Source organism: Pseudomonas sp. UMAB-08 (assembly GCF_900095225.1).
In the GTDB taxonomy this organism is placed as follows: domain Bacteria; phylum Pseudomonadota; class Gammaproteobacteria; order Pseudomonadales; family Pseudomonadaceae; genus Aquipseudomonas.
Genome location: NZ_LT607430.1, coordinates 1 through 91,424, shown reverse-complemented (window position 1 = coordinate 91,424; position 91,424 = coordinate 1). Strand labels below are relative to the sequence as shown.

Sequence of the window (91,424 nt, the reverse complement as noted above, 5' to 3'; positions counted from 1 at the left end):
AATGGCGAACCGCCTGACCCGGTAACGGGGCATTATTTGTTGGGGAATGGTTACCGGGCGTTTAATCCGGTGTTGATGAGGTTTAACAGCCCGGACAGTTTGAGTCCGTTTGGAGAGGGGGGATTGAATGGGTATGCGTATTGTGGGGGGGATCCGGTTAACTACCGGGATCCTACCGGGCATATCCCTGCTTTTATGAAGCCCGCATTGAGATTTTTTAAAGTCATAAAGCCCCATGCCTCCACGCGGGCGCCCCGCGCGGCTAGCCTTATATCAGGAAGTAATCCCTTAAACACATCAACCTTCGCATCTGCAGATGCTCCACGTCCTCATTCAGCGCCATTAACTAGCAGTCCTATCAATAAGCCAACAACTAGGCTAACGGCTTCTGATATCGAGTATGAGAATCTTGTCATCACAAAAAATGAACTGCGAAAAAATATGATCAGCAGAAACCAGTTTCTTGGTCGCGGCAAGAATGTTCCTCTCGAGTTGCAAGAAGCTATTCATCGCGATAACAACATTGTTGTTAATGCCATACATAACATGCACCAACCTCCGAGCTACGCCTATGTCCGGGCCTACGCCACGGCTAAAGCCAAAGCTGAGGCTAAAGCCAAGGCCAACAAGCTTCCGACTTACAACGAGGTAATGGGAGTGCGAAACCCACAATAGGAAGGGCGACCTAAAGTCGCCCTTCCTATTTATCAAACAAACTTACGCCGCACTAAACAACTTGTGCGGATCAATCACAAACTTTTTCGGTACGCCAGCATCGAATTCGCCGTAACCACGCGGTGCTTCGTCGAGGCTGATGACTTCGACGCCGACGATGTCTGCGATTTTGATGCGGTCCCACATGATGGCTTGCATCAGTTGGCGGTTGTATTTCATGACCGGGGTTTGGCCGGTGTGGAAGCTGTGAGATTTAGCCCAGCCAAGGCCAAGACGGATGCTCAGGCTGCCCATTTTCGCGGCAGCATCGACGGCGCCTGGATCTTCGGTGACGTACAGGCCAGGAATACCGATTTTGCCTGCAACGCGGACCACGCCCATCAGTGAGTTCAGAACCGTGGCCGGGGCTTCGTGTTTCACGCCGTCATGACCGTGACCACGGGCTTCGAAGCCTACGGCGTCGATGGCGCAGTCCACTTCCGGCTCGCCCAGCAGCGCAGCGATTTGCTCGTGCAGTGGGGTGTCCAGCGACAGGTCGGCGACTTCGAAGCCTTGAGCCTTGGCGTGAATCAAGCGAACCGGGTTGACGTCGCCGATGATCACCACCGCAGCGCCAAGCAAGCGCGCAGAAGCAGCAGCGGCCAGACCCACAGGGCCAGCGCCCGCCACATACACGGTGCTACCTGGACCCACACCCGCCGTCACTGCGCCGTGATAACCGGTCGGCAGGATGTCGGAGAGGCAGGTCAGGTCGCGGATTTTTTCCATCGCCGCATCGCGGTCCGGGAGTTTCAGCAGGTTGAAGTCGGCATACGGTACCAACACGTATTCAGCCTGGCCGCCGACCCAGTCACCCATGTCGACATAACCGTAAGCACCACCCGGACGCGCCGGGTTGACGGTCAGGCACACGCCGGTGTTCTGCTCTTTACAGCTGCGGCAACGACCGCACGCCACGTTGAACGGCACGGAAACCAGATCGCCGACCTTGAGGTTTTCCACATCGCGGCCGGCTTCGATCACTTCGCCAGTGATTTCATGGCCCAGCACCAGACCGGTCTGCGCCGTGGTACGGCCGCGCACCATGTGTTGGTCCGAGCCGCAGATGTTGGTCGATACCACACGCAGGATCACGCCGTGATCAATGCGCTTGCCTTGTGGGTTCTGCATTTTCGGAAAAGGAATTGTTTGTACTTCGACCTTGCCGCCGCCGAGATACACCACACCACGATTACCAGACATGCTTTCACCTCTCTATTATTGTTTTATGGCATGTAGGAGCTGGCTTGCCTGCGATAAGGGCCGCAGGACCTTCAGCCATTTCAACATCACGACCGCTTCGCGGCCGATCGTGGCGGGACACGCAGTTGCAAGCCCGCACCTACATGTAATGCGTCAACCCTACAAAACCACCGTGCGATTCGCGTTCAGGAACACGCGCCGCTCGATGTGATAACCCACTGCCCTCGCCAACGTCTGCCCCTCGATATCCCGGCCTTTGGCAATCAGGTCTTCGGGGTAGTGGCTGTGATCGACCGCTTCGACGCCCTGGGTAATGATCGGGCCTTCGTCGAGGTCGTTGTTGATGTAATGCGCCGTTGCACCGACCAGTTTCACGCCCTTGTTGTAGGCCTGATGGTAGGGTTTTGCGCCCTTGAAGCCGGGCAGCAACGAGTGATGAATGTTGATCGCCCAACCGTCGAGACGACGGCACAGCTCGGGTGACAACACCTGCATGTAGCGGGCAAGAATCACCAGCTCGGCACCGGACTCCTGAATCACTTGCCAGACCTGACGCTCCTGCGCTGGCTTGTCATTGGGGTCGAGGCCGAAGTGGTAATAAGGAACCTCATGCCAGCGTGCCAGCGGTTCCAGATCCGGATGGTTGGAGATCACCGCCACCACGTCCATGGACAACTGGCCGATGCGCTGGCGATACAGCAGATCGTGCAGGCAGTGATCGGCCTTGGAGACCATGATCACCACTTTGGGTCGATAGTTGGGCGCGGTCAGCTCGAAGACCATACCGAAGGCTGCACCGCGTGCAGCCAGGCCCACACGGAAAGCCTGCTCATCGAAGCCCTCCGGCTGACGAAACTCGACGCGGATGAAGAACCGACTCGACAGTCGATCATCGAAGGAATGGTGCTCGGTAACGTAGCAGCCCTGCTCGAACAAATAGCGAGTCACCGCGTCCACCGTGCCTAAAACGCTCGGACAGTCGGCAGTCAGAATCCATGTATCGGGTACGCGGCTCATCTAGCGGTGACTCCTTTTTGATGCTGTCGAATCTTCTTCGCCTGGACTGACGCTTTCGCGGACAAGTCCGCTCCTACAAGGGGGATTGCGTCAGGCCTTGATGCTCAACCCATACTCAGCGCTGGCGTCTTGCAACCACAGCCACCAGTAATCGGAGAACGAGCGGCGGATCAGCAGCTCCCAAGTCTCTTCACCCGTGCGGCGAATCACCAATTGCGACTTGGCGAACACCGTGCCGATGGCTTTACCCACCGGGAAGTTGTTCGGGTGCACGTCGTAGCTGGTGGATTTCATCAGCAGTTCGCGAACCTTGGGCCCGGTCAGTTCCAGCAGGGTTTGCCCGCCGCTGACGTTGACCACGGCGATGTGCAGCCCGTCCAGCGCTGCACGCAGACGCTGTTCGGTAGCCAGCTCTTCGCCACTCGGGACGATCAGCAGCCATTCATCCGGGCCCAGCCATTGCAGCGAGCTGTCGCCGTTGGCAACGACGGTCAGCGCAACCGGCAATTCCATGCCCAGCGCCTTGGCGACACCGGCCGCGAACGCCGGGTCTTTGCCGTCGCCGCGCAGGGTCAGATGGCCCAGCAGTTTCTTCTCGCGCAGGGTCACGCCAGGGTTGTTGCGGCCTTTGCCAACCAGGCTATTGAGGTCGGCGTGGAACAGCGGCGACTCGGCCTTTTCGCCGGTCGTTGGCCGCTGTTGGTAAACGTTGGCTGTGGTCATAGAGCACCTGTCCTGAATTCTGTTGTGTTGCCGAAACGCCAATGTGTAGAAGCGGTGAGTCGCTATACGTTCTGCTGCTCACCCTTCGGATCGAAGAACACCGAAGACACGATTTCGGCTTCGATCACAGTGCCATCGACCAACGGTGCGAACACCCGTTCGCCCATGCGTTTCAGGCCGCCTTTGACCACACCCAGCGCGAACGAATAACCCAGCGAGCCGTTGGTGTAGCTAGAGGTCACGTGACCGACCATGCTCATCGGAATCGACTGCTTGGTGTCGAATACCAACTGCGCACCTTCAGGCAGCCATTTGGTCGGATCGATCGGCTTCAGGCCGACCAACTGCTTACGCTGATCACGCACGCAGTCTTCGCGGTTCATGCCACGCCAGCCAAGCCACGAGAACGGTTTGGTCCGGCCAACACACCAGCCCATGTTCAGGTCGTCAGGGGTCATCGAACCGTCCGTGTCCTGACCGACAATGATGAAACCCTTCTCGGCCCGCAGGACGTGCATGGTTTCAGTGCCGTACGGCGTCAGGTTGTACTTCTTGCCCGCTGCGACGATTTTTTCCAGCACACCCATGGCGTAGTCAGCCTGGATGTTGACCTCGTACGACAGCTCACCGGTAAAGGAGATACGGAACACCCGCGCCGGCACACCGCCCACCAGGCCTTCTTTCCAGGTCATGAACGGGAACGCGTCCTTGTCCAGGTCGATGGCCGTGACTTCGCTGAGCAGCTTGCGGCTGTTAGGCCCGGACAAGGTCAGGGTTGCCCAATGGTCAGTGACGGACGTGAAGTACACCTTCAGGTCTGGCCATTCGGTCTGTTGATAGATTTCCAGCCATTGCAGCACGCGTGCAGCGCCGCCGGTGGTGGTGGTCATCAGGAAGTGGTTATCGGCGATACAGGCGGTCACGCCGTCGTCGAAGACCATCCCGTCTTCTTTACACATCAGGCCGTAACGCGCCTTGCCCACATCGAGCTTGGTCCAGGCGTTGCTGTAGATACGGTTGAGAAACTCACGCGCATCCGGGCCTTGAATGTCAATTTTGCCCAGTGTGGAGGCATCGAGCAGGCCAACGCTGGCGCGCACGGCTTTGCATTCACGGCTGACGGCCGCGTGCAGGTCTTCGCCGTTTTTCGGGAAGTACCAAGGACGCTTCCACTGGCCGACGTCTTCAAACTCGGCGCCGTTCTTGACGTGCCAGGCGTGCAGCGCGGTGAAGCGTACAGGTTCGAAAATGTGCCCTGCGTGACGACCGGCTATCGCGCCGAAAGTCACCGGCGTGTAGTTCGGGCGGAACATGGTGGTGCCCATGTCGGTGATCGACATCTTCAGCGAACGGGCGGCAATGGCCAGACCGTTGACGTTGCCGAGCTTGCCTTGATCGGTACCGAAGCCCAGCGCGGTGTAGCGTTTGACGTGCTCGACCGACTCGAAGCCCTCGCGGGTCGCCAGTTCGATGGCCGCAGCCGTGACGTCGTTTTGCAAGTCGACGAATTGCTTCGGCGCCCGTGCGGTGGCTTTTTCATGGGGCACCTGGAACAGGGCCAGGGTCGGTTCTTCATGGCGGGTCAGGGCTTTTGGCAAGACGCCTTCGACCACCTTGAAGCCCGCTTCGTTGGCTGCGCGAGCGCCGCCCTCGAAACCATCGGCCAAGGCATCAGCCAGTCCGTACACACCATTTATGCCCCCGACGCAGACGCGTTTTTGCGGTGCTTCACCCGGTACGAAACCGAGGATGTCTTCACGCCAGATCGGCTTGCCGCCCAAGTGGGACGCCAAATGCACGATAGGGCTGTAGCCGCCAGAGCTGCCGACCAGATCGCAATCGAGCCATTCGCCCGGGCTGGTGACGCGATGGCCTTTGACGTCGATGGCCGCAATGCGGGCAGCGGTCACGTGCTTGCTGCCACGCGCTTCGACAACGGCGCTGGAGGTCAGGATGCGAATCCCTTTGGCCCGTGCTTCTTCGACCAGAGCGCCACGCGGATTGCTCCGGGCATCGGCGATTGCTACCACTTGCAGGCTGGCATCGAGCCAGTCCAGCGCTACGCGGTAGGCATGATCGTTGTTGGTCGACAGCACCAGCTTTTTGCCCGGCGCCACGCCATAACGGCGGACGTAGGTGGAAATGGCCCCCGCGAGCATGTTGCCCGGCACATCGTTGTTGCCGTACACCAGCGGACGTTCGTGAGTACCGGTCGCCAACACCACGCGCTTGGCGCGAACCCGGTGCATACGCTGGCGCACTTGACCAATCGGCGCACGGTCACCGAGGTGATCGGCCAGACGTTCGTGAATGGTCAGGAAGTTATGGTCGTGGTAGCCGTTCACAGTCGCCCGTGACAACAAGGTCACTTCCGGCATTTTTTTCAGTTCGGCCAGCACGGTAGCAACCCACTCGACGGCCGGTTTGCCGTCCAGGCTTTCACGGCTGTCCAGCAGACTGCCGCCGAACTCTTCCTGCTCATCCGCCAGAATCACTCGCGCACCACTGCGACCGGCAGCCAGGGCTGCGGCCAGGCCAGCAGGGCCGGCGCCGACAATCAGCACGTCGCAGTGCTGGTTCATCGCGTCATAGCTGTCCGGGTCGTTCTCGGTAGGCGAGCGACCAAGGCCCGCCGCCTTACGGATGTACTTCTCGTAGGTCATCCAGAACGATTGTGGGTACATGAAGGTTTTGTAATAGAAGCCCGGCGGCATCAGCTTGCCGCCAACCTTGCCGAGAATCCCCATCACGTCGGTGTTCACGCTCGGCCAGCCGTTGGTGCTGGTGGCGACCAAACCTTGATACAGCGCTTGTTGCGTAGCGCGCACGTTGGGGATCTGGGTCGCTTCGGTGGCACCGATCTGCAACACCGCGTTCGGCTCTTCGGAACCCGCCGCGAAAATCCCGCGAGGACGCGAATACTTGAAGCTGCGGCCAATGATGTCGACGCCATTGGCCAGCAATGCTGCGGCCAGGCTGTCGCCTTCAAAACCTTGATACTGCTGACCGTTGAACGTGAAGTTCAGCACCTTGCTACGGTCGATACGGCCGCCGTTGGGCAGTCGATTGTTCTGGCTCATACCTTGTCTCCCGCACGCGTACTGGCGGCTTTAGCCGTGAATTGCGGCTTGGCGCCAATCGGGTAGGTTTCGAGAATCTCGTACGTCACGGTGTCACGCGTGGCGTTGAAGTACTGACGGCAACCGGCAGCGTGATTCCACAGTTCGTGGTGCAGACCGCGCGGGTTGTCGCGGAAGAACATGTAATCGCCCCACTGCTCATCGGTGCAGGCGTTCGGGTCCAGCGGACGCGGAATATGAGCCTGGCCCGAAGCGTGGAACTCCTCTTCGGAGCGTAGTTCGCCACAGTGAGGACAGAAGATGTGCAACATAGGTATTTCTCCTGTTAGTGGGCGACAGCGGCGGCGCCGTGTTCGTCGATCAGTGCACCGTTGTGGAAACGGTCGATGGAGAAAGGCTTGGCCAAGGGGTGCATCTCACCTTTGGCGAGGCTGGCGGCAAATACGTTGCCCGAGCCCGGCGTGGCCTTGAAGCCACCGGTGCCCCAACCGCAGTTGAAAAACATGTTCGGCACGGGTGTTTTGGAAATGATCGGGCAAGCGTCCGGCGTGGTGTCGACGATGCCGCCCCACTGACGGTTCATGCGCACCCGGGACAGGACTGGAAACATCTCGACGATGGCTTGAATGGTGTGTTCGATCACCGGGTACGAACCACGCTGGCCGTAGCCGTTGTATCCGTCGATACCAGCACCGATCACCAGGTCGCCTTTGTCGGACTGGCTGATGTAGCCGTGAACCGCGTTGGACATGATCACGCTGTCGATAATCGGTTTGATCGGCTCGGACACCAGCGCTTGCAGCGGATGGGATTCAATCGGCAAGCGGAAGCCGGCCAGTTTCGCCATGTGCCCGGAGTTACCGGCCGTCACCACGCCGACGCGTTTGGCGCCGATGAAACCTTTGTTGGTCTCGACGCCGATGCACACGCCGTTTTCCTTACGGAAGCCGATCACTTCGGTCTGTTGAATCAGGTCGACGCCCAGAGCGTCGGCGGCACGGGCAAAACCCCAGGCCACGGCATCGTGACGGGCAACGCCGCCACGGCGCTGAACGGTCGCGCCGATGATCGGGTAACGGGTGTTTTTCGAGCAATCCAGGTACGGGATTTCTTCCGCGACCTGTTTGGCATTGAGCAGCTCGCCATCCACGCCATTGAGGCGGTTGGCGCTGACCCGGCGTTCCGAGTCACGGATGTCTTGCAGGGTGTGGCACAGGTTGTACACGCCGCGCTGAGAGAACATCACGTTGTAGTTGATGTCCTGCGACAAGCCTTCCCACAGTTTCATTGCGTGTTCGTACAGGTGCGCCGACTCATCCCAGAGATAGTTAGAACGCACGATGGTGGTGTTGCGCGCGGTATTACCGCCGCCAAGCCAGCCCTTCTCGACCACGGCCACGTTAGTGATGCCGTGCTCTTTGGCCAGGTAATACGCAGTCGCCAAACCATGACCTCCGCCGCCGACGATGACCACGTCGTAGACTTTTTTCGGGGTCGGCGTGCGCCACATGCGCTGCCAGTTTTCGTGGTGGCTGAGAGAGTGCTTGAAGAGGCCGAAGCCTGAGTAATGCTGCATGGGGCTACTCCTGACTCAGCGATAAACCGGGAAATCGGCGCACAGTGCCGCAACCTGGCTGGCGACATTGGCCTCGACATCTGCATCGCCGAGGTTGTCGAGAATGTCACAGACCCAGCCGGCCAGTTCGACACACTGTGGAACTTTGAAACCACGCGTGGTGACGGCCGGGGTGCCGATACGCAGGCCCGAGGTCACGAACGGTGATTGTGGATCGTTCGGTACGGAGTTCTTGTTCACGGTGATGTGCGCACGGCCCAAAGCGGCGTCGGCGTCTTTACCGGTGAGGCCCTGACGAATCAGGCTGACCAGGAACAGGTGGCAGTCGGTACCGCCGGACACCACGTCGTAGCCTCGGTCGATGAACACCTTCGCCATCGCCTGAGCATTATCGATCACTTGTTGCTGATAGACCTTGAAGCCCGGTTCCAGCGCTTCCTTGAAGCACACGGCCTTGGCCGCGATAACGTGCATCAACGGGCCGCCCTGACCGCCGGGGAATACGGCGGAGTTGAGTTTTTTCTCGATCTCTTCGTTGGCCTTGGCCAGGATCAGGCCGCCACGTGGACCGCGCAGGGTTTTGTGGGTGGTGGTGGTCACCACGTCGGCGTACGGCAGCGGGTTCGGGTACAGGCCAGCAGCAACCAGACCGGCCACGTGGGCCATATCAACAAACAGGTACGCACCTACTTTGTCGGCGATGGCGCGAAAGCGTGGGAAATCCAGGGTTTTCGAGTAGGCCGAGAAACCGGCGATGATCATTTTTGGCTTGCACTCAACGGCGATGCGCTCGACTTCGTCGTAATCGATCAAGCCGGTGGCGGTGTCGATGCCATATTGCACAGCGTTGTACAGTTTGCCGGAGAAGCTGACTTTAGCGCCGTGGGTCAGGTGACCGCCGTGGGCCAGGCTCATGCCCAGCACGGTGTCGCCCGCTTGCAGCAGGGCCAGATAGACCGCTGCGTTGGCCTGGCTGCCGGAGTGCGGCTGGACGTTGGCGTAATCAGCACCGAACAGTTGTTTGGCGCGATCAATGGCCAACTGTTCGACTTTATCCACATGCTCGCAACCACCGTAGTAGCGCTTGCCCGGATAGCCTTCTGCGTATTTATTGGTCAGGCCGCTGCCCTGGGCTTCCATCACGCGCTTGCTGGTGTAGTTTTCCGAAGCGATCAGCTCGATGTGGTCTTCCTGGCGTTGCTCTTCAGCATTCATCGCCGCCAACAGTACATCGTCATAGCCTTGGATTTTGTCTTGCTTGCTGAACATCGCGGTTCTCCCAGCGGCGGCGCTGCGCCTGACTTATCGATAGGGCGTGTAGAGTGCCCTTTGGATGCGATGTTAGGTCCGACGCAGAGAGGCCAAATGCCTATGGGCGCCACGCAAAGGTGCGTTTACGACATGGCTTGGCGCGCAGAGATAATTGGTAGCTGGGAAAGGCCCTGTTATGGGGCTTGGCGGGAGGTTTATGTCGTCTCAACCGGCCCCTTCGCGAAAGAAGCCGGCGCGACCTGACCGATAGAACGCATTCACCCCGCCACCCAAAACCTGACCCCGACCAACAGCAAAAAATGCACGGGGTAAATCGCATACGCCCAGCGCCGCATTGGCCAGACCGCGACAGTCAACCGGGTCCGCAGCAGTGCCAATCCGACCAGCGGTGCGACCAGGCACACCGTTATCGCGAGGATCGACACACTGTCGCCCCACCGCGCGGCCGCGAACGTCTCTGGCCAGGCGTTGCTCGCCAGACACACCAGCCCCGGCAGTAGCGCCCCGTACCATGGCCCGCGCAGCACCCACAAAAATGCCAGCGGCAGCGCGACGCCAAAAAAGCCGAACATCAGCTGCGCCTGAAAAACCGCCGCCACCAGCAACGCCACGCCCGCCAAACACAACGCCCAAGGCGTACGGTCGCGCCAACCCTGCGCCACCAACAACCCCAACCCCAACGTCGGCAACACGTTCAAGGTGTCTGCGTGCGGCATGAACAACCGGTAAGGCAGCTCCGCCAGCCCGGCGAACACCAGCAGCCAGGCCAGATAGCGCCATTGAATGCCCTCAACCTGACCCGCCCCGCCACGCGCCAGATTGGCGGCGATTGCCAGGCAAAACCAAGGAAACGCAAAGCGCCCCGGCACATACAGAAAGTCCACCGGCCAGCCGACGTAACGCAGGTGATCGAGCACCATGCTGAGCATCGCCAGCCACTTGAGCAGGTCCAGCGCAGCGTCTCGCCCGGTGGTTATCGGATGCTTCTGCAACGACCTCATAAGGCTCCATGCACGTGATGAAAAAAGCGGGAAACAGAACAACGCATGACCCGCGCCAACAATCATGGTTAAAGTGCGAGCTTATTCGATCACAGGGAGTCGGCCATGACAGATAAAAGCCAGCAGTTTGCCAGCGACAACTATTCCGGGATCTGCCCCGAAGCCTGGGCCGCCATGGAACAGGCAAACCACGGCCATCAGCGCGCCTACGGTGACGATGAATGGACCGCTCGCGCCTCTGATCATTTCCGCAAATTGTTCGAAACAGACTGCGAAGTCTTTTTCGCCTTCAACGGTACCGCAGCCAACTCTCTGGCCCTGTCGTCGTTGTGCCAGAGTTACCACAGCGTTATCTGCTCGGAAACCGCCCACGTCGAAACCGATGAATGCGGCGCACCGGAGTTTTTCTCCAACGGCTCCAAGCTGCTGACCGCCCGCAGCGAAAACGGCAAACTGACGCCTGAGTCGATTCGTGAAGTTGCGCTAAAACGTCAGGACATTCACTACCCCAAGCCTCGGGTCGTGACCCTGACCCAGGCAACTGAAGTCGGCAGTGTCTATCAGCCCGAAGAGCTCAAGGCCATCAGCGCCACGTGCAAGGAGCTGGGCCTCAACCTGCACATGGACGGTGCGCGATTCGCCAATGCCTGCGCCTACCTCAATTGCTCCCCGGCAGAACTGACCTGGAAAGCCGGGGTTGACGTGCTGTGCTTCGGCGGCACTAAAAACGGCATGGCCGTTGGCGAGGCAATTTTGTTCTTCAACCATAAACTGGCTGAAGACTTCGACTACCGCTGTAAACAGGCCGGGCAACTGGCCTCGAAGATGCGCTTTCTCTCTGCGCCATGGGTCGGGCTGCTGGAGAACGATGCCTGGCTCAAACACGCACGCCACGCCAACCACTGCGCGCAATTGCTCAGCGAACTGGTAAAGGACATTCCCGGCGTAGAGCTGATGTTCCCGGTGCAGGCCAACGGCGTGTTCCTGCAACTGTCGGAACCGGCGATCAAGGCGTTGACCCATAAAGGCTGGCGCTTCTATACCTTTATCGGCAACGGCGGCGCGCGATTCATGTGTTCGTGGGACACCGAAGAAGACCGCGTGCGCGAGTTGGCAGCGGATATCCGGAGTGTGATGCTGGCAGGATAGCGTCAATCCTGCATAGGCTGTGTGGGAGCGAATGAATCCGCTCCCACACATAAGAGGGGCTTACCCCTGAGCCAGGGTCTTGGAGATCACTTCAACCGTGGCGCTGACCTGCTCTTGATAACGGTTGAGGTCCATCTTGTGCTGGCGTTTGAGTTCTACCTGCTGCGAACACAGGTTCAACGCCGCCAATACCAGCAATTTGTCGCCGATCAGGCTTGGGTATTTCTTTTTGGTGTCAGCCAGGGCGGCCTTGAGCATGACCGCCGCGTCCAGCAAGGCCTGCTCTTCCCCTAGGGGTGCCTTGATTGAATAGTCGTTACCCAGAATCGAGACGACCTTCACCGCATGGCTATCGCTACTCATGCGCTGACAGGGTTGACGCTAGTGGCACGCTGAACCAATGCCTGAATACGGGCAGCAGTAGCGCCCTGTTTTTCTTCCTGCTCCAGCAGACTCAATTGCAGGCTGTCGTTGTCATCCTTGACCTGGACCAGCTCGGCACTCAATTGCGCGTTTGCGGCGTGAAGGGTCTGATTCTGCTGCACAAGATCACCGACCAGTTGTTCCAATTGACTCAGGGATGCTTCCAACATTTTGATTTCTCAAGCAAATTTCAAAGGGCGCACACGATAAAGAAAAGTCACTGCACACGCTAGGCTTATCAAGGCGTATACGCCTTAGATTCCTCGCCTATCCGCTTCTTTTCAAGAGTTGCCGATGTAAACGCATAGAAATATTACTGACTGCATTTTCCTTGTGGGGTTCCTGCTGCTCGTCGGGCCGACCCGTCTGCGACAAATACGGGCAAGCTCGCCAGCAACACTCGAGACGCCAGTCTTATGGCCGATAAGCGATGTGTCAGTAATCGATTCGCACATCGCCTTTAGGCACGCTGCAGCACGACAGGATGTAACCCTCGGCCACGTCTTCATCGGTGATGCCGCCGTTGTGCTCCATCTCCACTTCCCCACCCAGCTTCAACACCTTGCAGGTACCGCAGATCCCCATGCCACAGGCTTTGGGGATCATCAGGCCAAGCTTGGCGGCGGCGGCGTGTACGGTTTCGCCCGGGCCGACGCGGATGCTCTTACCCGTCGAAATGAACTCCACTTGATGCAGGTCCGCCAGATCGATCTCAGGGGCGTCGGCCGCTTGCTCGGCTTGTTCCACCGCATCGGCGCGGGCTTCAGGCGGCGTCGCGCCGAACGACTCTTCATGGTACTGATCCATGTTGAAACCGTTGGCTTCGAGCAGACGCTTGATGGCGTTCATGTACGGCGTCGGTCCGCAGCAGAACACTTCGCGCTCAAGGAAATCCGGCACCATCAATTCGAGCATTTTCTGGTTCAGATAACCGCGATAACCGGCCCATGGTTCGCCGAGGCCGTGCTTTTCGCATACCAGGTGCAGGCTGAAGTTGTCGATCCGCGACGCCATGTGCTCCAGCTCGCGATGGTAAATGATGTCTTTGGGCGAGCGGGCGCTGTGGACAAAGACCATGTCGACATTGGCGTTGGTGTCGTAGAACCAGCGCGCCATGGACATGACTGGCGTGATCCCGACACCGCCGCTGAGGTAGAGAATTTTCGGGTTGGGGAAATCGATGGCGTTGAACAAACCCACCGGCCCGTGCACAGCCAGCTCCTGGCCTTCGTGCAGAGTGTCGTGCAGCCAGTTCGAGACTTTGCCGCCGGGCACACGCTTGATGGTGATGGAGAAGCTGTACGGCACGGAGGGCGAGCTGGAGATGGTGTACGAGCGCATTACCGGCACGCCGTCGATTTCCAGCTCCAGGGTGACGAACTGACCCGGCTTGAAAAAGAACAAAATTGGCTGGTCGGCCATGAAACAGAAGGTGCGCACGTCCCAGGTTTCCTGGATCACCTTGACGACACGAACCAGGTGGCGGCCATTGGCCCAGGTCTGGGTATTTACCGGGCTGAGGAAACTGTTAGACATGCTCATCTCCACGGCCGACTGTCGGCCTTATGTTGAGGATTCTGCGTAAGGTGCGGATTGCCCACTTACCTATCAGCGACATTCACGTACTTATCGCGACCAGCCCCTAACGACCGGGGTTCACCCGTCGGAAACGGATTCGGCCATGTCGCCCATGGATAAGGTTCGGTTAGCGCCGGACCCCACACTCGGCTCTAAGTATCCATGCCCGCTTTGCAATGAAAAGCGTAACCATGAGCATGAACGGCAAAAGAACCGTCGCCTTGCGTGCAACTGACCTAAAGAACCGTATTAGCCAAATTCGCCGACCGTTGAAACCGGTCATGAGGACTTGAAAGATGGACGTCACCGCAACCTTGAGCTTGGGCGATCCGCTGGAACCTGCACGTAAGGCCACCGCCGAAATGCTGCAGAACCGCGAACGCACGTTTTCGCTGCCGCAGCCTTTCTACAGTGACGAGCGGCTGTTTGAAATCGACATGCAGGAAATCTTTCAAAAAGAGTGGCTGATCGCGGGCATGACCTGCGAGATCCCGACCAAGGGCAATTACCTGACCCTGCAAATCGGCAAGAACCCAATCATCGTCCTTCGGGGTCCTGACGGTCAGATCAACGCGTTCCACAACGTTTGCCGTCATCGTGGCTCGCGTCTGTGCACCGGGGAAAAAGGCAAGGTCGCCAAGCTGGTATGCCCGTATCACCAGTGGACCTACGAGCTGGACGGTCGCCTGTTGTTCGCAGGCAGTGAGATGGGCGCCGACTTCGATATGAAGCAATATGGCCTCAAGCCCGTGAACGTTAAAACAGCGGGAGGCTATATCTTCATTAGCCTGGCGGAAAACCCACCGGCCATTGATGAGTTCCTGGCGACGCTCACTCACTACATGGAACCGTACGACATGGAGAACACCAAGGTGGCGGTGCAAACCACCTTGATGGAAAAAGCCAACTGGAAACTGGTGCTGGAAAACAACCGCGAGTGCTACCACTGCAACGCATCGCACCCGGAACTGTTGAAAACCCTGCTGGAGTGGGACGACGTCACCGACCCGCGTGCCGACCAGGCCTTCAAGGATCACGTGGCCGCGTCTGCCGCTGCCTGGGAAGCAGAGAAGATTCCTTACGCCCACGCCAGCTTTGGCCTGCGTAACCGCATCGTGCGCATGCCGCTGCTCAAAGGCACGGTGTCGATGACCATGGATGGCAAGCAAGGCAGCAAGAAACTCATGGGCCGGATCAAAAACCCGGACCTGGGTTCGATGCGCATCCTGCACTTGCCGCACTCGTGGAACCACTGCATGGGCGATCACATCATCGTCTTCACCGTGTGGCCGATCAGCGCACAGGAAACCATGGTCACCACCAAGTGGCTGGTGCACAAGGATGCGGTTGAAGGTGTCGATTACGACCCGGCGAACATGCGCAAGGTGTGGGACGCTACCAACGACCAGGACCGTCGTCTGGCAGAAGAAAACCAGCGCGGGATCAACTCCACGGCTTATCAGCCAGGCCCGTACTCCAAGACGTACGAGTTCGGCGTGGTCAACTTCATCGACTGGTACAGCGAACGCCTGCTGAGCAACCTCGGCGCAGAGCCGGCAGCGTACCTGAAGGGTGTGCCGGTCAGTCACGAGTAAGGAGATGGCGCGGTGTGTCCGTCACACTGCGCCGTCAATCAATCCGCACCTACAAATGATTAAGTTTTAACCAACACCCGCCAACACCAACCCCGCCGCCCTTCCCAGCCTTTCACAAACAACTTATCCACAGACCCACCCACAGCAATTGTGGGCAAGTCGGATTTTGCCTGTGGAAAACCCCAAGAAAAACCGTGACTTATCTGAAAGTACACTTCCTGAACGCTATTGATCATTTTTTGACCACTCCCCAAAAACGCAAGCAGGCCGTGGCTTGCAGCGGATGGCGAACACCTTATCCACAGGAGCACTAACAGGGATTGTGGGCAAGTTATCCCGGAACAATGGCGTTTAGAAACAGCGTTAAAAATCCTTCACTGCCGTCGCTGTCAAGGCCAAAACCCTAGTAGAACTGCTAGTTACGGGGGGTGTTGAAGGTTTGTTAGGGTGTCTGAATGAACGAATCAGCACGTCATTTTGCTGTTCGCGTCAGAGCCGATGCACAGGAGTTGTTCACTACGCCAGGGAGCACCGCAATCATGCCCTTACCTCCGTTAGTTCGTCTGTTGCCTTATATAGTTTTCGTGATACTCATCGCGACGCTGTATTACATTTTCCCGTCTTTTGCTTATGCAAACAGCCCTGCGCCCGGCACGACCTACTCCCGTACCGTTAACACCCCGGTCCGAGGAAAAGCAGCCTGTACTTCACCTCAGTACGCAGCAAGTACGCCTTATACCGCAGACTTCATCGTGCAAAACAAGGGGTGGGAATACAAGTGCAAAAACGACGCCGAGGGCGGCATAGGCAGTTGGCAGTGGTGCTCACAGGCACCGTATGAACCTGGCTTATCCACAAACACCTGGAAAGATGCCTGGGTCGAATTGAGTGAGTGCGGCGCCACCGCGCCACACGGTAATAGCTTAAAACTGACCTTCGACACCCTTACGAAAATTTTGCCCTCCCGGCAACTCACCAAGGGCGTTGGGAAGTCCGACCAGAAAATTGTAACCGGCACCTTGCGCTGTAAAGACGAATCGCTGCCGATCAGTGGCAACTCGGGGGCCCCCCTTGAGATCACCGGCCTTAAACGGTGCGACTATCAATTAGTCATGGACACGTCCGAAGGTTACGCCCCTCTGAACACGCCGAAGATCATCAAGTTTTCAGAAGAGGACGGGCAGCACCAGGACATCAACGTCGTCTACCGGCGACCTGTTGACGTGGGTCAGTTAAGCACCCTGCCGGGTTACAACGTTGAGTTGTTTGCCCAAGGCATGATTCAGCCCAGGCAGATGGCGATGGGCAAAAACGTACTGTATGTCGGGTCCAGCGCCATTCCTTCCTATATTTATGACGGAGGCACCGCCGATTTCATTTATGCACTGCCCCTGGACGCCGCAGGCAAGCCCACAGGTCTTTATGTGATCGCCTCGGGGCTTGAGGAGCCGCACGGCGTCGCTTACCGTGACGGCGACCTGTTTTACTCGACCACCGGCGGGCTGTATCGAATCAGAAACGTTGACGCGACCTTCAAGGACGCCAAGCCCGAATTGGTCTTGAATTTCCCTGCCGACAGCGTTGCTTTCCCGTTGCCGCCAACAGATACCGGCTCCAGGACACGCTTCTGGCACCAAAAACACCCCCTGCACTTCAACCCTGTTACGCCCACCGACAGAGGCCTCTACACGGCTGTCGGTATCCCCTGCAACGTGTGCATGATTCCTGCGGAAAAGCGCTATGGCACCGTGTTGCGGTATGACATCGACACCGGTGAGTCGACCATCATGGCCAGCGGTGTACGCAACTCAGTGGGCTTCGACTGGAACCCCGTCTCTAAAGAAATCTGGTTCAGTGATAACAATCGGCAAAACATCGTTAATTCTGACGAACTCAATCGCGTGTCCGCCCCCAACGAACGCTTCGGCGTGCCGTACATCTTTGGCAAAAACACCTTGGGGTTTACTCAGCAGGAGTTTGATAACCCGGGCGAGCATTTCAATCCGCCCCTGATCGCCGGCGCAATAGTATCTGACCTCGCCCCGGCACAGATCGACGCGAAGAACTACCAACCCGCCGCATTCGAGTTCGGCATGAGCATGGCCCCTCTTGGCGTTAAATACTGGGATCCGGTGCCACCTAAAGATGGCGCGCAACAACTGCTGGTCGCTACTCACGGCACCGGCACGGTGGCTGTTCCGGGCATGGACGTGCGGCGGATGGGGATCAAGGCCGGAAAAGTCGTTTACCAAATCCCCTTGATCAACGGTTGGGTCAAGACCCCTGAAAAGTTCGATGTGTACTGTTTGACTGACGACTGCATTGGCCGGCCGACGGACTTTCTCTTGTTACCTGATAACAGCCTGTTGATTTCGGACGACGTGGCGGGCGTCATTTATCGTGTCACTTACGACGCCAGCAGCCTGAAAAAAACCAACCTGGTCTTTCACTCTGGCACCCCACCTCCAGCGACGCTGGCAGACGAGATGATCAGTGGCTACCTGATTGACGCCAGCGGTAACTCCCGATTGTTCAATGTGGGCTGGGGCTCAGGGGTGATGACACTTGAGGGCCTGGACTATGGCAGCTATGAAGTTCATCTGAACGATGTCAAACACTGGGTACCTTCCCACCGAAACGCCACTTATGTGCTCTCTGAGAAGGCACCGAATCAAGTGGTCGACATGAGCTATAAAGAACGGGATGAAAGCGTGACCGCCCAAGTCACCTTCATCGCCCCGGCAAAACCGGTCTCTGTCAGCGCCGCAAATTGGGCTGTCGAGTTAGTTGACGCAAGCACCACCGCTTCTCGGGTCATTCAAGTTCCGTGGGGTGACCGCGTCACCGAAACGCTGAAGTATGGTCAGTATCAGGCCCGATACCCTTACTTCACTCAGGTGCTACCAGAGCCCACCCTCGGTGCCATCGACATCAACGAGAGCAGCACCGACTTCGACATGGCCCCCGTGACCTATCGGTCAGTAGAGAATCTGGGCAGTACCGTCATCGCGGAAAAATGCAGCAAGTGCCATAGCACTGACTATTTTCAGAATGCGAGCATGGCCCATAGCTGGAGCAATGCCACCCACGACAATTTTGTTCAGTGGATCAGAGGCATGAAAATCACCGGGCATTGCGATCAGCGTTGTGGCGAACAGGTGGCCGATCATTTGCTCAATACCGTTTGGGCTCCGTATCTCAACCCGGCTGAGTCGGTCGGCACCCGGCAACTGCGATTGCTGACGCGTTCGGAATACGTCAACACGATCAAAGACATCTTCACGCTGGACATCAACCCAGGAAAGTTACCTGCGGATAAATCCGACAGCACATTTAAATACCCAGGTGAAGCCGACCTCGGGATTGTCGAAGCCGAAGACGCCAAGCTTTTCTACGACATGGCCATTTCTATCGCCAACCAGGCGCCTCCTCAACGGCTGGAACCCTTCAAGAAAGCCAACGCGAAAACTGCAGTCATGACGCTGGGCCACCAACTGTTCCGTCGTCCGCTGACGGTGCCTGAAACCGAGCGTTATACCCAACTGCTGAATGACCAAGGTACGCAGGGACTCATCACCGGCATGCTGCTCTCGCCCTACTACCTCTACCGCTCGGAACTGGGCATTGAAGTGGAGGGCGAACCTGATGTTTACCGACTGACAGCCAACGAACTCGCCACGGCGCTTTCCTATGCATTTCTAGGCACGACGCCCAGTGATGCGCTAATGACCAAAGCCGAGGCAGGACGACTGAATACGCCAGAACAGATCGGCGCTGAAGTCGACGCCATGATGCTGACGCCTCGAGGCCTTGATCACTTCAATCGTTTCATCCAGTACTACACCAAAACTGCGCGTGAGCTGCAGGAGAAACCGGGGCTGACTCCGGCCCTCATTGAGGACATGAGGACGGAGCAGCGCTTGTTTGTCGAGTACGTGATCAAGGAAGGGAACGGCACGCTGGACCAGTTGTTCAACCCGGGGTTCACGTTTCTCAATCAGCCACTCGCCGAGCATTACGGCATTACCGGGGTTAGCGGCGCGGACATGGTCAAAGTGTCGGTCGATGCCAAACGCGGCGGCCTATTGCATCAAGGCGTGACCCAGGTTGCCACCTCTGACTATGCCGCGACGTCACTGGTCAAGCGCGGAATAATGGTTCGCGAGCAGATGTTCTGTAAGGAGTTCGGCGCACCGGTCGAGGCTGATCCGAGCGAGCCTGCTTTTCCTGACAGGGCCATTACCACCCGCGAACGTTGGGACCTGGTCAACGGCGAACATGCCTCCAGCGGAAACTGCTGGAAATGTCACCAGTACATGAACGACACCGGTGGCGCCATGGAAAACTACGACGCTTCCGGCCGTTATCGCCAACAGGAGAATGCCTACAACTACACCGTGTTCCCGCAGGTGCTGCCGATCTATGCAGGTGGTCCGTTCATTGATAACACCGGCTCACACACACTGGCGGACGTGAATGACGTGCGGGATATCGCTGCATTGATTCCGCATAACCCGGACGCCCAGCGGTGTATGGCCGACAGTTATTTCCGTTTTACCTTTGGCAGCCAGGCCCAGGCACACACCGCGGGCATCATCAATGCGCTGAGTAAGGGGCTCGCTGCGACAGGCTCCCTGCGCGACATGATGCGCACCGTGGCGACATCGCACGCCTTCCTCTACAAGCAGTCCCCGGACGCAAGGAAACAGCCATGAACGTACTCACAAGTCGTCGCCGTTTTTTGATGGGATTGGCCGCCGCAGGTGTCGTGCTGCCCCTGAGCAGCAGCGGCTTGGTGCGCATGGCACTGGCGGGCGAAAAGCAGCAGGCGAAATTGAAAGTCGTATTCTTCGTGGTTCCCGACGGTCTGGCGGTCGACTCCATTACCGGTGGAGGTTTCGGTGATGGAAAAGGCCTTTGGCACCCGACGGTGACGGGCAGCGTCACCGACACCCCCGACTTTCAATTGGGGGACGTTAGTCAGGAGCTGGCGGCCTATCGCGACCAGTCTCTGTACATTCGGGGGACCATGAGTGGGGTGGGAAACGCAGGCCACAACGGGTGGATGAATATCCTGCGTGACAAGGGTCAGAGCATGAGCTCTATCGATGTCTTGCTGGGGGATCATATGCCGGGCACGTCGCAGCGAGCGGTGTTTGCTGGTCCTCATGCAGGAACCGATGGCACCCCGTGGTACGTCTCCTGGAAAGACGCCAGTATCAGAACACCCCAACAAGACCCGGTACTGCTTTACGAGTCGCTGTTTGGCGTTACCAACAGCGCGGTGCGCGAGCACCAGGTGCGCAGCAAGCATGCCTTCGACCCGATCCTGACCGATATTCAGGAAGTCAAAGGGCTATTGGCGGGCGCCCAACGACAAAAGCTCGACACTCACTTGGACTCAGTCGAACAGGTCATCGCCGACCTGGATGACTCATTGCCTCCCATTTCTGAATGCCAGACGCTGAGCCTGGAAAATCACCCCATCACGTCGGCAACGTTTCGCAATGAAGTGCAACACGCGCACAGCCAGGTGGTTGCAACGGCCCTGAGCTGCGGCATCACCCGCGTTGCAACCATTCAGGTGGGGAGATCCGCTGAATCCCTGAATATCCTGGACGTCAGCAGCACGAAAAACCCACACGATTGTGCGCACCGGTATGCAGGTGAGGAAGCATGGCGTGGGTCACGCCAGTGGTACGCGAAAAAGGCCAAGGAGTTCATGGACGAACTGGCTAAATTTTCCGACCCCGACGTGCCCACTGACAGCCTGCTGAAACACACGCTGGTCGTGGTGACCAGCGAGATGGCCGACGGTGCTCCCGAGCACACGATTGACATGCCATTGCTGCTGATGGGCGGAGCCAGTGGTTTGTTGAACACCGGCACAACCGGAAAGGGCCGTTATTTGAACGTCACCTCCCAGTTCGATGAAAGCCACCACTCAGGAAACCCGGTCATCGGCCAAAAGCTCGTGGGCATGCAGCGCATCTGGGCAACCATCGCCGCTGCCGCCGGAACCACCGTGCCCTACGGCGGCAACGCCAGCCCGGTCACCGGAATATTCACCAACGTCTGAGGGGGGATGCGCGTTAGCGGACCACGCCTCAACACCCGTTTGGACAATCCTTACCTGTTGGGGGCCTTGGCTGTTTTTGTGCTGTATTTCCTGACTCGGCGTATGTTGTTATCGAGTTTCATCGGTGTGCTGGTGTTTTTTGCAGCCCAATGGTTCTGCGCTGGCGTGTGAATGGTCTTGAAGGAGAAGAAAGATGGCAGTCAGGGTTTTGATCTTGCCGGGCCTGTTCAATTCGGGTGAAGCACATTGGCAGTCACAGTGGGAGCGGCAGTTTTCAGGCCTGCACAGGGTCGAGCAGCAAGACTGGGAAACACCAAACGCGAAGGATTGGGTTGAGCGCTTGAATCAGGAAATTGCTGCTGCCGACGGGGAGGTCGTGCTGGTGGCCCACAGCCTGGCTTGTACCTTGATCACCCGCTGGGCGCAGCAGTATCCCGAGGCGCGCAAGGTTCGTGGCGCATTGCTGGTGGCTCCGAGTGATACCGAGGCAGATAGCTATCCGTCGGGCACCTCGGGTTTTGTGCCGATGTCGACGCAACGCCTGCCTTTTCCAACGATCGTGGTGGCGAGTACGGATGATCCGTATGTCACCCAGGAGCGGGCCAAGACTTTCAGCCAGGCTTGGGGCAGTGAACTGGTTTGGGTAAAAAATGCCGGCCACATCAACGGCCAAACCGGGTACGGGCCCTGGCCCGAGGGCGCTGAGTTGCTGTTCAAACTCACGGGAGATCCGCAGTTCCAGCTTAAGTAACTCGGGTCATGCAGGCCAGACATTCGCCCCCCGGCTGCAACGCCGGGGCGTGATATCCGGCGTAATCATCCAGAAGTCGCAGTGGTACTTCCTGCGCACCTACCGCACCACGCCTTCCTCAATCAACAGCTTCAAAATCGCCTCGGCGCCTTCTTTGGCGTCGAGGCCCTTGAGTACTTGTCCACCGCCACCGCTGGCCTTGGCCGTTGCAGCTTTCATACGGTCGGCGCCGCTTTTGCCTTTGATGACTTTCAAACGTTTGGGCCGGGGCTTGGCCGGTTGCAGCGTCGAACATGCCAACAGCTCATCCACCACCACTTCGACCTCCTCCACCGCGAGCATCCCACGTTGTGCAGGACCATAGGCACTCTGCCGGGACTTGGGCGCGGCGTTATCCACCGTGGCGAGAAAAGGCAGACGCACCTTCAGCCGACGACGCTGACCGCGAGGCAGCGCTTGCAGAACATGGGCCACGCCGTTATCCAGCGATTCGACCTGCGCCAGCCCGACCACCAGCGGCCAACCCAGTTTTTCCGCCAACAGAAACGGCAACATGCCCGAGCCTTCGCCGGTTTCCGCCTGGCTACCGGTGAGCACGACTTGCACGTTTGCGTCACGCAGATAATCAACCAGAGCGGGCAATGCATCGGCGCCTTCCGGCTGTTCAAGAACATGCAGCTCATCCAGACCCATGCCGAGATAAGCCCGTAGCGCAGGCTCTTCGACATTACCGGCGTGCAGCACGTGCAAGTTATCCCCAACCAGCTGCAGGCCCAGTTCGACAGCGCGCGCATCCTGTTCGGCGCGGCGTGCACGACCGGAAGTCGGGTGCGCACCGATGGACACCAGGCTGATCACATGGATGGCGTTGTTATCCACAGGGGCCTTCGAATTAAGCGGCATCGCGTTTCCCCTCGTTGCGGTAAGCCTCAATCGCAGCAATCAGTGCCTTGAGTATGTCCGCGCTTTCACCGATCACCGACAGGTCAGCACGTTTGATCATGTCGCACCCTGGATCGAGGTTGATCGCCACCACCTTGTCGCAGGCACCAATGCCTTGCAGATGCTGGATCGCGCCGGAGATACCGACCGCCACATAGACCCGGGCCGTGACCCAGGTACCACTGGCGCCGACCTGGCGATCACGCGCCATGTAGCCATCGTCCACCGCCACACGGGATGCGCCTTCGGTGGCGCCCAATGCCGCAGCAGTGCGGTGAAACAAATCCCAATCTTTCACGCCATTGCCACCCGAGAAGATGAACTCCGCTTCGGCCATGGGAATGGCGGCCGGGTCCACCGCCACCGCACCGAGGTCTTCGATACGCGACAGACTGCGAGCGACGGCTGTGGATAACTCCACGGGCAACGCTTCGTGACGGGTGTCGCTGACCGGCTCGGCACATTCGACGGCGGCCAGAATCAAGCGCGCCAATGGACGCGCCAGGTCTTCACGCCCCGCACCCGCACGACCGATGCACTGCTCGTCAGTCACCTGCCAGACCCGCGTTGCCGGACGTTCGCCCAGGCTTGCGGCAAAGCGCCGACCCAGCTCACCGCCACCATTGCGGCTGTCAGGCAGCAGCCAATGACGCGGATTGAACTGGTTATCCACAGCCCGCAGCCCTTGAACGCGCTGCTCCGGTGAATAACCGTTGAACTCACTGCCGTCGAGCAGCAACAGACGGTCGACGCCGGCGGTGGCGAATGCAGTTTCCTTATGCTCGCCGAACACCACGGCCAGCACCGCGCCGTCTTTGCCGGCCAGTTGATGAGCCAGGCCCAACACGTCGCGGTCGTGGCTGCTCAAGCGACCGCCGACCATGTCCGGTGCGACGCAAATGTAGAACGCCGGTTGCGCGATGACCTGCAGCGGCAACTGCACGTCGGCCGCGGCAGAACGTCTGACCGCCCCGCCCTGTTGCGCGCCACTGCGGTCGATCCGCTTGATACCGTTGGGGCCAATAAAGCCGACGTTGTGCACATCTTTGCGCACGATGCCGTTGGGGCCCATCCAGCTGGTTTGCGCGGGCTGCATGGCCGCGTGCAGCGGGTGCAGGCGGTTACGGGCGATCCATTCGGCGCGGGGGTCGCGGCGGATAATGTCGCTCATCAATGCACCTCCGCAGGTTGACGCTTAACGGGTGTCGGTTTGCTGGCGACGACGTCTTCCAGCAACGCATCGGCGACCAGTTCGGCAATGTCTTTGATCAGTGGCCGAGGCTCGACCACCCCTTCAAGCATCGCCGTGCATTGCGGGCAACCCACAGCCACCAGCTCGGCGCCGGTTTCGCGGATGTCTTCCATGCGCATGTCGGGAATCCGCTGCTTGCCAGGAATGTCGGTGATCGGTGCACCGCCACCGCCGCCGCAGCAACGGGAGCGGAAACCGGAGCGCTGCATTTCCTTGATCTCGATACCCAGTGCGCGCAATACCTCACGCGGCGCCTCGTATTCGCCGTTGTAACGGCCGAGGTAGCACGGGTCGTGATAGGTCACGTTGGAGCCTTTGTGCTGGCCAAGGTTCAACGCGCCCGCCTGAATCAGCTCGGCCATGTAGGTGCTGTGGTGCTGCACTTGATAGTTGCCGTCAAAAGCACCGTACTCGTTTTTCAGCACATGGAAGCTGTGCGGATCGCAGGTGACGATACGCTTGAAGGCGTACTTGGACAGGGTCTGGATGTTGCGTTTGGCAAGCAACTGAAACGTCGCTTCATCGCCCAAACGGCGAGCCACGTCGCCACTGTCGCGCTCTTCGAGGCCCAACACCGCGAAGTCGACATTGGCGGCTTTCAGGACTTTGACGAAAGCACGCAAGGTCCGCTGGTTACGCATGTCGAACGCGCCATCACCGACCCAGAACAGCACGTCGGCGGTCTTCTTCTCGCTTAGCAGATTGAGGTTCAGGTCGGCCGCCCAGTTCATCCGGCCACCCGGTGCAAAACCGCCGGGGTTGTCGGTGGCGATCAGGTTGTCCAACACTTCGGCGCCCTTGTTCGGCGTCGCGCCTTTTTCCAGAGTGAGGAAACGGCGCATGTCGACGATGGCATCAACGTGCTCAATCATCATCGGGCATTCTTCGACGCAGGCGCGGCAGGTGGTGCAGGACCACAGGGTTTCGGCGTCCACCAGACCGTTGACGATCGGCTGATGAGCGTTGCCGCCGTGTTCGCCGATCGGTTTGCCCCTGCCATCAAGGGATGGATAAGGGCTGCCCGCGAACTTGGCATCGGTACCGCCAGCCAGGCCGACCACCATGTCTTGAATCAGTTTTTTAGGGTTCAGCGGCTGGCCGGCAGCGAAGGCCGGGCAGGCGGCTTCGCACTTGCCGCACTGCACACAGGCGTCGAAGCCCAGCAGTTGGTTCCAGGTGAAATCCTTGGGCTTTTCCACGCCCAAAGGTGCGCTGCGGTCACTCAAGTCCAGCGGTTTCAAACCGGTGGAACGGCCGCCACCAAAGCGCTCGGCGCGACGGTGCCAGGCCAGGTGCAAAGCACCGGCAAAGGCGTGCTTCATCGGCCCGCCCCACGTCATGCCGAAGAACATTTCCGTCAAGCTCAAGGCCACGGCCACGCCCAGCACCACGACGACAACCCAACCACCAAAGTGCTCCGGCAGGATGCCCGCCACTGGCAGGGTCACCAGAAAGAAGCTGACGGAAAAGGCCATCAGGCTTTTTGGCAGGCGCATCCATGGGCCTTTCGACAGCCGCGCAGGCGGATTAAGCCGGCGCAGTGCCATGAAAATTGCGCCGACAAACATGATCGCCGACGCCAACAGCAAGGCGTAGCCGAGGATCCGGTTGTGCAGGCTGAAGCCGTGTACCAGGATCGCCAGCACGGCCGCCAGCACAAAGCCGCCAGCGGTGGCGACGTGGGTGTTGGCGATGTATTTGTCCCGCGCCACAACGTGGTGCAGATCGACCATGTAGCGCTTGGGCATGGCCAGCAGGCCGCCGAGCACGTCGACCTTGGCCGCCCGGCCCTGGCGCCACAGCATCATCCGCCGCACTGCGCCCAACACGGCCAGGGCCAGGGCGACGAACAACAGGATGGGAAGAAGGGTGTTCAACATGTGGAGCTCCCATCAAAACCGGGTGGGTCTGAATTCTTGTCGCGTTTACAAAACCGGACTCGGTCATCTGTAGGAGCGCGCTTGCCCGCGATTGGCCCGGGGTCGCGCTCGACCGAAGCGGCCACAAAAATCGTTTACCCGATAACATTTGAAGGCCGTTCCGGCCTTATCGCGGGCAAGCGCGCTCCTACAGGGTTCTCTTAAAAGTCTTTACACAACCGCAATGCGTCGTAGATCGCCGCATGGATGTTGCGCTGGGCCACGCAGTCGCCGATGCGGAACAGCAAGTAACCCTCGCCCGGCTGACTCAACGAAGGTTGCGGCTGGATAGCGAACAACGCTTCGATGTCGATCTGGCCCTTGTTGCGCGAGGCCTCTTTCAGCGCGTAGTAGATTTCTTCGTCTGGACGCACGCCGTTCTCGATCACCACTTGGTCGATCACCCGCTCCTCTTTGGCGCCGGTGTACTCGTTCTCCAGCACCGCGACCAGCTTGTCGCCCTCGCGATAGACCTTCTCCAGCATCAAGTCGCCGGTCATGATCACTTCTTTGGGGTACATGCTGCGGTAGTACGTCGGGAACGATGTTCCGCCGATAGCCACGCCCGGCTTGATGTCGTCAGTGACGATCTCGACCTGACTGCCTTTGTCCGCAAGGAAGTCGGCAACCGACATCCCGGTGAACTCACAGATGGTGTCGTAGACCAGCACGTTCTTGCCTGGTGCAACTTTGCCGTCGAGGATGTCCCAGCTGCTGACCACCAGGCCTTCATCCGCGCCCCAATGTTCATTCTGTTCCAGGAACGGGTGACCGCCGTTTGCCAGCACCACCACATCCGGACGCAGGTCCAGGATGGTTGCAGGGTCGGCCGCAGTACCCAGACGCACGTCGACTTTCAAGCGTGCCAATTCCAGCTGGAACCAGCGGGTGATGCCGGCGATCTGATCGCGCTGCGGCGCTTTCGATGCAGTAGTGATCTGCCCGCCGAGCACGTCTTTTTTCTCGAACAAGGTCACGTCATGCCCACGCTCGGCAGCCACGCGTGCGGCTTCCAGGCCTGCAGGACCGGCACCGACCACCACCACTTTGCGTTTCACGCCGGTGGATTTTTCGATGATGTGCGGCACGCCCATGTATTCACGGGAGGTCGCGGCGTTCTGGATGCACAGCACATCCAGCCCTTGGTATTGACGGTCGATGCAGTAGTTGGCACCCACGCATTGCTTGATCTGATCGACCTGGCCCATCTTGATCTTGGCGATCAGGTGCGGGTCAGCGATGTGCGCACGGGTCATGCCGACCATGTCGACATACCCGCCTTCCAGAATCCGTGTTGCCTGGTTCGGGTCCTTGATGTTCTGCGCGTGCAGGACCGGGGCCTTGACCACTTCTTTGATACCGGCGGCCAAATGCAGGAACGGCTCCGGTGGATAACTCATGTTGGGGATAACGTTGGCCAGGGTGTTGTGGGTGTCACACCCCGAACCGACCACACCGATAAAGTCGAGCATGCCGGTGTCGTCGTAATACTTGGCGATCTGCTTCATGTCCTCATGGCTCAGGCCATCGGGATGGAATTCGTCGCCGCACAGACGAATACCGACGCAGAAATCCGGACCGACTTCCTTGCGCACAGCCTTGAGCACTTCCAGACCGAAACGCATGCGGTTTTCGAAACTGCCGCCCCATTCATCGGTGCGTTTGTTAACCCGAGGGCTCCAGAACTGATCGATCATGTGCTGGTGCACGGCGGACAGTTCGACGCCATCCAGACCGCCAGCCTTGGCCCGTCCGGCAGCGCTGGCGTAGTTGCCGATCACGCGCCAGATCTCTTCCGGCTCGATGGTTTTGCAGGTCGCGCGGTGTACCGGTTCACGAATGCCTGACGGTGACAGCAGGGTCGGCCAATGGTCGCCGTCCCAACGCGAACGACGACCCATGTGAGTAATCTGAATCATGATCTTGGCGCCATGCTTGTGCATGGCATCCGCCAGATTCTGGAAGTGCGGGATGATGTTGTCGGTGGCCAGGTTGACCGATTTCCACCAGCCTTGCGGGCTGTCGATGGCCACGCTGGAGGACCCGCCACAAATGGCCAGGCCGATACCGCCCTTGGCTTTCTCCTCGTAATACTTCACGTACCGATCAGTGGTCATGCCGCCATCGGTGGCATAAACCTCGGCGTGCGCGGTACTGAGAACGCGGTTGCGGATGGTCAGTTTGCCGATCTGGATGGGCTGGAACATTGCTTCGAAAGCCATGACGGAAACCTCGACTTACAATGGCTTGACGATGAACAGGCCATCGTCGTGGCCTTCTTCAGAACCACCGTAAACCTGCTCGGCCACAGTGCGGATCGGACTGCCTTTGGCGGCCAGGATTTGATCCATGGCACCCGCGAACCAACCGGTGAACATGTAATCGACCTTGCGCCCGACCTTGCCGTACACATAGACGAAGCACGAGTGTTCCAGGCGGATGCTGGCGGTGCCTTTTTCCAGGTCGATGGCTTCGATCTTAAACAGACCCCAGCCACGTTGCGACAAACGCTTCATGTAGTGCTCAAACACCGCGACGCCTTCCAGGCCGTGGCATTCAGCTTCTTTCTCGCACCAGTGCCAGGCCGATTTGTAACCCGCCTTGTAGAGAATTTCGGCGTAGGCGTCAGCGCCCAACACTTCTTCGATGCCCATGTGGTTGTTGACGAAAAAGTGACGTGGCACGTAGAGCATCGGCAACGCATCAGACGTCCAGACACCGGTTTCGCTGTCGACTTCGATAGGCAGTTGCGGGGCGATTTTAGCCATGGGGTAACACTCCAGAAATTCGGGTTGCGCCCACTGCGCGGATGGCAGTGGGGTCAGCTATTCAATGCAGATACGGTGTGAGCGTTACTCGCCCCAAACATCCTTGAGAACGTTCACCCAGTTCTCGCCCATGATTTTGCGCACGACGCGCTCGGGGTGGCCGCGCTTGAGCAGGGTTTCGGTCAGGTTGGGGAACTCACCCACGGTACGAATACCCAGCGGGTTGATGATCTTGCCGAAGCTGGTCAGACGACGCGCGTAGCCCTTGTCGTGGGTCAGGTATTCGAAGAAGTCCTGACCGTGACCCTGCGTGAAGTCAGTGCCAATACCGATGGCGTCTTCACCGACAATGTTCATCACGTATTCGATGGCTTCGGCGTAGTCGTCGATGGTCGAATCGATGCCCTTGGCGAGGAACGGCGCGAACATGGTCACGCCAACGAAACCGCCGTGGTCAGCGATGAACTTCAGCTCTTCATCGGACTTGTTGCGCGGATGTTCTTTCAAGCCGGACGGCAGGCAGTGCGAGTAGCAGACCGGTTTTTTCGATTCGAGGATGACTTCTTCGGAGGTTTTCGAACCCACGTGAGACAGGTCGCACATGACGCCGACGCGGTTCATTTCGGCAACGATCTCGCGACCGAAGCCCGACAGGCCGCCGTCGCGTTCGTAACAGCCGGTGCCGACCAGGTTTTGCGTGTTGTAGCACATCTGCACGATGCCAACGCCGAGCTGCTTGAAGATCTCGACGTAGCCGATCTGGTCTTCATAAGCGTGGGCGTTCTGGAAACCGAAGAGGATGCCGGTCTTGCCTTGTTCCTTGGCCTTGCGGATATCCGCCGTGGTACGCACGGGGATGACCAGGTCACTGTTTTCACGCATCAGCTTCTGGCTGGTGCAGATGCTGTTGATGGTCGCCTGGAAACCTTCCCACACCGACACGGTGCAGTTAGCAGCGGTCAGGCCACCTTTGCGCATGTCTTCGAACAGCTCACGGTTCCACTTGGCAATGATCAGCCCGTCAATAACGATGCTGTCGGCGTGCAATTCGGCTGGGCTCATCAGGCTGTCCCCTCTGGGTGATTCATGCGCCGAATCGTCTGCCGGCGCTTTGGGGCCAGCATATGCCTGAGGGTTGAGCGAGCCGGGTGCAAAAACGACAGGGGGTTTGCCGAAAGCGTCAAGAAACGACAAAGGGTCAGCGCCACCTGCTTAGATAGACCATTGGGCCTCTGTTCTTTACGCGGCGCCTGGAGGAAAATCTCTGGCGATTGCTCCGAACAACCGGCGAGGATGTCGCAAATGAGGTCAATGTTATTGGTGCTGGCAGTGCTGGCAACCGGCGCTCAAGCCGAAGACAGCACCCCCTGCGACAACGTGGAAACCACCCAGCAGAGCTTCGAGTGCTCGGCCTTCAACAAAACCACCTCCCAGCACGAGCTGGATAACGCTTATAAAGACCTGGTCGACCGGATCAGCTCTCAGTACGCCAACCACCCGGCGCAGCTGAACGACTACCTCGCAAAAATAAAAAATGCCCAACAGATCTGGACCAAACTGCGCGAGGCTGACTGCACGGTACAAACCTTCCTGAGCGAAAAAGGCAGCCAGACCCTCGAAATCGGGCAAAACGATTGCTTCTCGCAGATGAGCGATCAACGGTCGGAGTATTTGCAGTCGATCGGGATGGAGTGAAGCCGCACCTGATAGTGATTCACGCTTTCGACTGCTGTCGATCCTCTCTCGGGCAGCGCGTAAACCGTGCTCGGTAACTGCGGGTGAAGTACGACGGCGATTCAAAGCCGCAGGCCAGGCTGACTTCCAGCACACTCATGTCGGTCTGGCGCAGCAGTTGTCGCGCCTTCTCCAGGCGCAGCCCGAGATAGAAATTGCTCGGAGTGTCTTTCAAATGCAGGCGAAAAAGGCGCTCTAGCTGACGGCGGGTCACTTGAATCCCGTCGGCCAGGTCCAGGGTGCTGAGCGGTGGTTCGGTGTGTTGTTCCATTTCGCCGATGACCTGCACCAGCTTTTTGTTGTTGATGCCGTAACGCGTGGCGATCTGCATGCGTTGGTGGTCTTTGCGCGGGCGAATCCGGCCGAGTACGAACTGTTCCGACACCTGAATCGCCAGTTCCGGCCCGTGGGCCTGGCCGATCAGGTCGAGCATCATGTCGATGGACGCCGTGCCGCCTGCGGACGTGATGCGGCGACGGTCGATTTCGAACAACTCCTGAGTCACGGCCAACTGTGGATAAGACTCCTTGAACGCCCCCAACGCCTCCCAATGCAGGGTCAGGCGATGGCCGTCGAGCAGGCCTGCCTGCGCCAGGATAAAGCTGCCGGTGTCGATGCCGCCAAGGGTCACGCCTTCGTGATCGAGTCGACGCAGCCACTGCTCCAGCGCTGGGGTGCAGAACTTCAAGGGTTCAAAACCCGCCACCACCCACAACGTCGTGCCTTTTTTTAGCGGCTCCAGCGCGGCATCGGCGTTGACCGACATGCCATTACTGGCAACCACCGCCCCGCCATCGACACTCAGCACATGCCAGCGATACAGCTCGCCGCCGAAGCGATTGGCGACGCGCAATGGCTCGACGGCCGAGACGAAGCCCATCACCGAGAACCCGGGCATGAGCAAAAAGTAATAGTCCTGGGACATCGGCGGTACTCGCGGGGTCAGCATCACTCACCACATACGCCAGTTGAATGAGGACAGCAAGGGAACAGGTCGCTACTGTGCAAGAGCGCGTCGCCGCTGTGCGTTTTCCGGGGGCTGCGGCTGCGTAACGTTGCATCACGGCGCGCAGACGTCGGAACCCCACAATAACGACTGCCGAGGGAATCCATCATGAAACGACTGATCAGCTGTTGTTTGCTGGCACTCACCGGTACCACCTTCATCGCCAACAGCGCCAGTGCAGCTGAAGCGGCAACCTGTCAGAACGTACGCCTGGGCGTGGTCAACTGGACCGACGTTATGGCCACCAGCGCCATGACCCAAGTCTTGCTCGATGGCCTGGGCTACAAGACCAAACAGACCAGCGCCTCGCAGCAAATCATCTTCGCCGGCATCCGCGACCAGCGCCTGGACATGTTCCTCGGCTACTGGGACCCGTTGATGACCCAGACCATCACCCCGTTCGTGAAGCAAAATCAGGTGCGCATTCTGCCTGAACCCAGCCTCAAAGACGCTCGCGCGACCCTCGCCGTTCCGACCTACCTCGCCGACAAGGGCCTGAAAACCTTTGCCGACATCGCCAAATTCAAGAAAGAACTGGGCGGCAAAATCTACGGCATCGAGCCCGGCTCAGGTGCCAACACCCAGATCAAGGAAATGATCGCCAAGAACCAGTTTGGCCTCGGCGACTTCCAGTTGGTGGAATCAGGCGAAGCCGGGATGCTGTCGGCGGTCACTCGGGCGGTCAATCGCAACGAAGCCATCGTGTTCTTCGGGTGGGCGCCGCACCCCATGAACGTCAACCAGAAGATGACCTACCTTACTGGCAGCGATAACGCCCTCGGCCCGAATGAAGGCGAGGCCAAAGTCTGGACCGTTACCGCGCCGGATTATGCCCAGCGTTGCCCGAACGTCGACAAGCTGCTGACCAACCTGAGTTTCACCGCTGAAGACGAGAGCCGGATGATGCAGCCGTTGCTCGACCACAAAGACGCGCTTGAGTCAGCCCGGCAATGGCTCAAAGACCATCCGCAAGACCTCAAGCGCTGGCTCGCCGGGGTGAAAACCTTTGACGGCAAAGATGCCGCTGAAAACCTGAAGCTGAGCAGCAACCCGTAGCGTATCCGAACCACCGATCCGCAGCCTGAACGGGCTGCGGACGGGATTGCCACACCCTAAAATCCGCCTGTAAGGAACCTGAAATGAACCATGACGTCATCATCACCTGCGCACTGACCGGTGCTGGCGACACAACCGGGAAGAGCCATCTGGTCCCGGTCACTCCCAAACAAATTGCCGCCGCCGCCGTTGAAGCCGCCAAAGCCGGTGCGACCGTGGTTCATTGCCACGTACGCAACCCGGAAACCGGCAAGTTCAGCCGCGACGTGGCCCTGTACCGCGAAGTGATGGAGCGCATTCGCGAAGCCGACGTCGACATCATCGTCAACCTCACCGCCGGCATGGGTGGCGACCTGGAGATTGGCGCGGGCGAGAACCCGATGGAGTTCGGTCCGAACACCGACCTGATCGGCCCGCTGAGCCGCCTGGCACACGTCGAAGCACTGCTGCCAGAAATCTGCACTCTCGATTGCGGCACCCTGAACTTTGGCGATGGCGACACCATCTACGTGTCCACTCCAGCCCAACTGCGCGCTGGCGCCAAACGCATTCAAGCGCTGGGCGTGAAAGCCGAGCTGGAAATTTTCGACACCGGTCACCTGTGGTTCGCCAAGCAGATGATCAAGGAAGGTCTACTCGACGACCCACTGTTCCAGCTGTGCATGGGCATCCCGTGGGGCGCACCCGCTGACACCACCACCATGAAAGCCATGGTCGATAACCTGCCTGAAAACGCCGTGTGGGCAGCCTTTGGTATCGGTCGCATGCAGATGCCGATGGCAGCCCAGGCCGTGCTGCTCGGCGGCAACGTGCGCGTGGGTCTGGAAGACAACATCTGGCTTGATCGCGGCGTGCTGGCCAGCAATGGCGCACTGGTCGAACGCGCCTCGGAAATCCTCAGCCGCCTGGGCGCCCGGGTTCTGACCCCCGCCGAAGGCCGGGTCAAGATGGGCCTCAAGAAACGCGGCTGATCTCCATTGTAGGAGCGGATTTATCCGCGAAGACGTCGGCACATCCAACATCGTCAGTGCCTGACACACCGCCTTCGCGAATGAATTCGCTCCCACAGAATCATCTACAGATTTCTATTCAGGAAGTAGCGATGACTTTTATCACTGACATCAAAATCTTCGCCGCGCTCGGCAGCGGCGTTATCGGCAGCGGTTGGGTTTCCCGCGCACTGGCTCACGGCCTGGACGTGATCGCCTGGGACCCGGCGCCCGGCGCTGAGGCGGCCCTGCGCAAACGCGTGGCCAATGCCTGGTCCGCCCTGGAAAAACAGGGCCTGGCACCCGGTGCGTCGCAAGATCGCCTGCGCTTTGTCGCGACCATCGAAGAATGTGTGCGTGATGCTGACTTCATCCAGGAAAGCGCCCCGGAGCGTCTCGACCTGAAGCTGGACCTGCACAGCAAGATCAGCGCCGCAGCCAAGCCCAATGCCTTGATCGGCTCCAGCACCTCCGGCCTGTTGCCCAGCGAATTTTACGAAAGCGCCATCCACCCCGAACGCTGCGTGGTCGGTCACCCGTTCAACCCGGTTTATCTGCTGCCACTGGTTGAAGTCGTCGGCGGCAAGCACACGGCACCCGAAGCCGTACACGCGGCGATCAAGGTGTATGAGTCCCTAGGCATGCGTCCGTTGCACGTGCGCAAGGAAGTGCCGGGCTTTATCGCCGACCGCCTGCTCGAAGCGCTGTGGCGCGAGGCCTTGCACCTGGTCAACGACGGGGTGGCAACCACCGGCGAAATCGACGATGCGATCCGCTTTGGCGCAGGCCTGCGCTGGTCGTTCATGGGCACCTTCCTGACCTACACCCTGGCAGGCGGCGATGCGGGCATGCGCCATTTCATGGCGCAATTCGGCCCGGCACTGCAACTGCCGTGGACTTATTTACCGGCACCCGAACTGACCGACAAGCTGATCGACGATGTGGTCGACGGCACCACCGACCAGCTCGGCAGCCACAGTATCTCGGCCCTGGAACGCTATCGCGATGACTGCCTGCTGGCCGTGCTTGAAGCGGTGAAAACCACCAAAGCCAAGCATGGAATGGCGTTTAGCGAGTAGCCGATAAATAAACCTGTAGGAGCGGGCTTGCCCGCGATAGCGACTTGCCTGACACACCGCGCTGACTGCATCGCGGGCAAGCCCGCTCCTACAAGGGGTCATTCCAGATAAAAATTGATGAGACTGCCATGCCAACACTTACCACCTACAAAACCCCGGTCCTCGCTGACTGGGTCGACTACAACGGGCATCTGCGCGATGCGTTCTATCTGCTGATTTTCAGCTACGCCACAGACGCTTTCATGGACCATTTGGGCCTGGACAGCGACAACCGCGAAGCCAGCGGCCACTCGTTATTCACCCTCGAATGCCATCTCAATTATCTGCATGAAGTGAAGCTGGGCGAAGCGGTCGAAGTCCGCACTCAAGTTATCGGCCACGACCGTAAACGCGTGCATCTCTACCACAGCCTGCACACACCCGGCAGCGACGAACCCTTGGCCGCCAACGAGCAAATGCTGTTGCACGTCGACTTGGCGGGCCCACGCTCGGCACCGTTCAGCGAGCCGGTATTGAACACCCTGCTGGCCTTGGTCGAAACCCAAAAAGACCTGCCGCGGCCCGCCTACATCGGCCGCGTGATTGGTTTGCCCGTCTGACCCAAGAGCCTATCCCTGCACGCATAAAAAGGAGATCGCCATTAACACTCCCGCCGTCGCCGACTTTCGCAATTACCCGTTGATCAGCGCGTTGACCGCCGTACAACCCTTGGCGGACAGGTTGCACGTGCAATGGGCCGATGGGCGGCTCAGCCCCTTTCATCATCAATGGCTGCGGGATAACTGCCCGTGCCCTGAATGCGTGTACAGCGTGACCCGTGAGCAGGTGCTGGAAATCGTCGATGTCGCTGAAGACCTGGTGCCCAACACCAGTCTTGTCGACGCCCAGGGTTGTCTGTGCGTGGAATGGCAGAACGGCCATCAAAGTCGTTTTGATCCTGGCTGGCTGCGCGCCCATGCTTACGACGAGGCGTCGCGCGCCGAGCGGTTCGAAGCCAAACCGAAAAGCCAACTGTGGACCGCCAACCTGCAACTGCCGGTGTTCGAATATCACGCGATCATGGAGGACCCGAAGGCGCTGCTTCAGTGGCTGCTGGCGTTGCGTGATATCGGCCTGACGCAGGTGCGCGGCGTGCCCACGGAGCCGGGCTCATTGGCCGGGATCGCCAAGCGGATTTCGTTTATCCGCGAGAGTAATTTTGGCGTGCTGTTCAATGTGCAATCAAAAGCCGATGCCGACAGCAACGCCTACACCGCTTTCAATCTGCCGTTGCACAGCGACCTGCCGACCCGCGAGCTGCAACCGGGGCTGCAGTTTCTGCATTGCCTGGTGAATGACGCGGTGGGCGGCGAAAGTGTGTTCGTCGATGGCTTTGCGATTGCCGATGCCCTGCGCCATGAAGACCCGGAGGCGTTTCGTAGTGTGTGCGAGATTCCGGTGGAGTTTCGCAACAAGGATCGCCACAGCGACTACCGGTGCCTCGCGCCGATCATTGCACTGGACACTTTGGGCCAGGTCCGTGAAATCCGCATGGCGAACTTCCTGCGCGGCCCGTTCGACGCTCCCGCAGAGCAGATGCCCGCACTGTATCGGGCCTATCGACGTTTTATCGCCATGACCCGCGAAGCACGCTTTCGGGTGAGTGCGCGGCTGAGCCCCGGCGACATGTGGTGCTTCGACAACCGCCGCACCCTTCACGCCCGTAATGCGTTCGACCCAGCAACCGGTGCGCGGCACTTCCAGGGTTGCTACATCGACCGGGATGAACTGCTGTCGCGCATTCGGGTATTGCAACGGTAGATGCAGCGCTCCTACAGGTAACTTGAGGTACAAAAAAACCCGCATCGCTGCGGGTTTTTTTTCGATCAACTCAAACTCAGTTGACCTTGGCGTTCAACTCGCCTTTGGCATAACGCAGGTACATTTTTTCCAGCGACATCGGCTTGATCTTCGATGCCTGGCCAGCAGTACCGAACGCTTCGTAACGCGCGATGCAGATGTCACGCATGGCAACGATGGTTTCGCCGAAGAATTTACGTGGGTCAAATTCGCTCGGGTTGGTGGCCATCAGGCGACGCATCGCACCGGTGGACGCCAGACGCAGGTCAGTGTCGATGTTGACCTTGCGCACGCCGTACTTGATGCCTTCGACGATTTCTTCGACGGGTACGCCGTAGGTCTCTTTAATGTCGCCGCCGTATTGGTTGATGATTTTCAACCACTCTTGCGGAACAGAAGACGAACCGTGCATCACCAAGTGGGTGTTGGGGATGCGCTTGTGGATTTCTTTGATGCGTTCAATCGCCAAGGTGTCGCCGGTAGGCGGCTTGGTGAACTTGTACGCGCCGTGGCTGGTACCGATGGCGATAGCCAGGGCATCGACCTGAGTCCTTTTGACGAAGTCAGCGGCTTCTTCCGGGTCGGTCAACAGTTGGCTGTGATCAAGCACGCCTTCTGCACCCACGCCGTCTTCTTCGCCAGCCATACCGGTTTCCAGGGAACCCAGGCAGCCCAGCTCGCCTTCTACCGACACGCCGCAGGCATGCGCCATGGCCACGGTTTGCTGGGTCACGCGCACGTTGTACTCGTAATCAGTCGGGGTCTTGCCGTCTTCTGCAAGGGAGCCGTCCATCATGACCGAGCTGAAACCCAACTGGATCGAGCGCTGGCAGATATCAGGGCTGGTGCCGTGATCCTGGTGCATGACCACAGGGATGTGCGGGAACTCTTCGATTGCGGCGAGGATCAAGTGACGCAGGAACGGGGCACCGGCGTATTTGCGCGCGCCGGCCGAAGCCTGAACGATCACCGGGGAATCGGTCTTGTCGGCCGCTTCCATAATGGCGCGCATCTGTTCCAGGTTGTTGACGTTGAAAGCAGGGACGCCGTAGCCGAACTCGGCTGCGTGGTCCAACATCTGGCGCATGCTGATAAGTGCCATTTTAGGTCTCTCTCCCGGTAGGGTCGTTAATCGTGCAAGCCTGCCTTAACGGCGGCTGCTATTCAAATTTTGCGCATCGGACAATGGCCGAACGCGTTTAACAGGCAGTCGCAAACATACTCAGCGCCGAACTAGGGAGCCTTGCAAGCGCGACCGATCAAATCATTGGTGGCGACCCAGTACACCAGGCCTTCCTCACCCTTTATGTGAAACGCCAACACACCGTCGCTGTACAACTCCCCGGAAGCGCCAGGCTCAGGCTTTAAACGATAGACCTGATCTTTGCCACCCAGGCGAACATCGACTTGAGTCTTGGTGCTGTCGGTGAAATGCCATAGCACTTCGGCCTGACTGTCACACACCCAACGGGTCCATGCGCTCTGTTGTTCCGGTGCATTCATACTGGCGCATCCGCCCAGCACTGCAAATGTCGCAAGGGCGATTAAGCCTTTCATTACTTCTCCTGGCCACCCCATGAAGCTCGGCAGGTGCCAATCACTTCGGTCGATCAGGGGCGGTTTTGTTCCTGATTGCAATCATCGTAGGCTCAATCGCACCCCAAGCCTCAAGGACAGCCCGCCTTTACCTCAGCAGGCGTGACCTCGTACTTGTCCAGTGCATCCGGACCACCGCGCTTGTAGATGATCGGCACGGTTTCCGCCTGCCAGTCAGCCTCGTAGCAGCTTGCCCGAGGCGCCTTGGGCGCGGCTTTTGCGTCTTCGGCGCCGGGCTCACTGGCACACCCGGCCATCAGACCGGCAATGACAAACAGCGGTAACCGCTTGAGCATGTAAATCCCCTTCACCCACACCGGATGCTCAGGCCTTGGCCCGCTGCTCCAATACTTCAACCGCTGGCAGGACTTTGCCTTCGACGAACTCAAGGAAAGCGCCACCCCCGGTAGAAATGTAGGAGATTTGATCCGCAACGCCATATTTATCGATGGCCGCCAGCGTATCGCCACCGCCCGCAATGGAAAATGCATCGCTGGCCGCAATGGCCTTGGCCAACGTCTTGGTGCCTTCGCCGAATTGGTCGAACTCGAACACGCCAACCGGACCGTTCCACAGAATAGTCTTCGAAGATTTCAACAAGTCGGCGAAATGCGCTGCAGTTTGCGGACCGATATCCAGAATCATGTCGTCGTCGGCCACATCGGCGATCAGTTTGACCGTCGCCACAGCGCTTTCGGCGAATTCCTTGGCCACCACCACATCCACCGGCAGCGGCACGCTGACTTTGGCGGCGATGGCACGTGCGGTGTCCAGCAGATCGGGCTCGTACAGCGATTTGCCGACATTGTGCCCGGCTGCTGCGAGGAAGGTGTTGGCGATGCCGCCACCGACGATCAACTGGTTGCAGATCTGGCTCAGGCTGTTAAGCACATCCAGCTTGGTCGAGACCTTGGAGCCCGCGACGATAGCCGCCATTGGCTGGGCCGGAGCGCCAAGGGCTTTGCCCAACGCATCCAGCTCGGCAGCCAGCAACGGGCCGGCGCAAGCGACTTTGGCGAACTTGCTGACGCCGTGGGTCGAGCCCTCGGCGCGGTGAGCCGTACCGAAAGCGTCCATCACGAATACATCGCACAGGGCGGCGTATTTTTGCGCGAGCTCGTCGGTGTTTTTCTTCTCGCCCTTGTTGAAGCGCACGTTCTCGAACAGCACGATGTCGCCCGCCTTGACCTCGACACCGTCCAGGTAGTCAGCCACCAGCGGCACGTCACGACCCAACGCCTTGCTCAGGTAGTCGGCAACCGGTTTGAGGCTGTTCTCGGCAGAGAACTCGCCCTCGGTCGGACGGCCCAGGTGAGAGCAGACCATAACGGCTGCGCCCTTTTCCAGCGCCAGTTTGATGGTCGGCAGCGAAGCAAGAATCCGCGCATCGCTGGTTACCACACCGTCCTTGACCGGAACGTTGAGGTCTTCACGGATCAATACACGCTTACCTTGCAGATCGAGGTCGGTCATCTTCAACACGGTCATGAGGCTGTCCCTGGTTTACTGTTGTTTGTGAGCAACGCGCAGATAGTGATCGGCGACGTCGAGCATTCGGTTGGCAAAACCCCATTCGTTATCGAACCACGCCAGCAAATTCACCAGCCTTGGGCCGGAAACGCGTGTCTGACTGGCATCGACAATCGCCGAATGAGGGTCATGATTGAAATCACAGCTGGCATGCGGCAGCTCGGTATACGCCAACAACCCTTTCAACGGGCCGCTGGTGGCGGCGTCGCGAAGGATCCGGTTGATCTCGGCGGCATCGGTATCACGCGCAGTCTGCAGGGTGATATCGAGGCAAGAGACGTTAACCGTTGGCACACGCACTGCTTTGGCCTGAATTCGCCCGGCAAGTTCCGGCAAAAGCCGTTCGATGCCACGCGCCAGACCAGTGGACACCGGAATAATCGACTGAAAGGCCGAACGCGTACGGCGCAGGTCTTCGTGATGATAGGCGTCGATCACCGGTTGGTCGTTCATCGCAGAGTGGATGGTGGTGATGGAAATGTATTCCAGACCGATGGCCTGATCGAGCAAACGCAACAGCGGCACACTGCAATTGGTGGTGCAGGAAGCGTTGGACACCAGCAGTTCGATGCCCGTCAGTTTGTCCTGATTGATGCCATACACGATGGTGGCATCAACATCCGCTTCGCTGGCCATTGGTTGCGAGAACAACACGCGGGGGGCGCCCGCGTCGAGAAAGCGCTGGCCATCTTCCCGGGTGTTGTAAGCGCCCGAGCATTCAAGCACCAGATCAACGCCGAGCCCGGCCCAATCGATCCCTTCAGGGGTTGCGCTGCGCAGCACCTTGATGCCGTGCTCGTTGATGTACAAATATTCGCCTTCGACCCGCACTTCGCCAGGAAAGCGACCGTGGGTTGAGTCAAAGCGCGTGAGGTATTCGAGACTGGCTATATCCGCCAGATCGTTCAATGCAACCACTTCAAACCCGGCTTTCGCCCCTCGCTCACACAGCGCACGCAAGACACAACGACCGATACGGCCGTAGCCGTTGAGTGCAACTTTATACAGACGTGGCTGAGGCATGGGGTTCTCGCTGGCAGGTGTTGAAACCTGTAGGAGCGCGCTTGCCCGCGATAAGGCCGGAACGGCCTTCAGATGCAAGACAACATCGTGTGACTGCTGCGCAGTCAATCGCGGGCAAGCGCGCTCCTACAAGGGGAACGCTTTGTTTCTTAGTCTTCGAGCAACTCTTCAGCCGTACCCAGGATGTTTTCCAGGGTGAAACCGAACTCTTCGAACAAGGCAGGCGCAGGCGCCGACTCGCCGAAGGTGGTCATGCCGATGACCCGACCTTCCAGACCAACGTATTTGTACCAGTAGTCCGCGTGAGCGGCTTCGATGGCGATACGCGCGCTGACTTGCAACGGCAGAACCGTTTGCTTGTACATCGCGTCCTGGGCGTCGAAGACGCTGGTGCAGGGCATGGAAACCACGCGCACATTACGGCCTTGTGCAGTCAGTTTCTCGTAAGCCAGTACCGCCAAGCCCACTTCGGAACCGGTGGAGATCAGGATCAGCTCAGGCTCACCCACACAGTCGCGCAGCACGTAGCCGCCACGGGCGATTTCCGCCAATTGAATGGCATTGCGGGATTGGTGAGTCAGGTTCTGGCGAGAGAACACCAGGGCCGATGGACCGTCGTTACGCTCAATCGCGTATTTCCAGGCCACTGCCGATTCCACGGCATCCGCCGGGCGCCAGGTATCGAGGTTCGGCGTGCCACGCAGGCTGGCCAGTTGCTCGATTGGCTGGTGCGTCGGGCCGTCTTCGCCCAGACCGATGGAGTCGTGGGTGTAGACGAACAGCACGCGCTGTTTCATCAGCGAGGCCATGCGCACTGCGTTGCGCGCGTATTCCATGAAAATCAGGAAGGTCGCGCCGTACGGTACGAAACCGCCGTGCAGTGCAATACCGTTCATGATCGCGCTCATGCCGAATTCGCGAACACCGTAATGCAGGTAGTTACCGCTGAAGTCTTCAGCCGTGAGGCTCTTGCAGCCTTTCCAGATAGTCAGGTTGGAGCCTGCCAGGTCAGCCGAACCGCCAAGGAACTCAGGCAGCAGCGGACCGAAGGCATTCAATGCGTTCTGGCTGGCTTTACGGCTGGCGATGGTTTCGCCCTTGGCATCGACTTCGGCGATGTAGGCCGTGGCTTTTTCAGCGAAATCAGCCGGCAGCTCGCCGCTCATGCGACGGATCAATTCGTTGGCCAGTTCCGGGTGTTCGGCGGAGTAGGCAGCAAAACGCTGGTCCCACTCGGCTTCCACGGCCAGACCCGATTCCTTGGCGTTCCACTCGGCATAGATATCCGCCGGAATTTCGAAAGGACCGTAATTCCATTTCAGCGCAGCACGGGTCAGCGCGATTTCCGCGTCGCCCAGTGGAGCGCCATGGCAGTCTTCCTTGCCTTGCTTGTTTGGCGAACCGAAACCAATGGTGGTCTTGCAGCAGATCAGCGTGGGTTGCGCGCTTTTACGTGCTGTTTCGATGGCGATCTTGATTTCTTCGGCATCGTGGCCGTCGACGTTACGGATCACTTGCCAGTTGTAGGCTTCAAAACGCTTTGGCGTATCGTCAGTGAACCAGCCTTCGACTTCGCCATCGATGGAAATGCCGTTGTCATCGTAGAACGCGATCAGTTTGCCCAGACCCAGCGTACCGGCCAACGAGCCGACTTCGTGGGAAATGCCTTCCATCATGCAGCCATCACCCAGGAACACGTAGGTGTGGTGATCGACGATGTCGTGACCTGGACGGTTGAACTGTTCGGCCAGCACTTTTTCAGCGATGGCAAAACCGACGGCATTGGCCAACCCCTGCCCCAAAGGACCGGTGGTGGTCTCGACGCCAGGGGTGTAGCCATATTCAGGGTGACCCGGCGTACGGCTGTGCAACTGGCGAAAATTTTTCAGGTCGTCGATGGACAGGTCGTAACCGGTCAGGTGCAGCAGCGAGTAAACCAGCATCGAACCGTGGCCGTTGGACATGATGAAGCGGTCACGGTCGGCGAACGATGGATTGCTCGGGTTGTGTTTGAGGTAATCACGCCAAAGCACCTCGGCGATATCCGCCATGCCCATAGGGGCACCGGGATGGCCGCTGTTGGCTTTTTGCACGGCATCCATGCTGAGGGCACGAATGGCGTTGGCACGCTCACGACGGCTGGGCATCGCTGATCTCCTGGAACTGAAAGGATGGGATCGGAAAAAAGGTGAGCATTTTCCCTCAGGCACTGCTTCGGGGCAATGACAGATAGTCGTTGGAAGGCGTTTTTCCTGCGCTGTCCTCGTTATTGCACGGCCAAACCGGATATTCCTCAGACACAAACCTGTCTGGCGCATTCACGCAGTGCCGAATGCGCATGACGGGCACCACCCATCGACCAATATCAAAACTTTTTGATATTGGTCTTGCGAGACGAACAATCGCTCTCTAGACTGCCAGCCCTATGAACCTTAGCGTGCCTGCAATCCGCCATGATGACAGCGACGATCTGGCTGCCTTGTGCAAAGCCGGAGGCGACCCGCTGCGACTCAATGTGCTGCGCGCGCTGGCCAACGATTCGTTCGGGGTTCTGGAGCTGGCACAGATTTTCGCCATCGGCCAATCCGGCATGAGCCACCATTTAAAGGTGCTGTCTCAGGCCGAGCTGGTAGCGACACGCCGCGAAGGCAATGCGATTTTTTACCGTCGCGCCCTGCCCCACACCGAACAACTGGGCGGCAGGCTGCACGCGGCACTGCTCGACGAAGTCGATAACCTGGCCTTGCCCGGCGATGTTCAGGCGCGCATTGGCCTGGTGCACCGGCAACGGGCGACGGCCAGTCAGGACTTCTTCGCACGGGTCGCGGAAAAATTTCGTGCCCAGCAGGATTTGATCGCGGGTCTGGCGCAATATCGCGAGAGCCTGCTATCGCTTCTGGACACGCTGAGTTTCAGCCACGACGCCACTGCGGTGGAAGTCGGCCCGGGCGATGGTGGTTTTCTGCCGGAACTGGCGCGGCGTTTTCGCCACGTCACCGCGCTGGACAACAGCCCGGCGATGCTGGAACTGGCCCGCCAGGTCTGCGAGCGCGAAGCACTGGGCAATGTCGAGCTGCAACTGGCCGACGCCTTGAACAACGTCACGGTGCGCGCCGACTGCGTTGTATTGAATATGGTGCTTCACCATTTTGCTGCACCGGCCGAAGCACTTAAACAACTGGCCCATCTGGTGCAACCAGGCGGTAGCCTTTTGGTGACAGAGTTGTGTAGCCACGACCAGAGCTGGGCCAAGGAGGCCTGCGGCGATCTCTGGTTGGGTTTTGAACAGGATGATCTGGCCCGTTGGGCCACTGCTGCGGGACTCGTTCCCGGGGAAAGCCTCTATATAGGGCTACGTAATGGTTTCCAGATCCAGGTTCGCCACTTTCAGCGACCGGCTGGCAACACTCACCATCGGTAAATTCAGGAAACCCGTCGATATGAGCGAATACTCACTTTTCACCTCCGAATCCGTGTCCGAAGGGCATCCGGACAAAATCGCCGACCAGATTTCCGATGCGGTTCTGGACGCCATTATTGCCGAAGACAAATTTGCCCGCGTTGCCTGCGAAACGCTGGTCAAAACCGGCGTAGCGATCATCGCAGGTGAAGTGACCACGTCGGCCTGGGTCGACCTGGAAGACATCGTCCGTAACGTTATTCTCGATATCGGCTACAACAGCTCCGACGTCGGCTTCGACGGCGCGACGTGCGGCGTGATGAACATCATCGGCAAGCAGTCGGTGGACATCGCCCAAGGCGTTGACCGCAGCAAGCCTGAAGATCAGGGCGCTGGCGATCAGGGCCTGATGTTCGGCTACGCCAGCAACGAAACCGACGTGCTGATGCCTGCACCGATCACCTTCTCCCACGCGCTGGTAAAGCGTCAGGCCGAAGCACGCAAATCCGGCCTGCTGCCATGGCTGCGCCCGGATGCCAAATCCCAGGTTACTTGCCGTTATGAACACGGCAAGGTCGTGGGCATCGACGCAATCGTGCTCTCCACCCAGCACAACCCTGAAGTGTCTTACAAAGACCTGCGCGAAGGCGTGATGGAGCTGATCGTCAAACACGTGCTGCCAGCCGAGCTGCTGCACAAAGACACTCAGTTCCACATCAACCCTACCGGCAACTTCATTATCGGTGGCCCCGTGGGCGACTGCGGCCTGACCGGTCGCAAGATCATCGTCGACACCTACGGCGGCATGGCCCGTCACGGCGGTGGCGCGTTCTCCGGCAAGGATCCATCGAAGGTTGACCGTTCCGCAGCGTACGCCGGTCGTTACGTGGCCAAGAACATCGTCGCCGCAGGCTTGGCTGAGCGTTGCGAGATCCAGGTGTCCTACGCCATCGGCGTTGCACAACCGACCTCGATCTCGTTGAACACGTTCGGCACCGGCAAGTTGCCAGACTCGAAGATCATCGCCCTGGTGCGTGAACACTTCGACCTGCGTCCTTACGCAATCACCACCATGCTCGACCTGCTGCACCCGATGTACCAGGCCACTGCTGCCTACGGCCACTTCGGTCGTACGCCAGTAGAAATGACCGTTGGCGATGACACCTTCACCGCCTTTACTTGGGAACGTACCGACCGCGCCGACGCCCTGCGCATCGCTGCCGGTTTGTAATAGCGCCAGCGTTTCAGGTTAGAAACAGCCCCCGTCGACGTTGGTCGGCGGGGGCTTTTTTATGTCTGCTGGAAATCCCTCCGCCATCGCGGGCACTGCAAAATCCTGTAACCAGTCAATGCTCTTCCACCCTGACCTAGCGACTAGCCTCATGGCATCCCTCCAAGCAAGGATGCTTCGATGCTGCCCGTTCTGCGTGTATTGATCAGTGCTGTTTTCGCGCTCGCCTCGTTAACCGTCAACGCCGACACCTGCCCTGACTGGCCGCCTGCCAAGGTCCGAACCGAACTGGTTGCCCTGCAACAGCACATTGCCCACTGGGATGACAGCTATCACCGCCAAGGGATTTCTCTGATCGCGGATGAGCTTTATGACCAGTCTCGCGCACGCCTGACGCTGTGGCGTGGGTGCTTTGCTCAGAAGGCGCCTGACGACAATCCGCTGAAAACAGCGGGCGGTCCGCTCGCGCATCCCATTCCCCATACCGGGCTGAGCAAACTGCGCAACGAACGCGCAGTGCAAGCCTGGCTCAAGGACCGTAAGGACGTGTGGATTCAGCCCAAGGTCGACGGGGTCGCGGTCACGCTGGTGTATGAAAGCGGCCAGTTGACGCAGGTCATTAGCCGGGGCGATGGGCTCACAGGACAGGACTGGACCCACAACGCACGCCAGTTACCCGCCATCGCGCAGCACCTGCCCTGGCCGGAAAGTCTGGTGCTGCAAGGCGAGTTGTACTGGCGGCTGGCAGACCATGTGCAAGCCGACGGCGGCAGCCTGAACGCGCGCAGCAAGGTCGCCGGGCTGCTCTCGCGCAAGGTAATCAGCGCAGACGAGGCGGCAAATGTAGGCCTGTTCGTCTGGGACTGGCCAAGCGGGCCGGAGCACCTTACCGAACGCCTCGCCGGATTGAGTGCCATGGGGTTCACCGACAGTGCGCTCTATAGCAAGCCTCTGCAAAACTTCGCTCAGGCGCAGCAATGGCGCGAGCACTGGTACCGCAATGCCCTGCCCTTCGCCACCGATGGAGTGGTCATGCGCCAGAGCCAGCGACCCTCTGCACAACGTTGGCAAGCCAAGGCGCCCTACTGGATCGCAGCCTGGAAATACCCCTACGCCCAAGTGATCGCGAACGTGCGCAAGGTCAACTTCAACATCGGTCGCAGCGGCCGAATCACGCCGGTTCTGGACGTGGACCCGGTGCGTCTGGATGATCGGAACGTCAAACGGATCAATGTCGGCTCCCTGGTACGCTGGCAAAAAATGGACATCCGCCCCGGCGACCAGATCGCAATCAGCCTGGCGGGATTGACCATCCCACGCCTGGACAGCGTGGTGTCACGCAGCGTTGAACGGGCTGAGTTCAATGTGCCGCAGGCGAGCGACTACCACCCCCTGAGTTGCTGGCAGCCGAGCCCGGGATGCGAAAGCCAGTTTCAGGCGCGCCTGGTTTGGCTCAGTGGCAAGCAAGGGCTGGCAATGCCCGGGGTGGGACCTGGCACGTGGGATGCATTGCTCAGGGCCGAACAGATTAACGGCCTACTCGATTGGATGACCCTTGATGCCGTGCAGCTTGCTAACATTGCCGGCCTCGCCGAGCGCAGCAGCGCTAAACTGCTTGGCAGTTTTCAACAGGCTCGACAGCAACCGTTTCATCGCTGGGTGAAAGCGCTCGGGTTACCGCCGACCGCTGACGTTGACCTCGGTAGCCAGTGGAGTGAACTGGCGGCCAAGAGTGTCGAACAGTGGATAAGCGAGCCGGGAATCGGTCCAGGAAGGGCCGCACAGCTCAATGCGTTTTTTCAAAATCCGCAGGTACAGGCATTGAGTGAGCAATTGCGGGTGCAGGGGATAGAAGGTTTTTAGGTCAATATCATTTTTCAGGGACAAGCGAGTCTTCGTTCGCTTATCGCGTCACTATTTTCAAGGGAGCCCCCATGAAGTGCTTGTCACCGCTGACTCTGTTCACGGCATGCAGCCTGCTGGCAGCACCGCTGTTCGCCGCCGAGGAAGCCCCCCAACTGACGGGCTGCGAGGCCAAGCGCCAGGACATCAGCACCTGGATCGAACTCGCCAAGGCCAACGGCGACAGCGACCAGCAAGCCGGTCTGGAAAATGCCTTGAGTGAGGTGTCGGCCACCTGCACCGACGCCTCCTTGCTCAAGCAACTTGAACAGAAAGTGCTGGAGGCCAAACACGACGTCAGCCGTCGCCAGTCGGACCTGACCAAAGCGATGAGCAAAGGCGACCCGGACAAGATCAACAAGCGCAAAGACAAACTCGCCGAGTCGCGTAAAGACCTGCATGACGCTCAAGTGGAGCTGGAGAAGGTCGAGCCGAACTATGATTGATACACCGCAAAGCGGTGTACCAATCACTGCACATCAATGATCGCGAAACTCTTTATGGCAAGCCTCGCACGCATCTTCGACCTTCTGCACCGCAGGGCTCAGGGTGCTGGCCTTGAAGGGCTTGGCATTGGTGGCGAGCACCAGTTCCCCGGTGGCCGACTCGAGTGACCGGGCCAGTTCCTGGAAATGTGCCTGTTTTTGCCAGACATCATCCTTGGCGCTGGTATGGTCGGCTTCCTTGACCACAGGGAAATGCTTCCACGGCTCGTGGGCCAGGCTGTCGAGCTTGATCGCGCCGTCGGTGAAGCGCTGGCCGTCGAACGTCACGCGGCCACGCAGCATGCCGCCCAAGTCTTCGCTGGTTTTGAGCATTTCTTTGAAGATCGCCTTGCGCTGACCCAAAGGTGAGTTGGGATCAACCCCGCCACAGGCGCTCAGGGTCAGGCAGGCCAGCAATACCACGGAAAGTCTTTTCAAGGTCATGATCGCTACAGGCTGGTGGAAACGGCGGCCAGTATCCTCGGCTCATCGCAAAAGACCAAGCGTACCGTTGCCGCAGCCGGACCATCCCTCAGGCGGAAACGATGAACAACGTCACGATAACCCCCATGCCAACCGCCCAGGCCAGGGAACGCAAAACTGCCAGGTCCGCCAGGTAAAAAATGATGTACAGCAGTCGGCTCGTGATAAACAGCACCGCCAGCACATCAATGGTGACCGCTTGGGCGTTACCGACGATGTCGGCAATGATCACCGCGGCGGCAAACGCGGGCGTCACTTCAAAGCTGTTGAGTTGCGCGGCATGCGCGCGCTTGGCAAACCCTTGGAGGCTGTCGAGAAAGGCGCGTGGGTCATGGTTCTCCCGCAGGCCGAACTTGCCGCCACTGAACTTGGCCACGCCGGTACACAGGTAAGGCAGGCATATCGCGATCAATACGCACCAGAAAGCAGGAGTCATAAGCAGATCCTTATAGTTTCAGCTTCATCAGAAGCATGCCGAGCAAGACTAGCCCACACGCTAAGAGCCTGGGCCGGCCGAAAGGTTCTTTTAGATAACGCATGCCGAACAGGACCACCAGCACCACACTGATTTCACGCAAGGCGGCAGCCTCTGCCACCGACCCTAGCTGCATGGCCCACAGCACCAAAGCGTAGCTGAACAACACACACAGCCCGACGCTCAGCCCAAGGCGCCACTGCTCGCGCCAAAACACGGTAAACGCCTGACGCTTGTTGCACATCGCGAGCAATGGAAACGGCCACGCACTGATCAGCGTCAGCCATACCAGATAGTCCAATGGCTGCACGCCGAGCCTCAGTGCCTGGCCGTCGATCCAGGTGTAGCAACCGATGCACAGGCCGATCAGCCCAACCACCGGCAGCATCAACCAGGGCAAGCGCTCGCCACCACCGCCCTGCCACAACAAGCAGGCCATGCCACACGGGATCAACAAAATGCCGAGGATTTGTTGCGTGCTCAATGACTCGCCGGCAACCATCAGCGTCAGCCCCAACACCACCAAGGGTGAAAGCCCGCGCATCAACGGATAGACCAGGCCCAGATCGCCCACGCGGTACGCTCTGATCAGCAGGACACGATAAAGCAGTTCGAAAGCGGCCGACGCCAGCATCCACGGCCAGACTTCAGCAGGCGGCGGCGTCACGAAGGCAACCGCCAGTACGGCGAAAACCAGCGCCACCCCGTCCATGCTGGCGATGACCAGCAGCCGTTCGCCACTGAATTTGATCAGGGTATTCCAGGTCGCATGCAGGAGGGCTGCAATCAACACCAAAGCCGTTGCCAGCACTGGGCTCTTCCTTGTTCAAAAGGATCGTTATCGAGGAGGTTACCGTTGGGGATAATTGATTCGCCATATGTCAGCAGCTGGATATACTGACCCCGACTACATCACACCCCCGTTGCGCACCCTAACTATTCCAATAATTTTGCTTCTACGGACTCAGCCTTTACCGGATAGAGTTCGGTCGCTCGCCTGCGCACGCCTGATCGGGACGTCAAGACTATCGACATATCCCTTAAGACGGAGCCTCTACGCATGCCACTCGCTTTGCTTGCACTCGCCGTTGCCGCTTTCGGCATCGGCACCACTGAATTCGTGATCATGGGCTTGCTGCCCGAGGTCGCCAATGATCTGAACGTCAGCATTCCTGACGCAGGTCTGCTGATCACCGGCTACGCGCTGGGCGTGGTGTTTGGCGCGCCGATCCTCGCCATTGCTACCGCAAACATGCCGCGCAAAGCCACACTGCTGGGCATGACACTGATGTTCATCCTCGGCAATGTGCTCTGCGCGCTGGCGCCGACCTATGCCACGTTGATGGCCGCACGGGTGATTACCGCCCTGTGCCACGGTGCCTTCTTTGGCATTGGCTCTGTGGTGGCGGCAGGCCTGGTCGCGCCGAACAAACGCGCGCAGGCCATCGCGCTGATGTTCACCGGTTTGACCCTGGCGAATGTATTGGGCGTGCCGCTCGGCACAGCGCTCGGGCAATACGCTGGCTGGCGTTCAACCTTCTGGGCAGTGGCCGTAATTGGTGTGATCGCGGTGATTGCGCAAATGGTCTGGCTGCCCAAGGAGATCCCTATGGAAAAGGGCAATCTGGTCACCGAGTTCCGCGTACTGGGCAAACCCAATGTATTGCTGGCGCTGGCGATGAGCGTCCTGGCGTCGACCAGTCTGTTCAGCGTATTCACCTACATCGCCCCGATTCTGCGTGACGTTACCGGCGTCACCCCGCACGGCGTGACCTTCATGCTGCTGTTGTTCGGCCTGGGCCTGACCGGCGGCAGCATGCTCGGAGGCCGACTGGCCGACAGTCGTTTGTTGCCTGCGCTGCTAGGAATGTCGATCGCGGTCGTATTGATCGTGGCGTTGTTCAGCCAGACCAGCCACTCAGTCATCCCCGCCGCCATTACCCTGCTGCTGTGGGGCGTGGTGGCGTTCGCGCTGTGTCCGATTCTGCAATTGCTGATCATCGACCAGGCCAGCGATGCGCCGAATCTGGGTTCGACCCTCAATCAAAGCGCCTTCAACCTCGGCAACGCGGCCGGTGCCTGGATCGGTGGCCTGGTGGTTGCCAGCGGCGCCGATCTCGCCGACCTGCCCTGGACAGGCGCAGCCGTCGGAGTATTGACCGTGCTGACCGCGCTGTTCTACCTCTATTTGCAGCGGCGTCAGGCGCAAACGGTCAACGCCTGATACTCAGCCGGTCTACGACATCCTCAATGAGTGTCGCCGTCCTTGAACTGGTCCTTCACGTAGGTGATTTCGGTCTTGCCGTGCGGGGCTGGCAGGCCGTCTTCACCGAGGTTGACGAAGACCAGTTTTTCCACAGTGAGGATGCTTTTGCGCGTGATTTTGTTGCGCACCTGGCAGGTCAGGGTAATCGAGGTCCGACCAAACTCGGTCGCGGTGATGCCCAGCTCAATGATGTCGCCCTGACGCGAGGCGCTGACGAAATTGATTTCGGAAATGTACTTGGTGACCACCCGTTGATTGCCCAGCTGAACGATGGCGTAGATCGCGGCTTCTTCGTCGATCCAGCGCAACAGACTGCCACCAAACAGCGTGCCGTTGGGGTTGAGGTCTTCGGGTTTAACCCACTTGCGGGTGTGGAAATTCATACTCACTCCTGACCGTATTGCCAATTGATGGCGCTAATAATGGCAGACCCGGCGCGTTACCTCTATCGGGCATCGGCTAACGTGGCGATTAGTTTTTTGCAGGGTTATGCGATGGAAAGGCCTTGGGCTACGCCTCGAGCACGGCTATAATCGCCCAGCTTCAAAAACGGTCACCGTCGGCTCGATTGTCTAAACAGCCCATGACCGTTCCCGCCACCTGTCCGAGGGGCGCTGCAGCAGGCTTGTCCTGTCAGGCTCGGATGGGGCGTTGCTTGATCGGCTGATCTTACTGAATCAGTCCGAACGAGCCTTAAACGCACAACGGCGCCCATTCGCACACTACGAATGGAGACTCTAAATGAGTGCTGTAATCACGCCTGCAGATTTTAACGACTACAAAGTCGCCGACATGTCCCTGGCTGCCTGGGGCCGTCGCGAAACCATCATCGCCGAATCCGAAATGCCTGCCCTGATGGGTCTGCGCCGCAAATACGCTGGCGAGCAACCGCTCAAGGGCGCGAAGATTCTTGGTTGCATCCACATGACCATCCAGACGGCCGTACTGATCGAAACCCTGGTTGCCCTGGGTGCCGAAGTACGTTGGTCGTCCTGCAACATTTTCTCGACTCAAGACCAGGCTGCTGCTGCCATCGCGGCTGCCGGCATCGCGGTTTTCGCCTGGAAAGGCGAGACAGAAGCAGAGTACGAGTGGTGCATCGAGCAAACCATCCTTAAAGATGGTCAGCCTTGGGACGCCAACATGATCCTCGACGACGGCGGCGACCTGACCGAGATCATCCATAAGAAATACCCGGCGATGCTGAACAAGATCCACGGCGTTACCGAAGAAACCACCACCGGCGTACACCGCCTGCTGGACATGCTGGCCAAGGGCGAGCTGAAAATCCCGGCCATCAACGTCAATGACTCGGTGACCAAGAGCAAGAACGATAACAAGTACGGCTGCCGTCATAGCCTGAACGATGCGATCAAGCGCGGCACCGACCACCTGCTGTCCGGCAAGCAAGCGCTGGTTATCGGCTACGGCGACGTGGGCAAGGGCTCTTCGCAGTCGCTGCGTCAGGAAGGCATGATCGTCAAGGTTTCCGAAGTCGACCCGATCTGCGCGATGCAAGCGTGCATGGACGGTTTCGAACTGGTTTCGCCGTTCATCGACGGGATCAACGACGGCACTGCCGCCAGCATCGACACTGCACTGCTGGGCAAGATCGACCTGATCGTGACCACCACCGGCAACGTCAATGTCTGCGACTCGAACATGCTCAAGGCCCTGAAGAAACGCGCGGTCGTGTGCAACATCGGTCACTTCGACAATGAAATCGACACCGCTTTCATGCGCAAGCACTGGGCATGGGAAGAAGTGAAGCCACAGGTGCACAAGGTTCACCGCACCGGCGCTGGCACCTTCGATCCGCACAACGATGACTACCTGATCCTGCTGGCCGAAGGCCGTCTGGTAAACCTGGGTAACGCTACCGGTCACCCGAGCCGGATCATGGACGGTTCGTTCGCTAACCAGGTACTGGCGCAGATCTTCCTGTTCGACCAGAAGTACGCCGACCTGGCACCTGCACAGAAAGTCGAGCGTTTGACGGTTGAAGTACTGCCGAAAAAACTCGACGAAGAAGTGGCACTGGAAATGGTCCGTGGTTTCGGTGGCGTGGTCACTCAGTTGACCAAGCAACAAGCCGACTACATTGGTGTGACCGTTGAAGGTCCGTTCAAGCCGCACGCCTACCGCTACTGATTGATCAGGTAGCCCGCGCCTCTGTGCAGGAGCGGGCTTGCCTGCGAGCGGCCGCGTAGCGGTCGTCGTGATCAGACACGTGAACCGATGTGGTTTCAGCATTTTGAAGGTCGTTCCGACCTTATCGCGGGCAAGCCCGCACCTACAATGAGATCGGCGTCCATGTCCCAAGACCGTCGCTTCAGCTTCGAATTCTTCCCAACCAAGACCGATGCAGGGCATGAAAAACTGCTCACCACGGCCCGTCACCTGGCCAGCTACAACCCTGATTTTTTCTCCTGCACCTACGGTGCCGGTGGCTCCACCCGCGACCGCACGATCAACACCGTGCTGCAGCTGGAAAGCGAAGTCAAAGTCCCTGCGGCCCCGCATTTGTCCTGCGTGGGTGACAGCAAGGCTGACTTGCGCGCCCTGCTGACCCAGTACAAGGGCGCCGGGATAAAACGCATCGTCGCCTTGCGCGGTGACCTGCCCTCAGGCATGGGCATGGCCAGCGGTGAGCTGCGCCACGCCAATGATCTGGTGAGCTTCATTCGGGAAGAAACCGGCAGTCACTTCCATATCGAAGTCGCCGCGTACCCGGAGATGCATCCGCAAGCACGCAACTTCGAAGACGATCTGCAAAACTTCGTGCGCAAGGCCAAGGCTGGTGCCGACAGCGCTATCACCCAATATTTCTTCAACGCCGACAGCTACTTCTACTTCGTCGAGCGTGTGCGGAAGATGGGCGTGAACATTCCCATCGTGCCGGGCATCATGCCGATCACTAACTACAGCAAGCTTGCGCGCTTCTCTGACGCTTGCGGTGCAGAAATCCCGCGCTGGGTCCGCAAACAGCTGGAAGCGTACGGCGATGACGTGCAAAGCATCCAGGCGTTCGGCGAACAGGTCATCACACAAATGTGTGAACGTCTGTTGCAAGGTGGCGCACCGGGGCTGCATTTCTATACCCTTAACCAGGCAGAACCCAGCCTGGCAATCTGGAATAACCTCAAGCTTCCACGCTAAAAACCAATCTAACGTGGTCGTCTTGCTTGTGTAACATCAAGCGCATTGAATCAGCCGGGTCTCGCCTCATCGAGACCCGGCTGGCACCTTGGACTACGGACTGACCCTGTTGACTTCTTCCAGCAATGCTTCGCAAACCCCACAGCTTGTCTATCTGGTTTTTGGTGCAGACACCTACCATCAAGAAGCTGTATTCAGTATTGCCAGCGCGTTGGCTGGCCTGCGTGAAACACCGGGGCAGGCCCTCGACATTCAGGTCTTCAGCGACAACCCGACGCCGTATCAAAAGCTGCCGGTACGCGTCCGTCCGCTGGATGCGGCGACGCGAGCACTCTGGAGCGGCCCCTACGGTTACCACTTCCGTACCAAGCATGTGGCCCTGCACACGGTGCTCGCCGAGTCTGAATGCGCGCTGCTGATCGACACCGACACCTTCTTCCATTGCTCACCGCTACAGCTCTTTGCCCGTATCCAGCCCGGTACCGTGCTGTGCAATGCCGTCGGCCCGCGCTATGGGGACAATAAAGACGTGCCGTTGTATCAAGTGCTCGCCGAGCGCTTAAGCGCCAGAGGCCTGGTAGATGATGAGATGCGTCACCTTAACTCCGGCGTCATCGGCCTGACGCATCAAGACGCAGGCGTGCTCGATCAGTCGATCAGCCTGATGGATGAGTTTTACCCAGAGCTCAGCACCTCCTTCAACCTTGAAGAGTTCTGCCTGAGCGTCGCGGCCTACCGCACCAAAGAGGTCAGGGAGTGCCCCGACCTGATCCACCACTACTGGAGCCGTAAACAGCTGTTCCGCGCCAAAGTCCGTGCCTGGCTGCTCAAGCATGGCGATGCGCCGACCAGTCAGGCTGCCCTGGATGACACCCGCCGCGTGACGACCCGCCTGCCGCGCCCACCCACCTGGCAGCGCTTGCTGTACAGAACGGCGACCTTGGGCGTGCCATCGACGCAACGTCAGTTTCTCCGCGAGGTGCTGTACGGCTGCTGCTGGCAGGACAATGAATTTGATCGCGCCTGTTCAACCGTGTGGTGGGAAAAGGCCCGGGACAATGCCGAGGAGCGCCTGAACCGGCCACTTGAGCCACGCCAACTCGAGCACTGGCTGGATCATTGGGCCGTTCGACAGATTCTGGGCAACCGACGCAAAGAGATCTATCAGCACCTGATGCAACGCCAAAACGAACAGAAATGATCCATTAGCCGCAGGCGTCCGATCCAGAGCTTCTATTTAGGCAACGTCCGTCGTAATCTCAGGCGATGCCTGACATTGCCCGATTCCTGACTGCCCTGTTCCTCACTTGCCTTAGCTTCACTGCTTTAGGCGAAAAACTGCGCATCGTCACCGAACCCTGGGCACCTTACGTGTACATGGAGGATGGCCAGGCACGCGGGCTGGACTACGAAACAACGTCGATCATCTTCCAGCGCCTGGGCATCGAAGTGGAATGGCATTTCCTGCCCTGGAAGCGTTGCCTGGCGATGCTTGAACAGGGCCAGGCTGACGGCGCACTGGATATTTTCCAGAACGCCGAGCGCACTGATTCCTTGCTGTACCCCAGCGAGCCCCTCTCCGATGTCGAGTTCGTGCTGTTCTACGCCAACGCCCGTCCCCATCCGTTTCAAAGCCTGGAAGACCTGCGAGGTCTGACCGTGGGGGTTTCGCCGGGCTATCTTTACGGCCCGGAGTTCAGGGATTCACCGCTGTTCACCCGTGAAGAAGCGCCCACCCATGAAGCCAATTTCGGCAAGCTTCTGCGCGGGCGTATCGATCTGGTGATTACCGACCGTCGTGTCGGCCAGTACCTGCTTGATGAATTGAAGGTTCGCGAGCAAATCAGCCAGTTGCCAACCGTTATCAGCCATGAGCCGCAATACCTTGCCCTGCGCAAAAATGTGGGCATGGACCTGCTGGTGCAGCGCTTTGGTGCCGAGCTCAAACGCTTCAAACGCGAACCGGCGTACGCCGAGTTGAGTGCCCGCTATGCCGGCGATGCGACGCCAACGGCTGCCACGTTGCTCACCACGCCACTGCAACCGGCGTCTGCGCCTGAAAAAACCGTTGAGCAGCAGGAAAGCAGCGCGTTGTGATTGCTCTGTTATACTCCGGCCTTCCCGCCAGGCTTACGCCCGGACGCTCGGCCTTGCATAAGGCATCTCGATCACGTCAGTCGCGACTTTTCTTTCCCGCGCCGATATGCCGAGACGCACGTCAAGACCCAGCAGGACCGGACGGGATTGCGTCCTCTAAACGCCATTCACGCCAGGCAAGACCTTCTCAATGGGCACAGCCCTAACTAAAACAGGATTACTCATGTCCTTTGCTTCCCTCGGTCTCTCCGAGGCTTTAGTCCGCGCCATCGAGGCAGCGGGCTATACCGAGCCTACTCCGGTGCAACAGCGGGCCATTCCCGCCGTGTTGCAAGGTCGCGACCTGATGGTTGCCGCGCAGACAGGTACTGGTAAAACCGGCGGCTTCGCCCTTCCGATTCTGGAACGGTTGTTCCCCAACGGTCATCCGGACAAATCCCAGCGTCACGGCCCGCGCCAACCGCGGGTTTTGGTCCTGACCCCAACCCGCGAGCTCGCGGCGCAAGTACACGATAGCTTCAAGGTGTATGCACGGGATCTGAAGTTCGTCAGCGCCGTTATTTTTGGCGGTGTCGGCACGAACCCGCAAGTCCAGGCCATGGCTAGAGGCGTTGATGTGTTGGTGGCCTGCCCAGGCCGTCTGCTCGATCTGGCCGGTCAGGGCAGCGTCGATTTGTCCCGCGTTGAAATTCTGGTGCTCGATGAAGCCGACCGGATGCTCGACATGGGCTTCGTGCATGACGTGAAGAAAGTCTTGGCTCGCCTGCCTGCCAAGCGCCAGAACCTGCTGTTCTCGGCGACCTTCTCCAACGACATCACGGCCTTGGCCGGCAAGCTGCTGCACAACCCGGAACGCATCGAAGTCACGCCGCCGAACACCACGGTCGAGCGTATCGAGCAGCGCGTATTCCGTCTGTCTTCGAGCCATAAACGCTCGTTGCTGGCGCATTTGATTACCGCAGGCGCCTGGGAACAGGTGCTGGTTTTCACCCGGACCAAGCACGGTGCAAACCGTCTGGCTGAGTACCTGGACAAGCACGGCCTCACGGCGGTGGCGATCCACGGTAACAAGAGCCAGAACGCCCGAACCAAAGCACTGGCTGATTTCAAGGCTGGCCAGGTGCGAATCATGGTCGCCACCGATATCGCCGCGCGCGGTCTCGATATCGATCAACTGCCCCACGTCGTCAACTTCGAACTGCCAAACGTCGACGAAGATTACGTGCACCGTATTGGCCGTACCGGCCGTGCGGGCCGCAGCGGTGAGGCCATTTCGCTGGTCGCGCCGGATGAAGAGAAGCTGCTCAAAAGCATTGAGCGCATGACCAAACAGAAAATCGCCGATGGCGACCTGATGGGCTTCGATATCACAACCGTTGAAGCCGAGAAGCCAGAAGTACGTGAGCGTCCGGATGTGCGTAACCCACGCGCACCCCGTGGTCCTCGCGGCGATGGCCCGACCGGCAGTGGCGGTGGTGGTGGCCGCAAGGACAAAGGCAAGGACAAGGGTCAGGAAAAACCGGCAGCCGCCGCACGTCCTGAGCGTCCAGCCCAGAAGCCGCGCGAGGGCACACCTGCCCGCGAGCAGCGTCAGGCAACCCCGCGTGCCGACCGCGCCCCGGACGAGTTCCTGGACGACGAAGTGGATAACTTCGGTAACCGTGCCGACTATGTCAGCCCGTACCCGAATAAAGGCCAGAGTCGTGGTCGTCGTCCAGGCGCTCCGGCCCCTGCGGCTGCCGCAGGCGGTGCTGCTCCAGCGGCCCGCGCGCCAAGCTCGGGCCGCCCAAGCGGTCCTCGCACCGGCGCTGGTTCGACCACGGGCACACCGCCCGCGGCTCGCTCTGGTCCACGTAATGGCGCGCCACGCGATGGCCAGGCTCGTCGTGACGACGCTCCACGCAATCGCCGTCCTGCGGCTGCTCGCGATGATCAGCCAGCGCGTCAGGAACCTGCGGTCAGAGGTCCTCGCGAAGGGGCACCTCAGCCGAAGATCGTGCACAAAGAGTCAAAAAGCGATCGCTTCCCGTCGGCCGATCAACTCGACCAACTGCCAAGCCGTCCACGGGGTGAGAAACCCGCTTTGCTGACCCGCAACCGCGAAGGTTAAGGCTAAGCACGCTGCATAAAAAAACGCCCCGACCGGGGCGTTTTTTTATGCGTGGTGATAATGCAATTCCAGACATAAAAACGCCGACCCCAAGGTCGGCGTTTTTAGGTTACGAGCAAACCTTACTTGGCTTGAACGCCTTCAAACGAGAAGATCAGCTCAAGTTCCTGGGTTTTAGGGCCCAGATCTTTCTGAATCGCGAAGTCTTTCAACTTGATAGTGGTGGTGCCTTCAAAAGCTGCACGGTAGCCGCCCCATGGATCTTTGCCTTCGCCCAGGAAATGCGCAGCGATCACGACTGGCTTTGTCACGCCGTGCAGCGTCAGGTTACCGGTCACGTCAGCCGTGTCGGTGCCCGTCGACTTGACCGAAGTCGATACGAATTTGGCTTCCGGGAATTTCGCGACGTCCAGGAAATCAGGAGTGCGGATGTGCTTGTCACGTTCAGCGTGGTTAGTGTCGACGCTGGCAGTTTTCAGCGTGACATTAATTTTGCTGGCTTCCGGGTTCTTGGCGTCGAAGCTGAAGGTGCCGTCCCAGTCCTTGAACGTACCGTAGATGTAGCTGAAGCCCAGATGGCTGATCTTGAAGTTAACGAAGGCGTGCTGGCCTTCCTTATCGACTTTGTAATCAGCGGCCATCACTTGCCCGGCGGACAACAGAGCAGTACCCAGAGCCAGAGCGGCGAGCGTCTTCTTCAACATGCGTTTATTCCCGTTTAGGTTGAACATTAGTCGCGACCCAACATGCGCGTAAGGGTCGCATCGCGATCAATAAAGTGGTGTTTCAATGCGGCCAGGGCGTGAAGTCCAGCGATAATCACCAGTGCCCAGGCCAAGTACTCATGAACAGCGCCCGCAACGTCTGCCTGATCGGGGATGCTGGAAATCAACGCCGGCACCTCGAACAGATCAAACACCGGAATCCCCACACCGTCGGCGGTGGAAATGAGGTAACCGGCAACCATCACGGCAAACAAACCGACATAAAGAAACAGATGCCCGAACTTCGCACCCCATTGGACGAGCCGACTCTGAGCGGACAGTGCAGGAGGTGGCGGGCTGATAAAACGCCATACCACCCTGACCACCATCACAGCGAACAGGGTAAGACCAATGCTCTTGTGCAGGTCAGGAGCCGCTTTGCGCCAGGTATCGTAGTAGTCGAGGTCGACCATCCACAGACCGAGTGCAAACAAACCAAAGACAACAAGCGCCACACCCCAGTGCAGCAAGATGCTGACCAGACCGTAACGAGAGGAGGAGTTGCGTAGCTGCATCACAGTTACCTTCAAGAGTGGGTCTCAGACTAACTTTTTATCTATCGAATGAAAGCGCAAAATTTCGCTTTGAAATATCGAGAAATACGATAGTTCAACCGGCTAACGACCTTCGGTCGATTCTTAAAAGACGAGTAAGCATCCCGATAATGCTCGTTCGACAACACTGCCTCGTGACAATCGGACATTCGACTCCGATGAACGGCGCGACACAGCCCGTAGATACCCGGCGAATCGCGAAAGAAAAAAAAGGCGCGGTCTCAGACCGCGCCTTTTTCAATTCAGCAGTGACTCAATCAGCTCTTCACGTCAGCGGCGGGAACAGCGCTCGGCGTGACAGGCGCCTTCTTCACCGGGGCTTTTTTGGCCGGGGCCGGTTTAGCAGGCGCTTTTTTCGCAGGTTCTTTGGCGGCAGGCTTTTTCGCTGGATGGCCTTTGGCTGGCGCTTTCTTGGCCGGCTCCGCTTTCACGGGCTCAGGCTTCACGGGTTCAACCACCACTGGGGCGACAACCGGAGCAACCGGCGCAACAACAGGCGCTGGGGCTGGAGCCGGGGCAGGCTCAACCTTGGCAGGCGCTTTATCGGACGAGCCACCGAACAGGTTGGAGAAGAAACCGCCGCTGGCTGCTTTAGGTGCGCTTGGCGCTGCAGGCGGTACGACTTTTACCGGTTCAAACGACTTACCGGCAGCCAAGTCCTGAACCTGGCTGGCGGCGCGCTGGCCGGTGCGCAATGCGCCTTCCAGCGTGCCAGGGTACAAGGTGTCAGTGTGCTCACCGGCAAAGGCTACACGCTGCAGTGGTTTTTCCCACAAGCGCCAGTACTTGCTGATCTGCCCTGGACCGAAGGCCAGGTAAGCGCCGCCCGTTGACGGGTCGGTGCTGTAACGACGAATTTCATAGCCCAGGTAGGCGCCACGGGCTTGTGGGTAGAAGGCGTGCAAGCGAATCAACACCTGATCCGACAACTGCTTGTCACCGAAGGTTTGCATGATGCGGGCATTGTCGCCGGACAGGTTGATCACCACATTGGCGCCACCCTTGAGGGCCGGTTCGATCCACAACATACCCAAGCCGGTGTTGCTGTAAATCTCGCCAGACATGCGCGCTTTGCTGTCCCAGACCGGGGTCTTGAACTTGAGCATGATCTGATCGCGCCAGCCGTAGTTGGTCCCCTTGATCGCGCCCATGTGCTGGGCATCCAGCGCTGGCGTCATCTGGATATTGCCGAGCGCGCGCAATGGCACGGCCAGCACAACGTATTCCGCCTGATAGCCGACCGCGCCAGCCTTGACTGTCACGCCGTCCTTGTCCTGGATGATCGCGGACACCGGCGAGTTGGTCTTGATGCTTTTCAGCTGTTTGACGAACTCTTGGGCCAACACTGCACTGCCGCCTGGCAGACGCGCAGCACGGCGGTCACGGTCATCGACGTTACGATAAACCCGGGACTGCTGTGCGAAATACAACAGCGACAAACGCGACGGCTCGTCGTAGCGCGAACGGATTTCCTGATTGACCAATTGACGCGCCGTGGCGGGCAGGTTCAAACGATCCAGCCAGTTGGACACGTTGATCTGGTCCAGGGCGAACAGCGTGCTGCTGGCCGCAGGGCTTTCCGGGTTGTCGATGGAGCGCGCCAAGTCATCCAGTGCGGCGTTATAACGCTTCATCGCCTCGGCCGTTGCCGGTTGCTTCGCGGCGAGGGTGGCAGGCGTGAAATACTCGCCATCGATCAGGTAACCCGGAGTACGTACAAACTCGGGCGCAGGCACGCTCTTGAGTTTGAAATGGTCCAGGTATTGGTTCAGTACCGGCTGGGCCTTGCTGTTGCCGATCCACTCACTGGTGGCCAGACCCGAACGCCCTCCCAGGCTTGGCTTGGCTTCCAGCAACGTCACCTGCCAGCCTTTGGCCTGCAGCTCGTACGCTGCCGTCAGGCCAGCCAGACCGCCGCCGACCACAATCGCCGTGTGTTGTTTGTCGATAGCGAGCGCTGACGCGCTGACCAGCCCAACCATTACCAGCGCACAGGCGCGCAGCCAGACACCAACCATTCAGCAAACTCCGGAAAAAACGTAGGATATTTCGGAAAATAGCGCCCGAACACTCAGGCAGCCGCGAAGGATACGCCAGCCGCCATAGGCCTGCCAGCAATGTCCGTCGGGCTATTGATGTGGACTGAAAGTACACAAGAGGTTGTCCCACGCGCAGGCATTGCATAGGCTTGCGCCATTGTTTGCCCTCGCGCCATGCGAGCTGCCACCCGGAGATTGCCAATGGGCCTGAATAACCAGTGGATGCAACGCGACCTAGCGGTGCTATGGCATCCCTGCACCCAAATGAAAGACCACGAGAGCCTGCCGCTGATCCCGATCAAGAGCGGCAAAGGTGTCTGGCTTGAAGATTTCGAAGGCAAGCGTTACCTGGATGCCGTGAGCTCCTGGTGGGTAAACGTGTTCGGTCACTCAAACCCGCGCATCAATCAACGGATCAAAGACCAGGTCGACCAGCTGGAACACGTGATTCTTGCCGGCTTCAGCCACCAACCGGTGATCGAGCTGTCCGAGCGTCTGATCAAGATGACGCCCGAAGGCCTGACCCGCTGCTTCTACGCCGATAATGGTTCGTCCTGCATCGAAGTCGCGCTGAAAATGAGCTTTCACTACTGGCTCAACCGCGGCCAGCCGAATAAAAAACGCTTCGTCACCCTGACCAACAGCTACCACGGCGAAACCATGGCGGCGATGTCGGTGGGCGACGTACCGTTGTTCACCGAGACGTACAAAGCGCTGCTGCTCGACACCATCAAGGTACCAAGCCCGGACTGCTACCACCGGCCTGAAGGCATGGGCTGGGAAGAGCACTCGCGCAACATGTTCGCCGCCATGGAGCAGACCCTGGCCGAGAACCACGACACTGTCGCGGCGGTGATTGTCGAGCCGTTGATTCAGGGCGCGGGCGGTATGCGCATGTACCACCCGGTGTACCTCACGCTGTTGCGCGAGGCCTGTGATCGGTATGGCGTGCATTTGATTCACGACGAAATCGCCGTCGGCTTCGGGCGCACCGGAACGATGTTCGCGTGCGAACAGGCTGGTATCCGTCCGGACTTCCTCTGCCTGTCCAAAGCCCTGACCGGTGGTTATCTGCCCTTGGCGGCGTGCATCACCACCGATGACGTGTACAGCGCGTTCTACGATGACTACTCGACCCTGCGCGCCTTCCTCCATTCGCACAGCTACACCGGCAATCCGCTGGCGTGTGCGGCAGCACTGGCGACGCTGGACATCTTCGAGCAAGACAACGTCATCGAGAACAACAAGGCCCTGGCGCAACGCATGGCCAGCGCCACCGCGCATCTGGTCGATCACCCCCATGTCGCCGAAGTCCGTCAAACCGGCATGGCGCTGGCCATCGAGATGGTGCAGGACAAAGCCACTAAAACCGCTTACCCCTGGCAAGAACGACGCGGTTTGAAGGTGTTCCAGCACGCGCTGGAGCGTGGCGCCCTGCTGCGGCCACTTGGCAGCGTGGTGTATTTCCTGCCGCCGTATGTCATCACCCCGGAAGAAATCGACTTTCTCGCCGAAGTGGCCACAGAAGGCATCGACATCGCGACCCGCACCAGCGTCAGCGTTGCGGTGCACGAAAACTTTCATCCAGACTTTCGAGATCCAGGCTGATCCCTTGTAGACGCGCACTTGCCCGCTCCTACAAGGACCTAAACACTTTCAGAGAACGAACATGAGACTGTCCCGCTTTTTTATCGACGCGCCCTTGAGCCTCGGCGAGCACGAGCTGCCAGAAGCCCAGGCGCACTACATCGGTCGCGTATTGCGCATGGCCGAAGGTGACGCGCTGCAAGTATTCGACGGCTCGGGCAGCGAGTTTCGCGGCGCCTTGCTCGAAGTGGGCAAGAAGCGCGTGCGGGTGCAGTTGAATGAACAATTTGCCGGGCAAATCGAATCGCCGTTGCGGATTCACTTGGGTCAGGGGCTGTCACGCGGCGAGCGTATGGACTGGGCGATTCAGAAGGCGACCGAGCTGGGCGTCAGCGAAATCACGCCCATCGTCAGTGAACGTTGTGAAGTTCGGCTCAAAGATGAACGCGCAGAAAAGCGTCAGGCCCACTGGCAGCAAATCGCTATCAGCGCGTGCGAGCAATGCGGTCGCTCGGTGGTGCCGGTGATTCATGCACCCATGGCCCTGGCTGACTGGATCAAGAAGACCGAAGCCGACCTGAAACTGGTATTGCACCCGGTCGCAGAACCGCTGACCAGCCACGACAAACCCGGCACCCTGGCCTTTTTGATCGGCCCGGAAGGCGGGCTTAATGACGCCGAAGTCGATCAGGCCCAGGACGCAGGCTTCCACGCCGCCCGCCTCGGCCCACGCGTACTGCGCACAGAAACCGCACCCGTGGTGGCACTGAGCGTGGCGCAGCAGTTGTGGGGGGATTTCTAAACCGTCGTACCACACCACCTGTAGGAGCTGACTTGTCTGCGATCCAGTGCGGAGCGCTGGCCAAGAGGGTGAGTTCACCACCGCTGGAAGGTCCTTCGGGTCGAGCGCGACCCCGGCTTATCGCAGACAAGGGGGACCAAGCGCCTACAGGTTATGTGTCAAAGCACATAAAACATGATCGCCACAAAGTGCAGCAAACTGCCGGCGATCACGAACAAGTGCCAGATACCGTGCCAATGCCGGAAGCGGCTATCGAAAGCAAAAAAGATAATCCCCACGGTATAAAAACCCCCGCCGGCCGCCAGCCAAGTGAAGCCGGTCGTTCCCAGCGCAGCCATCAGTGGCTTGACCGCCACCAACACGATCCAGCCCATCACCGCGTAGATCACGAGGGACATCACGCGTGCCTCGGAGCGTGGTTTGATCTCCTGCAACATGCCGATCACCGCCAGCCCCCAGACCACCCCGAACAGTGTCCAGCCCCATGGCCCGCGCAGCGTGACCAGACAGAACGGGGTGTAGCTGCCCGCGATCAGCAGATAGATCGACAGATGATCGACCTTTTGCATGATCACCTTCGCCCGGCCCCGGACGCTGTGATACACGGTCGATACGCTGTACAGCAGTAACAAGGTCACGCCGTAGATCGCCGTGCTGACGATCTTCCACACATCGCCGTCCATGCTGGCCAGCACCAGCATCCAGACCGCACCGACAAAAGCCAGCACCGCGCCGACCAGATGAGTCCAGGCGTTGAAGCGCTCTCCGTGATACATGTTCGCAAACCTCCAAAAACACCGACTGCGCAAGGCTCAGGGTTATGCGCGAAAAGTGCAATGCCCCGCACCGGTCGCAGCGATATTTCTAAACCCCTTCATGCTGAAATCCCTTGCAGCCAGCACGCGCCGAGTTAGGCACAATCCACCTGCTCTCATTATTGAAGAGCTACGAATAAGAGTGCCCGCCATGCTGATCGACGAAGAACTGACCCTCAAGAAGCTGGAGATTTTTCTGGCCTTTATGCGCACCGGCAATCTGGCGCGAGCCGCCGTGGAGTTGCAGACCAGCAATGTCAGTGTGCATCGGGCCATCCATTCTCTGGAGAGCGCCCTGCGCTGCCCACTGTTCAAGCACGAGGGTCGCAACCTGACGCCGCTGGAAAGCGCTTACGTGCTGGAAGAGCGCGCGCAGAAGTTGATTCAGGACGTGGTCGCCACGGTGGAGTTGACCCGTCAGGCCGCAGGCTTTTCAGCGGCACGGTTCAAGTTGGGCTCGCTGTACTCGTTGACGATCAAGACCGTGCCGCAGCTGATCATGGGCCTGAAGCTGCGTCGCAGTGAGCTGAACATTGATTTGATCATGGGCTCCAACATCGACCTGTTCTACAAACTGAAGAACATGGAAGTGGACGCGATTCTGGTATCGCTCAATGAAAGCGTGAACGATCCGGACTGCGAACACCTGCCGCTGTTTTCCGATGATATTTTCCTCGCCGCGCCCGCAGAGTCACCGTTTTCACAGCAAAGCGAAGTGGATTTGAGCGATCTGCGCGAAGCGACATTCATTACCCTGGCACAGGGTTTCGCGACGCATCAGGACGGGGTTCGAGTGTTCCAGCAGGCGGGCTTCGAGCCAAAGGTGGCGATGCAGGTCAACGACATTTTCACCCTGCTGAGCATGGTCAGCTCCGGGGTCGGTTATGCGTTGCTGCCAGGGCGGGTGGCCGCCGTTTATGAGAATCGGGTGCGCTTGATCCCGTTGCAGGCGCGCTATCGGATGCAGCAGCACATTGGTGTCGTATTCCTCAAATCGAAGGAACGCGACCCCAACCTGCTGGCGTTTGTGGCCGAATGCCGGATGTACGCCAACCGGCATTCGCAACCTGAGACTTGAAGGTTTGGTTACGCCCCCACGATCCCGCGCACGATGAAGTACAGCACCGACGGCCCCAACAGGCAGCCCAACCCGGTGTGGAAGGTCGCGGTCAAGGCGCCGTAAGGCACCAGCCGACGGTCCGTCGCCGCCAGGCCTGCGGTCACGCCGCTGACCGTGCCGGCCAAGCCACCGAACACCATCGCCGAGCGAGGATTGTCCAGGCCCATCCAGCGTGCCGCCATCGGCGTGCCGACCATCACAAAAATCGCTTTGATCAAGCCTGTCGCGATGGACAGTGCCACCACATCCGAACTCGCGCCAATCGCTGCGCCGGTCACCGGCCCGACGATGTACGTCACTGCACCTGCGCCAATGGTGGTCATGCTGATTGCATCGCGATAGCCAAAGGCCCAGGCAATGCTCGCACCCACGATAAACGGCAGCACGGTGCCCAGCAGCAAGGCGATAGCGCCGATCAACCCGGCCTTGCGCGCTTCACTGGCCTGCACTTCGAACGCCGTGGCGACAATGGCGAAGTCACGCAACATGGCCCCACCCATCAAGCCGATGCCCGAAAACAGCGTGAGGTCCGCCAGGCCTTTTTGTCCGCCAGTCATGGTGCCGCCGACCCACGCCAGCACCAGCCCGATAACGATGGCAATGGCCGAGCCGTGAATGCGTCCGAACGTGAGTCTTTTTGAAATCACCACCGAAATCCACATCACCACGCCGATAAAGGCGAACGCAGTGACCAGGCCGTTATTTGCCAAACCTTTTTCCATGAGAGCCCACATATCAACGCCCCCCTACCGATGTCACGCCCGGGATAATTGTCGGCTCTTCGTCCGGCAAAGGTTCGCCCTTATGGGTTCGACTGATCAGCGCAATGGTGCAACCGCAGACCACCACCGAACCGATGGCCGCCAATACCGCAACCGGTCCACCGTGCAAGGCAGCGACCACGTTCTGTTGCGCGGCCATGGCGACCACGACAGGAATGTACATGGCGCCCCAGAAACCCACGCCCAAGTCGCATTCCTTGGTCATGCCGCCGCGGTTGTGCATCCACAGACGGGCGCAGATCAACAGGATCATGGCGATACCGACCCCGCCCACATTGGATTTAACGCCCAGTAGCACGCCGAGCATATCGCCGAGAATGACGCCCGCCAGGGTGCAGATAGCCAGCAAGGCCACACCGTAAATAATCATTATTTTTATCCTCACATTGCGTTGCCGAAGTTGTTGTTTTTATCCTTCGCAGCTGCCACACGGTTTATGGGTTGCGGGTTTCCTCCTCACGCAGCAGCGCACTCAGCGTATCCAGGCGAGCCCCTTGAAAGGCGACTGCCGCTCCTTGTTCAAACACTTTTCTGGCCAGGCCCGTCAACACGGTGCCTGGCGGTAACTCGATCTGTAGGCGTACGCCGCGCTCATACGCTGTTTGCACGGTGCCGCGCCAATCGATCACCCGGCACATGTTGAACGCCAGGTCATCGCGCACCTTGTCGGCGGTCAGCACCAACCGTGCAGTACTGCCGCTGAGATAGCGCAGGGTCGGTGCCTGCACCGACACCTTGGCAAAGGCCTCGGCCAACGCTGCGGCAGGCTGCTCCAACAAGGCGCAATGGGACGGCACGCTGACCGCCAAGCGCTTGACCGCCGAAGCGCCGTTGTTTTTCGCACGCTCGGCGACCGCTGCCATCGCACTTTCGCTGCCCGCGATCACCCACTGGTTATCGGCATTGATGTTGGCCAGATAAACGGGGGTGGCCGGGCTATGAACCTGCCCGATCAACGCTTCGACAGCAGGTTGATCCAGCCCCATGATTGCGGTCATGCCGTAACCATGAGGGTAAGCGCTCTGCATCAGTTCGCCGCGCAAGGCCACCAGACGCACGGCATCGCCAAACGCCAGCGACCCGGCAATCACCGCCGCTGGATAAGCGCCGATAGACAAGCCTGCTACGTAGTCGGGGACGCTCGCGCGCTCGATCAGCACGCGGGCACAGGCCACACCGGCAATCAATAAACACAACTGCACGGCGCGGCTATCGGCCAAGGCTTCAACCGAATCGAGTGCCAGTACCTCTTCACCCAGTGCGTCGCTGGCCTGGCGCAGGCAATCGCGGACCAGCGCTTCATCCGGCAACCGATGCAGCATGTGCGGCTGTTGCGCGCCCTGGCCAGGAAACACCATGAGGCTGCTCATGCGGCGTACTCGCTCAACCGCCAAGGATCGCTGAGCAGGCACGCGCCCTCAGCGGTTTTAAGCAGGACCTTGCGCGCCGACCCGGCCCACTCGCGCAAGACCACACCACCGCTTGGGAGTTGTAATTGCAGATCGATCCGGCAGCCCGTCCTCGTCGTCGCTGCATCCAATACGCGGACCAGCTCGGCCGCCTGCTCGCGGCTGAAAAACTGAGGCGTGCGCAGAATCAAATCAAGGTCGCTGTCACGGTGCAGCGCAGCCAACCCGCTGGCCAGTTCAAAACCGGCACTGCCGCTGACGCCCCACACCAGCCCAAGGTCTTCCATCAGAGACCGAACCTGAGCCAGCGCTCGCAGCGCAGGCCAGTCGCGACCTTCCTGACTCTTCACATGAATGAGTTGCTCGGGCTGCACTTGGCGTTGGACATCTGCGCACTTGATCAGCGTGGCGTAGCGTTGTTCGCGCTGCTGACCGCGAACGCCGACCGCGATCTGATCCTTAGCGCACACCGCGCGACGCACCACCACCGGATGGCCAAGGCTCAGCGCCTCGGCAACCCAGCCCGGCGCATCCTCAGCCAGCGCGTGCACAGGCAAACCCCAGAGCAAGTCGTGAGGTCGCACAGCGACAAGGACGTTCATTTACCACTGCGCCCGGAGCAATTCACGCACCTTGGCAGACGCCGCACGATTGCTCGCACCCAGGCGACTGCTCAGGTCAGTGCCGGTCGCTTGCACGTCCTTGATCGCCAGTGTCAGGCACGCCTGAACATGATCGATGTCTTGCGCCGTCGGTTGCTCGATCTGGCTGACGGACAGACTTTCCCACAGCAAACCGAGGGTCGCGTAACTGTCGATGTCGTAGGCCATCGGCGGCACGCTGGCGGCCAGTTTTTCCAGTTCCTCAACAGTGCGCAAAGTGACCCGAGCCGCTGAAGCCTTGCCCATCGCATGCACCATCACGCCGGGATCGCGCAGGGCAATCAGGCGGTTGGCCTGATAACCATGGGCCAGAAATGCACCGGACATGGCCTTGCCCACCAGCAGGGCAATCACCGGATGCCCAGCCAGACGGGCACGCGCATAGCTATCGACCGCACCGGCGAGGGCTTGATGAATGCCCAGTGCTTCTTCGCGCCGACCGTACGCCTGGCTCGGCACATCGACGATGACGATCAAGGCGCGTTTGTGCTCACTGCGCTGATCCAGCTGTATCGCGTCGTCCACCGCCTTGGCCAAACCCCAGCCTTCGAGCAGCCCGACTTCGCCGTTGCGCGCCCGAGGGAAACGGTTTTCAGGGTCAGCGACCACCGCCAGAAAACGTGCCGGCTCATCGCCCAGCACGCCGTCGGCCACCTTGAGCGATGCAGGCAAACCCGCGACCTCAGACGCTGCGCCACTCAACGCCAAAAACCAGTGCAACCCGCGCTGCGAATACTCGCTCATGGTTACGTGCTCGCTCATGGCTGTTCTCCTTGATAAAGGGTGCGCACCGTCTGTGGATCGATTTGGGGTGCTGTGTCCAGCTGCGCCAGGCGCTGCAGAAACAGTGCGTATTGACCGCTACGTTGCTGTTCAGGCAAGCCCTGCTTGAGCCAGGTATCGACCTGGCGCTGAATGCTCGTCACATCATCTATCGAGAAACCATCTGCCAAGCCGCTTGCGAAGCGTTGTTCACCCCCGGTCAGGCTCCAGATAAAAGGTCGGTTGCGCGAGTCGTACTCTTCGATGCCCGCTTCCTGCTCGATCACCTGCGGTCCGTTCAAACCCAGACGCGCCTCGCGAGTCACCACTATATAACTGCATAGGCCGGCAGCGATGGACATCCCGCCGAAGCAGCCAACGCTCCCGGCGATCACGCCAATCACCGGCTGGTACTGGCGCAAATCGACAATCGCCGCGTGGATATCAGCAATCGCCGCCAGCCCAAGATTGGCTTCTTGCAAGCGCACACCACCGGTTTCCAGGAGCAACACGGCAGCGGTTGGAATGCCGTTACGGTTGTCCTCGGCGGCCAGTTCCAGCGCACCCGCAATCTTGGCCCCGCCGACTTCGCCGAGGCTGCCACCCTGAAACGCGCCTTCAATGGCTGCGATGACCACTGGCAGGCCGCCGATAGAACCTTTGGCGATCACCACGCCATCATCGGCCTGCGGCACAACGCCTTGCTTGGCCAGCCAAGGCGACATCATCCGCGCGAAGGGGTCGAGCAACTCACGAAAGCTTCCGGCATCCAGTATGGCGCGGGCACGCTGGCGAGCGTTGAGTTCGACGAAGCTGTGCTGACGCAATAAACGGGCGTTGTCAGTCATGACCGATCTCCTCGAAACCTTGCTCCAGACGCAACCGCACCACACCCGGCGTCGCGCCGAAATCATGAATATCGATGGCCAGCGCTGGCGGCAATTGCCCGTCGAACATGCGCTCGAACAAGTGCTGCCAACGGGCCGCACTGCCGTTGACTGATGTCACGACCTGTATCGATAGCTTGCCCGGCTGACCCGGCTCAAGCAGCGCTTCCAGATCACCCGAACCGACACAACCCACCAACGCGCGCCTCAGGGGCGGCTGCCCGGCAGGGAATTCAAAAGACAGGGTTTCCATGATCAAAAAATCCTCGATTGGTCGCCGAGCCCAGGCTCAAGGCTATCGATAAACAGGCACGCGGCGAGCAGGTCCGCAGCGCCACCCGGCGATGCGTTCAGGCTCAATAGCTGTTGATCCAGTTCATGCAGGCAACGCCGACCATCGAGGCTGGCGCTGCCGCCGGAATCCAGGACCCTTTGCGCGCCGAATTGCATGGCTTCAAGTCCCGGCTGACCGGCGCGGTACAGCACGCAGGTGTCGGCCAGGGTGGTCATGATCGCCAGCAGGGCATCGAGTCGTGCGTTCTGTTCGCCGTGCCCGGCGGCGCGGCTGCGTTGCAATTGCGGCAGGCCATGCTGGATCACGGCTGGAAAGCCCAACTGCGCCTGTTCCCGAGCGCCTCGTGCGCCATAACGCTGGGCGACGTTGGCACCGTGGCTGTTCTGCAACGGCGAATGGCGGTCATCGATCAACGCCAGTTTCGCAGCCCGCAGACTCACACCCGCCGCCGTGCAATGGCCCGGTTCCAGCGCCACCGCCGTCACCAGCAAACCCAAGGCCCAGATCGCCCCGCGATGGGTGTTCACGCCACCGGTGGTGTGCAGCATCGCCACTTCACCTTCGCGACCGATCCGCCCCACGGCCTCGCGCAGTGGCTGACCAACGACGCCAAATTCAAGGGCGGCTTCGGCCATGTGCTTGAACGCCGGCCACAACGACAGCGCAGAAGCGTGCATCAAGCCCAGGTGCAGATCCTGATGCGCGCCACTGCCGCGACGGTCGACCAACGCCGGTTTCGGCGACAGGTCTGCTTCATCGATCAGCGCATCCACGGCCAGGTCAGCCAGGCGGTCGGCCAACGAAACAACGACAGGTTTCAGGTTGAGTGCGCGCATCACCAACTCCTGAATTGGGCAGGTGGGTTGTACAAGCCGCCAGACCACTCGACCAGGTCGGCAACGCTTTTCGCAGCGAGCAATTCGCGGCTGGCGTCGGTACGGCGGATGCCCAAATCTTCGGGCAAGGCGATCAAGCCTTCGCGGCGCATGCGCGCTGTGTCTTTAGGGTTGTGACGCATGCCGATGGCCGTCACCCCTGCGACCGCCGCGATCATCGCCTGACGTTCTTCCAGGGTCCGCGCCTTGTACAGATAGGCGATGCCTTCTTCTGTGAGCAAGTGGGTCACGTCATCGCCGTAGATCATGATCGGCGCCAGCGGCATGCCGCTCTTCTTCGCCACGTCGATTGCATCCAGGGTCTCGACGAACGTGGGTTTGCCGCCTTCCTGGAAGGTCTCGACCATCTGCACCACCAGCTTCTTGCCGCGCTCAAGGTAAGCGGCCGGGCCGTCACCGGTCTGCTGACGCATGTCCAGCCAGGCCGGGGTCGCATGGCGGCGGCCATGCGGGTCATGGCCCATGTTCGGTGCGCCGCCGAAACCGGCCAGGCGCCCACGGGTCACAGTCGAAGAGTGACCATCGCCATCCACCTGCAACGTCGCGCCGATAAACAGGTCCACCGCGTACTGACCGGCCAGCTGGCAAATCATCCGGTTGGAGCGCAGCGAGCCATCACGGCCGGTAAAGAACACGTCAGGCCGCGCCGCAATATAGTTTTCCATGCCCAACTCAGTGCCGAAACAATGGATGCTTTCGACCCAGCCACTTTCGATGGCCGGAATCAGCGTTGGGTGCGGGTTGAGGGTCCAGTTGCGACAGATTTTGCCTTTCAGACCCAGGGACTCGCCGTAAGTGGGCAAAATCAGTTCAATGGCGGCCGTGTTGAAACCGATGCCGTGGTTCAGCGACTGCACATTATGTTTTTCATAAATGCCACGAATCGCCATCATCGCCATCAACACATGCACAGGCTTGATGTGGCGTGGGTCACGGGTGAACAGCGGCTCGATGTAAAACGGTTGGTCAGCCACCACCACAAAGTCGACCCAGGACGCTGGAATGTCGACCCGAGGCAGGTCGCTGACATCGTCCACCAACTGATTGACCTGGAAGATTACGATGCCATCGCTAAACGCTGCCGGCTCGACCAGTGCCGGGGTGTCCTCAGTACTGGGACCGGTGTAAATGTTACCGGCACGGTCCGCCATGAAGCCAGCCGCCAACACCACGTTGGGGATCAGGTCGACCACCAGCCGTGAGTACAATTCGATGTAGGTATGGATGGCGCCAATTTCCAGCAAGCCATCTTCCAGTAACTGGCTGATGCGCAGGCTTTGCGTGCCCGCGAAGGAAAAATCCAGCTTGCGGGCGATGCCGCGTTCGAACAGATCCAGGTGCTCGGACCGGCCAACGCTGGGCATGATCATGTGCAGATCATGCAACTTGGCCGGATCGACCTTGGCCAGGGAACGGGAAAGAAAATCTGCCTGTTTCTGGTTGTTGCCTTCAAGCACCACGCGGTCGCCGGAGACCAACAAGGCCTCCAGCGCGGCGACGATATTCTCGGTCGGCAACACCACGCCATCGGCGAGAGACCGCACCTGCTCGAGTCGCCGCTGCTTTTCGCTGCGCCGACGCGACCAGCGCGGATCGGGTGTATTTATTATTGTCATGCTCACTCCACGCGTTTTCGCTGTCGTGAGCCACCTTATGAGCGAATGGTGAAGCGCATCAATCAAGCAACGGATGAAATCATTACGGTTGGAGTAATGATTTCATTGCCGCAGGAAGGCCGTGCCGGCCAGAAGCAGATCTGCGGTTTATCGAAAATCTATTGTAGGAGCGCGCTTGCCCGCGAAAAGGTCGGCACGAGCGTCCGGGGCCAGCGAGATCAAACATTCGCTTGGACCCCGTGAATCAAAACGCCCAGTTGATCTGATACCGAGTGCTGCGCCCGCCGCCCGGGAGTTTCTCCAGACAGCCTTTTTCCAACAGATCACTGAGATGCCGAGTGGCGGTGGCCTTACTCACTTTCGCAACGGCCTGATACTGCGCAGCGCTAATGCCCGCGTCGAAACCCGCAGCAGGTTTATCAACCAACACATCCCCGTCGAGTAAACGGTTGAGCACTTTAATTTGCTCGGCAGAGAGCCCGTGCTCGCGATGTTGCTGCCAATAGCGCGCCTTGGCCAGGACTCGGTCAATGCGCTTTATGGCCTGCTCCAGCGTATGCAGCAACGTGTGCAGAAACCACTCCAGCCATGGCGTGATATCCAGCGTAGCCTTTTGACTGTCTTCGAGAATGCGGTAATAGGATTGTCGTGCGCTGAGAATGCTTGCCGACATCGCATAAAAGCGAATGGATTGGTCTTCGCCCTGAGCCAAAGCAAGGTCGGTGATTGCGCGGGTCAAACGACCATTTCCATCGTCGAACGGGTGCACCGTCACGAACCAGAAATGCGCGATGCCCGCGCGCAACAACGGGTCGAGACCGGCGTCTGTACGACTGCTGTTGAACCACGCGAGGAAACGAGCGAGCTGCACGTCCAGCCCTGCTCGTGGTGGGGCCTCAAAGTGCACGGTAGGCCGGTCCAGCCTTCCAGACACCACTTGCATCGCCTCTTCGCCGCGCAAGGTGCCGACGCGGATACCACGCGTCAGCACCGTTTCTTCCGCAGGAAAGAGCAACGTATGCCAGTGCAACAAACGCTCAAGGGTCAAGGGCGACAGGTGTTGCCGGGTGGCATCAAGCATCAGCTCCGCCAAACCCTCGCTGCGTTGACTGACACGCTGATCCCCCGTTAAACCCAGGCGACGCGCCAGAGAAGAGCGCACAGACCCTGCATTCAGCTGCTCACCTTCAATGGCCGATGAGGTAATGATGTTCTGCAGCAACGTATCCAGTTCGGTCTGCGCGCTGGCATCCACCCCTGCCGCACCGATCATTCCCAGCAACCGCCCCTGAGCCTGCGAACACCCCCGTAACAACGGCGCGAGCCGATCAGCCTGCCATGTGAAATACGGCCAGTCGGGTTGCTGCCAGATCCAGTCGGTGGGTTCGTTCATGGGTCGTCCTGAAACGTGTGAGCCGAATAAAAGCGTTATTCGGCTCATTCGGTGAGCCGATTGTGCGATTTATTCGGCTCATCGTCTATATCGCAGGCAAGCCCACACCGTCTAAACCAGCCCCGCCGCCACCAACAATTCCTCCAGGCCCACCAGGTCCGGGATTTTCGCGACGGTGTCGCCGACTTGCACCGCTGCCAGTTCCAGTTCGGCCAAGGGCACGTCGACGTAGCTGAGTTGGCTGTCGAGCTTGCAGGAACGAGGAATACCCTGGGTCAGCAGCGCTATGAACTCAAGGTCGGCGCGGCCACCCAGGGCGTTGAGGACGACGATACGGGCCCGGCCGCCGACACGGGTGCGACTGCCGCAGGTGGCTTCGAAGCTGAGCAGCGGCAAGGTGCGGTTACGCCAGTAAATCGGTCCCAGGTACCAGATGGGTGCATCGGGTTCGGCGTTGCTGTCCTGATAGTCGATCAGTTCCGCCACGGCGACGTTGGGCACCAGCAGGTTGCGGTCGCCCAGGGGCAGCAGCAACCCCGTCAGGGTGGTCAGCTGGCTGGGGGTTGCGCTAGACATGTACCGGACTCCATTGGGCGATGCTTTCCAGCAATACTGACTCCTGATACGGCTTGCTCAGGTAGTCGTTAACGCCAATAGCCATGGCGTGGTCGCGGTGTTTTTGCCCGGAGCGGGACGTGATCATGATGATCGGCAGGTCTTTGAGCCGGTCGTCATTGCGGATCTTGCTGGCGACTTCAAAGCCGTCCATGCGCGGCATTTCGATGTCCAGCAGCAGGATGTCGGGGGTGTGTTCCTGCAACAGCGCCATGGCGTCAATCCCGTCTTTGGCCGTCAGCACGCTCATGCCGTTGCGCTCGAGCAGACGACTGGTGACCTTGCGCACCGTCACCGAGTCGTCCACCACCATCACCAACAACGGACGGGTTTGTTCGACCTCGATGAACTTCGGTGCGCTTTGGCCGGCGGCTTGCTGCGCTTGCAGACGACCATACAAGGCGCGGATATGCGCGGGCAGGTCGAGAATGAACACCACGCGCCCATCGCCAAGAATGGTCGCGCCGGAAATGCCCTGCACCCCGGCGAATTGCGCACCAAGGCTTTTCACCACGATTTCCCGCGAGCCCGCCAGCGCATCCACCTGCACCGCCACCCAATGGTCGTGCACATGCACCAACAGCACGGGCAACGGCTGGGTCTGGCCGAGCAGTTTGGCGGGCAGGCCATTGTTCAGCAGCTCGCCGAGGTAGCGCAGCTCATAGCTGCGTTCGGCGAACTGGTAGCGTGGAGGATCGGACTGGTAACAGGCTTCCAGTTCGCCGGGCATAACCCGCACGATGCCTTCGACCGTATTGAGCGGCACCGCGTATTGCTCTTCGCCGCACTGCACCATCAACGCCCGGTTGACCGACACGGTGAACGGTAAACGAATTTGAAAGCACGTGCCCTGCCCCGGCGTCGAGTCGATGACCATTGAGCCGCCAAGCTGTTTGACCTCGGCGTGCACCACGTCCATGCCCACGCCGCGACCGGAGATCTGGGTGACTTTTTCGGCCGTGGAAAAACCGGCCTGGAGGATAAACTGGAGCAACTCGTAATCACTCAGTTCGGCATCCGCTTCCATCAAGCCACGCTTTATGGCTTTGCGGCGCACGGCCTCGAGATCAATACCGCCGCCATCGTCACGCATCTCGATGACGATATCGCCGCCTTCGTGAACCATGCTTAGGCTGATCCGGCCCTCTTGCGGCTTGCCTATGGCACGGCGCTCTTCGGCACTTTCCAGACCGTGATCGATGGCGTTACGCAGCATATGTTCCAGCGGCGCGACCATGCGCTCCAGCACGCTACGGTCCATTTCACCTTCTGCGTCGCCCACGTCGAAGCGAACCTGTTTATCCAGCTCACCGGAGACCTGGCGCACGATCCGCCGCAAACGTGGAAGCAAGCGCTCGAACGGCACCATGCGCGTGCGCATCAGGCTTTCCTGCAACTCCGTATTGACTCGCGCCTGTTGGGACAACAGCGCTTTCGCGTCGTGATTTCGGGTGTCGAGGGTTTCTTTAAGGTCGAGCAAGTCGGAAGCGGACTCGAACAAGGCCCGTGAAAGCTGCTGCAACTGCGAATGACGGTCCATTTCCAGCGGATCGAACTCTTCATAGCCCAAGCGCTCGGCTTGCACCTGTTCGCGGCTGAGAATTCGGCCCTGGGTTTCGATGTCCAAGCGCCGCAACTGGTCGCGCATGCGCTCGATGGTGGTTTCCATCTCAACCAGCGTGACATGGGCATCGCTGACTTGCTGTTCGATACGCTCCCGGAAGATCGACGTTTCACCCGCCAGATTGACCAGGCTTTCCAGCTGTTCGGCCGCCACTTTGACCATTTCCGGCGGGGTGCGCTCAGCCTCGGCTTCGGCCGTCGAAGACGCTGCCGCAGCGTTGGAGGGGGCTGGCTCGCGCGGCGCATCGTCCAGTGTCGCTTTGGCGGTGAGCGACCCCAAACCGTTTGGGCTGCTGAAACGATGGATGCTCTCGATCAACAACGTGGCGCTGGGCAGCGGATGCCGCGCACGCACGGCGTCAAGCATTGCAGCCAACAGGTCGTGCCCACTTTGCAGCAAGCTGATCAGCAGTGGATTACTGTGCAGCACGCCGGCGGACAGACCTTCATAGAGAAATTCCAGTTCATGGGCGAGGTCGCCAATCGGGGCGATTTCCACCATCCGTGCGCCGCCCTTGAGGGTGTGCAGGTCACGCAGCAGGTTTTCCACTTCAACCGTGTTTTGCGGCTCATCCTGCCAACGGGCCAAGGCACCACCGGAGCTTTCGACAATGTCGAAGCCTTCTTCAAGGAAGATCTCCAGCAATTCAGGGTCGCGCTCTTCGAGGATATCGACCGCTGATCTGGCGGGTTTCGGCTCGACGTCAGGGCGTGAGCCTTGGCCAGTGCCCTGGCGAAAATCACGGATATCCTCGATCAACTCAACCGGACTGCTAAGCGGCTGATGGTCTTGTAATTGCTCCAGCAGGGTCGCGAGCAGGTCGTGGCTTTGCAGCAGCAGATCAGCCAATGCGGACGAGTGACAGTAGCGGCGGTCGATCAAACCTTCATAGAGAGACTCAAGCTCATGACCCAGATCGCCCACGGGGCCGATTCCAGCCATGCGTGCGCCACCCTTGAGGGTGTGCAAATCGCGTTGCAGCGATGACAGCGGCAACGGGTTGTCCGGGTCGGACAGCCAACGGTGCAATGCCTGCCCGGCGCTGTCGAGAATATCCACCGCCTCTTCAAGGAAGATTTCCACGATCTCGTCATCGAGGCCGCTTAGCGGTGCATCGGTTTCTCCGGACGTCGGCACAGAGGGCTGAACCGCGGGTTCAACCGCCTGTTCAATCGCGAGTTGCTCGGTCGCGGCATTCAGTTCGGTGATGCTCAGCGCGCGGTTACCGTCGCTTTTGATCAGGCCCATGGCGCCAGGGTCGAGGGCTTGATCGAGCAATTCGCGCAAGGCCCGAATGCGTTCCGGGCTGGCATCCACCTCTTGGCCTGCCGCCACTTGATCAAGCATGTTGATCAGGGCTTCATGTGCGCTTTCAACCTCATGAAAGAAGCGCTCGCTGACCGCCAGACTGCTTTCTTCAACCGCGCCATACAGGTCCAGCAGTGCCTCGCACAGCTCATCCACCTGCGGCAGATCGGCCATGTGTGCGCCGTGACCCAGGGTGGTCAACTCGTCAAGCAGGGCGCTCAATTCCTGGCGCTCGCCGGGATGCTGCTGCCAGCGCTGCAACAGGCTTTCGGCATCAAGCAGAATGTCCATGCCCTCGGCCAGAAACGTCGCGATCAATTGCGGATTGCGCTTGATGCGCAGGCCGTTGCTCGGTGCGCTAAGGGCAGCCGCCAGGCGGATGTCCAGCAGCGAATGCGCCTCGTCGATCAGCGCCGCTGCGCCCGCGATGGCAGCCAGAGGGTCGCTGTCGAGCTGGACCAGGCCCTGACGAAACAAGGGTTCGGCGGCCTTCAGTAGCTGAATTTCTGCCTGCCTCAGCGGAATCAGATTGGATTTGAACTCGAGGACCAACTGATCCAGGGGTCTGGCCAACTCGGCGATGGGCAACACGCCCGCCATGTAAGCGCTGCCTTTGAGCGTGTGCAGGGCGCGCTGCAGGTCATCGCTGATGGGCGGTGACACGGCTTCGGTGGCGCTGTCGAGAAAGCGATTGAGCGTGTCGAGATGGCTTCGCGCTTCCTGACGGAAAATCTCCAGCAAGTGCGGGTCCAGCGCCTCATCGTTGACGTTGACGGTATGGGCCATGACCGCAGCGATGAGCACCTCTTCGCCCTTGGCCAGCGCGTGGGCACAGGCAGCCAACAGGTCGACATCATCACGCTGACGCTGAGCATTGTCGGCGAATTCGCGAATAACCTCAGGCAACAAGGCCAGCACGTCAGCCAGCAAATGCCGAACGCGCTGATCGGGTTTGACGCTGTTCTCCATGATCCGGTTGAGCAGGTTCTCCGCTGACCAGGCCAACTCGCCGAGGATCAGCGCACGGACCATCCGCCCGCTGCCTTTGAGAGTATGGAACGCCCGGCGCACTTCGGTCAGCGCGGCCGTGTCACGAGGGTCCTCGAACCATTGTGGCAAGTGCTCATGAAGCGCCACCAACACCTCATCGGTCTCTTCGAGAAACACCTCAAGCAGCTCGTCGTCCACCCGCTCTTCATCGGCGGGCGGCGGCAGCAGGCTGGTCGGCACATAAAGAGCCGGCGGATTAACTGCCGAAATTGGACTGGCAAGCACTTGGGCGATGGTCTGCGTCGGGCTGACCAGCTCCTGACGAGCCTGCAACTCAAGCAACTCGTCCTGACTGATCACCTCATCGAGCAGCGGCACCTCGACAGCGGCGTCCGGCATCGGTGAATACCCGAGACCCTCCAGACTGGACTGAGCCCGGTCGAGCACTTGCTCACCCGGTGCTTCGTGATCCTGGCCCAAACGCTCCAGGTAATACTCAATACTGGTGAGGGCGTCTGCCAGGCCATCAAGCTGAGCCCAGGTTGGTGGCGTGTTGTCCTCCAGCAAATGCGCCTGAATGTACTCGTTGCAAGCCGCGAGCAGGCTTGCCGCTCGCGCCAGCGGAATCATCGCCAGTGCCCCGCGTACCTGCACCAGCAGCGCGGGTAAAGGCTCGAGCCGCTGCCGATCCCAGGGGCCGTCGATATAATCGATGATCATGTCCTTGGCCTGCTGCAACCCGATACGCGCCTCTTTGATCACCAGTTGATGGATCTCGGTCAGGTCTGTCGTTGGCAAACGGCTGTCTTCGCGGTGCGTCTGCTCCACGGTGCCGACCATCCCGGCCAGGGTCGCTTCGACGTATAGAAGTGCGCCAGCGACATCCATCAACGCAGAGTCATCGGCTTCGCGTTGGCCCTGAGCCAAACCCAGGACAACCGCCAATTGGTCGATGATGACTTTACGCGGCTGACCGAAGCCAAGGACGGCCAAGGTATCCGCGACCTGTTGCAGCGGCGGCAGCAGGCTGTTGAGTTCGCCAACGTGCTTGCGGTCGCTGCGCACGAAGACGTCCAGGCGCTCTTTGACCCTCACCAGCTCCTCGCATAACGCGACCACCACCGAGCGCATCGCATCGCGATCCGGGCCCGCCAGCCGCGCACGTTCTTCGTCGACCAACGCGGTATCGGGCAGGGATTCGGCGAGGCCGTATTGATCTTTGAGCAGCAGCATGGGCGGCGCCTGACTGTCGGATTTGGCGATGTAAAACAACAGGCTCTTGAGCAACTCATCCGGCGCCGGCTGATTGATTGCGCTGATGCCCTGCTCAAGCAAGCGCTTGAGTTCCTTGTCAGACTCTTTGAGCAGACCGCGCAGCGCCGGGCTATTGGTGAACTGGCCGTCCGCCATGGTTTCGACCAGCGCCGACGCGATCTGCCACAACAGGCCGAGCGGCGCGTCTTTGCACAATGCCTCAAGGCGGCTAAACACTTTGGCCATGTGACCGAGGTTGGTCTGCACCTCCTGCTCACGCAGTAAACCGACCAACGCCGTTTGGAGCATTTGCCGCAACTTGCGCAGCAACGCCGCAAGGTCCGGGCTGTCGAGCCTGGCCAACGCGTGCGCGTCGAGTTCGGGAACGCAGAGCAGCTGCGGGGCAAACAGGCTGGTTTCCGACAGCAGGCTCTCGCCTCGGGCGCTGCGTAAATCATTCAACAGCGGCAGCACTACAAGCGGCAAATCGCGTCTGGCGGTATGGATGCGTTCGAGGTAAACCGGCATCTGCACCATCGCCTGCGTCAGCAAATATACGGCTTCGGCCTGTTGCGCCACGCGGCCTTGCTGCAACGCCAGCGCCAACTGCTCAATTTCTTCGGCGAGCAGCGCCGCGCCATAGAACTCGATCATTTGCAGGCTGCCGTGCACCTGATGCACACAGCTCAGGCACTCGACCATCGCGGCCGGGTCCTGTGGGTGGGCGACAAACGCTTCGAGGGCTTGGCGGGCCTGTTTGAGCGTTTCGGCAATTTCGCCCTTGACCCATTCGAGGGCCACGTAGTCGTGCCGATCAGCCATAACAACTCCAGTCATTACCTATTATTTACCCAGGTGTTCAACCCGGGCCTTACGACGGCGGCAACGTAAAACCAGACACCGAACGCCGCATCTCGCTGGCCATTTTCGCCAGGTTGCCGATACTTTCCGCCGTGGCCGTGGTGCCAGACGTCGTTTGTGTCGTGGTCTGGTGAATCACGCTCATGGTCCGGGAAATCTGCCCCGCAGAGGACGCCTGCTGCTGCGCAGCGTTGGTGATGCTCTGAATCAACGCCGCGAGGGTTTTCGAAACACCCTCGATTTCCTCCAGCGCCACCCCGGCATCCTGCGCCAGTCGGGCGCCGCGCACCACTTCACTGGTCGTCTGCTCCATGGAGATGACCGCCTCGTTGGTGTCGTTCTGAATCGCCCGAACCAGGGTTTCAATCTGCTTGGTGGCCGACGAAGAGCGCTCCGCCAGCCGTTGCACTTCATCGGCAACCACCGCGAAGCCACGTCCGGCATCCCCAGCCATCGAAGCTTGTATCGCCGCATTGAGGGCCAGAATATTGGTTTGATCGGCAATATCATCGATCAAGCTGACAATATCGCCGATTTCCTGAGAAGACTCGCCCAAACGCTTGATCCGCTTGGAGGTGTCCTGAATCTGCTCACGGATGTTGTCCATGCCGTTAATGGTGTTGTGCACCACCTCGTTGCCTTTATTGGCAATGGCCACCGACCGCTCTGCCACCGCCGAAGACTCCGACGCATTGGCCGAGACCTCATCGATGGAAATCGCCATGTTATTGATCGCGGTCGAGGCTGCGGCAATCTGCAACGCCTGATGCTCGGACGCCGCCGCCAATTGCATGGCCGTGGTCTGAGTGTCTGCCACCGCTGACGCGACTTGCTCCGCAGTCAGGTTGATCGTGGCCACCAGGTCGCGCAACTGGTCGATGGAGTAATTGATCGAGTCGGCAATCGCCCCGGTGAAGTCTTCGGTCACGGACGCGGCGACCCTCAGATCACCGTCGGCGAGGTTTTCGATCTCATCGAGCAGACGCATGATCGCGTGCTGATTACGCTCGTTCTTCTCGGCGGTTTCGCGCAACTGGCGGTTGGTTTCACGCACCATCACGATGCCGATCAGGATGATCGACATCAACGCCAGCAGGCCCAGCAGGTAGCCGCCGATGCTGTGCATCGAACGCCCGCTGGCCAGGTGCTCAAAATGATCGGCCAGCACCGACGCTTCGTCGAGCAGGGTTTGCGAGGTGGTGAAGATAGTACTGGCCGATTCACGCACTTGAAGCAGCTCGGGCGAGGTTTCGAGGATTTCATCCACGGAGCCTGAAACGAACTGGAACAGCTCGGCAATTTCGGTCAGGCGTACGCGGGAATCGTGGTCCTGGACCTGAGTGATTTTCATCACCGGATTGCCTTCAATCATGCCATTGAGCACGCGGCCAAACAGGCTCGCGTCGCGACCGAACGCATCGGCGGCCTGCACTGCGGTGTCATCCCCGGACAGTACAGTGTTGACCGAACCGAGAATCCGCTCAGCCAACAGCGACTGACGCTGAGCCACCGCCACCTGACTGGCCGGTGCATGATTTTGCAGAAGGCTGTCGACGACTTTTTCGTACTCGACCTGCAACTGCGGAATGGTTTCGGCCAGGGTTGCCGCCACTTGATGCAGGGACAGGACAGTCTGTTCACTGGCGACAATCACGTCGGTGCTCTTGCGCAGACTCTCCCAGTCCTTCTGCACGGCCTGCATTTCCTCACGCACGGCTGACGGGGCCGACGGTAGCCCGGTGGCCTTGTCACCTTTTTTCAGGTAGCCCCAACGCAGATCAAAATCGTTGCGGGCATCGGCCAACAGTTTGAACGCAGGCGCCTTGCCGGCGGCGGCTTCGGAGGCATTTTTGGCGATTCGCTGAGACAACACGCGCAGCTCGCCCGCGTGGCCGATGTACTGTTTATCGTAATTCGACTGAGTGTTGAGGTAGGCGAAGTTAGCGAACAGCAACATGATGAAAATGATCAGGGCGACAAACAGCACAACAATCTGCGACCGACTGCGCGCACCCTCCAACGACCTACCTGTCTTGCTCATTATTCAGGCCCCCGCCTGGCCAGCGACATCTATTCATCCCTGAAATAAAAAAGGGCCCGTCGAGGCCCACCGAAAAAACGTTACAGCGCTACATCCATGAAGCCCGGTGATTGCGCCAGCGCATGCGGGCTGAATACCAACCAGGCCTGTTCACGCAAGAATTGCCCCTGAATGAACGGAGCGACCCCCGCATCGAACGCGACAAGTGGCTCAGGCATCAAGCTGCGTTGACTGAAATGCTGCACACCCAGCACTTCATCGACCATCAGCCCGGCGAACACATCTTGATGATCGACCACCAGCACGCGCCGCTGCTTTCGCACAGGCGACAACTCATGATCAAAAAATGCACACAGATCCATGATCGGCAGCAACCGCCCCCGCAAGTTGGCCACGCCCTTGACCCAGGGCTTTACCCCAGGCAATACGGAGCAACGCGGCTCATGCAGGATCTCGCTGATCTCCCCCATGGGCGCCACATAACACTGCTCGCCCATGCGAAAACCGATCCCGCTCCAGTCTTGCTGTCGCGTCTCCTGCAAAGGCAGACCGGCCGCGAGGGAGCGACAGCGCTGATCGATTTCAAGGAGCAACTGGAAGGCGGTTTTCGACTCGGCCATGAGTGCGGACCGTCAGCCGGCCAATACCGCATTCAGGGTTTTCATCAGGGTGTCTTCATCCACCGGCTTGGTCAGGTAGTCACGCGCGCCCTGGCGCTTGCCCCAGACTTTGTCGGTTTCCTGATCCTTGGTCGTGATGATGATCACCGGAATCATGTTGGTGTCAGCGTCTTTAGTCAGTTGGCGCGTGGCCTGGAAACCATTGAGGCCGGGCATCACGATATCCATGAGCACCGCGTCGGGTTTTTCCTGACGGGCCAAGGCAACGCCATCAGCGCCGTTTTCGGCTTTCAGGACGTGATGACCGTGCTTCTCCAGCATGCCGGTCAACTTGTACATTTCAGTCGGCGAATCATCGACGATCAGAATTCGAGCCATGGTATTCCCCATACGCAATGGATGCTCTCGACCCGCCAGGGTCACAGGGCATCAAGATACTTGTTGTTCTACTGCAACGAACTCCGGCACATGGGCCTTGATCGCGTTCAGTAGTTCTTCCTTGCTGAAAGGCTTGGTCAGAAACTGGTCTGAGCCGACTATTCGGCCCTTGGCCTTGTCGAACAGGCCGTCCCTGGAGGACAGCATGATCACCGGCGTTGACTTGAACGCCCGGTTATTCTTGATCAGTGCACAGGTCTGATAGCCATCCAGGCGCGGCATCATGATGTCGACGAAAATGATTCGCGGGTGATTGTCGGCGATCTTCGCCAGCGCATCGAACCCGTCTATCGCGGTGATGACCTCGCAACCGACGTTCTTTAATAGCGTCTCTGCGGTGCGGCGAATCGTCTTCGAATCGTCGATGATCATCACTTTCAAAGCTGTGGAATGCTGTTCCATGTTTGCTCTACCATCGCCGCGGCGAGTCGATTTGCTGCGTTGTGCCCGGCGTCTACAGGCTGACATGGAGCTACCATGAGCCCCCAGCCCCTTAATTAGCGGGGCCCAAGGCCAAGTGCCGAGCCTTTTTAGCACACTCTCCAGACGCAATCCATAAAGCCCGACGCTGCGTGCTTGCCTCTTGACCCAGCGCATGCACGGCGCCACCCTGACGCCTATTTTCAGGCCCAAGCGGCCCTTACCGACAGAGGATATTGCCCATGAGCGTTCGCCTAGGGATTGTCATGGACCCCATCGAGGACATCTCCTATAAAAAGGACAGCTCGCTGGCCATGCTCCTTGCCGCCCAGGATCGCGGTTGGTCGCTGTTCTATATGGAACAGCACGATTTGTACCAGAACGCCGGCCAGGCACGTGCCCGGATGAAGCCACTGAAAGTCTTCGCCGACCCCGAGCACTGGTTCGAACTGGAAGCTGAGGTCGACAGCGGCCTGGATGACCTCGACGTGATCCTGATGCGCAAGGATCCGCCGTTCAACATGGAGTTCGTGTACTCCACGTACCTGCTCGAACAGGCCGAGCGTGCCGGCGTGCTGGTGGTCAACCGCCCTCAGAGCCTGCGTGACTGCAACGAGAAGCTGTTTGCCACGCTGTTCCCGCAATGCACGCCGCCGACCCTGGTCAGCCGCCGCATGGACATCTTGCGTGAATTCGCCGAACTGCATGGCGATGTGATCCTCAAACCGCTGGACGGCATGGGTGGCACATCCATCTTCCGCCACCGCGAGGGCGATCCCAACCTGTCGGTGACCCTCGAAATCCTGACGGCCAATGGCACGCAGCAGATTATGGCCCAAGGCTATCTGCCTGCGATCAAGGACGGCGACAAACGCATTCTGATGATTGACGGCGAGCCTGTGCCTTACTGCCTCGCACGTATTCCGGCCGCTGGCGAAACCCGTGGCAACCTGGCCGCCGGTGGTCGTGGCGAGGCCCGCCCCTTGACCCCGCACGACCGCTGGATCGCGGCCGAAGTCGGCCCGACACTGCGCGAAAGAGGCCTGCTGTTCGTTGGTATCGACATCATTGGCGAGCACCTGACCGAAATCAACGTCACCAGCCCGACGTGCATTCGTGAAATCGACAATGCATACGGCACCAACATTGCGTCCATGCTGATGGATGCCATCGAGAAGAAGCTCAAGGCCCGATAAACGTTATCCCCGGCCTGATCCCCGTGCAGGTTGCACAGGAGTCAGCCCGATCCGGCCAGCTCCAGACCAGCGCACACCGCAGTCTTTGCGACAGTGCGCTATCATGCGCGGCTTGTGAAAATGTTGGACTGTTGATGAAAGCTTTGGCCGACGATCTGCCCCCTGAACTCGCCCGTGCCGGCGTGCGCCCGGCTGATCGGCTTGGGTTTACCCTGATGATTGCAGCGCTGATCCACGTAGCGCTGATCCTTGGTGTGGGCTTCGCTTACGTCAAACCGCCTGACATCAGCAAAACCCTGGAAATCACCCTCGCCACCTTCAAAAGCGAAGCCCCACCGAAAAAAGCCGATTTTCTCGCTCAGGATAATCAGCAGGGCAGCGGCACGCTGGACAAGAAGGCGATCCCCAAGACTACCGAACTGGCGCCATTTCAGGACACCAAGATCAACAAGGTGACGCCGCCCCCTGCCGCCAAACCGGTGGAAAAGCAGGTAGCACCGAAAACAGCGGTCGCGACTACCGCGCAGAAAACCCAGAAAACCGTGACCAAGCGCGAAGAGGTCAAGCAAGAGCCCGCCGTCAAGGCCGCACCGACCTTCGACAGCTCGCAGCTGACCAGCGAAATTTCCAGCCTGGAAGCCGAACTCTCCAACGAACAACAGTTGTACGCCAAGCGCCCGAAGATCCATCGCCTCAGCGCTGCGTCGACCATGCGCGACAAAGGCGCCTGGTATAAAGAAGACTGGCGTAAAAAAATCGAACGGATAGGCAATCTCAACTATCCCGAAGAAGCGCGGCGCAACCAGGTGTACGGTAATTTGCGGATGATGGTGTCGATCAACCGCGACGGCTCCCTGTTCGAAATATTAGTGCTGGAGTCGTCCGGTCAGCCGCTGCTCGATCAAGCGGCGCAACGTATTGTGCGATTGGCGGCGCCTTTTGCGCCGTTCACCGGCGATCTGGCCGACATCGACCGGCTGGAGATCATTCGCACCTGGCGTTTCGCCCGTGGCGATAAGCTGTCCAGCAACTGAAGACCTGAAAACCTATCACATTAGCCAGTTGTCAGGCCCGCCGGGCAGCGCCACACTAGGGCTCATGAAAAACGTCCCCGCAAGCTACCTCAAGCATCACTTCCTGATTGCCATGCCGCACATGGCCGATCCGAATTTTGCGCAAACCTTGACCTACATCGTCGAGCACAACGCAGATGGCGCCATGGGCCTGGTGATCAACCGTCCACAAAGCCTGACGCTGGCGGACATTCTTGAGCAACTGCGCCCCGAAATCGAACCGCCGTTGCGCTGCCAACACATCCCGATTCATTCCGGTGGCCCGGTGCAAACCGATCGCGGTTTTGTCCTGCACCCGAGCGGACCGGAATTTCAGGCAACGGTCGAACTCGGCGGCCTCGCGCTGTCGACGTCTCAGGATGTGCTGTTCTCTATCGCTGACGGCTACGGCCCGGACCAACATGTGATCACCCTCGGGTATGCGGGCTGGGAAGCCGGGCAACTGGACGCCGAGCTGGCCGCCAACATCTGGCTGACCTGCCCGTTCGACCCAGCCATCCTGTTCGACATCCCGAGTGAGCATCGCCTCCATGCGGCGGCGGCCGTTCTGGGCGTCAATCTCAGCTTGCTGACCAGTCAGGCGGGCCACGCCTGATGGCTTTACGTCTTTTGCTGGGCTTCGATTACGGCACCAAACAGATCGGCGTTGCCGTTGGCCAGGTGATTACCGGCCAGGCCCGCGAGCTGTGCATCTTGAAAGCGCAGAACGGCATCCCGGACTGGGACAAGGTCGAAGCATTGATCCGCGAATGGAAGCCCGACGCCATTGTCGTCGGTCTGCCACTGAACATGGACGGCACGCCGAGCGACATGAGCGCCCGCGCTGAAAAGTTCTCGCGTCGACTCAACGGCCGCTACAACCTGCCGGTGTATACCCACGACGAGCGCCTGACCACCTTTGAAGCCAAGGGCGAGCGTCTGTCCCGTGGCGGGCAGAAAGGCAGTTATCGCGACAACCCGGTGGACGCCATTGCTGCCGCGCTGTTGTTGCAGGGCTGGCTGGATGCCAACGGCGCCCTGTTCGACGCGTGACCGCTTTATCGATCTCTTTATTGAAAGAATAGACATCCAGTTTTCAGCCTGAGCAACCTGCGTGAAAGACGCTCAGGCCCCTGAAGGAGCAACCATGAGCCTGCCCAATCCCGCCGCACTGATCAGCCAGATGGCCATTGATCTGAAGGCCTATCTGAGCCAGCGCAACATCACTGAACCGCGTTATATCGGCATTCGCACGGGTGGCATCTGGGTCGCGCAGGCGTTGCTTGAAGCACTGGGCAGCCAGTCGCCGCTGGGCACACTGGACGTGTCCTTCTACCGCGACGATTTCAGCCAGAACGGCTTGCACCCGCAAGTGCGACCCTCGGCCCTGCCGTTCGAGATCGAAGGCCAGCACCTGGTCCTGATCGATGACGTGCTGATGAGCGGTCGGACCATCCGCGCTGCGCTCAACGAACTGTTCGATTACGGTCGTCCGGTCAGTGTGACCCTGGTCTGCCTGCTCGACCTTAACGCCGGGGAGCTGCCGATTCGCCCCAACGTGGTCGGTGCCACCCTGTCGCTGGCGCCCGATGAGCGGGTAAAATTGCTCGGCCCCGCGCCGCTCGCACTTGAATACCAGAACCTCTCCGCCGCCGCCCTCTAGCCCTTAATAAAGAGTCCTTGCGATGACGCCTATCGACGCCAAGCGCCCACTGCAGCTCAATCATCAGGGCCAGCTGCGCCACTTTCTTTCGCTCGACGGTTTGCCCCGCGAGTTACTCACCGAAATTCTCGACACCGCCGACTCCTTTCTGGAAGTCGGCGCCCGGGCGGTAAAGAAAGTCCCGCTGCTGCGCGGCAAGACGGTGTGCAACGTGTTCTTCGAGAACTCGACCCGCACCCGCACCACGTTCGAACTGGCTGCCCAACGGCTGTCGGCCGACGTGATCACCCTGAATGTCTCGACTTCGTCCACCAGCAAGGGCGAAACGCTGTTCGACACCCTGCGCAACCTTGAAGCGATGGCCGCCGACATGTTCGTCGTGCGTCATGGCGACTCGGGCGCCGCGCACTTCATCGCCGAACATGTCTGCCCGGAGGTCGCGATCATCAACGGTGGCGACGGCCGCCATGCGCACCCGACCCAGGGCATGCTCGACATGCTCACCATCCGTCGGCACAAGGGTGGTTTCGAAAACCTCTCCGTGGCCATCGTTGGTGACATCCTGCACTCGCGGGTGGCGCGCTCGAACATGATTGCGCTCAAAGCCCTCGGCTGCCCGGACATCCGCGTAGTCGCGCCGAAAACCTTGTTGCCGGTGGGCGTCGAGCAGTACGGGGTCAAGGTCTACACCGACCTGGCTGCCGGCCTCAAAGACGTCGACGTGGTGATCATGCTGCGCCTGCAACGCGAACGCATGCAGGGCGGTCTGTTGCCCAGCGAAGGTGAGTTCTACCGCCTGTTCGGCCTGACCACCGCACGTCTGGCCGGCGCCAAACCGGACGTCATTGTCATGCACCCAGGCCCGATCAACCGCGGCGTGGAGATCGAGTCGGCAGTGGCCGACGGCGCCCATTCGGTGATCCTCAACCAGGTCACCTACGGCATCGCAATACGCATGGCTGTGCTGTCCATGGCCATGAGCGGGCAAACCGCACAACGTCAATTCGAGCAGGAGAACGCCCAGTGAAGCTCAGCATCCTCGGCGCTCGCGTCATCGACCCCACCAGCGGTCTGGACAACGTCATTGATCTGCACCTGGAAGCCGGCAAGATTATCGCCCTCGGCGAGGCTCCAGCAGGTTTCGTTGCCAGCCAGACGATTGAGGCCAAGGGCCTGGTCGCCGCACCCGGTCTGGTCGACCTCAACGTAGCCCTGCGCGAACCGGGCTACAGCCGTAAAGGCACAATCGCCAGTGAGACCCAAGCCGCAGCAGCCGGCGGCGTCACCAGCCTGTGCTGCCCGCCACGGACCAAACCGGTGCTCGACACCTCCGCCGTGGCCGAGCTGATCATCGACCGCGCACGCGAAGCCGGCAATTGCAAAGTGTTCCCTATCGGCGCCTTCAGCAAGGGTCTGGAAGGTGAGCAACTGGCCGAGCTGATTGCCTTGCGCGATGCGGGCTGCGTCGCCTTCGGCAATGGCCTGGACAGCTTTCGCAATACCCGGACGTTGTGTCGGGCACTGGAATACGCCGCGACATTCGACCTGACGGTGATTTTCCATTCTCAGGACCGCGATCTGGCTGAAGGTGGCCTGGCCCATGAAGGCCCTACTGCCAGCTTCCTCGGCTTGCCGGGCATTCCCGAGACTGCCGAAACAGTGGCCTTGGCTCGGGATCTGCTGCTGGTGGAACAAAGCGGCGTGCGCGCGCACTTCAGCCAATTGACCAGTGCGCGCGGTGTGGAACTGATCGCTCAGGCGCAGGCCCGTGGGCTGCCGGTCACGGCCGACGTGGCGATGTATCAGCTTATCCTCACCGATGAAGCGCTGATCGACTTCTCCAGCCTGTACCACGTCCAGCCGCCGCTGCGCACCCGCGCCGACCGCGATGGCCTGCGTGAAGCCGTGAAGTCCGGGGTGGTTCAAGCCATCTCCAGCCATCACCAACCCCATGAACGCGACGCCAAGCTGGCCCCGTTCGGTGCGACCGAGCCGGGCATCAGCAGCGTTGAGCTGCTATTGCCGCTGGCGATGACGTTGGTCGCAGACGGCCTGCTCGACCTGCCAACCCTGCTGGCACGCCTCAGCGCTGGCCCTGCGGCGGCCTTGCGCCTGCCTGCCGGTCAATTGCGTGTCGGTGCGCCAGCGGATCTGGTGCTGTTCGACCCGACGGCTTCTACTGTTGTTGGCGAGAAATGGCTGTCCAAAGGCGAAAACTGCCCATTCCTTGGCCACTGCCTGCCGGGGGCCGTGCGCTACACCCTGGTGGATGGACGGATCAGCTACAGCAGCTGATTGGGTCTTGATCGCGGTGCGTCAGATGCACCGCTTAAACTGCTTCGCAGCGGGACACGTAGTCTTGCAACTATGCGTCCCGCTGCGAAGCAGTCATCAACTCACCCCGCTACCCAACGCTCCCTTCACCTGATCCAACAACCCCATCTTCGATTCGTCAGG

80 protein-coding genes, 2 pseudogenes and 1 riboswitch are annotated in these 91,424 nt (G+C 59.5%); of the genes and pseudogenes, 33 read left to right on the top strand and 49 right to left on the bottom strand.

Annotated elements, in window-relative coordinates:
• On the top strand, positions 1 to 675 hold a 675-nt coding region (locus K0F75_RS25930; RefSeq protein WP_257604460.1), incomplete at its 5' end, for an RHS repeat-associated core domain-containing protein.
• Between the two features lie 42 nt (positions 676 to 717).
• On the opposite strand, the gene fdhA is transcribed toward K0F75_RS25930, so the two are convergent.
• From fdhA to K0F75_RS21775, 8 genes are all read right to left on the bottom strand, one after another.
• Positions 718 to 1,917, bottom strand: a complete 1,200-nt coding sequence (gene fdhA / locus K0F75_RS21810) for a formaldehyde dehydrogenase, glutathione-independent (protein WP_219064051.1) — start codon at positions 1,915 to 1,917, stop codon at positions 718 to 720.
• A 159-nt stretch (positions 1,918 to 2,076) separates the two neighbouring features.
• A complete protein-coding gene (purU, locus tag K0F75_RS21805; protein WP_219064050.1) occupies positions 2,077 to 2,934 on the bottom strand; it encodes a formyltetrahydrofolate deformylase in 858 nt (285 codons plus the stop codon).
• Positions 2,935 to 3,024: 90 nt separating this feature from the next.
• On the bottom strand, positions 3,025 to 3,657 hold the full coding sequence (locus K0F75_RS21800; protein WP_219064049.1) for a sarcosine oxidase subunit gamma: 633 nt from the start codon (positions 3,655 to 3,657) through the stop codon (positions 3,025 to 3,027).
• A gap of 62 nt (positions 3,658 to 3,719) precedes the next feature.
• Complete coding sequence (locus K0F75_RS21795) at positions 3,720 to 6,737, bottom strand: sarcosine oxidase subunit alpha (protein WP_219064048.1); 3,018 nt, start codon at positions 6,735 to 6,737, stop codon at positions 3,720 to 3,722.
• Positions 6,734 to 7,048: a sarcosine oxidase subunit delta gene (locus K0F75_RS21790; protein ID WP_219064047.1), complete on the bottom strand. Its 315-nt coding sequence runs from the start codon at positions 7,046 to 7,048 to the stop codon at positions 6,734 to 6,736. Before K0F75_RS21790 ends, K0F75_RS21795 begins: the two co-directional genes overlap by 4 nt.
• Before the next feature lie 14 nt (positions 7,049 to 7,062).
• On the bottom strand, positions 7,063 to 8,313 hold the full coding sequence (locus K0F75_RS21785) for a sarcosine oxidase subunit beta family protein (protein ID WP_219064046.1): 1,251 nt from the start codon (positions 8,311 to 8,313) through the stop codon (positions 7,063 to 7,065).
• Positions 8,314 to 8,328: 15 nt separating this feature from the next.
• A complete protein-coding gene (gene glyA, locus K0F75_RS21780; protein ID WP_219064045.1) occupies positions 8,329 to 9,582 on the bottom strand; it encodes a serine hydroxymethyltransferase in 1,254 nt (417 codons plus the stop codon).
• Positions 9,583 to 9,842: 260 nt separating this feature from the next.
• Positions 9,843 to 10,586 (bottom strand): TraX family protein, encoded by a 744-nt coding sequence (locus K0F75_RS21775; RefSeq protein ID WP_219064044.1) that lies wholly within the window; start codon positions 10,584 to 10,586, stop codon positions 9,843 to 9,845.
• 105 nt (positions 10,587 to 10,691) lie between these two features.
• On the opposite strand from K0F75_RS21775, the gene K0F75_RS21770 reads away from it, so the two are divergent.
• Positions 10,692 to 11,735 (top strand): low specificity L-threonine aldolase, encoded by a 1,044-nt coding sequence (locus K0F75_RS21770; protein WP_219064043.1) that lies wholly within the window; start codon positions 10,692 to 10,694, stop codon positions 11,733 to 11,735.
• Positions 11,736 to 11,795: 60 nt separating this feature from the next.
• Here K0F75_RS21770 and K0F75_RS21765 read toward each other — a convergent pair whose 3' ends face one another.
• The 3 genes from K0F75_RS21765 to gbcB form a co-directional block, all read right to left on the bottom strand.
• Positions 11,796 to 12,098 (bottom strand): cell division protein ZapA, encoded by a 303-nt coding sequence (locus tag K0F75_RS21765; RefSeq protein ID WP_219064042.1) that lies wholly within the window; start codon positions 12,096 to 12,098, stop codon positions 11,796 to 11,798.
• Positions 12,095 to 12,328 (bottom strand): hypothetical protein, encoded by a 234-nt coding sequence (locus tag K0F75_RS21760; protein WP_219064041.1) that lies wholly within the window; start codon positions 12,326 to 12,328, stop codon positions 12,095 to 12,097. Before K0F75_RS21760 ends, K0F75_RS21765 begins: the two co-directional genes overlap by 4 nt.
• A 265-nt stretch (positions 12,329 to 12,593) precedes the next feature.
• Positions 12,594 to 13,694, bottom strand: coding sequence for a glycine-betaine demethylase subunit GbcB (gene gbcB, locus K0F75_RS21755; RefSeq protein WP_219064040.1), 1,101 nt, complete (start codon positions 13,692 to 13,694; stop codon positions 12,594 to 12,596).
• A gap of 338 nt (positions 13,695 to 14,032) precedes the next feature.
• Here gbcB and gbcA point away from each other — a divergent pair, with 338 nt between their 5' ends.
• The 5 genes from gbcA to K0F75_RS21730 all read left to right on the top strand — a co-directional run bounded on the left by gbcA (position 14,033) and on the right by K0F75_RS21730 (position 22,161).
• Positions 14,033 to 15,331, top strand: coding sequence for a glycine-betaine demethylase subunit GbcA (gbcA, locus tag K0F75_RS21750; protein ID WP_219064039.1), 1,299 nt, complete (start codon positions 14,033 to 14,035; stop codon positions 15,329 to 15,331).
• A 539-nt stretch (positions 15,332 to 15,870) separates the two neighbouring features.
• Positions 15,871 to 20,046 (top strand): DUF1592 domain-containing protein, encoded by a 4,176-nt coding sequence (locus tag K0F75_RS21745; protein ID WP_219064038.1) that lies wholly within the window; start codon positions 15,871 to 15,873, stop codon positions 20,044 to 20,046.
• A complete protein-coding gene (locus K0F75_RS21740) occupies positions 20,043 to 21,410 on the top strand; it encodes a DUF1552 domain-containing protein (RefSeq protein WP_219064037.1) in 1,368 nt (455 codons plus the stop codon). The genes K0F75_RS21745 and K0F75_RS21740 overlap by 4 nt, the downstream gene beginning before the upstream one ends.
• A 6-nt stretch (positions 21,411 to 21,416) precedes the next feature.
• Positions 21,417 to 21,581 carry an AzlD domain-containing protein gene (locus K0F75_RS21735; RefSeq protein WP_219064036.1) on the top strand — a complete coding sequence of 55 codons (165 nt, stop codon included), beginning with the start codon at positions 21,417 to 21,419 and terminating at the stop codon, positions 21,579 to 21,581.
• Positions 21,582 to 21,603: 22 nt separating this feature from the next.
• Positions 21,604 to 22,161 (top strand): alpha/beta hydrolase, encoded by a 558-nt coding sequence (locus K0F75_RS21730; RefSeq protein WP_219064035.1) that lies wholly within the window; start codon positions 21,604 to 21,606, stop codon positions 22,159 to 22,161.
• A gap of 99 nt (positions 22,162 to 22,260) precedes the next feature.
• Here K0F75_RS21730 and K0F75_RS21725 read toward each other — a convergent pair whose 3' ends face one another.
• From K0F75_RS21725 to K0F75_RS21700, 6 genes are all read right to left on the bottom strand, one after another.
• Complete coding sequence (locus K0F75_RS21725) at positions 22,261 to 23,064, bottom strand: electron transfer flavoprotein subunit beta (RefSeq protein ID WP_219064034.1); 804 nt, start codon at positions 23,062 to 23,064, stop codon at positions 22,261 to 22,263.
• Complete coding sequence (locus tag K0F75_RS21720) at positions 23,054 to 24,274, bottom strand: electron transfer flavoprotein subunit alpha/FixB family protein (protein WP_219064033.1); 1,221 nt, start codon at positions 24,272 to 24,274, stop codon at positions 23,054 to 23,056. The genes K0F75_RS21725 and K0F75_RS21720 overlap by 11 nt, the downstream gene beginning before the upstream one ends.
• Positions 24,274 to 26,235 (bottom strand): dimethylglycine demethylation protein DgcB, encoded by a 1,962-nt coding sequence (dgcB, locus tag K0F75_RS21715; protein WP_219064032.1) that lies wholly within the window; start codon positions 26,233 to 26,235, stop codon positions 24,274 to 24,276. The genes K0F75_RS21720 and dgcB overlap by 1 nt, the downstream gene beginning before the upstream one ends.
• A 200-nt stretch (positions 26,236 to 26,435) precedes the next feature.
• Positions 26,436 to 28,496, bottom strand: coding sequence for a dimethylglycine demethylation protein DgcA (gene dgcA / locus K0F75_RS21710; protein ID WP_219064031.1), 2,061 nt, complete (start codon positions 28,494 to 28,496; stop codon positions 26,436 to 26,438).
• A 15-nt stretch (positions 28,497 to 28,511) separates the two neighbouring features.
• Entirely contained in the window at positions 28,512 to 29,042 is a 531-nt protein-coding gene (locus tag K0F75_RS21705; protein ID WP_219064030.1) for a DUF5943 domain-containing protein, read from the bottom strand.
• 84 nt (positions 29,043 to 29,126) lie between these two features.
• Entirely contained in the window at positions 29,127 to 30,104 is a 978-nt protein-coding gene (locus K0F75_RS21700) for a dipeptidase (RefSeq protein ID WP_219064029.1), read from the bottom strand.
• A 240-nt stretch (positions 30,105 to 30,344) separates the two neighbouring features.
• On the opposite strand from K0F75_RS21700, the gene K0F75_RS21695 reads away from it, so the two are divergent.
• Positions 30,345 to 30,737: a lysozyme inhibitor LprI family protein gene (locus tag K0F75_RS21695; protein WP_219064028.1), complete on the top strand. Its 393-nt coding sequence runs from the start codon at positions 30,345 to 30,347 to the stop codon at positions 30,735 to 30,737.
• A gap of 19 nt (positions 30,738 to 30,756) precedes the next feature.
• On the opposite strand, the gene K0F75_RS21690 is transcribed toward K0F75_RS21695, so the two are convergent.
• Positions 30,757 to 31,701: a GlxA family transcriptional regulator gene (locus K0F75_RS21690; RefSeq protein WP_219064054.1), complete on the bottom strand. Its 945-nt coding sequence runs from the start codon at positions 31,699 to 31,701 to the stop codon at positions 30,757 to 30,759.
• A gap of 189 nt (positions 31,702 to 31,890) precedes the next feature.
• On the opposite strand from K0F75_RS21690, the gene choX reads away from it, so the two are divergent.
• The 5 genes from choX (at position 31,891) to K0F75_RS21665 (ending at position 36,706) form a co-directional block, all read left to right on the top strand.
• Complete coding sequence (gene choX, locus K0F75_RS21685) at positions 31,891 to 32,838, top strand: choline ABC transporter substrate-binding protein (RefSeq protein WP_219064027.1); 948 nt, start codon at positions 31,891 to 31,893, stop codon at positions 32,836 to 32,838.
• 83 nt (positions 32,839 to 32,921) lie between these two features.
• Positions 32,922 to 33,809, top strand: coding sequence for a 3-keto-5-aminohexanoate cleavage protein (locus K0F75_RS21680; RefSeq protein ID WP_219064026.1), 888 nt, complete (start codon positions 32,922 to 32,924; stop codon positions 33,807 to 33,809).
• Between the two features lie 131 nt (positions 33,810 to 33,940).
• Entirely contained in the window at positions 33,941 to 34,906 is a 966-nt protein-coding gene (locus K0F75_RS21675) for an L-carnitine dehydrogenase (protein WP_219064025.1), read from the top strand.
• Positions 34,907 to 35,034: 128 nt separating this feature from the next.
• The gene (locus K0F75_RS21670) at positions 35,035 to 35,505 is read left to right on the top strand and encodes a thioesterase family protein (protein ID WP_219064024.1); all 471 of its coding nucleotides are present in this window, start codon (positions 35,035 to 35,037) and stop codon (positions 35,503 to 35,505) included.
• A 40-nt stretch (positions 35,506 to 35,545) separates the two neighbouring features.
• Positions 35,546 to 36,706: a gamma-butyrobetaine dioxygenase gene (locus tag K0F75_RS21665; RefSeq protein ID WP_219064053.1), complete on the top strand. Its 1,161-nt coding sequence runs from the start codon at positions 35,546 to 35,548 to the stop codon at positions 36,704 to 36,706.
• Positions 36,707 to 36,782: 76 nt separating this feature from the next.
• Here the strand turns inward: K0F75_RS21665 and fba are convergent, their stop codons facing one another.
• The 6 genes from fba to tkt all read right to left on the bottom strand — a co-directional run bounded on the left by fba (position 36,783) and on the right by tkt (position 43,041).
• Positions 36,783 to 37,847: a class II fructose-bisphosphate aldolase gene (fba, locus tag K0F75_RS21660; RefSeq protein WP_219064023.1), complete on the bottom strand. Its 1,065-nt coding sequence runs from the start codon at positions 37,845 to 37,847 to the stop codon at positions 36,783 to 36,785.
• A 131-nt stretch (positions 37,848 to 37,978) separates the two neighbouring features.
• Positions 37,979 to 38,302, bottom strand: a complete 324-nt coding sequence (locus K0F75_RS21655; protein WP_219064022.1) for an MliC family protein — start codon at positions 38,300 to 38,302, stop codon at positions 37,979 to 37,981.
• Between the two features lie 110 nt (positions 38,303 to 38,412).
• On the bottom strand, positions 38,413 to 38,637 hold the full coding sequence (locus K0F75_RS21650) for a hypothetical protein (protein ID WP_219064021.1): 225 nt from the start codon (positions 38,635 to 38,637) through the stop codon (positions 38,413 to 38,415).
• A gap of 28 nt (positions 38,638 to 38,665) precedes the next feature.
• Entirely contained in the window at positions 38,666 to 39,829 is a 1,164-nt protein-coding gene (locus K0F75_RS21645; RefSeq protein ID WP_219064020.1) for a phosphoglycerate kinase, read from the bottom strand.
• A 15-nt stretch (positions 39,830 to 39,844) separates the two neighbouring features.
• Positions 39,845 to 40,894 (bottom strand): erythrose-4-phosphate dehydrogenase, encoded by a 1,050-nt coding sequence (gene epd / locus K0F75_RS21640; RefSeq protein ID WP_219064019.1) that lies wholly within the window; start codon positions 40,892 to 40,894, stop codon positions 39,845 to 39,847.
• Positions 40,895 to 41,043: 149 nt separating this feature from the next.
• A complete protein-coding gene (tkt, locus tag K0F75_RS21635; RefSeq protein WP_219064018.1) occupies positions 41,044 to 43,041 on the bottom strand; it encodes a transketolase in 1,998 nt (665 codons plus the stop codon).
• 278 nt (positions 43,042 to 43,319) lie between these two features.
• Here tkt and K0F75_RS21630 point away from each other — a divergent pair, with 278 nt between their 5' ends.
• The 4 genes from K0F75_RS21630 (at position 43,320) to K0F75_RS21615 (ending at position 47,873) form a co-directional block, all read left to right on the top strand.
• Positions 43,320 to 44,315 carry a metalloregulator ArsR/SmtB family transcription factor gene (locus tag K0F75_RS21630; protein ID WP_219064017.1) on the top strand — a complete coding sequence of 332 codons (996 nt, stop codon included), beginning with the start codon at positions 43,320 to 43,322 and terminating at the stop codon, positions 44,313 to 44,315.
• 19 nt (positions 44,316 to 44,334) lie between these two features.
• On the top strand, positions 44,335 to 45,525 hold the full coding sequence (gene metK / locus K0F75_RS21625; RefSeq protein WP_219064016.1) for a methionine adenosyltransferase: 1,191 nt from the start codon (positions 44,335 to 44,337) through the stop codon (positions 45,523 to 45,525).
• 180 nt (positions 45,526 to 45,705) lie between these two features.
• Complete coding sequence (gene ligB / locus K0F75_RS21620) at positions 45,706 to 47,388, top strand: NAD-dependent DNA ligase LigB (protein ID WP_219064015.1); 1,683 nt, start codon at positions 45,706 to 45,708, stop codon at positions 47,386 to 47,388.
• Positions 47,389 to 47,459: 71 nt separating this feature from the next.
• Positions 47,460 to 47,873 carry a DUF1090 domain-containing protein gene (locus K0F75_RS21615; RefSeq protein ID WP_219064014.1) on the top strand — a complete coding sequence of 138 codons (414 nt, stop codon included), beginning with the start codon at positions 47,460 to 47,462 and terminating at the stop codon, positions 47,871 to 47,873.
• Positions 47,874 to 47,906: 33 nt separating this feature from the next.
• Here the strand turns inward: K0F75_RS21615 and K0F75_RS21610 are convergent, their stop codons facing one another.
• From K0F75_RS21610 to K0F75_RS21600, 3 genes are all read right to left on the bottom strand, one after another.
• Positions 47,907 to 48,356: a cytochrome c gene (locus K0F75_RS21610; protein ID WP_219064013.1), complete on the bottom strand. Its 450-nt coding sequence runs from the start codon at positions 48,354 to 48,356 to the stop codon at positions 47,907 to 47,909.
• Between the two features lie 88 nt (positions 48,357 to 48,444).
• The gene (locus K0F75_RS21605) at positions 48,445 to 48,831 is read right to left on the bottom strand and encodes an MAPEG family protein (protein ID WP_219064012.1); all 387 of its coding nucleotides are present in this window, start codon (positions 48,829 to 48,831) and stop codon (positions 48,445 to 48,447) included.
• A gap of 10 nt (positions 48,832 to 48,841) precedes the next feature.
• Entirely contained in the window at positions 48,842 to 49,681 is an 840-nt protein-coding gene (locus tag K0F75_RS21600) for a DMT family transporter (RefSeq protein ID WP_219064011.1), read from the bottom strand.
• A gap of 249 nt (positions 49,682 to 49,930) precedes the next feature.
• On the opposite strand from K0F75_RS21600, the gene K0F75_RS21595 reads away from it, so the two are divergent.
• Positions 49,931 to 51,094 (top strand): MFS transporter, encoded by a 1,164-nt coding sequence (locus K0F75_RS21595; protein ID WP_219064010.1) that lies wholly within the window; start codon positions 49,931 to 49,933, stop codon positions 51,092 to 51,094.
• Positions 51,095 to 51,117: 23 nt separating this feature from the next.
• On the opposite strand, the gene K0F75_RS21590 is transcribed toward K0F75_RS21595, so the two are convergent.
• Positions 51,118 to 51,519, bottom strand: coding sequence for an acyl-CoA thioesterase (locus tag K0F75_RS21590; protein WP_219064009.1), 402 nt, complete (start codon positions 51,517 to 51,519; stop codon positions 51,118 to 51,120).
• Positions 51,520 to 51,736: 217 nt separating this feature from the next.
• Positions 51,737 to 51,856, top strand: a riboswitch (S-adenosyl-L-homocysteine riboswitch).
• Positions 51,857 to 51,877: 21 nt separating this feature from the next.
• On the opposite strand from K0F75_RS21590, the gene K0F75_RS21585 reads away from it, so the two are divergent.
• The 5 genes from K0F75_RS21585 to K0F75_RS21565 all read left to right on the top strand — a co-directional run bounded on the left by K0F75_RS21585 (position 51,878) and on the right by K0F75_RS21565 (position 58,502).
• Complete coding sequence (locus K0F75_RS21585; RefSeq protein ID WP_219064008.1) at positions 51,878 to 53,287, top strand: adenosylhomocysteinase; 1,410 nt, start codon at positions 51,878 to 51,880, stop codon at positions 53,285 to 53,287.
• Between the two features lie 162 nt (positions 53,288 to 53,449).
• Positions 53,450 to 54,295 (top strand): methylenetetrahydrofolate reductase [NAD(P)H], encoded by an 846-nt coding sequence (gene metF, locus K0F75_RS21580; protein WP_219064007.1) that lies wholly within the window; start codon positions 53,450 to 53,452, stop codon positions 54,293 to 54,295.
• A gap of 109 nt (positions 54,296 to 54,404) precedes the next feature.
• Complete coding sequence (locus tag K0F75_RS21575; RefSeq protein WP_219064006.1) at positions 54,405 to 55,496, top strand: hypothetical protein; 1,092 nt, start codon at positions 54,405 to 54,407, stop codon at positions 55,494 to 55,496.
• Between the two features lie 65 nt (positions 55,497 to 55,561).
• Positions 55,562 to 56,392, top strand: a complete 831-nt coding sequence (locus K0F75_RS21570) for an ABC transporter substrate-binding protein (RefSeq protein ID WP_219064005.1) — start codon at positions 55,562 to 55,564, stop codon at positions 56,390 to 56,392.
• A 223-nt stretch (positions 56,393 to 56,615) separates the two neighbouring features.
• Positions 56,616 to 58,502 (top strand): DEAD/DEAH box helicase, encoded by a 1,887-nt coding sequence (locus K0F75_RS21565; protein WP_219064004.1) that lies wholly within the window; start codon positions 56,616 to 56,618, stop codon positions 58,500 to 58,502.
• 122 nt (positions 58,503 to 58,624) lie between these two features.
• Here the strand turns inward: K0F75_RS21565 and K0F75_RS21560 are convergent, their stop codons facing one another.
• From K0F75_RS21560 to K0F75_RS21550, 3 genes are all read right to left on the bottom strand, one after another.
• Positions 58,625 to 59,206, bottom strand: coding sequence for a YceI family protein (locus K0F75_RS21560; RefSeq protein WP_219064003.1), 582 nt, complete (start codon positions 59,204 to 59,206; stop codon positions 58,625 to 58,627).
• A gap of 26 nt (positions 59,207 to 59,232) precedes the next feature.
• On the bottom strand, positions 59,233 to 59,781 hold the full coding sequence (locus K0F75_RS21555; protein ID WP_219064002.1) for a cytochrome b: 549 nt from the start codon (positions 59,779 to 59,781) through the stop codon (positions 59,233 to 59,235).
• A 296-nt stretch (positions 59,782 to 60,077) separates the two neighbouring features.
• Positions 60,078 to 61,838: a flavin monoamine oxidase family protein gene (locus tag K0F75_RS21550; RefSeq protein WP_219064001.1), complete on the bottom strand. Its 1,761-nt coding sequence runs from the start codon at positions 61,836 to 61,838 to the stop codon at positions 60,078 to 60,080.
• Between the two features lie 222 nt (positions 61,839 to 62,060).
• On the opposite strand from K0F75_RS21550, the gene K0F75_RS21545 reads away from it, so the two are divergent.
• Positions 62,061 to 63,467 carry an adenosylmethionine--8-amino-7-oxononanoate transaminase gene (locus K0F75_RS21545; protein ID WP_219064000.1) on the top strand — a complete coding sequence of 469 codons (1,407 nt, stop codon included), beginning with the start codon at positions 62,061 to 62,063 and terminating at the stop codon, positions 63,465 to 63,467.
• Between the two features lie 61 nt (positions 63,468 to 63,528).
• Positions 63,529 to 64,248, top strand: a complete 720-nt coding sequence (locus K0F75_RS21540; protein ID WP_219063999.1) for a 16S rRNA (uracil(1498)-N(3))-methyltransferase — start codon at positions 63,529 to 63,531, stop codon at positions 64,246 to 64,248.
• A gap of 158 nt (positions 64,249 to 64,406) precedes the next feature.
• Here K0F75_RS21540 and K0F75_RS21535 read toward each other — a convergent pair whose 3' ends face one another.
• Positions 64,407 to 65,024: a hemolysin III family protein gene (locus K0F75_RS21535; RefSeq protein WP_219063998.1), complete on the bottom strand. Its 618-nt coding sequence runs from the start codon at positions 65,022 to 65,024 to the stop codon at positions 64,407 to 64,409.
• A 190-nt stretch (positions 65,025 to 65,214) separates the two neighbouring features.
• On the opposite strand from K0F75_RS21535, the gene K0F75_RS21530 reads away from it, so the two are divergent.
• On the top strand, positions 65,215 to 66,141 hold the full coding sequence (locus K0F75_RS21530) for a LysR substrate-binding domain-containing protein (protein WP_219063997.1): 927 nt from the start codon (positions 65,215 to 65,217) through the stop codon (positions 66,139 to 66,141).
• A gap of 8 nt (positions 66,142 to 66,149) precedes the next feature.
• On the opposite strand, the gene madM is transcribed toward K0F75_RS21530, so the two are convergent.
• The 17 genes and pseudogenes from madM to pilG form a co-directional block, all read right to left on the bottom strand.
• The gene (gene madM / locus K0F75_RS21525; RefSeq protein ID WP_219063996.1) at positions 66,150 to 66,917 is read right to left on the bottom strand and encodes a malonate transporter subunit MadM; all 768 of its coding nucleotides are present in this window, start codon (positions 66,915 to 66,917) and stop codon (positions 66,150 to 66,152) included.
• A gap of 1 nt (position 66,918) precedes the next feature.
• Positions 66,919 to 67,335 carry a malonate transporter subunit MadL gene (gene madL / locus K0F75_RS21520; RefSeq protein WP_219063995.1) on the bottom strand — a complete coding sequence of 139 codons (417 nt, stop codon included), beginning with the start codon at positions 67,333 to 67,335 and terminating at the stop codon, positions 66,919 to 66,921.
• A gap of 64 nt (positions 67,336 to 67,399) precedes the next feature.
• Entirely contained in the window at positions 67,400 to 68,335 is a 936-nt protein-coding gene (gene mdcH, locus K0F75_RS21515) for a malonate decarboxylase subunit epsilon (RefSeq protein ID WP_219063994.1), read from the bottom strand.
• On the bottom strand, positions 68,332 to 68,976 hold the full coding sequence (locus K0F75_RS21510; RefSeq protein ID WP_219063993.1) for a malonate decarboxylase holo-ACP synthase: 645 nt from the start codon (positions 68,974 to 68,976) through the stop codon (positions 68,332 to 68,334). The genes mdcH and K0F75_RS21510 overlap by 4 nt, the downstream gene beginning before the upstream one ends.
• Positions 68,977 to 69,780 carry a biotin-independent malonate decarboxylase subunit gamma gene (gene mdcE, locus K0F75_RS21505; protein WP_219064052.1) on the bottom strand — a complete coding sequence of 268 codons (804 nt, stop codon included), beginning with the start codon at positions 69,778 to 69,780 and terminating at the stop codon, positions 68,977 to 68,979.
• Positions 69,781 to 69,794: 14 nt separating this feature from the next.
• Positions 69,795 to 70,646, bottom strand: coding sequence for a biotin-independent malonate decarboxylase subunit beta (locus K0F75_RS21500; protein WP_219063992.1), 852 nt, complete (start codon positions 70,644 to 70,646; stop codon positions 69,795 to 69,797).
• Complete coding sequence (locus tag K0F75_RS21495) at positions 70,639 to 70,938, bottom strand: malonate decarboxylase subunit delta (RefSeq protein ID WP_219063991.1); 300 nt, start codon at positions 70,936 to 70,938, stop codon at positions 70,639 to 70,641. Before K0F75_RS21495 ends, K0F75_RS21500 begins: the two co-directional genes overlap by 8 nt.
• A gap of 2 nt (positions 70,939 to 70,940) precedes the next feature.
• Positions 70,941 to 71,816: a triphosphoribosyl-dephospho-CoA synthase gene (locus tag K0F75_RS21490; RefSeq protein ID WP_219063990.1), complete on the bottom strand. Its 876-nt coding sequence runs from the start codon at positions 71,814 to 71,816 to the stop codon at positions 70,941 to 70,943.
• A complete protein-coding gene (gene mdcA, locus K0F75_RS21485) occupies positions 71,816 to 73,492 on the bottom strand; it encodes a malonate decarboxylase subunit alpha (protein ID WP_219063989.1) in 1,677 nt (558 codons plus the stop codon). Before mdcA ends, K0F75_RS21490 begins: the two co-directional genes overlap by 1 nt.
• 244 nt (positions 73,493 to 73,736) lie before the next feature.
• Entirely contained in the window at positions 73,737 to 74,885 is a 1,149-nt protein-coding gene (locus K0F75_RS21480; RefSeq protein WP_219063988.1) for a Fic family protein, read from the bottom strand.
• A gap of 111 nt (positions 74,886 to 74,996) precedes the next feature.
• Positions 74,997 to 75,461, bottom strand: a complete 465-nt coding sequence (locus tag K0F75_RS21475) for a chemotaxis protein CheW (RefSeq protein ID WP_219063987.1) — start codon at positions 75,459 to 75,461, stop codon at positions 74,997 to 74,999.
• Positions 75,454 to 79,323, bottom strand: a pseudogene (locus K0F75_RS26340) (Hpt domain-containing protein); the annotation flags it as partial. The pseudogene K0F75_RS26340 and the gene K0F75_RS21475, both read right to left, overlap by 8 nt.
• An 81-nt stretch (positions 79,324 to 79,404) precedes the next feature.
• Positions 79,405 to 81,498, bottom strand: a pseudogene (locus K0F75_RS26335) (Hpt domain-containing protein); the annotation flags it as partial.
• A 49-nt stretch (positions 81,499 to 81,547) separates the two neighbouring features.
• Positions 81,548 to 83,578, bottom strand: coding sequence for a methyl-accepting chemotaxis protein (locus K0F75_RS21465; protein WP_219063985.1), 2,031 nt, complete (start codon positions 83,576 to 83,578; stop codon positions 81,548 to 81,550).
• A gap of 80 nt (positions 83,579 to 83,658) precedes the next feature.
• Positions 83,659 to 84,198, bottom strand: coding sequence for a chemotaxis protein CheW (locus tag K0F75_RS21460; protein ID WP_219063984.1), 540 nt, complete (start codon positions 84,196 to 84,198; stop codon positions 83,659 to 83,661).
• A gap of 12 nt (positions 84,199 to 84,210) precedes the next feature.
• Entirely contained in the window at positions 84,211 to 84,576 is a 366-nt protein-coding gene (gene pilH, locus K0F75_RS21455; protein ID WP_219063983.1) for a twitching motility response regulator PilH, read from the bottom strand.
• A 51-nt stretch (positions 84,577 to 84,627) separates the two neighbouring features.
• Positions 84,628 to 85,038: a twitching motility response regulator PilG gene (pilG, locus tag K0F75_RS21450; protein WP_219063982.1), complete on the bottom strand. Its 411-nt coding sequence runs from the start codon at positions 85,036 to 85,038 to the stop codon at positions 84,628 to 84,630.
• Positions 85,039 to 85,298: 260 nt separating this feature from the next.
• On the opposite strand from pilG, the gene gshB reads away from it, so the two are divergent.
• The 7 genes from gshB to K0F75_RS21415 all read left to right on the top strand — a co-directional run bounded on the left by gshB (position 85,299) and on the right by K0F75_RS21415 (position 91,262).
• On the top strand, positions 85,299 to 86,252 hold the full coding sequence (gene gshB, locus K0F75_RS21445; protein WP_219063981.1) for a glutathione synthase: 954 nt from the start codon (positions 85,299 to 85,301) through the stop codon (positions 86,250 to 86,252).
• A gap of 134 nt (positions 86,253 to 86,386) precedes the next feature.
• Positions 86,387 to 87,286 (top strand): energy transducer TonB, encoded by a 900-nt coding sequence (locus tag K0F75_RS21440; protein ID WP_219063980.1) that lies wholly within the window; start codon positions 86,387 to 86,389, stop codon positions 87,284 to 87,286.
• 64 nt (positions 87,287 to 87,350) lie between these two features.
• On the top strand, positions 87,351 to 87,920 hold the full coding sequence (locus tag K0F75_RS21435; protein ID WP_219063979.1) for a YqgE/AlgH family protein: 570 nt from the start codon (positions 87,351 to 87,353) through the stop codon (positions 87,918 to 87,920).
• Positions 87,920 to 88,357 carry a Holliday junction resolvase RuvX gene (gene ruvX, locus K0F75_RS21430; protein WP_219063978.1) on the top strand — a complete coding sequence of 146 codons (438 nt, stop codon included), beginning with the start codon at positions 87,920 to 87,922 and terminating at the stop codon, positions 88,355 to 88,357. The genes K0F75_RS21435 and ruvX overlap by 1 nt, the downstream gene beginning before the upstream one ends.
• Positions 88,358 to 88,451: 94 nt before the next feature.
• Entirely contained in the window at positions 88,452 to 88,967 is a 516-nt protein-coding gene (pyrR, locus tag K0F75_RS21425; protein WP_219063977.1) for a bifunctional pyr operon transcriptional regulator/uracil phosphoribosyltransferase PyrR, read from the top strand.
• Between the two features lie 22 nt (positions 88,968 to 88,989).
• Positions 88,990 to 89,994, top strand: a complete 1,005-nt coding sequence (locus K0F75_RS21420; protein ID WP_219063976.1) for an aspartate carbamoyltransferase catalytic subunit — start codon at positions 88,990 to 88,992, stop codon at positions 89,992 to 89,994.
• Positions 89,991 to 91,262 (top strand): dihydroorotase, encoded by a 1,272-nt coding sequence (locus tag K0F75_RS21415; protein WP_219063975.1) that lies wholly within the window; start codon positions 89,991 to 89,993, stop codon positions 91,260 to 91,262. The genes K0F75_RS21420 and K0F75_RS21415 overlap by 4 nt, the downstream gene beginning before the upstream one ends.
• Positions 91,263 to 91,424 lie beyond the last annotated feature (162 nt).

Bases quoted from the DNA above. Each gene is read 5' to 3' on its own strand.
- fdhA (WP_219064051.1), bottom strand. From the start codon at position 1,917: ATGTCTGGTAATCGTGGTGTGGTGTATCTCGGCGGCGGCAAGGTCGAA.
- purU (WP_219064050.1), bottom strand. From the start codon at position 2,934: ATGAGCCGCGTACCCGATACATGGATTCTGACTGCCGACTGTCCGAGC.
- K0F75_RS21800 (WP_219064049.1), bottom strand. From the start codon at position 3,657: ATGACCACAGCCAACGTTTACCAACAGCGGCCAACGACCGGCGAAAAG.
- K0F75_RS21795 (WP_219064048.1), bottom strand. From the start codon at position 6,737: ATGAGCCAGAACAATCGACTGCCCAACGGCGGCCGTATCGACCGTAGC.
- K0F75_RS21790 (WP_219064047.1), bottom strand. From the start codon at position 7,048: ATGTTGCACATCTTCTGTCCTCACTGTGGCGAACTACGCTCCGAAGAG.
- K0F75_RS21785 (WP_219064046.1), bottom strand. From the start codon at position 8,313: ATGCAGCATTACTCAGGCTTCGGCCTCTTCAAGCACTCTCTCAGCCAC.
- glyA (WP_219064045.1), bottom strand. From the start codon at position 9,582: ATGTTCAGCAAGCAAGACAAAATCCAAGGCTATGACGATGTACTGTTG.
- K0F75_RS21775 (WP_219064044.1), bottom strand. From the start codon at position 10,586: ATGAGGTCGTTGCAGAAGCATCCGATAACCACCGGGCGAGACGCTGCG.
- K0F75_RS21770 (WP_219064043.1), top strand. From the start codon at position 10,692: ATGACAGATAAAAGCCAGCAGTTTGCCAGCGACAACTATTCCGGGATC.
- K0F75_RS21765 (WP_219064042.1), bottom strand. From the start codon at position 12,098: ATGAGTAGCGATAGCCATGCGGTGAAGGTCGTCTCGATTCTGGGTAAC.
- K0F75_RS21760 (WP_219064041.1), bottom strand. From the start codon at position 12,328: ATGTTGGAAGCATCCCTGAGTCAATTGGAACAACTGGTCGGTGATCTT.
- gbcB (WP_219064040.1), bottom strand. From the start codon at position 13,694: ATGTCTAACAGTTTCCTCAGCCCGGTAAATACCCAGACCTGGGCCAAT.
- gbcA (WP_219064039.1), top strand. From the start codon at position 14,033: ATGGACGTCACCGCAACCTTGAGCTTGGGCGATCCGCTGGAACCTGCA.
- K0F75_RS21745 (WP_219064038.1), top strand. From the start codon at position 15,871: ATGCCCTTACCTCCGTTAGTTCGTCTGTTGCCTTATATAGTTTTCGTG.
- K0F75_RS21740 (WP_219064037.1), top strand. From the start codon at position 20,043: ATGAACGTACTCACAAGTCGTCGCCGTTTTTTGATGGGATTGGCCGCC.
- K0F75_RS21735 (WP_219064036.1), top strand. From the start codon at position 21,417: ATGCGCGTTAGCGGACCACGCCTCAACACCCGTTTGGACAATCCTTAC.
- K0F75_RS21730 (WP_219064035.1), top strand. From the start codon at position 21,604: ATGGCAGTCAGGGTTTTGATCTTGCCGGGCCTGTTCAATTCGGGTGAA.
- K0F75_RS21725 (WP_219064034.1), bottom strand. From the start codon at position 23,064: ATGCCGCTTAATTCGAAGGCCCCTGTGGATAACAACGCCATCCATGTG.
- K0F75_RS21720 (WP_219064033.1), bottom strand. From the start codon at position 24,274: ATGAGCGACATTATCCGCCGCGACCCCCGCGCCGAATGGATCGCCCGT.
- dgcB (WP_219064032.1), bottom strand. From the start codon at position 26,235: ATGTTGAACACCCTTCTTCCCATCCTGTTGTTCGTCGCCCTGGCCCTG.
- dgcA (WP_219064031.1), bottom strand. From the start codon at position 28,496: ATGGCTTTCGAAGCAATGTTCCAGCCCATCCAGATCGGCAAACTGACC.
- K0F75_RS21705 (WP_219064030.1), bottom strand. From the start codon at position 29,042: ATGGCTAAAATCGCCCCGCAACTGCCTATCGAAGTCGACAGCGAAACC.
- K0F75_RS21700 (WP_219064029.1), bottom strand. From the start codon at position 30,104: ATGAGCCCAGCCGAATTGCACGCCGACAGCATCGTTATTGACGGGCTG.
- K0F75_RS21695 (WP_219064028.1), top strand. From the start codon at position 30,345: ATGAGGTCAATGTTATTGGTGCTGGCAGTGCTGGCAACCGGCGCTCAA.
- K0F75_RS21690 (WP_219064054.1), bottom strand. From the start codon at position 31,701: ATGTCCCAGGACTATTACTTTTTGCTCATGCCCGGGTTCTCGGTGATG.
- choX (WP_219064027.1), top strand. From the start codon at position 31,891: ATGAAACGACTGATCAGCTGTTGTTTGCTGGCACTCACCGGTACCACC.
- K0F75_RS21680 (WP_219064026.1), top strand. From the start codon at position 32,922: ATGAACCATGACGTCATCATCACCTGCGCACTGACCGGTGCTGGCGAC.
- K0F75_RS21675 (WP_219064025.1), top strand. From the start codon at position 33,941: ATGACTTTTATCACTGACATCAAAATCTTCGCCGCGCTCGGCAGCGGC.
- K0F75_RS21670 (WP_219064024.1), top strand. From the start codon at position 35,035: ATGCCAACACTTACCACCTACAAAACCCCGGTCCTCGCTGACTGGGTC.
- fba (WP_219064023.1), bottom strand. From the start codon at position 37,847: ATGGCACTTATCAGCATGCGCCAGATGTTGGACCACGCAGCCGAGTTC.
- K0F75_RS21655 (WP_219064022.1), bottom strand. From the start codon at position 38,302: ATGAAAGGCTTAATCGCCCTTGCGACATTTGCAGTGCTGGGCGGATGC.
- K0F75_RS21650 (WP_219064021.1), bottom strand. From the start codon at position 38,637: ATGCTCAAGCGGTTACCGCTGTTTGTCATTGCCGGTCTGATGGCCGGG.
- K0F75_RS21645 (WP_219064020.1), bottom strand. From the start codon at position 39,829: ATGACCGTGTTGAAGATGACCGACCTCGATCTGCAAGGTAAGCGTGTA.
- epd (WP_219064019.1), bottom strand. From the start codon at position 40,894: ATGCCTCAGCCACGTCTGTATAAAGTTGCACTCAACGGCTACGGCCGT.
- tkt (WP_219064018.1), bottom strand. From the start codon at position 43,041: ATGCCCAGCCGTCGTGAGCGTGCCAACGCCATTCGTGCCCTCAGCATG.
- K0F75_RS21630 (WP_219064017.1), top strand. From the start codon at position 43,320: ATGAACCTTAGCGTGCCTGCAATCCGCCATGATGACAGCGACGATCTG.
- metK (WP_219064016.1), top strand. From the start codon at position 44,335: ATGAGCGAATACTCACTTTTCACCTCCGAATCCGTGTCCGAAGGGCAT.
- ligB (WP_219064015.1), top strand. From the start codon at position 45,706: ATGCTGCCCGTTCTGCGTGTATTGATCAGTGCTGTTTTCGCGCTCGCC.
- K0F75_RS21615 (WP_219064014.1), top strand. From the start codon at position 47,460: ATGAAGTGCTTGTCACCGCTGACTCTGTTCACGGCATGCAGCCTGCTG.
- K0F75_RS21610 (WP_219064013.1), bottom strand. From the start codon at position 48,356: ATGACCTTGAAAAGACTTTCCGTGGTATTGCTGGCCTGCCTGACCCTG.
- K0F75_RS21605 (WP_219064012.1), bottom strand. From the start codon at position 48,831: ATGACTCCTGCTTTCTGGTGCGTATTGATCGCGATATGCCTGCCTTAC.
- K0F75_RS21595 (WP_219064010.1), top strand. From the start codon at position 49,931: ATGCCACTCGCTTTGCTTGCACTCGCCGTTGCCGCTTTCGGCATCGGC.
- K0F75_RS21590 (WP_219064009.1), bottom strand. From the start codon at position 51,519: ATGAATTTCCACACCCGCAAGTGGGTTAAACCCGAAGACCTCAACCCC.
- K0F75_RS21585 (WP_219064008.1), top strand. From the start codon at position 51,878: ATGAGTGCTGTAATCACGCCTGCAGATTTTAACGACTACAAAGTCGCC.
- metF (WP_219064007.1), top strand. From the start codon at position 53,450: ATGTCCCAAGACCGTCGCTTCAGCTTCGAATTCTTCCCAACCAAGACC.
- K0F75_RS21570 (WP_219064005.1), top strand. From the start codon at position 55,562: ATGCCTGACATTGCCCGATTCCTGACTGCCCTGTTCCTCACTTGCCTT.
- K0F75_RS21565 (WP_219064004.1), top strand. From the start codon at position 56,616: ATGTCCTTTGCTTCCCTCGGTCTCTCCGAGGCTTTAGTCCGCGCCATC.
- K0F75_RS21560 (WP_219064003.1), bottom strand. From the start codon at position 59,206: ATGTTGAAGAAGACGCTCGCCGCTCTGGCTCTGGGTACTGCTCTGTTG.
- K0F75_RS21555 (WP_219064002.1), bottom strand. From the start codon at position 59,781: ATGCAGCTACGCAACTCCTCCTCTCGTTACGGTCTGGTCAGCATCTTG.
- K0F75_RS21550 (WP_219064001.1), bottom strand. From the start codon at position 61,838: ATGGTTGGTGTCTGGCTGCGCGCCTGTGCGCTGGTAATGGTTGGGCTG.
- K0F75_RS21545 (WP_219064000.1), top strand. From the start codon at position 62,061: ATGGGCCTGAATAACCAGTGGATGCAACGCGACCTAGCGGTGCTATGG.
- K0F75_RS21540 (WP_219063999.1), top strand. From the start codon at position 63,529: ATGAGACTGTCCCGCTTTTTTATCGACGCGCCCTTGAGCCTCGGCGAG.
- K0F75_RS21535 (WP_219063998.1), bottom strand. From the start codon at position 65,024: ATGTATCACGGAGAGCGCTTCAACGCCTGGACTCATCTGGTCGGCGCG.
- K0F75_RS21530 (WP_219063997.1), top strand. From the start codon at position 65,215: ATGCTGATCGACGAAGAACTGACCCTCAAGAAGCTGGAGATTTTTCTG.
- madM (WP_219063996.1), bottom strand. From the start codon at position 66,917: ATGTGGGCTCTCATGGAAAAAGGTTTGGCAAATAACGGCCTGGTCACT.
- madL (WP_219063995.1), bottom strand. From the start codon at position 67,335: ATGATTATTTACGGTGTGGCCTTGCTGGCTATCTGCACCCTGGCGGGC.
- mdcH (WP_219063994.1), bottom strand. From the start codon at position 68,335: ATGAGCAGCCTCATGGTGTTTCCTGGCCAGGGCGCGCAACAGCCGCAC.
- K0F75_RS21510 (WP_219063993.1), bottom strand. From the start codon at position 68,976: ATGAACGTCCTTGTCGCTGTGCGACCTCACGACTTGCTCTGGGGTTTG.
- mdcE (WP_219064052.1), bottom strand. From the start codon at position 69,780: ATGAGCGAGTATTCGCAGCGCGGGTTGCACTGGTTTTTGGCGTTGAGT.
- K0F75_RS21500 (WP_219063992.1), bottom strand. From the start codon at position 70,646: ATGACTGACAACGCCCGTTTATTGCGTCAGCACAGCTTCGTCGAACTC.
- K0F75_RS21495 (WP_219063991.1), bottom strand. From the start codon at position 70,938: ATGGAAACCCTGTCTTTTGAATTCCCTGCCGGGCAGCCGCCCCTGAGG.
- K0F75_RS21490 (WP_219063990.1), bottom strand. From the start codon at position 71,816: ATGCGCGCACTCAACCTGAAACCTGTCGTTGTTTCGTTGGCCGACCGC.
- mdcA (WP_219063989.1), bottom strand. From the start codon at position 73,492: ATGACAATAATAAATACACCCGATCCGCGCTGGTCGCGTCGGCGCAGC.
- K0F75_RS21480 (WP_219063988.1), bottom strand. From the start codon at position 74,885: ATGAACGAACCCACCGACTGGATCTGGCAGCAACCCGACTGGCCGTAT.
- K0F75_RS21475 (WP_219063987.1), bottom strand. From the start codon at position 75,461: ATGTCTAGCGCAACCCCCAGCCAGCTGACCACCCTGACGGGGTTGCTG.
- K0F75_RS21465 (WP_219063985.1), bottom strand. From the start codon at position 83,578: ATGAGCAAGACAGGTAGGTCGTTGGAGGGTGCGCGCAGTCGGTCGCAG.
- K0F75_RS21460 (WP_219063984.1), bottom strand. From the start codon at position 84,198: ATGGCCGAGTCGAAAACCGCCTTCCAGTTGCTCCTTGAAATCGATCAG.
- pilH (WP_219063983.1), bottom strand. From the start codon at position 84,576: ATGGCTCGAATTCTGATCGTCGATGATTCGCCGACTGAAATGTACAAG.
- pilG (WP_219063982.1), bottom strand. From the start codon at position 85,038: ATGGAACAGCATTCCACAGCTTTGAAAGTGATGATCATCGACGATTCG.
- gshB (WP_219063981.1), top strand. From the start codon at position 85,299: ATGAGCGTTCGCCTAGGGATTGTCATGGACCCCATCGAGGACATCTCC.
- K0F75_RS21440 (WP_219063980.1), top strand. From the start codon at position 86,387: ATGAAAGCTTTGGCCGACGATCTGCCCCCTGAACTCGCCCGTGCCGGC.
- K0F75_RS21435 (WP_219063979.1), top strand. From the start codon at position 87,351: ATGAAAAACGTCCCCGCAAGCTACCTCAAGCATCACTTCCTGATTGCC.
- ruvX (WP_219063978.1), top strand. From the start codon at position 87,920: ATGGCTTTACGTCTTTTGCTGGGCTTCGATTACGGCACCAAACAGATC.
- pyrR (WP_219063977.1), top strand. From the start codon at position 88,452: ATGAGCCTGCCCAATCCCGCCGCACTGATCAGCCAGATGGCCATTGAT.
- K0F75_RS21420 (WP_219063976.1), top strand. From the start codon at position 88,990: ATGACGCCTATCGACGCCAAGCGCCCACTGCAGCTCAATCATCAGGGC.